The following is a 115,343-nucleotide window of genomic DNA, read 5'->3' as shown; positions in this document are numbered from 1 at the left end:
TATCGACATCGTTTAAGCGGCCGATTTCTGTCGAACTTGTCACTTGCGAAATGCGTTGCTGCCAAATTAATTGGCCTTGAGACAATAGCACTGCACTGACACGACCGTTATCCCCACCCACAATCGCAGCACCAAAGGCAACTGCTGGAGCAGATTCACCACGTAATGACAACGATGGGGTATCCATGTTAACAGTCCACTTGATTTCCCCGCTATTGACGTCTAAAGCTTGCAGTTGACCATTACTGGTATGAATAACAACAAGGTCATTACTCACTACAGGTTTAGAAAGGGCTTCACCTGCAACTTCGACATCCCAAGCGACTTGACCATCTTCTTTGTTAAGAGCGATAACTGTTCCACGCTCAGTACCCACAAAGATTTTGTCACCATCAACGGTTAAACCACCGGATAATAATGCAGATAAATTAGCAGAAAGAAAACCCGTTCGTTTAGATAAATCTACCGACCATAGTTCTTTACCACTGTCGAGTTCAAAGGCTTTAACTAAACCTTTGCGGTCTGCTGCATAAACGGCTGAGCCATCCCAACCCGGTGATAATTCAGAATAAAATTGTCCAACACCATTTCCAACAGATTTATCCCAAACAATTGATGGGGTGAATTGATTTTCAACCTGTGGAAGTGGCGCCATAATAATAGAATCAGTTTCGCTGGAACAACCGGCAAGTAAAGCTGAAGCGACTAGGCCAACTAAAAGTGTTTTGCGCAACTGCATGTTTGTCGTTTCCTTTCTTCTTATGAATTAGATACGTTGTTCAACTTCAGAGTCAAAATACCTCTAATAGATTGAGAGCCTTCACTTTCTAACCCCTGAGTGTAAGCGGCTTTTGCGCCTGCTTTATCACCCTTGTGGAGTAATGCATCGCCACGGACATCCTGTGCCGTTGCTTGCCATGACTTACTTTTAATATTTGCCACTGACGCTATCGCACCATCAGCATTACCTTGAGCCAATTGTACTCGTGCTAAACGCAAGTTAATTAAATCTTGCATATCCACAGTTTTTGCTTTGGCTAATGCATTGGTCAATGCAGTTTGTGCGTTAGCTAAATCACCTTTATCCACTGCAATTTGCGCAAGCTCTAAACCCATCATCGCACTGTATACATCGTCAGTTTCAGCCGCAAATTTTTGCGCCGCAGCAATAGCCTGATCTGAACCCGAACGTAATTGGGCGTTTACTGTTTCAAATTTTTGTGCACTTTCTTGCAGTACATTGGTTTTATGGGACTGCCAGTAGTTCCAACCAAATACACCGCCAACGCCAATGACGAGACCAATAACTAATGCCACGCCATTATTCGCAAAAAAGCGCTTAATCGCATCGACTTGATCATTTTCGTTTGTATAGACTTCCACTTGTCTCTCCTTAACCTAATAATTCGGCGATGCGTGACGCCATAAGTTGCTGCGAAATAGTTTCTTGTACGCCAGTACGTAAGTCTTTCACTGTGACTTGGTTATTTTTAATTTCATCTTCCCCCAAGATCAGTGCAATTTTAGCGCCTTGTTTGTCCGCTCTTGCTAACTGTTTCTTGAAGTTACCACCACCGTGGTTAGTCATTAACCGTAGTGTTGGTAGTGCATCACGGACTTTTTCAGCCACTAATATCGCTGCTTGTTGGCTATTTTCGCCAAAAGAAGCGAGATAAACGTCAGCGACTGAAGCATCCGCTGTAAATTCAGGGTTCACTTCTTGGACTAATAACACCATGCGTTCCATACCCATGGCAAAACCAACCGCAGGTGTTGCACGACCGCCTAATTGTTCAACTAGGCCATCATAACGGCCACCCGCACAAACAGTGCCTTGTGAACCCAGCGCCGTGGTTACCCACTCAAAAACAGTGCGGTTATAGTAGTCAAGACCACGAACTAAACGTTGATTTACGCGGTATTGAACCCCAGCAGCTTCTAACAATTTGCATAAACCATCAAAGTGCTCACGTGATTCGACATCAAGGTAATCAAACAGTTCAGGTGCATCATTCAATAAAGCTTGAATCTCTTGATTTTTGGAGTCCAAAACACGTAAAGGATTTGTGTACATCCGGCGTTTGCAGTCTTCATCCAGCTTATCTTTATGCTGTTCTAAGAAAGCAACTAAAGCCTCACGGTAATTAGCACGCGCTTCTAATGAACCAATCGAGTTCAGCTCTAATGTTACATGCTCACTAATTCCTAACGCTTTCCACCAGCGCGCTGTCATTAAAATAACTTCAGCATCGATATCAGGGCCTGCAAGACCAAAAACTTCAGCCCCTAACTGGTGAAATTGACGATAACGACCTTTTTGTGGGCGCTCATAACGGAACATTGGGCCTAAATACCACAAACGCTGTTCCTGATTGTACAGCAAACCATGCTCAATACCTGCACGTACACAACCTGCGGTATTTTCAGGGCGTAATGTCAGACTTTCATCGTTACGGTCATTGAAAGTGTACATTTCTTTTTCAACGACATCCGTCACTTCACCTATCGCTCTGCGAAATAGCGGGGTCTGCTCTACAATCGGGGTACGAATTTCACTAAAACCATAACCCTGTAAAATATTTTTTAATGTTGCTTCGATTTTCTGCCATACACGCGTGTCAGCTGGCAAGTAATCATTCATGCCGCGAATGGCTTGGATATTTTTTCCCACTTTATTTCTCTATTTTCAGAATTACATTAGTTTGATTATAAGAGCGAAATATCATCTGGTTCAATCAACAAACACCAATTACTGATACTAATCGGGATTTATCTGTTAATTTGTACGGTGAGCGACCGATTTTAGAAAAAAATGCGGATAATTGATATAGTGTTTGTTCTAAATACGCCAAACGACTCTATGAGCCGCTTGGCATTAGAATACACAAAATTAATCTTTTAAGTTGACTTCAATCCGCTTGCTTTCATCCATCATCGCTGCTTTTGCTCGAATTTTAGCCTCTAATTGGTCGATGATGTTGTCATTATCAAAGCGCTCTTTTTGACGTTTACCGTCTTCATAGAAACCACTCTTGGTTTTTGCGCCTGCAACACCTAGCGTAGAAACTTCCGCTTCACCGGGGCCGTTGACCACACAACCAATAATCGACACATCCATTGGCGTAATGATATCTTCTAAGCGCTGTTCTAACTCATTCACCGTGCCTATCACATCAAATTCTTGCCGTGAGCAGGTTGGACAAGCAATAAAATTAATGCCACGCGAACGAATACGCAGTGATTTTAAAATATCAAAACCGACTTTAACTTCTTCAACAGGGTCTGCAGCCAAAGAAATACGCAGAGTATCACCGATGCCTTCAGACAGTAACATTCCTAAGCCAATCGCCGATTTTACGGAGCCTGCACGTGCGCCACCCGCCTCTGTAATACCTAAATGCAGAGGTTGATCAATTTTATTTGCTAATAAACGGTAAGAGCCGACAGCTAAAAATACATCAGAAGCTTTTACACTGACTTTGAATTGGTCGAAATTCAGCCTATCTAAGATGTCCACATGGCGCATTGCCGACTCAACTAAGGCTTCAGGTGTTGGTTCTCCGTACTTCTCTTGAATGTCTTTTTCAAGGGAACCGCCATTGACCCCAATACGAATAGGAATATTGTAATGGCGTGCGCAATCAACAACTTGGCGAATTCTTTCTTCACTACCAATATTACCTGGGTTAATACGCAAGCAATCAACACCGTACTCAGCAACTTTTAATGCAATACGATAGTCAAAATGGATATCAGCCACCAGTGGAACGCTAACTTGCTGTTTAATCAATTTAAATGCTTCAGCAGCATCCATGGTAGGAACAGAAACACGCACGATATCAACACCCACGCGCTCAAGGGATTTTATTTGGCGAACTGTGGCTTCGACATCAGTTGTACGGGTATTGGTCATTGACTGGACAGCGATAGGAGCACCATCGCCTACGGGTACGCTACCTACATTAATACGGGTGGATTTACGTCTTTTTATCGGTGATTCATTATGCATTTTGGTTTAATTCTCCGAACGTCCATGTGCTCTTTGTTACCGTGGTACTTTTTGTGCCTATAGTACTCTTTGTTACCGTGGTATAGTTTTAACGATTATTTTTATACGCTCAACTATACACAAGAAAGCAAACCATAGCCTATCAAAAAAGATGTTTTCGGATATAGTTTGCTTCTTTTTGCCTATTTGTTTTTAGGCTTCAGGTAACTTCAATTTTGCTGGACGTTTCGCTTTAATAAAACGGCTTAAATCAACAGCGTTACCTTGGAACTGTACCGTCACATTCGCCGGCGCACCAATGTTCAGACGATAAGGTTGCGGACCATCAAGTTCCAGCTTATCCCCATTATTTTTGGTACCACTGAATAAAATTTTATTATTCGCATCACGAATTTCTAACCAACACTGCCCAGTAAAATTCAAGACCAGAGCTTGGCTACTCACTGCAACAGGTTCAGTCGTTTCTGTATTTTGTGTTCTATCTAATGCAACTGAAGATTGTGGTGCATTCGGTAATGGAATCGTTCTAACTGGCTCTGTAACAGAGTCAGCCGTTAATACAGGCTCTTGGCCTTGTAATTCAAGTGTATTTTCCTGTGTAACAGGCGCTGTATCCGTTGAGACTATCTCTGTTGAAGCCGGCAATTCAACGGGGGTTGTGCTGTTATCTTGCTGAGACAAAATCAAATCATTTTGATTTGCCATTGAAACTAATTCATCTTTTTGTGCGTTATGATCTTGCCACCACCATACACCAACCATTGCAATGAGGACGATCACAATCAACCAAGTCAGTTTCATTAACCAACCTTCGCGCTTTTTACGCTTTTTCCCTAAAGAATAGCTTTGCATAGGAGAAACTTTGGCTAATGTGACGGGCTCTTCCGTTTTCATATACGTTTTTAATTCGCTTTCTGATATGCCTACCATGCGTGCATAAAGGCGAATATAACCACGTAAAAACGTCGGTTCTACACCAGCGGGAGCAATATCTTGTTCTATCTCTTTTACCGTACTGATTTTAAGGCATAATCGCTCTGCAACAACATCTTGGGTTAGCCCCATGCGCTCACGTGCTTGCGTCAATAATTGTCCTACTGTCGTCGTAGTCTGTTCGGTATTATTTTCGATAGTCATTTGCTGGCAACACTATTTCCAAGTTAAAAATATATAAAGCAAGCATTGAGCAGCTTTACTCGTCAATAATTTATCATCATGTTGAAACAACAATTAAATTTTTCTTATTGCTTCTACTATTGTAGGTGAACAAAGGCGTTTTGCCTAACTCTAAAACGCCCTAAACCATAACTTAATTCACTGATTCAAACATATTTATAAATCAGACTGTTTTTACCTTGATAGGTTCCCCTGCTAAGCGTTTTTTCAACGTTCGTTTTGTTCTGTCGATCACATCGCCAGCAAGTTGCCCACAAGCTGCATCTATATCATCACCGCGTGTTTTGCGTACTATCGTAGTAAAACCATATCCCATCAATACTTTACAAAAGCGGTCAATACGACTATTCGAACTTCTACCGTATGGCGCTCCAGGGAACGGGTTCCATGGAATTAAGTTGATTTTGCTCGGTGTATTTTTTAAACATTCCGCTAATTGATGAGCTTGTTCAACACTATCGTTCACGTGATCTAACATCACATACTCAACGGTTACTCGTCCTGCATTGGCATTCGATTTCGTTAAATAACGATTCACACTGTTGAGGAAGGTTTCAATATTGTATTTTTTATTAATTGGAACGATATCATCGCGGATATCATCTGTTGGCGCATGCAATGAAATCGCTAACGCGACATCAATCATATCCCCTAATTTGTCCAGTGCAGGTACAACACCGGAAGTGGAAATCGTGACACGGCGCTTAGATAAACCAAAACCGAAGTCATCTAACATAATTTCCATCGCAGGGACGACATTATTCAAATTCAGTAATGGTTCACCCATTCCCATCATTACAACGTTGGTAATTGGACGGCGTCCACTGGATTTCAGTGAACCAATAATTTTTGCAGCTCGCCAAACCTGGCCAATGATTTCCGAAACACGTAAGTTACGGTTGAAGCCTTGTTGCGCCGTGGAACAGAATTTACACTCCAGCGCACAACCAACCTGTGAAGAGACACACAATGTTGCACGATCTGCTTCTGGGATATATACAGTTTCAACCAGTTGGTCACCCACTTTGATAGCCCACTTAATGGTACCATCTGATGAGCGCTGTTCGTCAGCGACTTCCGGTGCACGGATTTCCGCGACTTCTTTTAGTTTTGCTCTAAGAACTTTATTAATATCGGTCATTTGGTCAAAATCATCATAGCAATAATGATAGATCCATTTCATGACCTGATCCGCGCGGAACGGCTTTTCACCCATTTGGGCAAAGAACTCACGCATTTGCTTGCGGTTTAAATCAAGTAAATTGGTTTTTTGATTCGTTTTTTCTGGCGTGACAGAAATAGCAGAAGAAGTTGCACATTGTGCATCTGTCGTCATATCAGACATGGTGTATTGCCTCGTTGTTACACTTTCGGCAGTGCTAGTAATGAGTATAGCACGACGTAATTTTTGCAGTCTTAAAAATATAATCGCCCCGCTAATCATAGCAGGGCGTCGCATTGTACAAACTTTATAACAATAATGCTAATGCATTAGTTAAAGAAGTCTTAGCGTGGGCAGATTTCATCAGCAGTGAAGAAATACGCGATTTCACGAGCAGCAGATTCCTCAGAGTCTGAACCGTGAGTTGCGTTTTCAGTGAAGCTGTCTGCGTAGTCTGCGCGTAAAGTACCTGCTAACGCGTTATCTGGGTTAGTTGCGCCCATCAGGTCACGATGACGTTGGATTGCATTTTCACCTTCTAACACTTGCAGCATGATAGGGCCTGAAGTCATGAATTCAACCAGACCTTCAAAGAAAGGACGGCCTTTGTGTTCAGCGTAGAAGCCTTCAGCTTGCTCACGAGTTAAATGCATCATTTTAGCAGCGATGATAGTGAAACCCGCGCTTTCAAAACGGTTGTAGATTGCACCAATAACGTTTTTCTTCACAGCATTTGGTTTAATAATAGAAAATGTACGTTGAACAGTCATAAATAACCTCTTAGCGATTCATTAGGCCTTTATTCTTTATTCTTCCCTGTTATTTAGGATGCAAGAACTTAAAATAGGCATGTTGTAGTTTTTTATATTATTTCTAATTCTATTGTTAGGCTTTTAAACTTCAAAAGCAACCATGTCTAGGAAAAAGAAAAATAAGGCGATGATTATAGGGGCTCTGATTACAATTTCCTACAGTCACAACAACATTTTGTTAAACTTTTTATAGCAAAAAACACTATTTTTTCGGGTAAGTCACGTTTTTCATCTATTACTTCACTCTAAAGCTCATTGCCGTCACTTGGCCGCTTAAATCCAATACTGAAATTTGGTAGTTTCCACTTTTATCGAGTGTCAGCAAAATAGAACTATTTTGCTCTGTTGTGTTCACCTGTTCTCCATTTAAGAACCACCATTTCTGCCCCTGCCCACCCTGTGTGACTAAACGTAAATCTAAACTGGTTTTTCCTGGCAAGCGCTGTAATACTTCACCATCACGTATACCAGAAATCAATAATGGCGGTGTTTCTAACTTCAATGGAGGGCAAGCTAAATCTGCTTTAGGTAACCGATTTTCCCGTTTTTCACTACTCGGTAACCATGACTCCACCGTAATCGGCCATAAATGTACCTCTTTTTCCTGTGCATTCGGGCAATCTGCCGCCACTTGTAGCCCTTTGTTATTTACCCAGATTTTTTGTCTTAACCCTAAGAGTGACTCTTGGTCTCGCGCCATTAAAGTGGGTGGGATCGTATTATCCAAGATCCAACTTAGGCGCCTTTGGCGGCAATTATTATCATCTTTCAGTAATGCCGTTCCTCCCGGCCAGCAAATCACTGCTTGGCTAACACTGGCAGGCTTCACATCTTTCGGTAACGGTTCATGAGATAGGTAAATTTTGCTCAGTAACATTCCATTGATTTGATTCATAATCGGGATAGCAGTGGCAAAGCCTAGCTGCCCTGCAACAGGCGTTGCATCCGGTCGTCCGACCCAAACACCGATGGTATAACGCGGATTAACACCAATCGCCCACGCATCTCGATAACCATAACTGGTTCCCGTTTTCCATGCTAAATTAAGTTGCCCTGATAAATTAGCCTCAGGAACAGGGCGTGCTTCCCCGCCCATAATACGGCGCACTATCCATGCGGCTCCCGGTGACATCAGCGCTCTATCGCGAATTTTATCGGTTGGTTTAAAACGTAGCGGCGACACATAACCTTTTCTCGCAAATGCGCTGTAAGCGGAAACCAAATCTTCCATCCGTGTGGCTGTGCCGCCTAAAATCAGCGACAAGTTTGGTTCACTCCCTAACGGAAAGCGCAGCTCAGTCCCAACATTACGCAGTTGAGCCGTAAATCGTTTACTACCATACACATCTAATAACTGAACTACGGGTAAATTTAATGAACGAACGAGTGCATCACTAACACTCACTGGCCCATTAAAACCACTGTCAAAGTTCCCCGGACGGTAATCATTAAAGCGCCTCGGTACATCTTGTAATAATGACTCCGCATGGATGAGCCCGTCATCCATCGCTAATGCATATAAAAAAGGTTTTAACGTTGAGCCTGGAGAGCGCCAAGCGCTAATCATGTCCACATGACCAAAACGGCTATCATCTTGGAAATCAATTGAGCCAATATAAGCTTTTACTGCCATATCCGTATGATCAACCACCAAAATCCCCAGTGAAGTTTGTTTTGGTAGTTGGTTTTTCCAATTCATTGCCATGTCTTCCAGTTGCCTTTGCAAACTGGCGTCGATAGTGGTTTCAATGATGGGGTCTTGCGTATTTTTAGTCACACGCCTTGCAAGCAAAGGAGCAGAATGCGGATTCTTCCGCGGTGCTAGCCAAATTTGTTCTTGTTTAATATCGGCAACTTTTTCAGGGCTCCAAACTTGGTATTCCTCTAACCTGTCTAACACCTTATCACGAGCGGCTTGTGCCCTTTGTGGATAACGGTCTGGCCTTAAACGGCTAGGAGCTTGAGGTAGAACAGCAAAGAGAGCCGCTTCACTCGCCGTCAATTTTGCTGGTGACTTATTCAAATATACCCAGCTAGCGGCTCCAATACCTTCAATGGTTCCACCATACGGAGCGCGGTTTAAATACATTTCTAAAATTTCATCTTTTGAGTAGTGATACTCAAGCTGAGCCGTACGCCAAAGCTGTTTCAGCTTACCGCCCAATGTTCTTTCATGGGGATCAATTAACCGTGCAACTTGCATCGAAATGGTACTACCGCCCGACACAATACGCCCTGAACTCACAAACTGCCCCGCGGCCCTAACTAGCGAAAACGGGTTTACCCCCGGATGGCGATAAAAATGGCGGTCTTCATACGTTAATAACGCTTCAATAAAATCAGGAGAAACCTCATCGAGTGTAACCGGAAAGCGCCAAATACCTTCTTTGTCTGCAAAGCGCCACAATGGTGTGCCATCCGCAGCAACCACAGTTCGAGCCATTTCAATTTGCTTAATCGGCAACGGCCATATTTTATCAGCCGCTAGAAAAGCCAGTGGCAAAATAATGACCAACAGAACCAGTGCAATGCCTGTGCGGCGTAACCATTTTTTCATTGATGGGAGTACCGAAAATAAATTAAAAGAGCCCTTATACTTTATATATCAATATATAAGGGCTCAGTTTAGCGGTGATTAACGAACGATTTCTAATTGGCCATCAGAATAGCCCGTCGCGCGCCAATCAGGGACATACATTGATTCAACTTGTGGTACTGGAATGCTATATACACCCGGTGTCACTGCACGTGCTAAGTAGACTAATGTCGTTGGGCGATACTGCTGAACTTCAACGGCAGCCACAAAACGGTCATCACGGTATTCCATATGGCGAATTTGTGATTGCTGCATATCATCAATCAGTTCTTGCAGGTTCGGCGCAGACTCACTCAAATTAGCGCTACTGTTCGCTAAATTTTGGTTTTCCAGTTCTAAGCCCGCTGGTAGTAAGTCAACCACTAGCGCATCTGGTACGCTTTGGGATGCTTGAACTTCCAATTTAACCACCACCATTTCACCGCTTCTTAGCCTATCTAACGAAATGCGGTTACCTTTCATATCATAGTAACTACGAGTGATACCCAGCACATTCGAACTTGGTTTCGGCGAATGTTGTGGATAACCCACCACGTTTAGTCGTGTGTATAGCGTATTGGTTCCCGTGTTTTCGATGCTATAACCTGTTTCTAATTGTGCTTTACTCAAGAACTCACTCACGGGTTTATCTGAAACCATCGGAGGTTCTTGGCCATTAATCGTTGCTTTCCATGGAGCTTCACTTTCATTTAAGTAGAAACGGCCCGCTAAGTACAACGCATTGCTCTCTTGTGTCGAGAAATAACGTTGAGAAGTCAAGTTATTAGACAAAGTTTGTAGTTTTTGGTCACGGGATTTTGGCATTAAATTATATTCATTTAATAGCGCAACAATCATCGCGTCATCACGGATCACCGAACCGTAATCCCCTACATAGCTGTAGCGGTTACGTTGTTTTTTCAGTCCGTCAATCACCGCGCTCTCACCACGTGATTTATCCCCCATCAAGTTCAATGCAACACCAAGCTGAACGAGCGGTAAACCACTAGCGGCATGATCTCTTTGGTTATAAAGTTGACGTAATGCACCTAGAGGTGCTTTTTGCTGTGACGCCAACACTAAGCCAGCGTAGGCTTGAGTTGCGAAACGCGCACCTGCCTGATTTTCCGTATAAGGATAATTGATTTGGCTACCATCTTGTAAATAGCTCAATAAGCGCGTGTTCGCGTTACTGATAGCGTCTTGGGGAACCGTAAACCCACGCTGATTCGCTTTATTCAAGAAATCCGCCGCATATGCAGTTAACCAATACTCTTCGCGGCCGTTTCTATCCCATAACGAGAAACCGCCATCATTACGTTGCATACTTAACAAATGCGGAATACCAATTTCAATCGCTTTATGGCGATCTGCATCTGTTTGCGTTTTAATCCCTATCTTATTTAACTCAGCTTGAGTTGAGAATAATGATGGATATAACCCACTGATAGTTTGCTCTAAACAGCCGTATGGGTAAGCAAATAGCTCTCTAATATAACGAGAAATATCTAACGGTGGACGGCTAGTTAATAGCACTTGCCCTTCTAGGGTATCGGGTTGTAACCCGGCAATTTGGTTAGTCGGCAACGCCCATGAGGTACCTGGCTCAATAGCAGTTGCAAAAGAAACAGTTTCTGCTGGTTGTGCCGGACGAACCCCGACTTTCCAACTATTACTGTAATCTTTATTGGCTTCGCCTTGAATTTTCACACCATTAATGGTCATTGACACTTCACCTTCACCAAAGCCGTAGTCTGCTCTGACAGGTAGATTAATCGTGGTACGTTTGCCTTTTGGTAACTCCAACTCACGGCTGCTGACACCATCAAGTTTCACCATTCCTGATGCTTTGAAATTGACGGTCACATTTTGTGTATTATCCGTCATATTGGTCAAATCAAGCGCAAAGTAAGACTTATCACCACCAGCCATAAAACGTGGCATCGACATTTGTGTCACTAATGGTGCCGCGACAATCACTTTGCTATCCGCATGGCCGAACTCTTTTTCATTCCATGCTTGGGCCATCACACGTAATTCCCCGTTAAAATCAGGGATAGCGAGGCTAATTTCACCTTCGCCGTCTTTATTTAATGTGACAGGCTTGGCTTGCTCCGCAATAATTTGCACTTCAGTGAGTGGCTTCATACCACCACGCTCTAATGCGGCATCCTCGCTGTCACCACCAAAGCGCAAGTTAGCAACCTTACCTTGTCCTTCAATTAAATGACCATAAACGTCATATTGGTCAACGCTATAACGCTTACGGCCAAAAAAGGCATCATACGGGTCTGGGGTTTTGAAATCTGTGATATTCAATACGCCAGTGTCAACCGCAGATAACAACACATTCACTTTTTCAGGTAACGGTTTGCCATCTTGTGCTGTCGCTTTAATTTTTACCGTTAAGTCTTGGTTTGGACGCATTTTATCTGGCGCGGAGAGTGCTAAAGCAATCTTACGGTTTTCATCTGCGATTGGTAAATGCAACACACCCACCGCACGTTTTACCGTTGCTTCTTTAGAGTCATCCCCCGGGCGAACTACGACAGCAGAAACGTATAAATCATGACGAGCCCACTCTTTATTGACTGGAATTTCAACGTCTAAGCCTTTTTCTGGCACATCAATTTCTTCCCACCACAATGGACCGTTGCTCGATTCGAGCAATATATACCCTTTACCGGCTTTAGGAGATTCAATGCGAACTTTAGCTTTTTCACCCGGTAAGTACGCAGGCTTATTCAGGCTGAGTTTCACTTGGTCAGGACGAACAGAGCCACTTCCCCCTGTGTTATCTTGCCATGAATACCCTGCCCAAAACTGGACGCTCGACACTAGCTGATTTTCAGGGTTAACAACTTCTAGGCGGAATGCCCCCCAATCCACAGGGAAAGACACTTTCGCCGTTCCGTCTTTAGCAATAGCAATATTTTCATTCGCCATAACGAGGTCTTTTTGGTCATAATTTGAAGACCAACCACCACTTTCAGACCAACTCCAGTAATAATCACGACGCTCATACACTAAACGCACGGTTAAGTTTTCTGCTGCCAGTTTATTACCTGCGGCATCAGCCATGACTAATTCAAATTCTGCGAGTGAATTTTCATCCACATTGTGACGTTTTACATAACGGTCAGTGCGGTAATCATAAATTTCTTTTTTCGCAAATAATGGGCGAATACCGACCAGTTTTTCCGCAGGCCAAATGGCTTGCTCGGCACGGCGCGTCACAGGACGTCCGCCAGCCTCAAGCAAACTTGCCTGTAAAACAGCCGAAATAGGTGAACGTGTTGAACTCCAATTGCTATTTGGAATTGAAATCACGGTTTCACCGTTGCTGTCCAACGTCAAGTCAAACTCGTCCAACTTACGTGGTAAACCTTCTTCATTGACAGCACCAAATTCAAAACCAGGTAATTTTGCGACCGCTTCCCGAGCTGCTTTTAAGACAATTTGCCCTTGTAGCTGGTTATCAGCCGCTGGCGCACCGTATAAATAACGACCTTGAATATCAAAATCGACAGATTGACTTGTTAAACGAGGAACATCACTGCCCTCAATTTCCAGTGCCATACGTTCTGGCATAAAATCTTCAACATTAAATTTGTAATAACGCAGTGGTGAACCATCACCTAAATCAAAGCGAAGCGACCAACCGCCTGTTTCTGCATTTTTAGGAATTTCAAATTGATATTGATATAAGCCATTTTGGTTTTCTTCTGGTTGCCAAACAAAACTGCGAACCACTTGCCCATCAGTTTTTAATACATCAACTTTAACTGGCTGAGTTTTGACTGGGTTACCATCGCCATCACGCAATAGGCCGTTTACCAGCAATAATTCACCTGGGCGATATAAATCTCGAGGACCGAAGGTGAAAAATTGTTTTGCGTAGCCTTCTGGCCCTGAAATATCGAATTCAGATAAATCAAGCGCTGGCTGAGTGAGGTCAATCATACTGGTTTGCCCTTCATGGGTTGCCAGCAATAATTTTCCACCCGCTAATTTATCTAGCTGAGCATGGCCATCGCCATCTGTCGTACCTTTTGTTACTAACTGGCCTTTTTCATCCAAAATACGCAGCTCAACGCCTTTAATTGCAGAGCCTTTCGCTAAGGATTGAGTGAAAATATCGACACGGTCTTGGTAACTGTGTAGTGATACACCAATATCACTCAATGTGAAGACAGTTGCAGGGAATTGATAACTATAGCTGCCTGCTTTTTGCATGATGGCCAAATACACGCCATCTTGCTGTAACTCTTTGACATCTTTCAACGGCAGTAAAATGGTTTGACGGGTATTTTTATCTGGATTTAAGTCAAAGCGGCCGGTATAAGCCAACTCCACTTTGTCAAGAAACTCTTCGGAATACCAATATTCGTAATTACTACGATACTGCCACTGTGCTAAAAATTGTGGCAGTTGCTTTTCATCTACACGGAAGAAATTGACGTCAACTTTATCAACGTTCAAGGCAATCACAGGTAAGCCTTGGGCAACCTTGCTAGGTAATAAAGAGCCTTTACTTGCAAAACCAACGGTTGGGATGATTTGTGCAGTGGTCAATTTTTTCTCAAAATTTTCGGTCGTCGTACGCTCATTAACCGCTTTAATACCCGGGTTAATGGTTAAGTTTAACTCTTTAGATGGCGGAAGATGGCGAAAACGGAGTTCCATTTGGTTATCAGACAGTTCCCAAGCGCCATCTAACTTACCCGCTTTAACATCAATGAGGTTAATGTACTGGCCAAAGTCTTGGTTTGCTTGTAGTGGAACCGAGAATGTCACCACCATGGCACTCGCACCATCAAGCTGTAATTCAGACGCATCCAAAATAGTTAAATCTTTCCCTGCATATTTTTTTATCATTTCTTCAGTGGAAAGTTTCGGTGCTGCTTTTTTCTGTTCTGCAACTGGCGCTGTTTTGGTTTGATTTTCTGGCGCTGTGGTTGAAACATTTGGCTCATTTTTGGTTGTTTCATCTGTATTATCACAACCAGCCAATGCCACTACCGATGCCAACGCAAGTGCTAAATAACGCTTTTTGGTTTTGAGACCCGCCAATGAAGCCCAACTTGATTGTTGTTTCATTACCGCCCGCCCTTTAATTAGTTAAAATTGATTCTGTTTTTTAAGGTTTTAACAGGAGATTAAAACCCTCTACATACTTAGAAATGTTTAAAAACACACACAGATAAATACTGCTGATATTATTTCAATTATCGAAACAATTTAACAGAATGTGATTAGAACACCTATCAGACAAAACGGAAAAAATGATGGGAGAGAAAAACAGAGAAATGAAATAATATTTTTTAAATAGTAAGCAGAATATATATTTAATAAATGAGCAATATGCATTTTATGAGTGAGAAAAAATATTTCCCTCACTCTATACATGGAATTATTAGGTGTTTTTTACTGGGATTGTGTCCCGCAAGAAGCTACCAAGACGACGCTGGTAAAAAGGCTGAACGTGTTGAGTAATAAAATGGCTAACACCTTGTTCATTTTCATTCACCACACAAAAATCAATAGACTCGTCATCAGCTAAAAACTCACAAGCAAGCGTCCCAGCCCCATGGATAATTGAATCAATATTTTCTGCTCCTGTGGTAAACTCCAACGCTATCATTAAGATAGGCGCTTCTTTAGCAGAATCGCTCTCTGTTGCGGAGACCATGAAACCGCGTCTGACCACTTTGTGTTGTTTAAAAAATTCAGTAAGCGCGTCAACAATGGCTTGTGGCTGATCTTCTAACACACTTAATTTAAGTGATGAACCTTTCGGCACTGTTAATTCAGTAAATTGGATCTCAGTTTCTTGGTTGGAACTGTTATTATTCGATTGCTGCGACATTGCCAATCCCCTGCTATTAAAAATAATCGCTTATTATACTCGCAAATACGTCAAGGTAAAAAAATAGGCACGAAAAGTCACCTTCCCGTGCCTGTTATCAATCAAACATTCGCTACTTTGATTTACTGATTAATAAGTTAGCTAATGTTCTTACACCTGTACCCGTTGCGCCTTCTGCCCATAAGCTAACTGCAGATTTACGGTAAGTCGCTGAGCAGTCAATATGCACCCAATTTTGACGATAATTTTCGACAAAATGCGATAAAAATGCCGCAGCGGTGCTTGCGCCTGCTGTGTGCGATGGTGCCGCAATATTGTTCAAATCCGCAAAACCAGACGGTAATTGCTGGCGATGGAACTCTGCCAGTGGTAAACGCCAGAACAGTTCAAACTCAGCGTCTGAAGCGCTCATTAAATCAGCAACTAACTTGTCATCGAAACTCAATACAGAATGGTAGTCATTACCCACGGCAGTTTTCGCTGCGCCCGTCAAGGTTGCTGCATCAATAATTAACGTTGGTTTTTCTTTGCTCGCATCAATCAGGCCATCGGCTAGGACTAAACGACCCTCAGCATCTGTATTCATTATTTCAACGGATTTACCATTGCGGTAACGAATAATATCACCCAATTTGAATGCATTGCCGCTAACCATATTGTCAGCAATGCACAAGAACATTTTCACACGTTTTTGTAAGCCACGTGAAATCGCCAATGCCAATGAACCTGCTAATGTTGCTGCACCACCCATATCGGCTTTCATTGAATTCATTGAGGATGATGGTTTGATGCTATAACCGCCTGAATCGAAAGTAATTCCTTTACCCACTAACGCAGCAAATACAGGGGCATTTGGGTTGGCTCCTGGGTTGTAATCCAACGCCAAAAATACAGGTGGACGACTTGAACCACGACCAACCGTATGAATACCGGTATAACCTTGTTCTAATAAATCATCACCTTTAATAATACGGTAGCTAATGTCTTGTGCGCCGACAGTGCAGAGTAAATCGATGGCGCGTTGTGCGAGTTGTTCTGGGCCTAACTCTTCTGCCGGTGCGTTAATCACATCACGTACCCAATCAATGGTACGAATACGGTTTTCTAACTCTTTGCGATCCGCTTCTGGCAACACTGGCCATTCAATCGTTCTAGCCCCTTTTGGCGCACGAAACCCTTGCCAAAATGCCCAGCTTTTTTCTAAATCCCAGCCTTCGCCAGCCAAAGCAACATTACGGATCCCTTGGCCATCTAATTTACGGCCAGCGCTTTGTACTGCACATAATTTACCTGCATGTTTCAGGTGGATTGTCATCCCTTTATCGCTAGAGCTTAACAATGCGCCTTCGCCCCAACAAGGTGCAGCAGGCTCACAAGAAATCATTACTGGCATAATTTGTTTTGTCATCGTTTTTCTCACTTTGTCTATTTTTGCAGACAGTAAAAGCCCATTTATTCTGTCGGCAGATGGCATTACCTTAACTGATAAATACCAATAGGGATATCATTATAGTGCTGATATAAAATAAAAAACCGAGCACTATTTCTGACAGTCACTCGGTTTTTAGGGGAAAACCCTACTTATTCGAATTCATCCAGCCAAACTAACAAAATCGCTTCTAGGATTTTCTCGTTCGATTTTTGCGGATCATCATCAAATTCTTCTAAATCGCAAATCCACTGGTGCATATCGGTAAAGCGCACCGTTTTTGGATCAACATCTGGAAATGCGTCATACAGTGCTTCACCGATTTCACGGCTATTTGACCATTTTAAACTCATCATTTTCTCTCATTATATGAACAACTATTTTTCGAATTATAGCCCTTTGAATCATACCAACGGATCTTTTTCAGTTATTCTTCATTATACTGTTTGTGAGAGGTAAATCGATAAGTGTTTCCAAACAAGCTAGTGTAATACCTTGCTCTTTTAATGCTGTAAACAAGCCGCTTGATGAAACATAAGGGAAACCCAACTTTTCTTTGATCTTTTGAATTCGTCTATTTTCACTGGCTTCTGAACAACCTTGAATATAACTGATTTCTTTTACCTTACAGTGCGAAAGCAGTAGGCGTATGGTTATCATCTCTTTTCGTGTAAAACGAATATGGCCAAAACGCATATATTTTTGAGGATTTAATAGTTCCGGTGCAACATTCTTTGTTTGCCCTAATAATTGCGTCTTTATAGGAATATTCGCTCTCATCGGTAAAGTAACATCAGGATTTTTTTTCCAAAGCTGGTGGGCATACTCAGAAATCATGGGACGATGCTTATAAATAGATAACATTTCAGATAATGTGAGCTGCTTATTTGAATTTACAGTAGTAATTTCAAATGTACTCCCATATCTATTACAAAAATCAACTTTAAATTTACTTTTTTTCGATTTAGCTAGAATCTTCATGAAAACTTCTGGGTAATTATTCCAATATTGGATGCTCGATTTTAATCTTTCTTCCACCAAAAGATCCAACCCACTGTTTAGACTTATTAATTGCCATTCATAATTATTAGATGCTATATGCATTGTTTTATTTTTTAAATCAACACAGAAATAGGTAACATCAACATCATGCCAATCAAAAATATTTATAAATTCATTTTTAAAATTACTACATACATCTTCAAAAACTTGGCTTTCAGCATTCATATCAATTCCTTAATAAAGTTTAACTTCCCGTTTTTGTCTCTATTTCAAAATCTTTAGATGGTTTTTTATAAATTAAAAATCGAAGTGCACCACACAATGTTAGAAATAAGCCCACATAGGCTATATTAATATTAGCAAGATAAGTTGTAATCAAAGGTGAGACACCACCAAAAAGCATTGCTGTAAAGTTAAAACCTAACGCAAGTGTAACAACCTTTCCTTTTGCCGCTTTAAACAACATAAAGGGGGTCGTTGCTAGAATCATTGCTGCATATATATTGATAATTAATTGAGAAATAATAGTTAATATTATAGATTGACTGCTAATTAATAAAAATATAGGAATTGATAAAAACACCATTCCTATCACACCGAGGTTATATACCTTTTCCAAAATATTATATTTGTCGGTAAGCCAGCCACAAATTAACATAAAAGATAGAAGTAAAATTGACAATAACAGTGCCCATACAGTCCTATCTTCTATCATTTGCATTTTTTCAAGAAACATAGCTGTTGAAACATGCTGCACAAAGAAGAGCACATTTCCAGGTATAGTTAATAAAAAAACAAAAAACATATCCATATAACTAATAGGTACTGATTTTATTTTTTCACTTGAATTATTAGGCAATTTCATTCTAAACCAAAAGCTAATAGCAATATTAAGCACTCCTAAAAACAGGGGAACTCGCCATCCAATACTTTGCATCATCTCTGGTTCTAAAAAAAATTCCAAAGCAAATACAACTGTAAGTGAAATAATAATACCGAATGCTGTACTGCCATTGATTATGGCTGATAACCTTGAGTTTTCATTATTCTTAGAGTTATTAAAAAGGTAAGTAATTAATGATGGATATTCTCCTGCAAAACTAAATGATAGTGCCATTTGCAAAATTAAAATGGCAATAGGAGTGTAATTCCCTAATAAATTAATAGGTAATAATGCCATGCATAGTGTAGCTGTCCCTGTTATAAAACTTGTTAAAACCAATGCGGACTTTTTACCAACACTGTCGGCATACCTCCCTATAATATAAGCGCCAACAGGCCGAATAATAAAACGCAATGCAAATATACCCCATACCATCTCTGTCGCTTGGTTATAACCTAGCCGCTCTAATTCTGCGCTGAGATAACTCGATATTGCCGCAAAAACAGCAATATCATAATATTCAAGTGTATTACCAGCCACTGCGCCAAATCGATATTTCCATTTCATGATAAAATTCCTTTTTATCTCCAACTTTATTTAATTAGCATTTATATAATCATTAAATCATTATCTTTTAATCCAAAGGTAACTACTCAATATCGATATTATCTATAACATAAAAAATAAAGCGCACAAAGTGATAATTTAATTACTAACTTTAAATCATCAAGAAAATAAAACAAAAGAATTTCATAATATATAAATAATTAATTTATTAAAATTAAATAAAATATTAATAGTTGCATTTCACTTTCAAAAAAAAACAAAAGAAAATAATAAGGAAAATATTAAAATACAAAAAATCACTCTTATTACATATATGAATAAATATTAAGGACGATTTACTGTTATTTTTTAAATAATTCACATTGTAGCTAGACGGCAAATGAGAGTATTTTGGAGAGCATACAAAAGTATGTGACTAGGGTTAGCGAAAGAAGCCAACAACGCTACAGCGTGAAGCATAACATGTATTTTGATTTTTTAAATAATTCACGTTGTAGCTAGGCAGCGATTGAGAGTAGCTTGGAAAGCATACAAAAGTATGTGACTAGGGTTAGCGAAAGAAGCCAACACCCCTACAACGCGAAATATAACAAACTATTCAATGCTCTAAATAGTTCGTGTTGTAGGTAGGCGGCAATTGAGAGTATCTTGGGGAGCATACAAAAGTATGTGACCCAAGTACTCGAAAGAAGCCAACACCCCTACAACGCGAAATATAACGAGCATTAGTGTTCGCGGGCGTGATTGATAGTATAACGTGGTATCTCCACCACTAAATCCTCATCCGCCACCAACGCCTGGCAACTTAAACGACTTTCTGGTTCTAACCCCCATGCTTTGTCTAACATGTCATCTTCGAGTTCACTACTTTCTTCTAGTGAATCAAAACCTTCGCGAACGATGCAATGACAGGTTGTACAAGCACAGGATTTTTCACAGGCGTGCTCAAGCTCAATACCGCTGCGTAATGCAACATTTAAAATAGACTCGCCTTCTTGTGCTTCAACGACAGCACCGTCTGGACATAAATCACTATGAGGTAAAAAAACTATTTTAGGCATAATTATATCTCATCCACAGAATGGCCTGACAACGCTTGGCGAATAGACGTATCCATACGACGCGCTGCAAACTCCTGCGATTGCTTATCCAGTTGTTTAATGGCATTTTCAATTACGATTGGGTCTGTACCCTCAACCGCTTTAATTAACTCATTGACCGCATTATCAATTTCTGACTCTTCTTCTGGCGTCAGTAAATTGCCATCTTGGGCTAATGCGCTCGTTAAACTTTCAAGCACTCTTGCAGCTTCAACTTTTTGCTCCGCTAAGCGGCGCGCATTTAAGTCATCTTGCGCGTTAGTCATTGAATCTTTAATCATGTTTGAAATTTCGTTATCCGTTAACCCATACGATGGCTTAACTTGAATCGAGGCTTCTACACCAGTGGATTTTTCCATAGCACTGACACTCAACAGCCCATCAGCATCGACTTGGAAAGTGACGCGAATATGAGCCCCACCGGCTGCCATTGCTGGAATATCACGTAAGGTAAAGCGCGCTAACGAGCGGCAATCTGCCACCATTTCACGTTCACCTTGCACCACATGCACACTCATTGCCGTTTGGCCGTCTTTAAATGTGGTAAATTCTTGCGCTCGAGCAACTGGAATCGTCGTATTGCGCGGGATCACTTTTTCAACCAATCCCCCCATGGTCTCTAGACCAAGGGATAACGGGATCACGTCCAATAACAACATTTCGCTGTCGGGCTTGTTCCCTACTAAGATATCTGCTTGAATTGCGGCGCCAATTGCCACCACTTTATCTGGGTCGATGGATGTCAGAGGTGATTTACCAAAAAACTCCCCAACTTTTTGACGTACTAAGGGTACGCGAGTCGAACCACCAACCATGACAACGTTCAGCACCTCTTGTGCCTCAACACTTGCATCTTTCAATGCACGACGACAAGCCATCAGTGTACGTTTCACGTAAGTTTCAATTAACGTTTCAAACTGCTCACGACGAATTTCCCCTTGCCAATTGGCAAGCTGAATAGCCACGGCATCTGCGTCACTGAGCGCGACTTTCGTTTCTGTCGCCACATTTAATAGTTGACGATTTAAATGATGATCGCCTTGTAATGAAACGCCTGCTTGCTCAGCAATCCACTGTGCCAATACTTGGTCGAAATCATCGCCCCCAAGTGCGGTATCGCCGCCCGTTGCCAACACCTCGAATACACCGCGGCTTAAACGCAAAATAGAAACATCAAAAGTACCACCACCAAGGTCATAAACAGCAATCACGCCTTCTTGCCCAGAGTCCAACCCGTAAGCAATCGCAGCGGCAGTCGGTTCATTCAGTAAACGTAATACATGTAAGCCTGCAAGGCGCGCCGCATCTTTTGTACCTTGGCGTTGTGCATCATCAAAATAAGCCGGTACCGTAATCACTACGCCATCCATTTCGCCACCTAAGGTTTCTTCCGCACGTTTTGCTAATGTTCTTAGAATGTCAGAAGACACTTGGATTGGATCGACTTGGCCAGCCGCAGTTTGAATAAATGGCAAACCATTTTCACTGGCACTTAGTTGATAAGGTAAGTCAGGGTAGCGTTTTTGAATATCGGCCAATGAACGCCCCATCATGCGTTTCACTGAAATAATGGTATTGACTGGGTCTTGCTCTGCAAGTTGCTTCGCATCCCATCCCACTAGTTTGCTTTCAGGCTGATAATTAACAATCGATGGTAATAAAAAACGCCCTTGATTGTCAGGCAAAGCCGCAGCTTCACCACTGCGCACTGTCGCAATCAAAGAGTGGGTGGTACCTAAATCAATGCCAGCAGCCAATTTGCGTTGATGCGGAGCTGCTGTCATACCGGGTTCGCTGATTTGTAGTAACGCCATAATCGTTTTCTCTTAAAATTCATCTAGTAACCGTTCTTCGAGTTGCTCAGCTTGCTGCTGAAGCTTATCGAGAAAACGTAGTTTACGTACGGTATCAGCGGCTTTTTCCCACTGCATGGCATCTAACTCTGTCACCATCAGTGCGCTTCGTGCTTGCTGCATTTGTTTGACGTTTTGCATAAATTTAACTAATAAATCAAGTGCATCATCACTGTTTTCAATATTGTCTAACTCTTCACGTAGCTCAAGCTGCTCCATTAAAAATGCCGTATCATGCATGGTATGTTGTTCGTTATTAATATCAAAACCATGTAATGAAAGCATATATTCCGCGCGTTTTAGCGGGTGACGAAGGGCTTGATAGGCAGCATTAATGGTTGCTGCTTTTTGCAGTGCTTGCATTTTTTCCTGTTCAGAACAGGTTGCAAACCGGTCAGGATGGTATTGACGCTGTAAGTCTTGAAAACGCAACGTCAGTTGTTCGCTATCGATGGCATAAGTTGGGGTCAACCCAAAAAGAGTAAAGTAATCCATAAGTGCTCAGTTTCTCGAACCGGTTACCAATACCACTAACAAGTTAATATTAGTGAGATTGGCCGAAAATTAGGCTTAATTGAACGCATTATACGTGAAAACTTTCACCGCATCCGCATTCACTATTGACGTTAGGGTTATTAAATTTAAACCCTTCGTTTAAGCCTTCTTTAACGAAATCCAGCTCAGTACCATCAAGATAAACAATGCTCTTGCCATCGACGATGACCTTCACGCCTTTATCTTCAAAAACCGTGTCTTCTTCATTAATTATATCAGCGAATTCAAGAACATAAGCCATCCCTGAACAACCTGAAGTTCTTACACCTAAACGCAAGCCCTCGCCTTTTCCACGATTTTGCAGAAAGGATTGAATACGCTGCGCAGCACTTTCTGTAAGAGAAATAGACATTGCAAACCTCACTTTAGAAACAAACAAGGCAGATGCTACTCATGAGTCGCATCCGCCTTCAAATTATTTTATACCCACCCTATTTCTAAGCTAAGAAACTCAGCGATGTTTAGCCTAGAAGGCATGAGTATTGTTCCAGTTATAGGACGATAACTTGTTGTTATTTATTAATATGGCTTGCCCTATAGACTGATTAAAAACTTATTTGCTTTGGCGTTTGCTTTTGTAATCAGCAATAGCAGCTTTAATTGCGTCTTCCGCTAGAATTGAACAGTGAATTTTCACTGGTGGTAATTCTAACTCTTCTGCAATGGCTGTATTTTTGATTGACTCCGCTTCGTCCAAACTTTTGCCTTTCATCCACTCAGTCACGAGTGAACTTGATGCAATTGCTGAACCGCAACCATAAGTTTTAAAGCGTGCATCTTCAATAATGCCGTCATCATTTACTTTAATCTGTAATTTCATGACGTCACCACAGGCAGGTGCGCCTACCATACCGCTACCGACGCTTGGGTCGCTGTTGTCAAACGAACCAACGTTGCGTGGGTTTTCATAATGATCGATAACTTTTTCACTGTAAGCCATTTTTAAACTCCTGAAACCGTCTGATTAATGGTGAGACCATTCGATGCTGTTAAGATCTACGCCGTCTTTAAACATTTCCCATAAAGGAGACAGCTCGCGTAAGTGGCCAATTGCGCCATGAATCATTTTGATTGCATAGTCAATTTCTTCTTCTGTCGTGAAACGACCTAAAGAGAAACGGATTGAGCTATGTGCCAGCTCATCATTCATCCCTAAAGCGCGCAGTACATAAGAAGGTTCTAGGCTTGCAGAAGTACATGCAGAACCTGAAGATACAGCCAAATCTTTTAATGACATCATCAGTGATTCACCTTCAACATAGTTGAAGCTGACGTTCAGAATGTGCGGCGCACCGTGTTCTAAATCACCATTGAGGTAAACTTCTTCGATATCTTTAATACCGTTCCACAAACGTAACCGTAAACCGCGTAAACGCTCAGATTCCGCAGCCATTTCTTCTTTGGCAATACGGTAAGCTTCGCCCATACCAACGATTTGGTGTACAGGTAATGTCCCAGAACGCATACCGCGCTCATGGCCACCACCGTGCTGTTGCGCTTCAAGGCGAACACGAGGTTTACGGCGGACATACAGTGCACCAATGCCCATTGGGCCATAGAGTTTGTGCGCAGAGAACGACATTAAATCAACTTTTAACGCATTCAGGTCGATGGGCAACTTGCCCACGCTTTGAGTTGCATCGACGTGGAAAATAATCCCTTTGCTACGGCATAATTCACCAATAGCTTCGATATCCTGCACTACACCAATTTCATTATTAACATGCATAATAGAAATTAAAATAGTGTCTTCACGGATAGCGTCTTGTAGGTCTTGCATAGCAATTAAACCGTTGCTTTGCGGTGACAGGTAAGTCACTTCAAAACCTTCACGCTCTAATTGGCGGCAGGTATCTAAAACGGCTTTGTGTTCCGTTTTACAGGTAATAATATGGTTGCCTTTCTTTTTATAGAAATTAGCAGCGCCTTTAATCGCTAAGTTATCAGACTCAGTTGCGCCTGAAGTAAACACGATTTCACGCGGGTCAGCGCCCACTAATTCGGCGATTTGATTGCGAGCAATATCTACCGCTTCTTCCGCTTGCCAGCCGAAACGATGAGAACGGGACGCTGGGTTACCAAAGTTCCCATCCATTGTTAAACATTGCATCATTTTTTCAGCCACACGCGGGTCAACCGGTGTTGTTGCTGAATAATCAAGATAAATTGGTAATTTCATTGCTCACTTACTCCAAAGGACAAGGTAACTTGCCTTTAATTTTTAAAGATACAAATAGCGGAAATTAGCTCTTCGTCTAACAACTCACCAAGATGTACCGACTGCAATTTTTTTAATATTTTTAAGCACGTACATTGATAATCGATTCAGGTGTAATCCCATTTGGCATGGTTTTACGCTGTTCGTTATCTTGTCTATCAGCAACAACCATGACTTCTTGGTTTTTAACCAGCTCATCAAGGCTAATGCTGCTAAGGAAACTTGTAATTCTATCGCTTAAATCGCGCCATAGTGCGTGAGTTAAGCAGCGATCGCCATTTTGGCAACCTTCTTTATTACCCTGGCAACGGGTGGCGTCAACAGATTCATCTACCGCAGCGATTACTTCAGCAACAAAGATTTGGTCTGCGTCTCTACCAAGCAAATAACCGCCGCCTGGACCGCGCACACTCGAAACCAACTCGTTTTTGCGTAAACGAGAGAAAAGTTGCTCAAGATAAGAGAGGGAGATTCCCTGACGTTCAGAAATGTCAGCTAAAGGCACTGGACCTGACTGAGAGTGTAATGCGACATCTAACATCGCAGTTACTGCGTAACGCCCTTTGGAAGTGAGTCTCATAACATATTACTCCGTGGTAAATTATGGTCAGATTGTGACATTCCTGAGTAATTTAGTCAACTATTTACCCGACTAATTTACTCAAGTATTATTCACCTGATTTTACCACGGATTTCGCCTCACTTTTTCGCCCATTTTTCCATTGACGTTAAAATACCCCGCAGGATATGTAACTCTTGGGTTTCGATATGCGCTCGAGTGAATAAACGGCGTAATTTATTCATAATTAAGCCAGGGTGGGCTTTACGTATAAAACCGGATTCATTCAATACGCTTTCAAGATGGACATAAAACCGCTCAACATCTTCTGACGGCGGGTATTCTACCTCATCATCGGCGGAAATTACCGTATTTTTTTCATTCATTGAAAGATACGCCATACGTATCTCATAACTCACCAACTGAACCGCCATCGCTAAATTCAAAGAACCGTATTCAGGATTCGTTGGGATATATAAATGATACTGACATTTTTGTAATTCTTCGTTGGTCAATCCTACTCGCTCACGACCAAAAACAATCGCAACCGGCGATTCTTTGGATTGCTCAACAGATTTAACGCCACATTCACGTGGCTCAACCATCGGCCAAGATAAAGTACGAGAACGCGCACTAGTGCCGATCACTAGTTTACAGCCTTCTAAAGCTTCATCGAGAGTTTTAACGATTGTCGCATTACCAATAACATCACTTGCTCCTGCAGAAAGCGCAATAGAGTGTGAGTCTGGTTCAACAAGAGGGTTAACAAGATAGAGATTAGAAAGCCCCATGGTTTTCATTGCGCGGGCCGTTGAGCCCATATTACCAGTGTGTGAGGTCTCAACAAGAACAATACGGATATTATCTAACATGGTTTATACGTTTCATAAAAAAATTATCGCAATAGCTTAACACAAAATTGCTTATTGTGACGAACATCTATATACTTCGGCACTCAAGTTTTTCGTTCTTTAACATTCCAGTGGAAAAAGCCCATGCATCCGATGCTTAACATCGCCATACGTGCAGCACGTAAGGCCGGTAATCACATAGCTAAAAACTATGAAATGCCTAGCAATATTAAAGTCACTCAGAAAGGCACTAACGATTTCGTTACTAACGTTGATCAAGAATCTGAGCAACTGATCATTGAAATCATCCGCAAGTCATATCCAGACCACACTATTATCACTGAAGAAAGCGGTGAATTAATTGGTAAAGATGATGATATTCAATGGGTAATCGATCCACTGGATGGCACCACCAACTTCACAAAACGCCTCCCTCATTTTTCTGTTTCTATCGCTGTACGCGTTAAAGGCCGTACAGAAGTTGCTGTTGTCTACGACCCAATGCGTAATGAATTATTTAGCGCAGTACGTGGACAAGGCGCTCAGCTTAACGGTTATCGTATTCGCATTGATGAAAAGCGTGACCTTGATGGCGCTATCGTTGCGACAGGTTTCCCTTTCAAACAAAAACAGCACGCTGCGGTATATATGAATATCATGACCGCAATGTTCGACAAATGCGCTGATTTCCGTCGTACGGGTTCTGCGGCGTTAGACCTGTGTTATGTTGCTTCTGGTCGTGTTGATGCATTCTTTGAAATCGGCTTAAAACCATGGGATTTCTTAGGCGGCGAGCTAATCATGCGTGAAGCTGGCGGTATCATGACTGACTTTATTGGCGGCCATAATTATATCGCATCTGGTAACTTAGTCGCTGGTAGCCCACGTGTTGTTAGAGACATACTGTCCGTCATGAAAGATGAGTTATCGGAAGCATTAAAACGCTAATTCATTCAGACTAGAAATAAATTAGCGCCAAACAAAAACCCACAATAAGAGTGGGTTTTTGTTGTTATTTAAAATAAATGTTTGTTTAAAATAAATTGCTATTTAAAACAAAATAACACCTTTAATTAATTCACGATTATTAATGACATCACTTTCATAAACATCACCAATGGTATCAAAGTCAAATTGGTGTGTTAGCATCATCCCACTAGATAACTTACCTTCAGCCATTAATCTTGCAACTTTATTGAAGTCTTCAGGCGTTGCATTACGACTCCCCATCATTGTTGTCTCTTTTTTATGGAAATCGGGGTCTGGAAACGATAAATTACCTTTAAATAGGCCAACAAATACAATTAAACCACCATGACGAATTAAATTCACCGCGGTGTTCATTGCGTGTTGATTCCCCGTAGCATCAATGACTTTCTCAGCAAGCATGCCTGAAAAATGGCCTTCAATGCTTGATAAGTAATTTTCAGCCGCTGGGTCACACGTTTTTAAGCCTAAGACCTTTTCAACATGTTGGCGACGTGCCTCACTGGTATCAGCCACTAATACGTTAGCACCATCCGCTTTGGCAATTGCAGCAACGCCAAGCCCTATCGGCCCAGCCCCTACGACTAAAACAGTATCTTGCGCTTTAACCTGCGCACGCCTGACGGCATGAGCACTGATTGAAAATGGTTCGATCAAGGCGCCATCAATATCTGTGACAGTGTCTTCAATCGCTAATACATTTTTCTCTGGAACATTTAAATATTCACAAAAACCCCCGTCTTCGTGAACGCCAATAACTGATATTTTTTCGCAACAATTTGTTTTTCCTTCCTTGCATGCACCACATTCGTAACATGCGACATAAGGCATCACCGCAACACGTTGCCCGACTTTCCACTGCGTGATATCTGATGCAACCTCACAAATAGTTCCAGAAATTTCATGTCCTAATACTCGTGGATATTGAAAAAATGGCTGGTTTCCTCCCCATGCATGAATATCAGTTCCACATATACCAACCGCATGAATTTTTATTTTTACGTGCCCAGTTTGAACTGTAGGTTCAACAACTTGTTGATAGACTAATTGTTTAGGTTCTTGGCAAATCAATTGTTTCATATTTCCCTCCATCAATTTATCTGTCTTTTTTAATTTAAAAAACATAGACTAGATAATTAACAACCGAATTTTGTGATTAAATGTTTTTAAATCGGTTTTAAATCGGTCTTTAAAGAATAAAAATCAGATTCAAGGAGTATTTAAATGGTGAGGAGTAAAAATATACGCTATGGGTCAATTAATGAATTCTTAGATGCCATACATAAAAATTTATTAACATCCCCCTTCCCCTCACAATCTTCTTTAGCAGAGATGTTTAATATCAGTCGAACCACCGTGAGACATACCCTCGAATATTTATTAGAAAAGAAAATCATTGAAAAACAAGGGAATGAATATCATGTCATTCGCTATCCCAATAAAACTGATTTCTTTCCTGTTGAATCAAGTCTCCCTGATCAACAAATCGTCTTATTCGAAAAAGCGTTTTATCAAATGATTAAACGCAAAGAATTGATGCCCGGAGATACTTTTACTGAATTACAATTAGCAAAAAAAAGTCATGTAAGTTCTAGTGTTGTTCGGGAGTTCTTAGTGGAGTTTTCCCGTTATGGGTTAATTAAAAACACCCACCGAGGAAATTGGCATATGATGAAGTTTTCACGTGAATACGCAGAAAAACTTTTTGAGTTTAGGGAGTTACTAGAAACCAATGCATTGACTCATTTTTTAAATTTACCACCAGATGACCATCGTTGGATTTTAGCGAAAGAGCTATTACTCAAACATAGAACACTGCGTGAAACCGTTACTATCAATTACCGCGACTTTTCTCAACTAGATTATGAACTACATAGCCTTATTTTATCGGGTGCCAACAACCCATTTTTTAATCAATCTCTTGAAATCATCACTGTGATATTTCATTTTCAATATCAATGGGATGAATCAGATTTAAAAGAAAGAAATGTACTGGCAATTGAAGAACACATGACCATTTTAAGTGCGTTAATTAGCCGTAATGATATTGTCGCGATGAATGAACTTAGACATCATTTAGATACCGCTAAACGAACTATGATCAACTCCATACAGCAAACTTATGAATAAATAACATTAGTTTACAAGGCCAATGGATGGCCAATGACGAATTATTTCTTTGGGTCGATAATGGTACACATCAAACAAAACCTGAATTTTTCAGTAAAAAAACAGCTTAATTATAAAATTATTATTATCAAAAATTATAGAAAATAAAATTATCACTATATTTCAATTAATTAAAAGACATATTTATTGAACAGATTTAATCTATCAATAATTCATCTGTTTTTAACTGATAAAAAACACATTAAAAACATCAAAAAGCCATTCATTCCACAAAATTGATGCAATTAATAGTCCATAGAAAAAAATACTTCTAGTCTGAATCAACACCAGATGATTAATACACATAATAACTAGAGGAATGGTCATGGATTACTTAAATAGACAGTCAATGGCTAATAAGCAATACCCAGAGAGAATTTTACAATTCGGAGAAGGTAATTTTTTACGTGCTTTTATCGACTGGATGGTTGACCAACTGAATGAAAAGACAGATTTCAATAGTGGCATTACGCTTGTCAGGCCAATTGACTCATCACATCCCTCAATTAATCAACAAAATGGACTTTATACTGCCATCACCAGGGGGATTAATGAACAAAAACAAAGTGTTTCTAATATAAGAATTATTAATTCGGTTAACCGTGAAATACTTATCTATTCTGAATATGATAAATTTTTAAAGTGTGCAGAAAATCCCGAATTACAATGGATCTTCTCTAATACTACGGAAGCAGGGATCGTATATAAGCACGACGTACGCTTAGAAGATACACCAGCAAGTAGTTTCCCTGCAAAGCTTACTCAATTTTTATTTCACCGCTTTCAACATTTTAATGGCGATAGTAGCAAAGGGTTGTTCATCATCCCCTGTGAGCTAATTGACTATAATGGCGATAAATTACAAGAGTTTGTAAATCAACATGCACAAGACTGGCAACTTCCCACGGATTTTATCGCTTGGCTAAATAGCAGTAATACGTTTTGTTCTACGTTAGTCGATAGAATTGTTACTGGCTACCCGAAAAATGAAATTGAAAAACTGGAAAAAGAATTAGGCTATAAAGACGATTTTCTCGTCACTGCTGAATATTTCTATTTATTTGTTATTCAAGGGCCAAAAATACTAGAGCAGAAGCTAAAGTTAAATGAATTGCCATTAAATATCAAAGTAGTAGATGACATAAAACCCTACAAAGAACGTAAAGTTGCAATCTTAAATGGTGCACACACTGCGATGGTTCCCGTTGCTTATTTAGCAGGGATTCGAACTGTTCGTGATGTCACTACCAACCCAATCTTTTTATCTTTCATCAAAGATTTAATTGATAATGAGGTTATTCCTGTTTTATCTCAAAGCCCTTCGGAGCTCATGGCTTTTGCCTCCGCAGTAATTGACCGTTTTAATAACCCATATATAGAGCATGAGTTACTTTCAATTTCTCTAAACTCGCTAACTAAATTTAAAACTCGTTTATTACCTCAATTAATCTCTTATGTTAAGCAATACAATAAAATTCCTTATTGCATTTCATTTTCACTTGCTGCACTTATTGTTTTCTATCGAGGAAAACAGGGTGAACAACTCATTCCTTTAAATGATGATGATTATTTACTCGAACGCTTTAAAGCTTGGAATGAGCTCTATGACTCAAATGTAAAACAACTGACTGAAAATGTGCTAGCAATGTCTGATTTATGGGGATTAAACCTCAACGAAATACCACAATTACAAGATGATGTGAGCCAAAAAATCACAGATATTCTGAATAGTGGCACAGAAATAATGCTACGCAAAAAATACATTGGTTAGAAAAAAACTAAATACTTAAAACAATAAATCCCCCTACAGGAGATACCTTTATGAAACTGAGCACATTAAACGGAAAAACATTTCTTAGCTTAACACTCAGCACAATGCTATTAATGGGCAGCATGACAGGTGCCGCATTCGCCGATGCTAAATATAAGCTAAAAGTCGCTTATGAAAATAACCCCGGAGAGCCTTTTGACTTAGCTATCCACGAATGGGCAAAGAAATTCAATGAAAAAACTAATGGTGAAGGTGAGTTAATTCCTTACCCAAGCTCACAATTAGGTTCTAAAAAAGATGTCATCGAACAAATGAAGTTAGGTAGTCCATTAATTACCTTAGCAGATGGTGCCTTCTTTTCTGATTATGTACCTGATTACGGTATTATGTTTGGGCCGTACTTAGGGCTATCTTATAAAGATATTTTTAAATTAAATGCCTCACCTTGGTATGGTTCCTTAGAACAACAGTTAGATAAAAAAGGCCTTCATGTGGTTTCTAAAGATTGGCTATATGGTTCACGTCATATCTTAGCCAATAAAATGATCCAAACCCCAGATGACCTAAAAGGTTTAAAAATTCGCGTCCCCAACAATAAAATTCAAATTAAAGGTTTAGAGGCAATGGGAGCCACACCAACACCATTACCTTTAGCTGAAGTTTATACTGCACTTAATCTTAAAATTATTGATGGTGCAGAAAACCCAATTCCAGTGCTATATGGGCAAAAACACCATGAAGCTGCCAAATTCTTAATTCTAACTGGCCATGTAGAAAACGTAACCAACTTAGTTATGGGCAGCAAAACCTACGCTAAATTACCTGAAAATATTCAGCAGGCTTTAGTTGAATCAGGAAATGAAGCTGGGCAATTTTTAACAGATTTAGTCTTACAACAAGAAAAAGAGATTATTGAAAAAATGAAAAGTGAAGGTGTTACTGTTGTTGAAGTAGACAGAGCGCTCTTCAAAGAAAAATCTAAGCCTTTCTATAATGAATTCCCTGAATGGTCTGCGAATTTATATCAACAAACTCAAGATATTATTAATAATTAACCCTATTACTTGGCGGTTAACACCGCCAAAATTTTTACAATACAAATGGTTGACTATTATTCTCGCAAGGATCTTTTATGTTTAAATTTCTGGGGAAATTAAGTGATATAGTGGCTTCGCTTGCTGTTGCTGCTATCGTCATTATTACCATTCTTGCTGTATTCATGCGTTGGCTTCTTAATGACCCTTTAATGTGGAGTGAGGAAGTTTTAATTATTTGCTACATATGGTTGGTTATGATTGGAGCAGCATCCGCTGCGGGTAAAAGAATGCACGTCAGTATTGATGCTATTACCTCTTTATTTCCTGAAAAAGTACAATTAGCTATCGCGGTCATTACGCATATTATGGCCATTATTGCTTTATCAATTTTTGGGTATCTTGGATATGAACTCTCGATTATCGCAGAAGATAAAATAACACCAATTATTGGTGTTTCTTATTACTATATCGACCTTTCTGTTCCCATTGGCGCATCCATCATGGTGTTATTTTCTATCCAACATTTACTGGAAGACATGAGTAAATTAATAAAAGGAGATAAACCATGTCAGTAATTATCGCCTGTATTGTATTAATATTCTGCTTTTTAATTAATGTTCCCATTTTTTTAAGTGTGCTAATTGCATTACTCACTTATTTCTTTTCTGCTGGTGATATATCTCCTCTTATTGCAGTTCAGCGCATTATTGGTGCAGGAGAAAATGTCACGTTACTTGCTATTCCTTTTTTCATTCTGTTAGGTAACCTTTTGAATTACACGGGTATCACTAGCCGAATGTTAAAATTTACTGGCACACTGTCTGGGCACTACCCAGGGGGACTTGCCCAATCTAACGTATTATTAAGTACAATGATGGGCGGGCTCTCTGCATCTAACCTTGCTGACTGTGCCATGTTATCTAAAATGTTAGTACCCGAAATGACCAAATTAGGTTATGGGAAAAGCTTCTCTGCCGCTGTCACTGCTGCAGGATCATTAATAACACCTATAATTCCACCAGGTATTGCATTAATCATCTATGGATTTGTTGCCGATGTCTCTATTGGTAAGATGTTTATGGCTGCAATCATTCCTGGTTTAATGTGCTGCGTTGCTTTAATGGTTACAATTTATCTTATTGCCAAAAAACGTGGATACAAACCTGCTAGAGACAAAGCGCCTACATTTGCTGAAGTTTACCAAACAGGTAAAGGAGCAATGTCAGCTTTCCTCTTAGTCCTCGTTATTATTGGCGGAATTCGCTTTGGTATTTTTACACCGACAGAAGCTGGTGCTATTGCTGTACTTTACGTTATTGTAATTGGTACCTTTTTTTATCGTGAAATGAAGTTAAAAGACATTGCGGCCTCATTTTTAGAAACAGCTCGTTCAACAGCAAGCATCATGCTCATTATTATGACTTGTTCTGCATTAGCATGGGTATTGACGAACGAGCAAGTGGCACAAGATGTTGCCAAAATGATGACCAGTTTCTCTGATAATCCATATGTCTTCTTAATGATTGTCAATGCGGTGCTTTTAATTCTAGGTATGTTTATTGAAGGTAATGCAGCAATTATTGTTCTTGTTCCATTATTAATGCCTACAGTAAAATTATTAGGAATTGACCCTATCCATTTTGGCATTGTCATGATCCTTAATTTAGCTATCGGCTGCTTAACCCCCCCTATGGGAACCGTCATGTTTGTAGCCACATCGATTACTGGTGTACGTATTTCAGACTTTATTCGTGAAGTCATGCCACTGTTCTTTGCATTAATTATCGTATTACTCTTAGTCACTTTTATGCCTGTATTTACGACTTTCCTACCAAGCTTATAAGATAAGATTATATCTCAATGGCAAGTCATTAACTATGACTTGCCATTTTATTATCAATTAATTTTTTATAAATTAAATTTTATTTAATTTCACAAATTAATATAACTTTTGTTTATTGTTAAGTTAATTGACCTTTATCCTTGTCACAATAACATGCACAACAAGAAATACTCAAAAAGATAAACTACTGATCATCAAAAAATTACACTTATTACGAGTCACACTGACATAATTAGAAAAACAATATCATATTAAATTCATGCATATAAAAAAGACATTAATCTCATTAAATATTTTTTTAATTTTTAATTTGAAAAAAATATACTTTATATCTAGCATAAAATAACACAGCTAATTTACATTCAGCTGTTAATCAAAGTTATATCACTTTATTTCACTTTGACCTTATGGGGTTAATTATGTCTAGATATATACTACCTCTGTCTTTACTTTCGTTATCTGTTATATCAGGTTCAGCACTTGCAATAACTAACAGTGCTGGAGGAATTATTTCAATTTCTGGAGCAATAAGCGATACAACTTGTACTATTAATGGCGGAAATAGTGCCGATATGACTGTTGTTCTTGACCCAATAACCGTAACAGATGCAGGGACCACTGCCGCGACGGTTATTTCTAAAAATCAAAAACAATTTTCTTTAACTTTCTCTGATTGCGCACCTGCGAGCACTCCTGTAAGTAATCTGAAATTACACTTTTATTCATCAAGTAATATTTCCCCTTCCGGTTTGTATTTAGTGAATACTTCCGTCAATGAAAATGATGCTTCCGTTGCTAAAAATGTTGGATTTAGTTTATCTAAAACCAGCACTCCAACAACCGCAATTCCACTCAATGTGGCCTTTGATACTAACCTTACAGGGGCTGACACTGGTGGCGCGACAGGAGCTACACTCAATTTAATAGCCAGTTATTATAAAACTAATGCAACTGCTGCCAAAGTCGGTCTTTTGCAATCAAATGTAATATATACAGTTTCCTATTTATAATTATGACTTAGCCAGGCTTTTATTAGCCTGGCTTTAAATGGATACTATTATGAAAACTCTAGTTTTATTACTCACTATTTTATTTTCGAGCTCAACATTTTCTAATGTTATTATTACAGGCACTCGAATTATATATCCTGCTGACGCTGATAGTATTACTGTACAATTAACCAATAATAGCAAAACATCGTCTCTTGTTCAGTCATGGATTGATAACGGTGATGAAAATTCCACACCTGAGAATTCTGAAGCACCTTTTTATTTGTCCCCTCCTATTGTTAAAATTGAAGGTTTACAAGGTCAGCAATTAAAAATAAAAAAAATACCCGGAAAACTTTCTGACAATGTTGAAAGTGTATTTTTCTTAAATGTTTTAGATATTCCTAAAACTCCAGAATCTGCTAAAGGCAAAAATGCAATTCAGCTAGCCACACGCTCACGAATTAAAATTTTTTATCGTCCTATTGGTCTAACCGAATCCTCCGATGAAGTCATTAATCATGCGAGCTACCAGATTAAAAATAATAACATATTAGTTAAAAATAACTCGCAATACCATTTAACTATTGCAGCTATCACACCATTGGACGATAAAAATAATTCATTAATTGATTCTGCGATGATTGCCCCTATGTCTGAAAAAGAATTACCTATTAAAGGAACAATGAAAAGCCACGATCTTATTTTAATGTATGTGGATGACTATGGTGTTTTCAAATCTAAAAACATTAAACTTTAATAGAAGAAATCATCGTGAAAAAAGAAAACTATCTCTACCTCCTAATCTTAATAGGACTACAAAGTTATCAAAAGAACTCAATAGCGGACGAGTTTGAGACTTCCCTATTGGTAGGCAAATCTGCACAAGGAGATATTTCACGATTCTATACCGACAGTAAAATTCCATCAGGTAAACAATTAGCCGAGCTTTATGTAAATAATAGTTGGAAAGGCCAATTTGAAATTGATATCAATAATGATGGTAAACTGATTAGCCTTGCTGCTGATGATGTGCAGAAATTAAACCTGAATTTATCTTCTGAGGTGATTGAACAAACCAAACAACAGCCATTTATTCCTATTGATGATTTAGTGGCCAATATAAAATATAAATTCAATATCAACGACCTACGACTCGATATTACCGTCCCTCAAGTCGCTCTGAAACAACTCGAAGCTAACTATGTTGACCCCAGTCTCTGGAATTATGGCGAACCTGCAATTATTTTTTCTTATAATACAAATTATTATAGTTACAAAGAGAAAAAAAACTCTAAAACTAGCAGTGACAATTTTTTTGCTACCTTAAATTCAGGCGTTAATTTAGGCGCTTGGCAATTTAGAGATGAATCCAGCTATCGACATAGCTCTCATAGTAGCCAAAAATGGAAAAACAATACCCGTTATGTTTATCGTCCTCTTAGTACAATCAAATCCGGGTTGAAATTAGGTGATTTTTATACACCCGCAGCCCTATTTAATAGTATTCGAGTTCGAGGGATTGCATTGGCAACAGAAGCTAGTATGTTGCCAAATTCAAGTCAAAATTTTGTACCTATTATACGCGGTGTCGCTCAAACAAATGCCTTAGTCAGCGTGTACCAAAATAATAATCTGGTTTATCAAGAAAGCGTTCCCCCTGGTGAGTTTGCATTTAATGACCTGCAGCCTAGTGCTGGTGGAGGTGACTTATTCGTCGTTGTCCAAGAAGCTGATGGAAGGCAAGAAACCTTTACTGTGCCCTATTCTGCTGTACCTGATATGCTCAAACAGGGCGTTTATAATTACAGCCTTATTGCTGGGCAAACTAAAATCGACAATACCCATTATCAACCCAAATTTACTCAAGGTGAGTTTCACTATGGATTAAATAATTTAGTGACACTTTATGCAGGAATGCTATTTAGCGAAAAATACTATTCTGGCGTTATAGGGAGTGGTTGGAATTTTAGTTTTGGGGCCATTTCAGCTGACATTACGCAAGCAAATACTAAATTGGATTCAGGAAATCACAGTGGGCAAAGCTACCGCCTGACTTATAACAAATATATTAATGCAACATCGACCAATTTAACCTTGGCGTCATATCGTTATTCCACTAGTGGTTACTATAGCTTTATTGATGCCATTTATTCCCAAGATAATTATCGCGCTTGGAAAGCTTATCAAGACCAGTTATCAGAAAAACTCGGCAATAATATTCCACCTGAGCTTTCACTCACTAATTATGACGCTTTACGTGGTTCACGTGCTAAAAATACATTTACGTTGAATTTAAACCAACAATTAGCTGATGGTTATGGTTCGGTATTCATATCGGGTACACACCGTGATTATTGGAATGCAAACGGTAATAGCCGTGAATATCAAGCCGGTTACGCAAACAATTATAACGATATTTCCTATAGTGTGTCTGTTTCACGTGTTCGCAATTACGACAGCGAAGAAGAAACTCGTATTTATGCCAACTTTAGTGTTCCTTTTTCTTTATTTGAAAAACGCGCCAATATTAGTATGGGAAGCTATTTCACCGACTCTCGTTATCAACAAACTACGCTGAGTGTCAGTGGTATTGCAGGTAAAAATGACCAAGTCAATTATACGCTAACTGCAACGAACCAAAGCGGTGGTAATAACTTAGTTGGTGGGAACGTCAGCTATCAGCTTCCCTATAGCACGCTTTCAGGATCTTACACAGAGGCCAATAATTACCGCCAAACGGGTTTAGGCGCCAAAGGAACTCTGGTTGCTATTCCTGGACATATTGTTTTTTCAGGGGAAACAGGACAGACCTACACCATCATTGATGCTCCAATGGCCAGTGACATGATGGTCAATGCCGATAAAACCACCTTAACTAATCAACAAGGTGTTGTTTTAGTCGCTAACTCCACACCCTATAGAACCAATACCTATACCTTGACAGATACAGAGAAAACCGCAGGCGCTGAGGTGCTCGGTAATATGGCAAATGTAAGTCCATATCAAGGGGCGGTAAATTACATCAAACTCGAGACCGATACTCGACAAACTTATATCATCCGTGGCGCTCTTGCTAATGGCGATAGCTTACCTTTTGGAACAGAAATCACAGATGCTAAACAACAGAGTATTGGTTATGTCGGCCAATCTGGCGTGATGTATATCAAAAGTGAGCAATTACCGATGGCATTACACATAAAGCTTAAAGGGAAACAGACATGTGTTATTGAGCCGCTACTCAACACGATGGATAAGAACAAAAACCTCTGTCGATAAAGGAAAATATGATGAAAAAAATCACTTTAGCACTGATGTTTTCCAGTATATTGGCTTACAGCCAGTTTTCCTCAGCACATTGTAGACAAACTTCTACCGTGACGGCTCCCGCTCTTGCTTTTGATTTATCGACAGAGCTCACCAGTACATCGACTCAAGTTAGTAAAAATAGTAGAACCATCTACCCTGGGACTTTTACCTGTACTGCAAGAGGTATACTTTTTCCTAACTCTATTGGTATCGCATCTCCTTTCCAAGGCAGAACCGCCACTATTGGTTTTAATGGTGGAAAGCAGTTTGTCTCAATTACAGTCACTGCATTAGAAAAAGATAGGGTTATCGGCCTTACGGAAGGTGTACATCAAGGTAGTGAACTCGATACAAATTTTACCGTTCAATTTAATTTGCTTGCGACTAAACCCGGAACCAACTATGTCGAAGTATCAGGAAGCACCGCCACAGTTACCCCTATCGTACTCGCCTCTGATGCTTCCAGCTTGGGAATTTTACAGTGGCTATTAGATATTGTATCTAAATTAGTCACTTTTCTGTTAACGCTGCAATGGCCAACCAGTGCTGATGATATCTACTTACAACCAATTACCTTAACTTATAATCCAATCCTCACTACCTGTAATTTTGTTAACCAAGGTTTAGTCGTTTCGCTACCCCCAGTAAGCATCAATGCAGTGAAAACTGCAACCAGAGCGGGCTACACGCCATTCACACTTAATTTTACTTGCCAAGACTTTTTAGCAGGCGGTAATGCTTCTCGTGATGTATCTATTTTTTTATCCAGTAGCAATTTGCTCTCAAATGATAAAGCAACATTGAATAATACCATTAGTCAAGGCGCTAAAGGCGTTGGCTTCCGATTAGTTAGCGCAAGTAATCTCAATACACCGTTAGTGCTTTCAGATAGCGTGGCAGCTAAAAATGGAGCGACAAATATTTTTACTGTCCTCAAGGGAAATCCAATCTCCCCTTCTTTTTCAGTAAATTTAGGTGCTTATTACTATGCATACAACACCAATAGTGTCACTCAAGGGCAAGTCTCAAGTACGGCAACAGTTGTGATGTCATATAATTAACAAGGAAAATACCATGGTGGAATTCATTAAAATTACAGGGTTCGCTACATTACTATTTTTTAGCTTCCAAACAAGTGCAAGTCTTGTTTTGCAAGGAACACGAATTATTTTCCCTAGTGATAAAAAATCCGTCAGAATTCAACTTACTAATTACAGTGAACAAGCCACATTAACTCAAAGCTGGGTGGATGAAGGTAATCCGGACTCGACACCAGAAACGACGAACGCACCATTTATTGTAACGCCCCCCGTCACTAAAATCGCAGCAAATGACGGAGTTCAATTACAAATACGTTTTATTGGTGACAAACTCCCTACGAATAAAGAGTCTGTATTTTATTTAAATGTATTAGATATTGCGCCAAAGCCAAAGCAAATAAATAGTGCCAATATGCTACAGTTTGCCATTCAAACACGAATTAAAGTTTTTTATCGCCCTACAAACCTCACAGAAAAGCCAAACAATGTCATCAAAAACATCCAATTTCATTTAGCTAAAGACGGTATTGTCGTCAACAACCCGACCCCTTATTTTTTAAATATTGCCAATATCTATCTAGCTAATAATAAAAGTCGTTCTATTGCAAAAAGCTCGATGGTAGAGCCATTTTCATCACAAACTTACTTTTCAACCGCTGATATTAATCACGGAGAAAATATAACAATGATTTATATTGACGATACTGGAAAACAAATTCAATACCAAACCAAGCTATAAAATAGGCTTAACCGCTTCTATAACTTGGCAGGTGAATATTAAGATTGAGCCACCACTTTAGGGCGGATAAACACGGCAGGGATAGCGAGAAGAGCCATTAAGTAAAATACCACACCATGATGAGCAGGCACTCGCTCATAAATGTATCCGACAATAATAGTCAGTACGGCTAACCCGCCGCCAGTTGCGAGTGCGGAGTAAACACCTTGTAATGGGATAATTTCATTTTCTTTTCTTGCACTAATAAAGCGCATTGCGGCTAGGTGGCAAATTGTAAAAGTACCACTGTGAAGAATTTGTACCACGATTAATACCGGTAATGCAGTAAACGCTCCCATCAAGCCCCAACGAATAATTCCACAGAAGGCAGATAACAACAGTAAATTTCGAGCGCTCCAACGCCTAAATAAACGGTGGCTTAACATAAATACAATGACTTCAGCAACCACACCGAGCGACCATAAATTACCGATAACTAAATCTGAATAGCCGGCTTCTTTCCAAAATAGGGAAGCAAAACCATAATAAGCCGCATGAGCCCCTTGCAGTAACGTAACACAGATAAGAAACCTAACGACGTTTTTATCCGCAATCAATTGTTTAAACGTAACCTTATTACCACCATCCGCTTTCGCTGCCCCCATTGGCATAATTGCTGGTTTCAGCATTGCGCCTAGTAATAATGCTAAACAGCTTACTATCAAGGCCACCATGATGGCTTTATTTCCCCAAACACCGGCTAAATACCCCATCAGTGAGGAACCAATAATAAAAGCTATCGAACCCCAAACGCGAATTTTGCCGTAGTCAAAGGTAAATTGTTTTTGCCATGTCCCCGCCAGTGAATCACCCAGTGGAACCATTGGTGCAAAAAATAAGTTAAACCCAATCATTACAAACAACAGCCATGCCCAGTGAGAACCCAGAGCAAAACCGACAGAAAAAATAAGTGAAAGCCCTGCGAGTAAGCGTAGAGCAGTAATAAGTTTCGAGGGCTCTTTAACTAAAGGAGTAATAAACATCGCACCAAGGAAACGGGCTGCTAGCCCGACCCCTAACAAAACACCAATCATTTCTGCATCAATTCCCTCACCTTGTAACCAAACTGACCAAAATGGCAAGAAAATACTGTAGGCAAAAAAGTAGGTAAAATAATCAATAGCTAGCCAACGCGTTGATGGAATGACCATCACTCCTCCGTTTTTTCAATGCAAAAAACCCGCTCATACATACATGTAGAAGCGGGTTTCAGTAATTAATAATACGTTATGTTATGCGTAAACTGGGTATTTTTTGCAAATTGCTAATACTTTTTGCTTCACGCTCTCAATGGTCGCTTCGTCATTGAGGTTGTCTAGAATATCACACATCCAGCCAGCTAGCTCACCCGCTTCTGCTTCTTTGAAGCCACGACGCGTAATCGCAGGAGAACCAATACGTACACCAGACGTTACAAATGGGCTCTTAGGGTCGTTCGGTACACTGTTTTTGTTAACAGTGATATTCGCACGGCCAAGTGCAGCATCTGCATCTTTACCTGTAATGTCTTTATCAACCAAATCAACTAAGAATAAGTGGTTTTCAGTTCCGCCAGATACCACTTTGTAGCCACGTTTTTGGAAAACATCGACCATTGCCTTCGCATTCTTAGCAACTTGCTGTTGATAAACTTTGAATTCAGGTTCCATCGCTTCTTTCAGAGCAACCGCTTTACCTGCAATAACATGCATTAAAGGGCCACCTTGAGATCCAGGGAATACCGCTGAGTTGATTTTTTTGTACAACTCTTCGTCACCACCTTTAGCTAAAATTAACCCACCACGTGGACCCGCTAAAGTTTTATGCGTTGTTGTTGTCACAACGTGTGCATGAGGAACTGGGTTTGGATAAACACCCGCAGCAATCAAACCTGCAACGTGAGCCATATCAACAAACAGGTAAGCGCCAATACCATCTGCGATTTCACGCATTTTAGCCCAATCAACGACACCTGAGTACGCAGAGAAACCACCGATAATCATTTTTGGTTTGTGTTTTTCCGCTTGCGCTTTGATATCGTCGTAGTCAATTTTACCGCTTTCATCAATACCGTAAGGCACGATGTTGTACAGTTTACCTGAGAAGTTAACCGGTGAACCGTGAGTTAAGTGACCACCATGTGCTAGGTTCATTCCCAGAACGGTATCACCTGGCTGTAGTAACGCCATGTAAACTGCAGCGTTAGCTTGCGAACCTGAGTGCGGCTGCACATTCGCATAGTCAGCACCAAATAGTTCTTTCGCACGGTCAATCGCTAATTGCTCTACCACGTCAACATACTCACAACCGCCATAGTAGCGTTTGCCTGGGTAGCCTTCTGCATATTTATTGGTTAGCTGAGAACCTTGAGCCTGCATGACTCGTGGACTGGTATAGTTTTCAGAAGCAATTAATTCAATGTGTTCTTCTTGACGTTGTACTTCTTGCTCCATTGCTTCCCATAATTTCGGATCGTAGTCAGCAATATTCATTTCACGCTTTAACATTCGCTTCTCCTGCCTCAGCAATTCAATAGGTTGAAAATCGATTCATCGCAATGACACACAGTGTAAACTCTTTTTCTCTCTTGAGATAGCCCTAAAGAAAAAATATACGCAAACGATTGCATTAATTTTTTTCACTTCATTTGCTTCTGAAGGCTTCATTATAAAATAGCTCAAATTTTAATTTTTAACGGACAAACATCCAGATTTGCTATTCCCTTCTCATTATGTGCCTAAATCCACCCTATTTTTCCGATTTGAGTCTTTACATAAACACGTAAATATTATAAGTTGTATTTAAAATACATCTTTATAAATCACCTTCATCGTTCGCAAAAAATAGGGATTAGCTGAGATGAAATAAATTTATCTAACTAATCTACAAAGGAATATTTTTAGATCGCAAAAATTTGCCCTTTGCCATAACTATAATGAGAACATGAAAATAATTCAGGAGCACCTGTATGCTAGATAGCCAAACCATTGCCATTGTTAAATCAACCATTCCTGCCATTGCTGAAACAGGGCCAAAACTGACCGCGCATTTTTATGATCGGATGTTTAAACAGCATCCTGAATTAAAAGATATTTTCAACATGACTCACCAAGTGAATGGGGACCAACGAGAAGCCCTTTTCAACGCTATCTGCGCATATGCTGTGCATATTGAAACTCCTGAGGCTCTTATTTCAGCTGTCGAAAAAATCGCCCAAAAACATGTAAGCTTAAATATTAAACCTGAGCACTATCCAATCGTCGGGGAAAACTTACTCGCGGCTATTGATGAACTCCTCAACCCAGGCCAAGAGGTTCTTGATGCATGGGGAAGAGCTTACGGTGTTTTAGCCGATATTTTTATTGGTAGAGAAGCTGCAATTTACCAAGAAAATGCGGATAAAAATGGGGGTTGGGAAGGCTTACGTGAGTTTAAATTAGCGCAAAAACAACCACAAAGTGATGTGATTACAAGTTTTGAATTTGTTCCTGTCGATGGGCAACCTGTCGCTGATTACCGCCCAGGCCAATATATCACTATTTATGTCAACAACCAGGGATTTGAAAACCAAGAAATCCGCCAATACTCTCTGACCACTGCACCTAATGGCCGTAGCTACCGTATTGCGGTAAAACGTGAAGAACAAGGCTCCGTTTCTAATTTCTTACATCAACAATTAAATGAAGGTGATAGTGTACTGCTCGCCCCTCCATGTGGTGATTTCTTTATTGATGTTGATGGTCAGACACCTGTTACCTTGATCTCTGCTGGCGTTGGTTTAACTCCAATGCTGAGCATGTTAAATCATCTAACAGAACAAGGTCACAACGCACAAGTTAATTGGTTCCATGCCGCTGAAAATGGTGCCGTTCATGCCTTTAGGCACGAAATTCAACAACTATTAGCAAAACAGCAAACCAGCCAATCCGCGATTTGGTTTAATCAACCAAGAGAGGAAGATCGTCTCGGGTTTGATTACCAATATGAAGGTTTAATGAATTTAGAATTGGTACGTGAATGGATTGAGCAACCGAATATGCAATTCTATTTCTGTGGCCCTGTTGGGTTTATGCAGCACGTAGGTAAGCAGCTAATTGCAATGGGTGTCGATACCAGTGCTATTCACTATGAATGTTTTGGACCACACAAGGTATTACCCCTCAATTAATTCACAAAAAATGCTCTTCTGTTTAGAAGAGCATTCTATGAAACATATTAACTGAAGAAAATGGGTTAACTAGTTAAATATTCGTAGTTTTCTAATTTAGCGGTAACGGGCTCGCATAATAAATATACAATTCTAATCCCATTCCTGTGTATTTTCCGTTACCGCATTTTCATACAAACTTAATTTATTAAATTGCTTCTTCGTCTTGCTCACCGGTTCGAATACGGATCACTCGAGCGACATCATAAACAAAGATCTTTCCATCACCAATTTTGCCAGTTTGTGCAGTTTGCATAATGGTTTCGACGCAGTTTTCAACGATGTCATCAGGTACTACAATTTCAATTTTTACCTTAGGTAAAAAATCAACCATATACTCTGCGCCACGGTAAAGTTCAGTATGCCCTTTTTGACGTCCAAAACCTTTCACTTCAGTCACTGTCATTCCAGTAATGCCCACTTCTGCAAGCGCTTCACGAACATCATCAAGTTTGAATGGCTTTATAATTGCATCAATTTTTTTCATAAATAATTCCTGTTATGACCAGTTTTTACGGCCAAAACCTGAGGTGATCGGATAACGGCGGTCTTTACCAAAATTACGCATCGTAATACGTGGCCCAACAGGCGCCTGACGACGTTTATATTCATTAATATCAACAAGGCGCACAACTTTGCGTACCACGTCTTTATCAAAACCAAGTTTGATTAGGTCATTAACTGACAAGTCTTTTTCCACATAGCCTTCTAATAATGCATCTAACACATCATAAGGTGGCAAACTGTCTTGATCTAATTGCCCTGGCGCAAGTTCTGCTGATGGCGGCCTATCAATCACGCGTTGTGGGATTGCTGGAGAGATAGTATTACGGTATTTAGCCAACTCAAAGACAAGGGTTTTAGGCACATCTTTTAATACGTCAAAACCACCCGCCATATCACCATACAATGTCGAGTAGCCAACCGCTGACTCACTTTTATTACTGGTAGTCAAAACTAAGCGACGACGTTTATTCGACATCGCCATTAAAATAACGGCTCGGCAACGCGCTTGTAAGTTTTCCTCAGTTGTATCAACCGCGGTTCCTTCAAACATAGGCGTTAACTGTGCCATAAAAGCATCAAACATCGGTTCGATAGATACGATATCGAATTCAACACCAAGCAAATCAGCTTGTTCTTTAGCGTCGTGGATGCTCATCTCAGAAGTATAGCGGAATGGCATCATGACCGCTTGCACGTGCTCTTTCCCTATTGCATCAACGGCAATAGCCACTGTTAACCCTGAATCAATCCCGCCTGATAGCCCTAAAATAGCCCCATTAAAACCATTTTTATTGATGTAGTCGCGAGTAGACATGACTAAAGCTTGGTATACCTGCGCCACAGGGTCATTCTCAATAAATACGCTACCTTCGCTCACCAATGCAAGTTCATCAAATTGCACTGTGATAACCTGCTCTTTAAATTCTTCCAATTTAAAGGTTTGCTTGCCTTTGTTTGCAATGATTTTTGAGCCACCATCAAAAACCAATTCGTCTTGTCCGCCAACTTGATTGAGATACACAATTGGCATATGAGTGCGTTTACAATGATCGACTAATAAATCAGTTCGAATATGTTCTTTATTAATATCATAAGGAGATGCATTGATTGTCAGTAATATTTCAGCGCCAGCCCCTTTTACTGCATCAACCGGTTCGTCATACCAAATATCTTCGCAAATCAATAAGCCGAGCTGGTAACCTTTAAATTCAACAACACAGGTTTTTTCATCTGCGGTGAAATAACGAGGCTCATCAAACACGCCGTAATTTGGTAATTCTTGTTTAAAATAGCGTGCGTGCAATTTGCCTTGATAGAAAAAAGACAATGCATTATAGATATCATCCCCTTCATACCATGGATGACCAACAATAATTGCCGTTTCTTGGCTGGCTTTTTGCAAACGGTCGAGTTGTACTAAACAGCGGTCCTCAAAATCAGCTCGGAAAATTAAATCCTCTGGTGGGTACCCTGTCAAAGACAGCTCTGAAAACATGACAATATCTGTGTTTGGTGCTTGTTCACTCACAACTTGCAACATGCGATCGCAGTTGCCTTCGATGTCACCGACTAACCAATTAAGTTGTGCTAGTGAAATATTAAGCTTACGGCTCATAAGGTGTTTTTTCTCCCGGAGCGTGAATATGAATTGCCTTATTCCACATAATGTAATCGATAACAACTATGTGGTAAATAATTCTTATTTATTCTTTAAAATCATTGGCTTCTAAATCGTGTCGACCAAGTAATTTGTAAAATTCTGTGCGGTTTCGCCCTGCCATTCGGGCAGCTTGGGTGACATTCCCTTTTGTCATTTGTAATAACTTACGTAAATAATTCAATTCAAATTGATTACGAGCTTCAACAAATGTCGGCAAGGCCGTATTTTCACCTTGAAGCGCTTGGCTAACGAGTGCTTCGCTGATAACAGGAGACGTTGTTAATGCAACGCATTGTTCAATAACATTAACTAATTGACGAACATTGCCCGGCCAACTCGCTGTTATTAAGCACTTCATGGCGTCACTGGAAAAACTACGCACGAAAGGTTTATGCCGTGATGCAGATTCACGCAATAGATGATTTGCTAATAATGGAATATCTTCAGAACGTTCATTTAACGCAGGAATACGCAGATTAACCACATTTAAGCGATAATAGAGGTCCTCACGAAACTCATTTTTTTCCATCGCTTTAGGCAAATTCCGGTGAGTTGCGGAGAGAATTCGCACGTCAATATCTAAATCGCGGTTACTACCTAAAGGGCGAACTTTGCGTTCTTGCAATACTCGCAATAATTTAACCTGCAATGGCATTGGCATATCGCCAATCTCATCTAAAAATAACGTACCACCGCTGGCTGCAAAGAATAACCCTTCGCGGTTACTTACTGCGCCGGTAAAAGCCCCTTTAGCATGACCAAATAATTCAGACTCTAATAATTGTTCAGGTAATGCACCGCAGTTAATGGCAATAAACGGCTTACGTGCCCTAGGGCTAGCTTTATGAATAGCCTGAGCTAAAACTTCTTTACCTGTACCACTTTGCCCATTAATTAGCACGCTAACATCAGATTGTGCCACCATATGCGCTTGTTCTAATAGCCGAATCATTAAGGGGCTACGCGTGACTATACCAGCGCTCCACTCCTCATCGCTAATCGGTGTCGAAGAGAGCGCGAGAGCTTCATCGATTGCTTTATATAATGCGTCTTTATCTACTGGCTTAGTTAAAAAACTAAATACGCCTCGTTGTGTTGCCGCGACGGCATCAGGGATAGAACCATGAGCAGTGAGTATGATAACTGGCATGTTTGGATGGACTTTTTGTATCTCATCGAAAAGCGCCATACCATCCATTTCATCCATGCGTAAATCGCTAATCACTAAATCTAATTTTTCTTTTTGTAAGATTTTTAGTGCTTCAGGGCCGCTTTCTGCTGTAGTGACTTTAAAACCTTCACTACTCAAGCGCATACCTAACAATTTAAGAAGGCTCGGGTCATCGTCAACTAGCAATAAATTTGCTGACTTACGATTCGTCATTTTTGTTCATTCTCCGATGAATTTTGCTCTACTGGAGAAGATGCGCTGCTTTCAGGCTTTGGCTCTTCTGAGGAAATAGGCTTATCTCCTTCAACCCCATTTTCTACATCTTTTTCGGTTTCGTTGGTGCTTTTCTTACGAGAAGAAAGCTGGCGTTCAATGTCCGTTAAATTTTCAAGCTTACGGGAGGTCGTATTCAGTTCAAAAGCCAATTTAGCATTATCTTCCTTTAGACGGTCGAGTTTTGTATCCATTTCTTGCTGTAGGCGTTTATAACGAACCCCTGCATCTGACAGATTGATAATTTGTACTTGTTGCTCACGCCATAATTGTAATAATGGACGTACCCCTGTGGGAAAATTCAAACTGTACGTATTTATGCTATCAAGCATTTTACGGCGCTCTGCAATAGACGGGTCAGCAGAATTCAACAAAATATTTTGTTGAAATGCACTCGACCAATTTGTTACGTCTATTTTACCTGCATCCTCACGTGCTTGACTGGTTTCCGTGCGATCTGCGCAGTCCATCATTCGTAACCAAAATAATGCATTTTCCCGTGCAGCTGGCTGGTCATTGCTCCAAATAGATTCACATGATGTATAACGGTAGTCTGTGACTTTAACTTCAGGCACAACAACTTGCGCCAGAGTTTCGAGTGGTGACTGACCATTTTTTACTACACATCCACTTAAAATTAGGGAAAATAAAACCGCCCCAAAATTGAGCCCTGTACGTCTCATCACATAAGGTACTCTTTGGTTATATTTACTTAACGATGCGTTACGGTAAAGTACCGCCCAAACACCTGTAGACCGATTTACCATTATTCATTCTCTGCGGTTAGAGGCAGTTCAATTCTAAAACAGACATCTGCTGATTTGTTGGGAACGAGAGAAAGTTCTCCCCCCATTTGTTTAATACAATCTTGCGCAATACTCAGCCCTAGCCCACTTCCTTTGACAGCACCTTTTCTTTGTAGTGAACCTTGATAGAACGGCTCAAAAATCATACTTTGCTCAGACTCAGGAATTGGCGTCCCCGTATTCGCAACTTCAATCAGAAGCTTATTACCTGTTTGGCGACTAGAGATCCAAATATTACCTGATTCGCCACCATAGTGCACCGCATTGGAGTAGATATTATCAATAACTCGTCCTAAAAGTGAGGGTTCGGCTAAACAGCTGTCCACTTTTAAACGCACTTCTGTTTTAATATTTTTAGCCCGTGCCGGTAAATTATGTGCTTTAACAATATCTTCAATGAGTTTTTGTAAATCAACAATTTGTGCTTCTGGCGGGTCATCGACAAGCTTACGATTATAATCAAGTAATTGCTCAATAAGTTGCTGAAGATGCTTACTGCTGTGATCAAGAATTTCTACAACTTCTTTTTGAGACACCGTTAATGGCCCTGCCACCTCATCAGCGAGTAATTCTGTTCCTTCACGCATGCTTGCAAGAGGTGTTTTTAATTCATGTGAAATATGGCGTAGAAATTCGTGGCGCTGTGATTCAAGCCATGCGAGTCGTTCACTTAACCAAATAATCCGCTGTGCGATTGTCCGTAGCTCCCTAGGGCCTTTAAAGCGTTCAATATTATTCGCAATTGTACGCCCAGTACCGAGACGGTTAATCATTCGTTCGATAGCTTTAACTGGGCCAATAATCATCCGAGTGAATAATGCCACTAGCAATGCGCTTAATAAGAATAAAATTAAGCTTTGCCAACCAAATAGTTGGCCTTTATTCGCAATCGCTTTTTGCAGCTGTTCCCCACGGCTAAAAATCACATCACGAGTTTCTTGCACTAATGAGGCATTTTCGGCAGAAAATTGTTCTAAAGCCCGTGTGATTTTTTCTGTCGGTTCATTGTTTTCACACGCAACCGTTTTAAGTACATCCAAAGTCTTAGTCAATGCAGAAGTGTCTGTCGAGGTAGGTAAGATCGTTCGCTGACGTTCAAACATTTGCTGGTAGTCTGCAAACTGTTTCTGATATTGAGTATGCAATGTAGCATCTTGCAAAACACAATATTGACGATAGCTCCGTTCCATTTCTAAGGCGAGGCTACTCATCACTTCACTACGCCGTGCGTCAAGCAACGTGGTTTTATTGATATTGGCAGCTTGGTTACTCAGTTGCTCTAGGCTTTGATATGCCTGATAGGCTAATACTAATAAAGGAAGTAATACAAGCCAGAATGCCATCACAACTAGTTGACGCAAGGAGCGAGGGAAAAAACGCCATTTACTCAATACATTCATCTCATACCCATTAAACGTATTGCAATGGTAGCAGAACTCCCTGTAATGCGAAAAGCACAATCCAAATTCTGTGTCCCATAGCGTTAAAATCAGACTAAGTGTAACAATCAAAAAGCAATGAACGTGCCAAGTTAATTGGTAAAAAATGATAATTTTCAGATAGGTATGTTCAACGCTCCGGATGTTCCTTTTTCGCATAAACGAAAGCATAAAAGAATCGATAGGTCTTACTAAATGAATTCTTTCGTCTTTTCTTTAGTTTTTTCTTTAAAAATAAAACACTAAGCTATGCCCTAAATAATTCGGATTGCAGCTAGGCGCCAAGTGAAGATATCTCTAGGAGCATACAAAAGTATGTGACTAGAGTGGCTGAACGCAGGTAACAACGCTGCGGTTCGAAGTATGACGGGCATAGGGCGGCAAGAGAAGATATCTCTATGAAACATACAAAAGTATGTGACTAGAGTAGCTGAACGCAGGTAACAACGCTGCGGTTCGAAGTATGACGGGCATAGGGCGGCAAGAGAAGATATCTCTATGAAACATACAAAAGTGTGTGATTCGGGTAGCTGAACGCAGGTAACAACGCTGCGGTTCGAAGTATGACGGGCATAAAACAGGAAGGCGGGATGAAGTATTGACCTTCACCCCGCCAGCGATAACAACTTCTATAATGCTTTTTATATGATTATGTCTTTACATTAAAGATAATCATATAGGTGGTGCCTCACTCCACGTGTCGCCCTGTGTTTGATAAGGCCCGAAGGCGAATATCTATGCTGTTGGACGGTAGGCACCTTACTTTGGCGTCATTCTTGGTTTATGTGGTATGTACCCAACTAATTTTGGACCTACATAAGAAGTTGAATGAGCAACTGAATATTATTATGCACAAGCCGTGCCAACTTTTCAAGAAATTTTATATCTACATGATTAAAAACAAAATTTATTTTTAATCCCACTTTAGCTACTTTTTAATACACCGTACCCGCTTACTGTTTTTTCTTAAGTGTCGCTAATTTATGACACCCGATTAGCTCATTTTCAAATACCTTAAATATCAATAAGATAAATGTCGCTTTTTGGAGACACAACTATAGTGTGTTTGTCTCTTATTTAAGACACTGTCGTTTAATCACACATTAAATATACACTTAATATAAATTAAATTAGAATAATTAATGATTTACCGTAAGGCACTAATTAAGATAGAGAGCAAGACAACAATATATAATTGATATATTTGACTTTGGTTAAATCCATCTATAATAAAAACAGCAGAGATACTTTACCAATCATTATATTTTATTGTTACTTTCTCGTTTAAGGTGTATTTATGAATAAAATGCCCTCATTACCTATGCAGGATCTTCAACCAGCTTTACATATTTTAGAGCAATCTATTGGCTATTTATACCAAGCTGCACTACGTGCCGCGGTGAAACTGCGTATTGCAGAAGCATTACAATCAGGTTCCAAAACAGCTGAAGAACTCGCCAAAGAAACGGGAGCAAATCCCCGAGAACTCACTCGATTATTACGATTATTAGCCACTAAAGATATTTTTAAGCTAACCCCTGATAACAAATTTGACCTCACACCCGCCGCACAATATTTATCTGAAAAGAATACGTTTTCATTACGGCAAGCGGTATTGATGTTTACTGACCCTTCGTTCTGGTTACCCGCAGGCGAGTTACACCGCAGCGCGTTTGAACCCCATTTGTTTAACAGCATGTTTGGAATGAGTTTTTATGAATATTGGGATGAACGAATTACTGATAGTGATAATTTCCACGAAGGCATTTCGTCTGTAAGTAAATTAGAAAATGCATTTGTCGTAGAAAGTTATAGTTTCCCAGATAACGCTCTCGTTGCAGACATTGGCGGCGGCTGTGGTGGGTTACTTTTAGAGGTTATGAAAGCAAATTTAACATTAAAAGGCATATTATTTGATAAAGCCCAAGTATTAGAAAAACATATTCTTAATCAACTAGATGACCCCACCCGTTGGAGCATCCAAGCTGGCTCATTTCTTGAAGCCTGCCCTGAAGCTGATATTTATTTACTCAAGTATATTACTCATAATTGGTCAGATACTGTTGCAATAAAGATACTTAAAACAATTAGAAAGTCGATGAGTCCTAACTCTAAGTTACTAATCATTGAAAATATTGTTACCAACGACAATCACCCCCACTTCAGTAAAAATATGGATTTAGTACAGATGGTTTTATTTGATGAAGGCCATGAACGCACAGAAACTGAGTTCAATTCACTGCTAAATCAAGCAAACTTACAATTAAAACAAATTATTTCAACACAATGTCATATTTCCATTATTGAAGCATACCCCATTTAACGTCCGCTATCCTGCTTTATACAATCAAAGCACTAAAGCAGGATAATTAAAGAAAATACCTGATGAATATCAGAATTTTAAATTATGTTAGTAGCTTATCCCTGTTCGTCTTGCTATAAGATTTGCCAATACCCTACTCATCAAATTGATAAAAAATATGATAAAAATCGCGTTAGTTGATGACCATATCGTTGTGCGTTCTGGCTTCGCACAACTATTAACACTTGAACCTGATATTTCGGTTGTCGGGCAATATGCTAATGCTCAAGAAGCTTGGCCTAATTTGCTTAATTTAGATATTGATGTTGCCATCATGGATATTTCGATGCCAGATGAGAACGGCCTGCAACTTTTATCACGGTTGCGCCAAAAAAAGCCGGATTTTCGCACCATTATCTTGAGTATTTATGATACCCCCGCTTTTGTGCAAAGTGCTTTAGATGCTGGAGCCAGTGCGTATTTAACTAAACGCTGTGGCCCTGAAGAATTAGTGCAAGCGGTTCGCTCAGTACACCAAGGAGGCTGCTACCTATGCGCCGATGCCATGAGAGCGTTACGCCACTCACCCCAACAGCAGCAAAGTCTACAAGAACTCACGCCTCGGGAACGGGAAGTGTTTGATTTATTAGTTGCTGGCTTGAGTGTAAAAGTGATCGCAGAGCAACTTGAATTAAGCCATAAAACTGTGCATGTGCATCGTGCAAATATATTAGGCAAATTACAATGCGAAAATACCATCGACCTTGTTCATTACGCGTTAGAGCATAACCTAATATCAAGGTAATTTCGGCATGAATAAAAGCTTACGTTTAACACTGCAGTCCATCTTTCTATTTTTTACCTATTCTCTGTTATGGATTGGGTTGTGGATCATCGGCTTTTATTTAAGTCAAAACAGTTTTCAAGCAACTTTATTTCTTCCGCAAGGCTTGCGCCTAGCATTGATGATTATCCTGTGGCGACGTTACTGGCCAACACTACTACTCAGCGAAGGGATATTAAATTTTTGGTTATCATCAGAGCAACTGCTCTTCCAACCTGTTTTACTGTTATCTCCATTATTGAGTCTCGGTGTTGCCTTCGTCATTCAAAACATTTGGTGGCGCTATACGTTATATTGGCAACGATTACTATTATTGCTCGCAGGTGTCGCCGCAAATAGTGTATTACACGCTTTATTATTCAGTGGGTTATCATCTTATTCCATTAGCCAATTATTCCTAACAACATTCACCGGAGGAATACTACTCTCTCCTTTTGTTTACCTTATTTATGAATATCTCCACGAGCAGCACTACCAAATGCTCCTTGATTATGGAACGCCAGATAAACAATTACGAACCTCTTTAATAGTTTGGTGTTTTCTATTCTGTGTCGTTGGGTTGAGTGCCCAAGTCTTTTTTGCCCCCGAAATTGAGCGGTTAATTGTCCTACTCGTCTTTATTCCTAATGTTTTTATGGCTTATCGCTATGGTTGGCAGGGCGGCGTACTTTCTGCATTATTAGGCAGTTTAATTATTACTTTTGCACGGCAATTTCACGGTGCCTTTGTTGATTTAGAAGAGCTAGAAATGTTTCTCAGTTCCCAAGCCTTAATTGGCATTGGGCTTGGGATAGCAATTAGCCGACAAAAACAACTGGCGAGTAACCTACAACGCTACCGACAACGCTTAGAGCAAGAGCTAAAAGCGCGACGCGACTTAATGTTACAACTCGTTCATACCGAGGAAGATATCAAAAAAGCGATTGCTCGCGAGTTGCATGATGAAATTGGGCAAAATATTACTGCCATCCAAATTCAGTCAATGCTAGTGAAAAAAACAGCGTCTGACGACATCAGCCACCAAGCAGCAAGTCAAATAAATGAACTAGCTCAGCAAATTCACCAATCTACGCGGCAATTATTGCGCCAATTGCGCCCTCCCGTATTGGATGAAATGTCCCTTGAAAATGCACTTAAGCACTTAATTACTGAATTTTCTTTTCCACAGAATAATATTCAATGTCACTTTCATTATGGCTTACAAGAAACGCCGATCAATGAAACGGTTTTATTTACACTTTATCGCCTCGTCCAAGAATTACTTAACAATATCAGTAAACATGCAAAAGCCACACAAATTCACATATCTCTTAAGCAAATAGGTGACTCGATCCAGCTAGTTGTTGATGACAATGGTGTTGGTATTCCATTTAGCAAACGCACGAGTGGCTTTGGTTTGCGCGGTATTGAGGAGCGAGTTCGAGCCTTAGGTGGTGACTGGACATTGACCACACAAAACGGAACACAAATAAGTGTTAACTTGCCCACATTTTGAGATAAAACATCGCAAAACTAGGAATAATTCCTAGTCCCCTAATACCTTCTCTCATCCTTTTTGTTAAAAACTTGATTACATTTTGCCTAACAAGAGAAACCGCCCTATGACAGGTAAAGACACCTTGAGTCTGGATAACACGTATCGTTTTTGGCGTCGCCGCTTAATGCTATCAATGATTATTGGTTATGCCACTTTTTACCTTACGCGAAAGAGTTTTAACTTCGTGATGCCTGTCATGCAAAACGAGCTGTTTCTCGATAAAAGCGATATTGGCTGGATAGCGACTGCATTTTATTTAACCTACGGTATTTCTAAGTTTTTATCGGGAATTTTCCACGATATCACCGGATACCGTTGGTTTATGGGTGTCGGCTTAGTGATGACAGGGCTGCTAAATATTATTTTTGCCTATTGCTTATCGTTTCCGGCGTTATTAATCGTGTGGACACTAAATGGCTTTTTTCAAGGCTGGGGCTGGCCACCTTGCGCACGCATTCTAACGCACTGGTATTCACGCAATGAGCGTGGATTTTGGTGGGGGCTGTGGAATATTTCCATCAACCTAGGGGGAATGTTACTGCCTCTGCTAACGGCATTATTGGCAACCCAGTACAGCTGGCAAATGGCATTAATTGTCCCTGGCGTTATTGGAGTCATCATTGGGTTATGGCTGTGCCGCCAATTACGTGGCACACCACAAGAAGAACAGCTTCCAAGCGTGGGGCAATGGCGACAAGATGTGTTGGAGTTACGCCAAGAGCGTTTGTCCCCTCCCATGCCGATGTTAACGATTTTAAAAGATGCCATTATTTTTAACCGTATGATTTGGTTACTGGGTTTCTCCTATATTTTGGTTTATCTCATTCGTATGGCGATAAACGATTGGGGGAATTTATGGTTAACAGAAAAACATGGCACTAATTTACTCAGTGCAAATGCAACATTATCGTTATTTGAATTGGGAGGATTATTAGGTGCTCTCTGCTCTGGCTGGGGCTCTGATATCCTATTTCGCGGCCAACGAGCGCCAATGATCCTACTGTTTTCTTTGGGGCTTTGTGTCTCAGTTAGCGCCTTATGGTTAACACCAATTCATCACTACGCTTTATTGGCTGTATGTTTCTTTGCTATCGGATTTTTTGTGTTTGGACCGCAAATGTTAATCGGCTTAGCTGCAACAGAATATTGTCATAAAAAAGCAGCTGGGGCGGTAACGGGCTATCTTGGATTGTACGCCTATTTAGGGGCGGCAATTGCGGGATGGCCACTCTCTCAAGTCATTGCACATTATGGTTGGTCAGGGATGTTTTCTTTACTGGCCAGTGCTGCGGCTTTGATGGGATTACTGCTAATGCCTCTATTGATTGCCAATGTCAGCAAGCGAGAGCATTTAGCAGGCACCGTTTCACCCTCTGATAATAAAACCTGAATAAAGGACTGAAAATGAAACTGAAAACTCTCTCTACGCTCATCGCTGCTGGTTTATCGCTAGCGGCTATTTCTACCACTGCAAATGCTGCGGGCCGTTTGGTTGTTTACTGTAGCGCCACTAACGCCATGTGTGAAACTGAAACGCAAGCTTTTGCGAAAAAATACGATGTCAAAACCACCTTTGTACGTAACGGTTCTGGTAGTACTTTAGCCAAAATTGAGGCTGAAAAACGTAACCCACAAGCTGACGTGTGGTATGGCGGTACATTAGACCCTCATTCACAAGCAGGAGAAATGGATTTACTTGAGCCATACAAGTCGCCAAATCTGTCTGAAATTATGCCGCAGTTCCAAGACCCAGCAAAACGTAAAGGTAACTATTCTTCTGCAGTTTACATCGGTATTTTAGGCTTCGGTGTCAATAAAGATCGCTTAAAAGAAAAAGGTTTGCCGATCCCAACTTGCTGGAAAGATTTAACAAAACCTGAGTATAAAGGCGAAATTCAAATCGCAGACCCACAAAGTTCAGGAACTGCTTATACTGCATTAGCCACTTTCGACCAATTATGGGGAAATGAGCAAGCCTTTGATTATCTAAAAAAATTAAATGCTAACATATCACAATATACCAAGTCAGGTATTGCTCCAGCACGTAATGCGGCTCGTGGTGAGTCGGCAATTGGTATTGGCTTCTTACATGATTATTCATTAGAAGTGGAAAACGGTGCGCCGTTAGAACTCATCGCTCCTTGTGAAGGAACAGGTTATGAAATCGGCGGGATCAGTATCCTGAAAAACGCGCGTAATATGGACAACGCCAAATTATTCGTTGATTTCGTCTTATCGAAAGAAGCTCAAGAGCTGAGCTGGAAAGAAGGGAAATCTTACCAAATCTTAACCAACACAACGGCAGAATCCTCGCCTATTTCATTAAAACTCAATGATTTGAACCTAATTAATTACGATATGGATAAATACGGTGATGCTGACGTCCGTAAAAACCTTATCAATAAATGGGTTACTGAAGTCAAAATGAGCAAATAGCATTAAGTGCGGCGTTAACTCGCCGCACTGAGCACTTACTTAACTAAAATAAAAAATTAATTTAATTAAGCTTCAAATTATGAGTGTTGTGATGGGTTGGCGGAGTACAGCTAAGACCGTGACAGCGCAAAATATGGCGAGCTTAGGGGGAACTATGTCTCAAACCCTAACCTTATCGACCCCAACCAAAAAGGATAGCATATTCTTTTGGTTGCTGATTGCATGGCTAGGTTTCGCGTTACTACCTTCTTGGAGCCTAGACTATGGCGTACTTGATTCAACACAAGACGAGATCATAGCGGCTTACGGTTGGAGTAGCCTAAACATTAGTTGGCTTTGGTATTTATTACCTTCTATTTTATTTATTCGCCCGTTAACACCAGCGGATCGTTATCATAAAACACGGCATTACGTCGATATTGGCGTGGCTGTTATCACCGCCGCCGTGGCGATCTTAACCTCCTACTTTGAAGGAAAAGGGTTAGGTTACTCAGCTATTGTGCTATTTATCGCCTTGGGAATGGTGATGACATTGGCGTTAACCCGCCTTGAGTGGCTCGGTGGAGACCAGTTTGTTATTGGCTCACTGATCACCGTTGTTGCTTTAATAACCCTGTTTATTGTGTTCCCTAGTGTCGCTATTTTTATCCCAATGTTTACTGATGGAAATGGAGACTTTGCACCATTCGCCTTTGTGGCAATTTTGACACAATCGCATATTGTCCAATTTATTATTAACTCTGTATTTTTATCGTTAGCGGTAGGGGCTGGCTGTACTTTCTTTGGTTTAATTTTAGCCATTTATACGACGCGTATTGCTAAACGCTCCGCCATCATTGGCCGTGTTTTTTCTATTTTGCCTATCGTCACTCCCCCATTTGTCGTCGGTCTAGGGGTCACATTGATGATGGGGCGTTCAGGGTATATTACCGAATTCCTTGCTACTTATATGGGCCTTGAAAATACCAACTGGCTATATGGCTTTACGGGAATTTGGTTAGCGCAAGTGCTAGCATTCACCCCGATGTCATTCATGATTTTAGATGGTGCGATTAAAACCATTCACCCATCTTTAGAAGAAGCGTCTTATACATTGCGTGCCAACCGTTACCAAACTTTCTTTAATGTATTTATGCCATTACTGAAACCTGCTTTGGCAAACGCATTTTTAATCGTCATAGTGCAATCATTGGCTGACTTTAGTAACCCATTAGTTTTAGGTGGTAACTTCGACGTACTCGCGACGCAAATTTACTTCTATATCACTGGGTCGCAGTTAGATTATCAAGCCGCCAGTACCTTGGGTGCGTCACTACTAGTGTTCTCACTTTTAGTCTTCTGCGTTCAGTATATGTGGATAGGCAAACGCTCCTATGTCACTGTGTCCGGGAAATCTTACCGTGGTGATGTTCAGCCGTTACCAACATCGTTAATTGCCACTGTAACAGCCTTCTTAGCTATTTGGGTTGCATTTAACATATTGTTATACGGTAGCATTTTCTACGGTAGCTTTACCGTGAACTGGGGTGTTGATTACACCTTAACCTTAGATAATTTTATTAAATTATTTGGTCAGGGTATGAGTGATGGTGCATGGCCGTCACTGTTAGATACGCTTCTGTATGCAGGTATTGCGGCACCTATTACCGCGATCCTTGGTTTACTAATTGCCTATATCGTAGTTCGCCAAGACTTCCGTGGTAAAAAGACCATCGAATTCACGACGATGTTGTGTTTTGCGGTTCCTGGTACCGTGGCAGGTGTGTCATACATTTTAGCCTTTAACGATTCACCGTTTTATTTAACGGGAACGGCTGCCATCGTCATTATTTCAATGACCATGCGTAACGTCCCTGTGGGTATCCGTGCTGGTATTGCAGGTTTAGGGCAAATTGATAAATCATTGGATGAAGCGTCACTCAGCTTACGAGCGGGTTCAATGCGTACCATCTTCTTTATCCTGTTACCCTTGTTGCGCCCAGCCATTTTATCGGCGCTGATTTATAGCTTTGTCCGTGCGATCACCACTGTCAGTGCGATTGTATTCTTGGTTACTCCAGATACTCGCGTCGCAACGGCTTATATTTTGAACCGTGTTGAAGACGGTGAATATGGCGTTGCCATTGCCTATGGCTCAATCCTGATTGTCGTAATGTTGGCAATTATTTTCTTATTTGACTATTTGATTGGCGAAGCCCGTGTTTCACGTTCCAAAGCCAAAAATGCACAGTAATCATGGAGTAACTGACATGACACAACATCATTTTGTTGAACTAAAAAATGTGACTAAACGCTTTGGCAACAATACCGTCATCGATGATTTAAGTCTTTCAATTCCGCAAGGTAGCATGGTGACCCTACTCGGCCCATCAGGCTGCGGTAAAACCACCGTATTGCGTTTAGTGGCTGGCTTAGAAAAACCGACTGAAGGCCGTATGTTTATTGACGGTGAAGATGTGACAGACCGTTCCATTCAACAACGCGATATCTGTATGGTTTTCCAATCTTATGCCCTGTTCCCGCATATGTCCTTGGGGGACAACGTGGGTTATGGCTTAAAAATGTTAGGATTACCCAAAGCCGAAATAAAAAAACGAGTTGACGAGGCATTAGAATTAGTTGATTTAGCTGGTTTTGCTGACCGTTTCGTTGACCAAATATCAGGTGGCCAACAACAGCGTGTGGCCTTAGCTCGCGCATTGATCCTTAAGCCAAAAGTGCTGTTGTTCGATGAGCCATTAAGTAACTTGGATGCAAATTTACGTCGTAGCATGCGTGAAAAAATCCGTGAGTTACAGCAGCAGTTTAATATCACCTCTTTGTATGTTACCCACGACCAAAGCGAGGCCTTTGCGGTTTCGGATATGGTGTTGGTCATGAATAAAGGGAAAATCATGCAACTCGGCTCACCGCAAGAGCTCTACCGCCAGCCAGCGTCAAAATTTATGGCCAGCTTTATGGGGGATGCCAATATTTTCCCTGCGACACTCAGTGCGGATTCCGTGGATATTTTCAATTATCGCTTACCACGCCCAGAACAGTTTGTTACTGATAAAACCGCGGTAACTGTGGGGGTTCGTCCCGAAGCTATCACGCTGAGTTTACAAGGTGAAGACAGCCAACGCTGTACAGTGACTCATGTTGCTTATATGGGGCCTCAATATGAAGTCACTGTTGATTGGCATAGTCAATCAATGTTACTGCAAATTAATGCCACTCAATTACAACCTTCTGTCGGGGAAAACCTCTATTTGCAGATCCACCCATACGGCATGTTTATTCTTGAGTAATATCTCACTCTTTGAATAATACAAAATGTCATTAGGTAACAAGGGAAACTTAGCATTGTGAATAGCACATTCTCCCTTCACCCATAAGGGCGGAGGGGGAATGTGCCCCATAAGAAAATAATCACTAAAAGCATATTATCGGTGACTTCAATATCAATTTTTATTTTTTTCTGAAAGTACAATTAACATACTTAACAAAATAAATAACATACCGATTATCATCGAAATTGTCATTGTCTCATCTAAAAGATAGGATGAAATCATCACACTAATGATTGGTGAAATAAGAATTGAGTATGATGAAAGCTTTGCGCCACCATACCCTATCATATAATACCAAAGAACATAAACAATCACGCCATTAGCTATCCCCATATAGATAATTGGTATATATACACTCATAAAAAATTCAGAATGTATATTACTCAATATGTTTAAATCAACATTTAAAAATGGAATTAATAAAATAAAAAAAACAAATGATACTATATTTTGATAAAATACTTTTGAAGTTAGGTTTATTTTCATGGTAATTTTTTCAGATAAAATAGTTCCTAGCGCCCACATAAATGCACTTAATAAAATTATCATTTCACCAATACTTATACCAACTGGTGATATAAAGATAAAAATACCACTAATGCATAACAAAGATACAAATACTGACCGAGTTTCAATATGTTTATTTATTACACCCAATACAACTGTTGCCATTACTGGCATTGTATAAACAAGTACAGATGCCTTTACCGCTTCTGTATACTTTAACGCCAAACTATTTAATATAGGAACTAAAAAAACATTTAAAAAACCAAGTGGGATACTGTTTACAAACTCTCGAAAATTAAACCGACACCGACTAAAAAAGAAAAAAACAAAACACAAAAAAATAACTGAAATAATTAGGGAGTAGATTCTAAAAGCCCAAACACCTACTTGGTCAATCGCTAGTTTTGATATAGGAAATGCACTCCCCCATATGAATGATATTAAAATAGCACAAAGAAGTACTTTAATTTGCTTCATTATACCTCACAACTAATGCCATTCTTTTACTTGTTCTATTAGATGTCACTGTGGAAACGAAATGTGGGATTTTTCTTTTTTTTGTATCAAAAATTAAAATATTTAAATATGACGGGATAAAAGTATCTAAAATTGTCTTTTTATCCTTATCTAAAATCATCGTTAATCCTCCATAATTTGCTTCCCATTCCTTTGTTAGGTTAATTACAATACCTATCCCATCATCGGAGTCGCAATGTGTAGTTAGAAAATCATCTTTATCAAACTTGCTTAAGTACATGTTTGATATAATATTTACCTTACTTCCTGTTAGGTTTTCTAAAAATTTTTTAAATTTAACATCATTAACAACTGAAATTAAATCAGCAGAAATTATTTTTATTGAATCAGATAAGTTATCTACATTGATAGCACTAACATTAGAAAATATTAAATTAAGACAGTCAACGTCAGTAGATTAATAAAAAATAATGCCACATAGATAATAAATATATTGGCAATACATATTATTTGAATATATATATTTTTTAAATAAAATAAAAAAACAGCGTCTAAGTTTCCTTAAACGCTGCTTTTAATAGCAGGATTAATTATAAAAACGCTTTATATGGCAATTCAGGTTCATTTTTGAAAATATCACTAAAGCCGCGGAAATGTTGATAATGCATGCGGTTTTTATCTGTTGGATAAGTATATTTCCCACCCACTTGCCAGAAGAACGGGGCAAATTTATATTGCAAACGCTCTTTTTTCATATTCCACAAGACTTCAATTTCCCGCGGATCATTTTGGAAGTTAGCCCAAATATCATGGTGGAATGGAATAACCCGCTCGCAATCTAATGACTCTGCCGCACGTAAAATATCGGATGACGTCATTTTATCGGTCACACCACGTGGGTTCTCTCCATAGGAAAGCAATGCCACATCAATCTGATAACGGTTACCGTGAGCCGCATAATAGTTTGAATAATGTGAATCGCCTGAATGATAAATAGAGCCACCTGTTGTTTCAATCAGGTAATTCACTGCACGTGAATCCATACCATCTAAAATTTGCTTATCATAAGAAGAAACACCCTGTGGCAATGTCACTAGTGCCGTGCGGTCAAATGAGTCTAACACACGGATTTTCATATCCCCCACTTCCAGTACATCACCGACTTTGGCAACAACGCAACGTTCGGTTGGTACTCCCCATTTTATCCATAAATCCACACAAGCTTGAGGGCCAATAAATTTAACGTGGTCACCACAGTTTTGCATTACCGCAGCAGCGACATTGACATCGATATGGTCAGCATGGTCATGAGAAGCTAAAATCGCATCAACTTCTTTAATCGCAAACGGATCTAAAGGGAAAATTGCAGTACGTAAGTTGGGTTGTAGCGCTTCAACACCGCCCATACGCATCATTTGGTGTTGCTTATTCATGAGTGGATTTTTTTGCGTTTTTTTCCCTGTTCCACACCAAAAATCGATACAAACATTGGTATTTCCCTCACTCTTTAACCAAATACCTGTGCACCCCAGCCACCACATTGAAAAGGTATTGGGTTCAACAACCGTTTTTTCAATTTCTTCATTTAGCCACGTTCCCCACTCAGGAAACGTACTTAAAATCCAAGATTCACGTGTGATTTCATTTACTTTGCTCATAGTAACAATACCTTTTCTAGAATTTTAGATGTAGGGAGCCTGATGCCTTAATCGAGAAATTAAGGCATGGCAGCTGAATTTGTCTATATTAAAAAATCAGGTATTCGACGGAATTAAACCAGTATCACTCGCGTGCCCTGTTCGGCAATCGCTTTGATAACCTCAGCATTGGCATTTCTTCCAGTGATAAGAACATCTATCTTATTAGCTGGGCAAAATAACATTCCCGTTCGATGACCCACTTTGGAACTGTCTACAACAACGACTAATTTATCAATTTGGTCAAGCATTTGCTGCTCTGCTACCGCAGTTAACATATCCGCTTTATATAAGCCAGCTTCCGTTAATCCTTTACCTGAAGTAAACATCCAGTTACCGGCATAGCCCATTAACGTGTTCAAAGCAGGATTCAAAAAAATGTTTTGTGCTTTGTTATACTGCCCACCGATTAAAATGACGTCATCATGGTCTTGGTCAATCAAATAACTCGCTAATGGAAAATAATTCGTCACAATTTGCACGTTTTTACCGCACAACTGCTGCCCTAACATAAACGCGGTTGAACCACAGTTAATTACAGCACTTTCTCCCGGAAGACAAAGTTCTGCCGCTTTAATTGCGATTTCAGACTTTTCTTCATAGTGCTCAGTACTATTGATGTTTAACGGTGTCCACTTACGCTTTTTATTTTCAATACGTTCTGCGCCATTACGGACTTTTCGCAATTTACCTTGCCCATCTAACTTTGAAATATCACGACGAGCAGTTGCAGGAGACACACTAAATTGTTCGGTTATATGAGAAACATTGATCACTCGATGCGTTTCCAATAACGACAATATTTCATTGTGTCTTTGCACTTCATTCATAATCATCGCCTTATTAGTTAATAATCACGACCATGATGACATATGACTCAAAATGATTACTAGTGATTAGTTTTGATTCTATTTATCTCATCTAATATTGTCAACCTTTGCTTATGCAAAAAAACAATATTTGATTCAAGTAAAAATATCACATTGATATATATGAATATTTTAAATTTTACGTGATCAAGTCGCCATTTATTTATTTTTTTACTGGTAAAAAAACAGACAAATGCAAACAATCATAAAAGAGCAATTCGTGATTACATATGATCACATTTGATTTTTGCGGGATTGTTTAACCCCTTTAAATGATTATATCGCAATAACACCAGATACGATCAATATGAATCATCTCTGACCCAGATAAATTACAAATACAATTTGATTAGAGGTAAAAATATGGATTTTTTATACGACGCTTTCTATATTTTTTACAGCCAAGTAATGACAAAAGCGCCTCTATTATTAGGCTTAGTCACATTTATTGGTTATTGGCTATTAAAGCGCGATGGCACGACAATCCTCAAAGGGACAATCAAAACGATTGTTGGTTTTATGCTAGTTGGCGTTGGAGCCAGTACTTTAGTTTCCAGTTTTAAACCCGTAATAGAAAAAATGTCTGAATACCATGGACTTACGGGCTCAGTTATTGACCCATATACGTCAATGATGGCGACAATGGAAGCCATGGGTGATAACTATTCTTGGGTGGGCTATACCGTTTTATTAGCTCTCGCAATTAATATTGTTTTAGTCCTTTTTCGCCGCGTCACGGGTATTCGTACCATTATGTTGACAGGGCATATTATGTTTCAACAAGCAGGCCTAATCGCTGTTTTCTATTTTGTGCTTGGCTCAAGCATGTGGGAAACCATTTTGTATTCTGCGGTATTAATGGCGCTGTATTGGGGAATTTCTTCCAATATTATGTTTAAGCCAACGCAAGAAGTTACTGGCGGTGCCGGTTTTTCTATCGGCCACCAGCAGCAGTTTGCCTCATGGATAGCAACCAAAGTTTCCCCGAAATTGGGGGATAGAAAAGACAGTGTTGATAATTTAAAACTGCCCAAATGGCTGCATATCTTCCATGACAGTATTTCCGCTACTGCCATTGTGATGACCTTATTCTTTGGTGTGATCTTAATTTCCTTTGGTATACCTAATCTGCAAACCATGGCAGGGACCACCCACTGGACCATTTATATTATTGAAACAGGTTTAAAGTTTGCCGTTGCTATCCAAATCATTGTAACGGGTGTGCGAATGTTTGTTGCCGAGCTTTCTGAGGCCTTTAAAGGAATCTCCGAACGTGTCATTCCCAACGCTGTGCTCGCTATCGATTGTGCGGCAATCTACGCTTTCTCACCTAATGCGATGGTGTTTGGCTTTATGTGGGGGGCAATTGGGCAATTTGTTGCCGTTCTGGGTATGTTGGCATTTAACTCGCCAATTATGATTATTCCTGGTTTTATCCCAATGTTTTTCTCCAACGCCACTATTGGTATCTTTGCAAACCATTTTGGCGGCTGGAAAGCGGTTATGAAAGTCTGTTTTGTCATGGGCGTTATCGAGATATTAGGTTCCGCTTGGGCCATTGATCTTATCAATCGACAAGGTACTGAATTTAGCGGTTGGATGGGAATGGCCGACTGGGCATTAGCTTTCCCTGTCATTATGCAAGGTTTGTCTTTCTCTAAAATGTTCTTCTTTGTGGTTGTCGCCCTCTCCTTTGTCTATATGTACTTTGCCGCAAAAAAATTACGCGCTGAAGAAGACGCACAAAGTCCAACCAAAACTGAAATTCAGATCAATGAGAAAGCTGAAGCAGCCCCACTTGAAAATAGCGGCGCTAAACCTGTACGTATCTTAGCAGTTTGCGGTAATGGACAAGGCTCGTCAATGATGATGAAAATGAAAATTGGCCAGTATCTTGAGAAAAAAGGGATCCCACACATCATGGACTCCTGCGCCGTATCTGACTATAAATCAAAATTAACAGCCACTGATATTATCGTTTCCTCTAAGCATTTAAGCTCAGAAATGGACCCCGGTGATGGGAAATTTGTGCTTGGCGTACAAAATATGCTCAACCCTAACTCATTCGGTGATGAACTACTCGATATCATACATACTAATTTTATCGGAAATAAATAGCCTAAGTCATAGGAATAGATATCGCTCATAACGGTATCTACTCCCTTAACGTTGAAAAATAGGAAGGCAATGATGGGATTTAAACAATCACTAATCGACAATAATTCGATACAGCTAAAAGCATCCGCTGATAACTGGCGTGATGCTATTAAGATAGGTACAGACCTGCTCATCGCTTCGGGGGCGATAAAACCCAGTTATCATGAGGCAATCATCAGCAGCGTCGAAAAACTTGGGCCTTATATTTGTATCGCACCTAATTTGGCCCTTCCCCATGCAAGACCTGAAGATGGTGTACTAAAAACAGCCTTTGCTTTAGTCACTCTAGACAAACCCATTATTTTTGATGGCGAGGATGAACCCGTTGATGTGCTGATCACCTTAGCGGGTAGCTCATCAGATGAACATATGGAAGGCTTGATGGAAGTGACTCGCGTTCTCGATGATGAAAACAGTGAAACCGGTGTCGATCTTGATAAATTACGTCGCTGCCGCACCATTGATGATGTTTATCAGGTTATTGACCAAGCATTATGCTAATTTAATGATAATAAAAAAGAATCATTAATTAGCAATAGAGGTAATCAACTATGTATAACGTATTAGCGCTTGATTTAGATGGCACAGTTTTAACTCAAGAACACACTATCCACCCAGCCGTCAAACAAGCCATTCACAAAGCAGCAAAACAATGCCATGTCATGATAGTCACGGGTCGCCATCATACCGCAGCTCGCCCCTATTATGATGAGCTTGGTTTAACCACGCCAATTATTTGTTGCAATGGTACTTATATTTATGATTACCAAAACGAAAAAGTTCTCACACACAATGCTCTCACCAAAGAGAACGCGCTCACTTTTATTGAACTGGCGCAACAGGACAAACTGAAAATGGTGATGTATATCACCGATGCCATGGTGTATTCAAAAATCGATCCCATCGATTACATGAGCGCGATGGAGCAATGGGCTAACGACCCAACCATGGCCCATCCGCCAAAAATTTATCGCATTGATTCATTTGAAGAACAAGTCCAGCACGCTGACTATATTTGGAAATTTGTCGTCGAAGGTGAACCGGCTACGTTAGAGCGCTTCTTAAACTCACCTTGGATAAAACAAACTTTTAATGCAGAAAAATCATGGTCAAACCGTTTCGATTTTGCTGCTAAAGGCAATAACAAAGGCACGCGTTTAGCTGAGTATCTTCATTCTCTGGGTTATGACTCGAAGCAAGTTATTGCTGTTGGTGATAATCACAACGATATCTCCATGATTAAGCTAGCAGGCTTAGGGGTTGCAATGAAAAATGCTGATGACACCGTGAAGTCCCATGCGGATTTCGTTTGTGCTACCGATAACAATGGTGATGGCCTTGCGCGTCTCATACATGAAAATATTTTAGGACAATCACAATGACAAAGCCTTTGATCCAAATAGCTCTAGACCAAACCAACTTACCGGCTGCACTCGAAGTGGCTGAAAATGTACACACTTTCGTTGATATTATTGAAGTGGGCACAATCTTAGCTTTTGCAGAAGGCATGAATGCGGTCGCGACTTTACGTCAAAAATATCCCAACCACATTCTAGTTTGCGATATGAAAACCACGGATGGTGGAGCCATTTTATCGAAAATGGCATTTGAAGCGGGAGCAGATTGGATCACAGTATCAGCGGCGGCACATATTGCCACTATTGCTGCCTGTAAAAAAGTTGCCGATGAGTTTAATCGTGAAATCCAAATTGAAATCTATGGTAATTGGACTTTTGACGATGCTAAAAATTGGGTTGAACTTGGCATTTCGCAAGCTATTTACCATCGTTCCCGTGATGCAGAACTCGCTGGTATTGGCTGGAGCAATGAAGATATCGAAAAAATGCGCAAACTGTCTGATTTAGGACTAGAACTCTCAATTACAGGCGGGATAGTTCCAGAAGACCTGCATTTATTTAATGGTATCAATGCAAAAGCCTTTATTGCTGGCCGTGCATTAGTTGGCGAAAAAGGCAAAAAAACGGCGGAAGCATTAAGGGAACAAATTGATCGTTTTTGGAAATAGTAATTAGGAATAATTCTGACTCAAAAACCGACCTTTCCGTTTAAAACTCACTCGATTAAAATTCAGGCCAGCAAAATAGCTGGCCTTTTCAACAATCTATCGAACTTGTGATTTATTAACCTAATTGCTTACGTGCGTTACGGAAAATGCGCATCCACGGGCTATCTTCTCCCCAATTTTCAGGGTGCCATGAATTACTCACAGTGCGGAAAACACGCTCAGGGTGCGGCATCATGATCGTTGCTCGGCCATCTTTCGAGGTCACCGACGTAATACCATTAACTGACCCATTCGGGTTAGCTGGATATTGCTCAGTTACCTGACCGTAGTTATTCACGAAGCGCATTGCCACCAGCCCATTATCTTCTAATTGCTGTAAATGTGCGGCTGCACGGGTTTCCACTTGCCCTTCCCCATGAGAAACCGCTATCGGCATACGAGAACCTGTCATATCTTGCAGTAACAGTGATGGGCTTTTTGCTATTTCAACTAAGCTAAAGCGTGCTTCAAAACGTTCAGAACGGTTACGTACAAAACGGGGCCAGAATTCAGCACCTGGGATAAGCGTATGTAAGTTCGACATCATCTGGCAACCATTACATACCCCCAGAGATAAAGTATCAGCACGGTTAAAGAATGTCTCAAATTCATCACGGACTTTATTGTTGAATAAAATAGATTTTGCCCAACCTTCACCCGCACCTAATACGTCACCATAAGAGAAACCGCCACAAGCCACTAATGCTTGGAATTGTTCCAAAGACAAGTTACCTGCGAGTAAATCACTCATATGCACATCAATTGCATCGAAACCAGCACGGTCAAAGGCTGCCGCCATTTCCACATGTGAATTCACACCTTGTTCACGTAAAACAGCTACTTTAGGACGTACACCTGACAAAATAAATGGTGCAGCAATGTCTTCTTCAATGTCATAAGTCAATTTCACATTCAAACCTGGGTCTTGGTTATCCTGTTTCATTGTATGTTCTTCGTCTGCACACACTTCGTTATCGCGCAAGCGCTGCATTTGCCAAGTCGTTTCAGCCCACCATTGGCGCAATAAACTGCGAGATTCGCGGTAAACAACCGTATCTCGGCTATTGATGATCACGGCATCATCTTGTATTGCAGAACCTAAATAATGAACGCAGCCTGTAAGCCCTACTTGTGCAAAACATTCTGCCACATACGCTCTATCGGCTTCATTAATTTGAATGACAGCGCCTAACTCTTCGTTGAATAATGCTGCGAGCGTGTCTTCATCAAAAGAGCTAATATCAACATTAATACCGCAATGACCCGCAAAAGCCATTTCCACTAAAGTGACGAGCAAGCCGCCATCTGAGCGGTCATGATAGGCTAATAATTTTTGCTCGGATAATAACTTCTGAATGGTATTAAAGAAGCCAAGCAATACTTCAGGGCTACGTACATCAGGGGCTTTATTGCCTAACTGACGATATACCTGTGCGAGTGCAGAACCGCCCAGCGCGTTATGGCCTTGCCCGAGGTCAATTAATAACAAGGCATTATCATTACCTGTTTTTAGTTCAGGTGTCACTGTTAAGCGGACATCTTCAACACGGCCAAATGCACTAATCACCAAGGAAAGTGGCGACGTCATTTCACGCTCTTCACCATCCTGCTGCCAACGAGTTTTCATTGACATGGAATCTTTACCAACAGGGATGGTTAGGCCTAGCGCAGGACAAAGCTCTTCCCCTACCGCTTTAACCGCTTCATATAAACCTGCGTCTTCCCCCGGATGCCCTGCCGCTGCCATCCAGTTTGCAGACAATTTAACGCGTTTTAAATCTTGCACATATGAACATGCAATATTGGTTAATGCTTCACCCACGGCCATGCGTGCTGATGCAGCGAAATCCACCAATGCTACTGGCGTTCTTTCACCAATAGACATGGATTCCCCATAGTAGCTATCTAAACTTGCAGTCGTTACTGCACAGTCAGCGACAGGAATTTGCCATGGGCCAACCATCTGATCACGAGCAACCATGCCTGTAACGGTTCGGTCGCCAATGGTAATTAAGAATGTTTTTTCAGCTACGGCTGGTAAATGCAGGACACGTTTCACCGCTTCATTTAAATTAATCGCTGTTCTGTCTAATGAATCCGGTTCCGCCTTTAATGTTATTACATCACGCAACATTTTTGGCGTTTTGCCTAATAAAACATCCAGTGGCATATCAATCGGTTGGTTAGCAAAATGTTCATCATTTAATGTCAAATGACGTTCTTCAGTGGCTTCCCCAATCACTGCAAACGGCGCACGTTCACGCTCACAAATTGCGGTGAACACAGGAAGCTGCTCTGGTGAAACGGCCATTACATAACGTTCTTGAGATTCGTTACACCAGACCTCCAATGGGCTCATTCCTGGCTCATCATTGAGAATCTTACGTAACTCAAAGCGCCCACCACGGCCACCATCACTGACCAATTCTGGCATCGCGTTCGACAAACCGCCTGCGCCTACGTCATGGATAAATAAAATTGGGTTATCATCACCAAGTTGCCAACAGCTATCGATGACTTCTTGGCAACGGCGTTCCATCTCTGCGTTATCGCGCTGTACCGAAGCAAAATCTAGGTCTGCATCTGATTGGCCCGATGCCATTGATGATGCAGCTCCACCACCTAACCCGATATTCATTGAAGGGCCACCGAGTACAATGAGTTTTGCACCGACCGTAATTTCGCCTTTCTGTACGTGGTCTGCACGGATATTTCCTATGCCCCCCGCTAACATAATCGGCTTATGATAACCACGTAACTCTTCTCCATTGTGGCTATTGACCTTTTCTTCATAAGTACGGAAATAGCCTAATAACGCAGGGCGACCAAATTCATTATTAAATGCCGCACCGCCTAATGGCCCTTCCATCATAATATCCAAAGCGGTCACAATGCGCTCTGGTTTACCGAAATCTTCTTCCCAAGGCTGTTCAAAACCAGGAATACGTAGGTTAGAAACCGAAAAACCGACTAAACCTGCTTTTGGCTTCGCGCCGCGACCTGTTGCGCCTTCATCACGAATTTCACCACCAGAGCCTGTTGCTGCGCCTGGCCAAGGCGAAATCGCTGTTGGGTGGTTATGGGTTTCCACTTTCATTAAGATATGAGCATCTTCTTGGTGATAGCGGTAAGTGCGCCCTTCAGGCTCAGGGAAGAAACGACCAACAGGCGAACCTTCCATCACGGCTGCGTTATCTTTATATGCCGATAAAACGTGGTCAGGTGTTTTTTCAAACGTATTTTTAATCATTTTAAACAGCGATTTAGGCTGCTCTTCGCCATCAATCACCCAATCTGCATTAAAGATTTTGTGGCGACAGTGTTCTGAGTTTGCTTGAGCAAACATGTAGAGCTCAACATCCGTTGGATTACGTTTTAACCCGACAAAGGCCTCTAACAGGTAATCAATTTCGTCATCAGCTAATGCCAGTCCCATTTCCCTGTTTGCTGTTTCCAATGCAATACGACCACCCGCAATCACATCAATGGATTTCATTGGTGCTGGCTGGTGCTGCACAAATAATGCGCTCGCTTGTTCAAAAGAAGAGAAAATGCTTTCCATCATGCGATCGTGCAAAATAGCGATCACTTCATGCCACTGCTCTTGGGTCAGTGCATCACCTTGGACATAATAAGCAACCCCACGTTCAATACGCTTGACTTGATTAAGACCACAGTTGTGTGCAATATCTGTTGCTTTTGAAGACCATGGAGAGATAGTTCCCGGACGAGGAGTCACTAAAATAAGCTTACCGAATGGGTCGTGCTCTGCCAGAGAAGGGCCGTACTTTAACAAACTGCTCAGTTTGCCTTGCTCACCATCACTCAACGGCGCCGAAACTTCAGCAAAGTGCATATACTCAGCATAGATATCCGTGACAGGAAGCTGTTTTTCTACAAACAGTGCCAAAAGGCGGGTAATACGAAATGCTGATAGAGCAGGTGAACCACGCAAAATTTCCATCGTCTTAATTTCTCTCTTTTAAACGCCAGCCCTGAACATGAAAGCAGGGAAACCGGAACACATTATAGAGCAATGTTCATCAATACGAAACCGTTTGCGTGATTAAAAATAAAGCGATTAGTTAAATATTATTCTGTGCTAAATACGATAATATAGGTTGCACCCTTCCTAAATGTTGAGCAAAATAGCCGACTACTGGAATTATAACCATTACTTAGCCATACTCTTTTATGGACATACAGCACCAGTCAATGCACGAGAAACTATTATTTGAATAACTTAAAAGTTAACTATTTAATTGTCGTGGTCATCGCGCTACTGGCTACTATGGTCATCGGTTTTAACGTCCGTTGGCCCAATACGCAGAATTCACAAATTAATAAAATTATTTCTCAAGGTGCATTACGTATTAGTGCCGTTAGCTCGCCACTAATCTATATTGATGAGCAAAAACAGCTGCGCGGGTTTGACTACGAGCTGGCTCAAGGCTTTGCCTCATACCTAGGAGTTAAACTCAAAATAACCATCCGCCCAACATTCGAGCAAATATTCGATGACCTTGAAAATGGTGATGCTGATATCGCGGTAGCGGGCCTGCTGTATAACAAAGACCGTTTAGCCAAAACGAAAACCGGTCCAAGCTATCTTAATGTTACTCAACAACTTGTATATCGCAAAGGAACAAACCGTCCCAAAAATTTCAATGAAATTAATGGTAAATTATTAGTTACCGCTGGCACAGCTCATGCAAGTACACTTAAAGAATTGTCCAAAGAATACCCAGACCTAAAGTGGGAAGAAACTTCAAAATACAATACCAGTCAAATCCTTGAAATGGTTGCTGATGGCGAGGTTGACTACACGTTAGAAGACTCTATTGCGGTTGCACTACAGCAACGTATTCACCCCCAAATTGCCGTAGCTTTTGATTTATTGGATGAACATGCTATCACTTGGTATATGCGTCGTAGCAAAGAAAACAGTTTAGACGCTGCGTTACTTGACTTCTTCAATCTCAGTCATGAAACCGAATTACTCGCACGCCTTAATGAAAAATATTTTAGCCATGTAGAATCCTTCGATTATTTCGACACAATGGCATTTATAAAGGCAATTGATAATAAACTTCCCGAGTATCAACCGCTGTTTGAAAAATATGCTCAGGTGATTGACTGGAAATTATTAGCAGCTATCGCATGGCAAGAGTCCCATTGGGACCCTTTAGCGACTTCGCCTACAGGTGTACGTGGGCTAATGATGTTAACCAAGCCAACGGCAACAACAATGGGTATTGCTGACAGGTTAGACCCGGAAGAAAGTATTAAGGGTGGTGCCGCTTATCTTGCTTATATTATGGAACGTTTACCTGAAACCATCGAAGAAGATGACCGCATCTGGTTCGCCCTTTCTGCCTATAATATGGGATATGGGCATATGCAGGATGTACGTAAATTAACTGAAATGTTAGGCGGAGACCCTAACCGGTGGTTAGATGTGAAAGCTCGCTTACCTTTATTGACACAGAAAAAATATTACTCACAGCTCACTTATGGTTATGCACGTGGCCACGAAGCTTATCGTTACGTTGAGAATATTCGTCGTTATCATCAAAGTTTAGTTGGTTACTTACAAAGCCAAGAAAGAAAACAGCATGCACTTGATATTGCACAAAAATCACTTATTTATTTAATTTCACCAGAAAACCTGACAGCAGCTGAGTCTCAAACGATTCAAAATCAGTCCCCTATTCCTGAAAAAGTGAGTACTACGCATTTAGGTAAAATGAGTTCTGCAACGCAACCACCTAAAACACTTGAAGAAAAAAGACTACCATTAGGAAAGTATTTGCTTTCACTACATCCATCGCAAAATACCGATGAAACCGATGATAAAACGCCCATCACACCACTAAAAGCACCTGAGAAACCGTTATAAATCATGCTGAAATAAAATGGGAGCGCTAAAATTTACCATATTAGCGCTTTTGTTCTTTTTTTTGGGCTCTACGCAGCTTAAAAAAAGCACTCAGCATTGAAGAACATTGCTGTTCTAGAACACCACCAGTAACATCCACATAATGATTTAACCCTGCTTGCCCCATGATATCTAGGTAAGAACCACAAGCTCCAGTTTTAAAGTCCTTAGCACCATAAACTACACGGCTAATACGGCTGTGGATCATTGCACCTGCACACATAATACAAGGCTCTAACGTGACATATAAGGTGGTATCTAATAACCGATAATTTGATAGCTCTTGCCCTGCTTGTTGCAAAGCCATAATCTCAGCATGTGCAGTCGGATTGTGGTCAATAATAGAACGATTCCACCCCGAGGCAACCAAATGGTTATCTTTCACTAAGACCGCACCGACAGGAATTTCGCCAAGATCTTGTGCTTTTAGCGCAAGTTCAATGGCTTGTTGCATCCAATACTCATCAATTTCTATTTGTGTCACTCTTACCTCTAACCAATGCGTTTATACGTGATTATCCTTAAATGTTAGAATGACCGCAATTAAAATGCTTTTGCCTTTATAATAACAACCTAATTTTAATTGCTAAAAATCGCTAATTTAGCTGCAAAACCCATAAAGAAAGCGCCTACCGTACAATTTCCAAGTTTTGCAAGGAGCTGCTTTTCACGTAAAAAACGAGCTATCAAGTAACCACTAAAAATCAATAAGCTTAAGTATAAAAAACTGACTAATTCTAAGATCGTCGCGAGTACAAGATAAGGCACCCATGCATGAGAGTAATTAAAATCAACAAATTGTATAAAGAAAGAAATATAAAATAGAATTGCTTTCGGGTTTGTTAAGCTCAGCACTAAGGCTCGAGTAAAATGGTTTTCTGTTTTAATTGAAATAGTGTCAGTGCCGTCTTGATTCGACTTCTTATGCATAAATGTGCTATATAAAATCTTACAACCTAAATATAGTAAATAAGCAGCCCCTAAGTAACGCACTATCATAAATAATGTTGGAGAAGCTTTGATTACCGAAGCTACACCAATAAATGACAGGAAAATTAATATCCCATCCCCAGTAAATACCCCTAGAGCAGCCCGATAACCAAACCGAGTCCCACTCGAAGTACTTGTTTTTAATACATATAATGAGTTAGGCCCTGGTACGATAATGATTAAAACAAGCCCAGCTAAGTAAGTCCAAAAGTTAAGAACACCAAGATTTTCGAACATATTTTCAACCCTTTATCTTTTTTATTATTTTTATCACAACTTTCAATCTTTGTGAATATTTATTCTATTTATTAGATATATGAAATGAACTAATAATAAAGGTTATTTTAAATCTAACTTATTTATTTATGATAACTAGGCAATCAAATTATTATTCATTATTAATAGTAAAAGGAATAAATATATGGCTATCATTAGAAGATTGGTACAAGACGGTTCATTTGAAGAGTTTTATCCAACAACAATGACATTCAATGCCGCAAAACGTAATTATTTTTTAGGCCACTCAAAAGATAAAACTTACGTTGTCTATGCTATGGCTGATAATGGTAAAATTGAACCAAATGCTCCTGCGCAAAAAGGCAAATTAAGATCCTACCTTGGTAATATTCAAGCATTTTATGATACAGTAGATAATAAACAATACTTATATGGATATAATTTAAGCGAGAAAATCGTCGAATTATATGAAATTGACGATAAAGCTGGCATAAAACTACTCTATGTTGATGAATTTACTGTTGGAAGTACAATTCAATCGGCAACTCTATTTATCGCCAATGGCCTTATCCATATATTCAGTCAAGCTGAAAAAGATAAAAGCTGGAAAACTCATAGCTATAGCATCATATAATACCTTCCTTATATTACGTATATTTTATGACACCTTAAATTAGTCACAAGGGGTATTAATTTGCCCCTTATTTAAATAATCAACTTTAAAATCATATTTTAATAAAGAAAGAAAAGCGGTATAAGATCATCAACATTAAAACTTCACCACACTATTAACATTAGGTCTATTTAAATAAATAATCTTATCTTTCACCCTAGTTTCGATTATTTAGCATAGGTATATTTACATTCTTATCTTAATTCACTTTATTATTACATTCTAGTTTACTGATTATTTAAAAATAGAAAATAACGATCCAGATGTGAATACAATAACAGAAAAGGATACCAATATTCTGGTATAGCAAAAAATTGAACGCTAAAAATACAAATTTATCATTTAAATGATGTAAAACATCTACACTATGATTTGTTGTTACTTTTTTCAGGCTTTGCAGGTAAAATACATGGCATAAAAATATAAGAACCAAACGAAAGTAACGAATAGGTGCAAGGTATAAGTTACTAGTTTTTAACTTAATACAATGTAAATCACTGATATGTCTTTATTAATTACAAAACGCTGTATCAATTGCGATATGTGTGAACCCGAATGCCCAAATGATGCAATATTTATGGGTGACGAAATTTACGAAATTGACTCAACACTATGTACTGAATGTGTAGGCCATTACGACAAACCTACTTGCCAGTCCGTTTGCCCAATTACTAATACAATCATCACAGATCCTCAACATATCGAAACTGAAGAACAGCTTTGGGATAAGTTTGTTGCAATTCATCACGCCGATAAAATTTAGGTTTAACTTCACTTATATCCAATTATTTATCTAGTTATCCTTAAATGCTGCCAGTGATTTTTACTGGCAGCTCGGTATTACATTGATTCAAGAAATACTTTCTATGATAACTGTAGCAGATGCATAGTGACGTTCATCGGTAATAGAAACATGGTAATGCGTAACTTTTAACCGATTCGCCAGCTCCAATGCCTCCCCAGTTAAACTTAATAATGGTTTTCCCAATTTATCATTGGTTACTTCAAATTGGTTAAAGGCTAAACCATTACGGATCCCTGTTCCTAATGCTTTTGCTGCGGCTTCTTTGACAGCAAACCGCTTTGCTAAAAAACGAGCTGGCTTTGATTGCTGTTGATATTGGGCTAATTCAGTCTCAGTTAGAATTCTTTTCGCTAGACTATCACCAGTTCGTTCAAGCACCGACTCAATTCGAGCAATCTCAACAATATCCGTTCCTAATCCAACAATGGCCATTATTTACGTGCTTCTAATAAGATTTTTTTCATGTCAGTAACCGCTTGAGCTAACCCACTAAACAAAGCACGGCCAATAATTGCATGGCCAATATTAAGCTCATAAATTTCAGGTAACTGTGCAATACGTTGAACGTTATGGTATGTCAAACCATGACCCGCATTAACTTTAATACCTTTACTCGCCGCATATACGGCACCATCACGAATACGGCGAAATTCTAACTCTTGCTCTTGTTCTGATTTAGCATCAGCATAAGCCCCTGTGTGAATTTCAATAAATGGTGCACCACACTCTTGTGCTGCATCAATTTGCTGATGATCCGCATCAATAAATAATGAAACGAGAATGCCCGCGTCAGTCAGACGTTTTACAGCATCAGCCACTTTCTGTTTTTGGCCCGCAACATCTAAACCACCTTCAGTGGTTACCTCTTCACGCTTTTCTGGCACTAAACAGCAAAAAGTAGGTTTGATGCGGCACGCAATTTCAACCATTTCATCAGTTACCGCCATTTCAAGATTCATACGTGTTTGAATAGTTTCATTCAACAGAGTGATATCTCTATCTGTAATATGGCGTCGATCTTCGCGTAAATGCACTGTAATGCCATCAGCGCCTGCTTGCTCCGCAACAAATGCAGCTTGTACAGGGTCTGGATATTGAGTTCCTCTTGCATTTCTAACCGTTGCAATATGGTCGATATTTACGCCTAACAAAAGCTCTGCCATTTTTTATTCCCCATTAATAAACACTAACAAACTCATCTACCTACTATCCTACTGTAATTTTCTCCTTTGAGGGAATAAATCTCTCACCATTCGAAGCAAATTCCAATCTGTATATCCTGTTTCAGTATTTGTATTTTATTTTTGCGAAGCGCTTCGTAAGATTTTGTACCAGTGAAATAAATGTATTGTCTGAAAGAGCCAGTTCCGCTAAAAAGACACATGAGAAAAGGATATATTGTAGTAATCGAGGTGTAACAAACTAGATAAAAAATAAAATGAAAAACAATTTTAGCTCTGTTTGTTATGTGTAACTGGCGAGTAAGTAAACTGTCGAAATAATTCTCTGCTTTTTAAAGGTTTACCACCTAAATATGGTTTTAAAGCAAGTCGGGTAAAACGTTTTGCTGCTTTGAGCGTATCTGCGTCAGGAAATTCTCGACTCGCCAATGCCTTAAGTTGTTTACCCGTAAAACTAAGCTGGTCAACAACCAAGCTACCAATAAACCCTTTTTCTTCTCTATACCGGTAAGTCATTGTGTCAGAAACAGGCTCTCCGCTGCCAGCACAATGTAAAAAATCAACACCATAACCAAGGTAAGAAAGCAGAGCCAATTCAAACCGACGCAATGCAAATTCAGGGGTGTGTTCACTTGCGGCAAGGATTTGTAAGCATGAGAGGTAATCAAAAAATAGTGAGGAGTATGGTGTACCAAATTCTAATACACGTGCGGTTAATTCATTAAGGTATAAACCACTATATAGAACGGTTCCCGTTAAAGGGAGAGCCAAAGACACAGGGTCGGCATTGATTAAGGTTTTGATTTCACCTTTGCCTCCCCAACGGATTAACAAAGGTGTGAAGGGCTGTAAGCAGCCCCTTAATGGTGAACGATTACGGCGAGCGCCTTTTGCAAGTAAGCGTATTTTTCCTTCGCCTTCAGTAAAAAAATCGAGCAATAAACTCGTTTCACTGTAAGGCCTTGAATGGAGTACAAACGCACGCTGCCAACCACTCACTTTGCCACCTACTATTTTAGGTCGTCAACATAACCCAGGCTACGTAATGCTCTTTCGTCATCAGCCCAGCCAGATTTAACCTTAACCCAAAGCTCAAGGTGTACCTTGTTATCAAACATTCTTTCCATATCGATACGCGCTTCGGTACCAATGGTTTTCAGTTTGCTCCCTTTGTTACCAATAACCATTTTCTTTTGGCCTTCACGCTCAACAAGAATTAAGCCATTGATATGGTAAATACCCGCTTCTGTTACCTTAAATTGTTCAATTTCGACGGTTACCGAATATGGCAGTTCATCACCCAAGAAACGCATGAGCTTTTCACGGATAATCTCAGATGCCATAAAACGCTGAGAACGGTCAGTAATATAGTCTTCAGGAAAATGATGAATAGCTTCAGGTATATGTTGTTTAACAATTTTAGCAATTGTATCCACACCAGTACCTTTTTCTGCACTGATAGGAACAACATCTAAAAAATTCATTTTCTGACTGATCATACTGATATGTGGCAACAGTATCGTTTTATCAGTCACATTATCAATTTTGTTAATTGCCAATATAACAGGGCAACGCAAGCTAGATAACTTAGTCAGTACCATTTCATCATCAGCGGTCCAATTAGTTCCTTCAACAACAAAAATAACTAATTCAACATCACCAATTGAACTGGATGCAGCGCGATTCATTAAACGGTTAATTGCACGTTTTTCTTCAATATGAAGTCCTGGGGTATCAACATAAATAATTTGGTAATTATCTTCTGTGTGGATCCCCATAATACGATGGCGAGTCGTCTGTGGCTTTCTCGAAGTAATCGAAACTTTTTGCCCCAGTAATTGATTCAATAATGTCGATTTACCGACATTTGGCCGTCCAACTATGGCAACAAAACCACAGTGGGATTGTAATTCACTCATTCAAGCTCCAAAATTTTCAATGCTTGCTCTGCTGCTGCTTGCTCCGCTTTACGACGGCTTGAGCCAACGCCATTAATCGGTTGGTCAATACCACTGACTTGGCAGTGGATCGTAAATTCTTGATCGTGAGCTTCACCTTTAACCTGAACAACCAAATAATTAGGTAGTGGTAAATGGCGTCCTTGCAAATATTCTTGTAACCTTGTTTTCGGGTCTTTTTGCTTATCACCCGGACTGATCTCAACCAGTCTACTTTGATACCAATCTAAAATAATTCTTTCGATCGTTTGGATATCACTATCTAAAAAAATACCACCGATCAGTGCTTCAACAGTATCAGCAAGGATAGATTCGCGACGAAAACCACCGCTTTTTAATTCCCCCGGCCCTAAACGTAAACATTCACCGAGTTCAAATTCGCGTGCGATTTCTGCTAATGTATTTCCGCGTACAAGCGTTGCTCGCATACGACTCATATCCCCCTCGTCTACCTTTGGAAAACGGTGGTATAAGTCATTTGCAATCACAAAACTCAAAATCGAGTCACCTAAAAATTCTAGGCGTTCATTATGTTTGCTGCTTGCACTTCTATGTGTCAATGCTTGGATTAATAACTCGTTCTGTTTGAATTGATAACCAAGCTTACGTTGTAATCTTTCTATTAAAGAGGGGTTCATGTGCGCCCAACCATTTTTATTTGATAAAAAAGCACACGCAACAGACCTGTAAAATGCACCATTTTACAAAACTGTTGCGTTTGCACTGACTCCGAATCCTCTCGCATTTTTTGCAGCTCAGTGAAACTAATTATAAAAATCCATTAGTTACAATAAGTTAAAATGGGAGAGTTAATAATTGGGGAGCCAATAATATTAATTAATCTATATTGTACACTGGGTAAAACAATAATGCTTCGGATAATACGGGTTTTCAAACGAAAACCCGTATTTGTAACATTTAGTTAGACCCACTAACCAAATTATAGTGGACCAATTCGACTAAAGCGAATACCTGTCGGCCATTCATTTTCTTGCTTATCAAGACTTAACCAAATAAATACCGCGCGACCAACTAAATTCTCTTCCGGCACAAAGCCCCACATACGGCTGTCAGAGCTATTATCCCTGTTGTCACCCATCATAAAGTAGTGCTTTTCAGGAACAATCCACTCATTCTTCGGCATACCTGGTTGCAAATATTTTGCTTCGGTAATTGCTTGACGAATAATCAAAATTTGATGCTCAACCGTATCCAATTTTTCACTACGTTCGTATTGACGCAATGCATTTCTTGGTAGAGGTTGGTCTAATGGAATTTCATAATTGCCCTTTTGGTTATCAACAACAGAACCGATATCAAGGAACATTGTCCATTCACTCGGCGCCAGAGGACCATAAACAATAGGTAAGGTCTCTGTACATTTGTTATCTGCACAATTAGGGTAAATTGTGAGTTCCTTTGCATCTGGGTTATAAATAATTTTATCACCCGGCATTCCAATAACTCGTTTTACAAAATCAACATTAGGATCTTTTGGGTATTTAAAAACTGCGATATCACCACGTTTCGGTTTACCTGTTTCGATTAATGTCGTTTGTGTGATTGGATCTTTCAAACCATAAGCAAATTTCTCAACCAACATAAAATCGCCAACTAACAACGTTGGCATCATTGACCCTGAAGGTATTTGAAATGGCTCATAAATAAATGAACGCACAATCAGTACAATCGCTAACACAGGGAAAATAGACGACCCTGTTTCAAGCCATGATGGACGGCGGACAGCATTTGCCACATCCGCCTCACTCACTGCGCCATTTGTTGCATCCTGTAACTGCTTAAGTTTTGCTTTACGCGCAGGTGCAAATTTAAACTTGTCTAAACACCATATAATCCCAGTGATTAATGTTGCCAGTGTTAGGATCAAGGCAAAGGTGTTAGCCATTGAGACTCCTTGTAAACTTAGTCTTTACCAACATGCAATATAGCAAGGAACGCTTCTTGTGGTAGCTCAACGTTACCAACTTGCTTCATGCGTTTCTTACCATCCTTTTGCTTCTGTAACAGTTTTTTCTTACGGCTAACGTCACCGCCATAACACTTGGCAAGTACGTTTTTACGCAGTTGTTTAACTGTAGAACGAGCAATAATGTGGTTACCGATCGCAGCTTGAATCGCAATATCGAACTGCTGACGCGGGATCAACTCTTTCATTTTTTCAACCAGTTCACGGCCGCGATATTGAGAATTCGCACGGTGAGTGATCAAGGCCAAAGCATCTACACGCTCATTGTTGATAAGAACATCAACACGCACCATGTCTGATGCTTGGAAACGTTTAAATGCATAATCTAAAGATGCATACCCACGAGACGTTGATTTTAAGCGGTCGAAGAAATCCAATACCACTTCTGCCATTGGGATTTCATAAGTCAACGATACTTGATTACCATGATAGACCATATTGGTCTGAACGCCACGTTTCTCAATACAAAGTGTAATAACGTTACCTAAATATTCTTTAGGCATCAGCATATGACACTCTGCGATTGGTTCGCGTAATTCTTCAATATTGTTCAATGCCGGTAGCTTTGATGGGCTATCAACATACACGATATCACCATTGGTCTGCTGCACTTCATACACTACAGTTGGCGCAGTGGTAATCAAATCAAGGTCATATTCACGTTCTAAACGTTCTTGAATGATTTCCATGTGCAGTAAGCCAAGGAAACCACAACGGAAACCGAAACCTAGCGCAGTAGAAGTTTCTGGCTCATAAAATAAAGACGCGTCATTTAGACTTAACTTACCTAGTGCATCACGGAATGATTCATAGTCATCAGAACTGACTGGGAATAAACCAGCGTAAACCTGTGGTTTAACCTTTTTAAAACCAGGTAATGCTTTATCTGCTGGATTACGAGCCCCTGTTAGCGTATCCCCAACTGGGGCACCAGTGATGTCTTTAATTGCACAAACTAACCAGCCCACTTCACCGCAACTCAAAACATCACGGTCGATTTGCTTAGGTGTGAAAATACCGAGGCGATCTGCATTATATACTTGCCCGGTGCTCATCACTTTAATTTTATCGCCTTTTCTCAATGTTCCGTTTTTAATACGGATCAATGAAACAACGCCTAAATAGTTATCAAACCACGAGTCAATAATAAGTGCTTGCAAAGGCGCATCCGCATCCCCAATCGGAGGTGGGATCTCTTTAACAAGGCGTTCAATCACATCTTGAACACCAATACCTGTTTTTGCAGAGCAGCGAACTGCATCATGCGCGTCAAGGCCAACAATATCTTCTATTTCATCAGCAACACGCTCAGGATCTGCAGCGGGTAAATCAATTTTATTTAAAACCGGAACCACTTCTAAATCCATTTCGATAGCGGTATAACAGTTTGCCAAGGTTTGAGCTTCAACGCCTTGCCCTGCATCAACCACCAGCAAAGCACCTTCACAGGCTGCTAATGAACGAGATACTTCATAAGAGAAGTCTACGTGACCCGGGGTGTCAATGAAGTTTAATTGGTAAGTTTCACCATCTGACGCTTTATAATCAAGCGTCACGCTCTGTGCTTTAATAGTGATCCCACGCTCACGCTCTAAGTCCATCGAGTCTAAAACTTGTGCCGCCATTTCGCGGTCGGTTAAGCCACCACAAATTTGAATAATGCGATCTGACAAGGTCGACTTACCATGGTCGATATGAGCAATGATGGAAAAGTTTCTTATATTATTGATTTTCAAGGTAATATCTTCTTTTAAATTGCCTTACAAAATCAGTTTTGTGCAAGTATCGCGACAAAACTAAAATGCTATGATTATCACAAGATTGTTAATTAGCAGCATTTTACATATAAGAACCCGCTAACACAAAGATTCAATGTAAAACAACTGTAAACCTGCATCAGGTTAATAGGTTAGTCGTCATAATTCATCATTAATACAAACCACATCAACCACGCTTATAGCCATAATCAATCTATTGTAATTTCTAACTCAAAACAGACAAAATATGTTAATGACTTTATTAGCCATAATACTATTTGTATGTTAATTAATTCTAATCCACAAAAAAGGGAAACATATGTTCCCCTTTCTATTGATAATATCAAATTAACCTTCTAACTCAACATATTGAAATTTAGCAATTAATTTGTACTGAAAGCTCGCTCGGAGGCAACCCTATCTGTAAAACAACAGGTTGAAAAGCTTCATCATCGCGCAAATTTGACGCTAGCCTACGCGCGACATAAAAACCAATAATACCACCAATTACACCTGAAATCGCTATCCAGAACTGCTCAAAATAAAACGCCTGCGCTAAGCCTGCAAAAATAAACAACCCCAAAATGGGTGTTAAGTAAACTAACAGCGCTGAGCGAATTAAACTCCCCTCAGGGATGCCCACTTCAATTTTCTGCCCTTCAACTAGTGGTTGTTCAATTGCGATTTCTAATTCATGTTCCGTATTTGGCCCAATTTTGCTTAAAGCATAAGAACCACAGGTTTTACGAGCACCGCAACTACCACAGCCGGATGAAGAACCATAGCGCAATAAAGCCCTACCGTTTTGCCAACGGACTACTGTTGCCCACTCTTTTACCATAATTTACTCCCGAAACTGAATACTACCTGCTACCACTTGTGCTGTTGCTAATGGTAATTCACCAATGATAGTGATGACATTTTGCTTTTGCGTCATTGTGTAAATAGTTCGACGCCCATTTTGAAGCGGTTGATCGAGTAACGGGCCTTTAGTCGATTTTGTCACATTTACAGAAAAGGTAAATAAACCATCACTAAACATTGCGGTTTCTACCACGTCATCTTCAGCTAATTTTCGCGAAGAACGGGATATTTCTTCAAAACCAGGTGGTAACATGCCAACTTGCCACTTAAAGGAAGGATTTCCATTTTTAGGGGAAATCAATAATGGCGGCATATTCACTTTACTTAACGCAAGTAATGAATCCTTAACTGTTTGGCTATCTAGCACCGTCGAGATCACACGAAATTGTTCTAATGTTTGGCTATTATTATCGAGAAGGTCGATACGTAATGGCAATTTCGTTTCTTCATCGATCAATACTACATAGTTAAACCGAGAATTGTCTTTCGATATTATGCGAATTACTAATGCTGGCCTATCGCCAATGTGGGTCCGCCCTGCATCAATAAAATTATAATAAGGTTTAATCTGTTGATAATTGGCAAAAACTACTGATGGTAAATTATCAACTATATATTTACCATTTAAGCTGAATGCATCAAAACCAGGTTCAAAGTAACTGATGCTATTGCCTTTTTGAACAATTTCACGACGCGATGAATCCATTTGGATCATTTGTGAAACAGGTTCACCATTAATGATGGCATGGCGGTAACGTACAGGTGTTATTGATTGCGGACTGAATGTCATATAAGACATTTCGTAAGAGAGGTTCTGGGCAGCATTTCCCATTTCTTTAAAAAGAACATCGGCATCTAGTTCAGATGCCGAAGCTTGATTAGAAATAATCAGGCTGCCCGTCAGGCAGATGACGGATAACCATTTGTTCATTATTGCAATTTAACTCCTGCTGAAGACGCAGGTTTTACAGACTCTTGATATTGCTGGTTAAGCATCGAGCGTCTTTCAATTTCATACTGTTGCAGCATCGCATTAATACGTTGATTTTGTTGCTCAACTTGTTGAATTTGCTGCTCATTACCAAATAATTGGTTATCTGAGATATTTAAGCTAACTGGCGCCCCGCTACCAACAGGAATAGTATTAAACATTGGCTCATCAACCGGTGAGTCAACGGCATTACTTTGGTTGTATTGTTGAACCCCAACAATAACCGCCAAAGACACACAAGCTGCAACACCAATTTGAGTCAGCTGGCTCGCCCAAGGACGAATTTTACCCCAGAATGGGAAAGCCCCCCAAGTCGCAGGCTCTGGCTGCGATTCGACAACTACCTGAGGATTAATACGCACAGCTTCATTCTCTAATGCTGCCGCAACTTTACTTGCAATATCGAAGTGCATGACTTCATTAGTATCGTTACGCAGAGTATCACGAATAAGATGATAGCTCTCCCAACGTTGTTTTAACGTTGAATCACGTGAAATAGCGTTGACCAGTTCTAAGTCTAGTACTTCGCCATCCATCATTGCGGAAAGTTTCTCTCTTTGCATGCCCAATTACCTTCAGTTAATTGCATCACAATTATATTTAATTGACTGATTTAACAGACTAATACTGTTGAATCAGAGGCTGAACTTTATTATCAATCGCTTCCCTTGCCCTAAAAATACGAGAACGTACGGTGCCAACAGGGCAATCCATTATTTCTGCGATTTCTTCATAGCTCAAACCATCTAACTCGCGGAGAGTAATTGCCATTCTAAGATCTTCTGGCAGCGATTCGATGGTCCGGAAAACAACTTTCTTTAATTCATCAGACAACATTAAGTTCTCTGGGTTCGAAATTTCTTTTAAGGCACCAGCGGTTTCAAAGTTTTCTGCATCACTCGCTTCCAAGTCCGACGCAGGTGGGCGTCTATCTTGGGCAACTAAATAATTTTTAGCTGTATTTACCGCAATCCGATAAAGCCAAGTATAAAATGCGCTGTCACCACGAAACGAACCAATGGCGCGATAAGCTTTTATAAATGACTCCTGCGCAACGTCAGGCACATCTGCTTGCGGTACATAGCGGGATACTAAGCTTGCGACTTTATGCTGATATTTTATCACCAATAAGTTGAAAGCTTGTTGATCGCCTTTTTGTACCTTTTCAACCAAAATCTGGTCGGTCAGTTGCTCGCTCATTCCAGGAAGTATCTCCCGAATTCAGGCCGATAATATGTTAACTTGATCATGTTCTCCCTTCCTAAAGCAAGCACTACTTTGAGTAGTAGAACTCGTTGAAGTTCAATTTAATCTAAAAAAATAGTCAAAAATTTACAAAACCGATAAAAAAATTACTGAGATGATCTTAAAGATCCTTATTAAAACAACTGCCTATAATATTCTTTCAGGCCTATAAGACAGCATACAGATTTTAGGCGCGAATGCGATAGCTATCACACTAAAAGCATTTGAATACGTAAATAGCGCTAGGTCAATATACTGTGCATTAACAACCATCCACTAATAGCAATAGGACACTCGATAGGCTAACATAAAAAACTCAATACATACTATTATATACATGCAAACACTTATGAACGAATCCACACAGCATTACACTGATATTTTAATCATTGGGAGTGGTGTCGCAGGACTTTCAGCTGCCTTACGGCTCGCCCCTTTTCATCAAGTGACCATTCTCAGTAAAAGCAGCCTCAGCGAAGGGGCATCATATTATGCACAAGGTGGTATTGCCGCCGTTTTTGATGACACTGACAGCATCGAATCCCATGTAGAAGATACGCTAATTGCTGGTGCAGGTATCTGCCAGAAAGAAGCTGTTGAGTTTATTGCCTCCAATGCGAAACATTGCGTGCAATGGCTTATCGACCAAGGTGTTTTATTCGATACTGAAATTACCGAAAGCGGTGAAACACAGTATCATTTAACCCGTGAAGGTGGCCATAGTCATCGGCGGATCCTCCATCATGCTGATGCCACAGGAAAAGAAGTTGAAACCACGTTAGTTGACCTCGCTTTTGCCCACCCAAGCATTCATATTAAAGAACGCTATAATGCCGTCGACCTTATCCTTTCTAATGAGGCTGAATCGCCACGAATTTTAGGCGCTTACGTATGGAACCGCCAAAAAGAGCAAGTTGAAACCATTCGAGCGAAAACGATTGTTCTAGCAACGGGCGGCGCGGCTAAAGTTTATCAATATACCACGAATCCAGATATTTCTTCTGGTGATGGTATCGCAATGGCGTGGCGGGCTGGCTGCCGTGTTGCTAACCTTGAATTTAATCAATTCCACCCAACGTGTTTATTTCACCCACAAGCACGCAATTTCTTATTAACTGAAGCATTACGTGGTGAGGGGGCTTACCTCAAGCGTCCTGATGGTAGCCGATTTATGCCAGATCACGACGATCGCGGTGAACTTGCTCCTCGCGATGTTGTTGCACGAGCTATTGACCATGAAATGAAACGCCTTGGTGCTGATTGCATGTATTTAGATATCAGCCATAAGCCTAGCGATTTCGTTAAAAACCATTTCCCGACTATTTATGCAAAATTGATGACGTTAGGGCTCGATCTGACCAAAGAACCTATTCCTATCGTTCCTGCAGCCCATTATACATGTGGTGGCGTTATTGTAGATGAAACGGGTATGACTGATATCACGAATCTCTATGCAATTGGTGAAGTGAGCTACACCGGCTTACATGGTGCAAACCGTATGGCATCCAATTCACTATTAGAATGCTTGGTATACGGCTGGGCGGCGGCTGAAAATATTAATAAAACGATCAAACAGATCGACGAAATTCCCTATTTATCTGAATGGGATGAAAGCCGAGTGCATAACTCAGATGAACAGGTTGTTATTCAACATAACTGGCATGAATTACGCCTATTTATGTGGGATTACATGGGAATTGTGAGAACCACAAAACGGCTTGAGCGCGCACTGCGTCGCATCCATCTATTGCAGCAAGAAATTCACGACTACTATGCAAATTTCCGCATTTCAAATAACTTACTTGAATTACGTAACCTAGTTCAAGTCGCTGAATTAATGGTTAGTTGTGCATTAGAACGCAAAGAAAGCCGTGGGTTACATTACACCTTGGATTACCCAGAACCACTTCCTAATTCAGGCCCCACTATTTTAAAACCTGAATAACGTGAGCTAGGGCCGGCCTTTGAGCCGGCTTTAATATTTCACATAAAATGGCTGAATTAGTTTACGAAATTCATCGGTATACTCACCCTTTTCATCTTTGAGTGCCAGCGATGTCACTTGTGTTTGTATCTCTTGCAGTTGAATGCCCAATAGCATGCGATGGTAGACCGTTGTAGGTTTATCACTAACATTGACGCGAAAAGCGGTAAACCAACCTGAATTCTCAGCCATCTTCTGTATTTTTTCACCAACTTCATAGGGCAGCACTAAACAAAATAGTCCATGAGATGTAAGACAGGATTTTGCACTTTCGAGTAATACATCATGAGTTAATGTCGCGGTATATCTCGCTTGGTCTCGTTTTTCATCCCGACACGCAACCGCAGGTTCAAAGTAAGGTGGGTTACTAACAATCAAATCATATTGAACCGATGACAACTGGCTGTAACTCACAATGTCTTGATTGATGACATGTAAACGATCCGCCCATGGGGATTCAATAAAATTTTCTTGTGCTTGTACTGCCGCGTCACTATCTAACTCGACGGCATCAACACATAACATTGCATTTCTTTGTGCTAGCATCAATGCTATTAGCCCACTACCGCTACCAATATCCAATACAGACTGAACACCGTCTACAGGAGCCCAAGCCCCCAATAGCACACCATCCGTCCCCACTTTCATCGCACATCGGTCATGAGCCACAAAAAACTGTTTAAACGTAAAACCGCCTTTACGGTAATTCTTTTTTTGCTTACACATGCAAACACTCTAATTGGCTAATACTTGTTCGAACATTCTCATACTAAGCAAATAAAAGTCATAATTTAACCTATTTGCTACAATATAATTCTCATAATATGAGAATTATATTTGAGACGAAAAAAATTTACTGATAAGTTCGAAAAAAAGGAGATGCCATGAACAGTATAAATAGAACCTTAGACATCTTGTCTTACATCACAACTTGCGCATCTCCAGTGACGCCACAGTCTATCTCATCAGCGTTAGAGATCCCATTATCAACCGTCTATCGTTTACTAACAATTCTCATAGATTGGGAATTTGTATCTCACGCAAAACAATATGGAACATACTGTGTTGGCTCGCAGAGTATCAAAAATCAAGAAAAATACTATCACCACAGTTTATTGATGAGCGCGTCTAAACAAGAACTGCAAACTTTAGCGAAAAAAACCCAAGAAACCGTGGCGATTATCACCTCAAATTTACGAGAGACCATTTGTGTCGACATGATTGAGAGTGAACAAGCGCTGCGCTGCTCTTTTATTATTGGCCGGGGCAATACTTTAGTTAAAGGAGCAAGTGCGAAAACATTGTTAGCTTTTCGTCATGAACTCTATCAAAACCAAGTACTTGAAGCTCATACAAAGCAGTTAACCACTGAACAACAAAAAATAAAGCTACAACAAGATTTACAACAGATACGCAAACAAGGTTACGGCATGTCTGTGAGTGAAATCGATGAAGGCGTACTGGGTGTTTCTGCACCGATTTTCAAAGGTAATGATGTGTTAGCTGTCGTTTCAGTTATGGCACCTGAATTTCGCTCTACACATCGCGTGGATGAATTTATCACGCACACCCGCCAAACAGCGCATAACATCACTAAATTAATTAACTTGGAGTAACTATGACACAACCTTTCCAATGGCAAGGGCGCACAGATGGTGAAACACAAGAACATTTGCGCATCCACCAAGTCATTAATAAACACACACCTGCCAAGTTTGCATTAATTGGTTTTGCTTCTGATGAGGGCGTTCGACGCAATAAAGGCCGCCAAGGTGCAAAAGCAGGCCCTGATGCAATTCGTCATCAACTGGCAGGTTTGCCTATTCATCAACCAATTGCAATCAAAGATGTCGGTACAATTCGCTGTGATGATGGCAATTTAGAAGCAGCACAACGCCGTTTATCCGACCAACTTATCGCTCTCCTCGCTGATAACCAAAAACCGATTGTCCTTGGCGGCGGTCATGAAGTTGCATTTGCGAGCTTCCAGGGCCTGTTTGACTACGTTGAACAACATCAAGCGGGTAAAACGATTGGTATTATTAACTTTGATGCACATTTTGATTTGCGTGAAGCCCCTGTCGCCACTTCTGGCACTCCATTTTTACAATCAGCCATGTTGTGCCAGCAACACCAACGCTCTTTCAAATATTTATGTTTAGGCATCGCAGATCATGGCAATACAAAAGTATTATTCGATACCGCAGATACGCTAGGTTGCCAATATATCCGCGATAAAGAACTCGCTTATTCCAAGCTACCTCAAGCGATTGAAAAAATTAAAAAATTTATTGACGAAGTAGACTATTTATATGTCACCGTTGATTTAGATGTCTTTTCTGCCGCTATTGCACCGGGCGTTAGTGCACCAGCACCAAAAGGCATTTCTACTGAAATTTTTGATGAATTGTTTGCCATTATCAAGAGCAGCCAAAAAATTGCGGTTTTTGATATCGCAGAATGCAATCCTGAATTTGATATTGACAACCATACCGCCAAACTCGCGGCTTATTTGATATACCAATATTTATTCTAATAAAACAACACAACAACTCGACTGATAAATACACTGTTTCTCACGCTGTTATGATAATTAATTTTCAAACACCACAATAAAAATAGCTTTGAAGTTGATTATCAAACTAGCCGTAGCGCAATAACTTAATGGTTTTTAACTATTGAATTTCGCGTTACAGCTAGGCAGCAAGTGACGTTATCCCTAGGAGCATACAAAAGTATGTGACTAGGGTAACGGAGCGCGGCCAACAACGCTGTAGCGCAATAACTTAATGGTTTTTAACTATTGAATTTCGCGTTACAGCTAGGCGGCAAGTGACGTTATCCCTAGGAGCATACAAAAGTATGTGACTAGGGTAACGGAGCGCGGCCAACAACGCTGTAGCGTGAAAGACAACAGTTAAAAAGGGAAAAATATGATTCTACACCTCGACACACTCTCCACCCTCTTCCTAACGGTGATCTGCCTACTCATGGGGATCCACTTAAAGAAACGTATCGAATGGCTACAGCGCTTTTGTATCCCTTCTCCCGTCATTGGCGGCTTTCTGGTTAGTTTGATTATTTGGGGGCTCAAATCATTTAATCTGGCCGAAATCAATTTTGATACCAGTTTACAAACCTTCTTAATGGTCGCTTTCTTTACCACTATTGGTATTGACGGCAGCTTCCGTATTTTAAAAAGTGGTGGTCGGTTACTCTTTATCTACCTGTTTATCTGCTGGTTTGTGGTTATTTTCCAAGACACCTTTGGTGCAGGCCTTGCTCATTTACTCGGTGTTGATCCCGTTATTGGTATCATGGCTGGTGGCGTTTCTCTTACTGGGGGACATGGTGGTGCAGCAGCCTTTGGTGGCATGGCTGAGGGCCTTGGCGTGCAATCCGCAACGGTTGCCGCAATTGCCGCAGCAACATTCGGCCTAATTACAGGAAGTTTACTTGGTGGTCCGATTGCAACGTTCTTAATTAAGAAATTTAACGTGCAGATTAAAGCTGATGAAAATGTTGAGCGAGTTCAAGTTCCTGAAACCATTGCTGGAAAAATTGAATCCATCGATGCTCACGCCTTTTTAAAAATGCTAGCACTTGTTCTTGGAATTATGGTTATTGGCCAATTCGCTTCAGCGCAATTTACCAAAGCAACCGGGTTTTCTTTGCCGAGCTATGTTGGAGCAATGATCATTGCGATTGTTATTCGCAATATTAATGACCAAGTAGAATTATTCCGTATTAACCAAAAGTCGGTTGACCTTATCTCTGAAGTTTCGCTTGGCCTATTTTTGACTATGGCGATGATGTCATTGAAAATATGGGAGCTAAAAGCTGTTGCTTTGCCATTATTCACCATTCTATTGGCGCAAGTGATTATTTTAATTCTATTAGTTGTCTTTGTCATTTTCCGCTTATTAGGCAAAAACTACGATGCCGCAGTAATGTGTGCAGGCCTAATGGGGCACGGCTTAGGTGCGACGCCAAATGCAATGGCGAATATGTCCTCTGTTTGTGAACGTTACAAACAAGTGTCAATGAAAGCTTTCATGATTGTGCCACTCAGTGGTGCCGTGCTCATTGACTTAGTTGGTATTCCTTATCATACATGGTTAATTAATATACTTAGCTAAGTTAGATAAGCATATAAAGGAGGAAAAGCTCTTTCCTCCTTCAATTATTTATCTTCTCTATATTTCACTCACATACATTGATATATCGCTCCCTGTCCACAGTGAAAACAGTTACACTTGAGCAAAGCTGATTTTTTCAGGTGAACAATTTTGCTAACCTGTTTATAATCAGCGCCCCAAATAGAGGTATATCATGACTGCATCCACTTTTACTGAACTTGAACTTGATGAAAGCCTAATTGATGCGCTTTCAGATAAAGGCTATCAACGTCCAACCGCGATTCAAGCGGCAGCTATTCCTGCTGCAATGGATGGCCGCGATGTATTAGGTTCAGCTCCGACAGGTACAGGTAAAACCGCCGCGTTCTTACTACCTGCGATCCAACATTTACTTGATTTCCCTAGAAAGAAATCAGGGCCGCCTCGCGTTCTAGTTGTCACGCCAACTCGTGAATTAGCCATGCAGGTTGCTGACCAAGCAAAAGAATTATGTGCCCATAATCACCTCGATATTGCAACAATCACGGGTGGTGTTGCTTATATGAATCACGCTGAAGTTTTCAGTGAAAATCAAGACATTGTCGTCGCAACAACAGGCCGTCTACTCCAATATATTAAAGAAGAAAACTTTGACTGCCGTGCAGTTGAGATTTTGATCCTCGACGAAGCTGACCGCATGCTCGACATGGGTTTTGCCAATGACATAGAAACAATTGCAGGCGAAACGCGCTGGCGCAAGCAGACCATGCTGTTTTCTGCAACTCTTGAAGGCGAAGCTATTCGTGACTTTGCTGAGCGCTTATTAGAAGATCCAATTGAAATTGACGCCGACCCTTCACGCCGTGAACGTAAAAAAATTCAGCAATTTCATTACCGTGCTGACACTCTAGAGCATAAAACGGCATTACTGTGCCATTTGTTAAAACAAGATGAAGTCACCAAAGCTATCGTCTTTGTGCGTAAGCGTGAGCGTTTGCGCGAATTAGTCCAATGGTTACGTGAAGCGGGTATCGAACCTTGTTATCTTGAAGGTGAAATGCCGCAGGCTAAGCGTAATGAAGCGGTACGTCGCCTAGTTGATGGCCAAGTTAAAGTACTCGTTGCAACAGATGTTGCTTCCCGTGGCTTAGATATCGAAAACGTTAGCCATGTTTTTAACTTTGACTTACCTAGAACTGCAGATGTGTATTTGCACCGTATTGGCCGTACCGGCCGAGCTGGACGTAAAGGAACCGCAATTTCCTTAGTCGAAGCGCATGACTTCCCATTATTGGGTAAAATTACTCGTTATATTGAAGAACCTATCAAAATTCGTGTGGTTGATTCTTTACGTCCAACAACTAAAGCCCCTTCAGAAGCGATGCTAAATAAGCCAAAACCGTCGAAGAAAGTGCTTGCTAAGCGTAAAGAAAAGAAAAAAGAAGAACAAGCTAAGAAAAAAGAAAAAGTACGCCATCGCGACAAGAAAAATATTGGTAAACGTCGTACTCCTGCTAGCCCTTCTATACCAACAGCTAGCGATAAAAGCTAGTCACTAAAAACGGGTTTAGGCCCGTTTTTTTATTTAGCCCATCATTTGAAAAACTTTATCTCGCATTTGTTTGCCTTCATGAGTCAACAAATCATACTTAATAATATGGCTACCAAGTATATCCTTACAATCTAGGCCTTTATTATTTCTAATTCGCCAATCGGCTCCATTTTCCAATAGTAATGTAGCAACATCAAGTGCATGGCTATTTAACGCATCATGTAAAGGTGTGTTCCCCAAGCTATCCTTAATATTCACTGTTAATCCATTTTTTAATAAAAGTTGCGATTGTATAAGACGGCCATTTTGCGCTGCTAAATGCAAAATACTTTTTTGACCTCTGGATTGAAACATTTTAATTGTTTGACCATATTGAGATTCCATTAGGGCTGCCATAAATTGCCCATTAACTGTTCTGACTGATTGCTGTGCCAATAAACTAATGTCACAAGGTTTATGGTCTAATGATAAAAGTGCTGAAAACTCCGTTATATTTCCTTTTTTGATGGCACTTTCACAACATTCTTGCCAACTCATTTCCTGTTTTTCTTCTTTAGTTGGAAATAATTCTAGTGGTATTTCTTGTACCTTATTATATTCACCTGTGATTGCATTCCAATTATTCCATGGCTTATGTTTGCACATAACCCTAATAATTTTAATCATTGAATGAGCAATAAAACTTCTTGTTAATAAACGGGTGGGTAACCAATTTTTCCAAGAGCTATGTTCGCTATAAGCCATTTTAATACAATTTCCCAACGCAGAAGGGATCGGTAAAGAGTTTTGTAATCTATCTAGCCAGTCATATTGCACCGTGTAATAGCGTATCAACCCTTCTTGTGCAATTTTTGCAGCAACGTGATAATCAATCCCAATATTATTAATAGTATTTTTTGCCAGCCCTGCAGGACTGAATGCAATACAGGGCGATTGACTCGCTAACGCCGCTATTGATGCCAATCCTCCACCTAATGAGTGCCCTGTACAAATTGTGTTTCCATTAACTGCATTGAATAAAACATTCATCAAACCAACAGCTTGAAAATATTGAGACTCATAAAAACCAAGGCCTTGACGAATATTACTGTAAAAATCGATAATATCGTTAGTACCAGCAAAACAAAGAATATATAAATCATTAAATCGACAAATATTAGCTTGAAAACCTGTTTGCTCGTCGTTTAATAGTTCCGCATTAATTCCGAGATCAAAAATCTCTTTATTACTTAATCTTTCAACACCCTGAATATTCCGCCAATTTTTATGATAAGCACCTTGTGCTAATAGAGCCAAAATATAGTCATTTTGTTGTGCATGACCTCCTAAGAAGTCTTCTCTTAATATCTCTTTAGGCCATAAATCTGTTATACAAGATTTAACTTCTTGATGTTGATGCTGCAAATAAATATTTAAGTTTTCTCTAACAAAAATATATTCATCTTTTTTTGATAATGTTTGTAGTGTTGATAGTGACATGAATTCTCCCTAACAAGTGTATTTGTTGGAAGAATATTGAAATACAAATAACCAAGGTGGGAAATAATCAACTTTATTAGGAACAAATAAAAAGCCATTGGTAACAATGGCTTTAGAATTTATTATGCATTACTAGATGTAATTACATTTAATATTTATTACAAGCTTTCAGTGAAAGTACGAGTAATAACATCACGTTGTTGTTCAGGCGTTAATGAATTAAAACGCACTGCATAACCAGAAACACGGATTGTTAATTGTGGATATTTTTCTGGGTTTTTAACTGCATCTTCTAATGTTTCACGACTTAATACGTTAACATTTAAGTGCTGACCACCTTCAACACGTACAGTTGGTTTCATTTCTAAAGGAACTTCACGATACTCAAAAGCACCTAATTCGTCTTTAGCAACGATTTGCCCTTCGTTATAATCGGCTTTTGCACAAACACAACGAGCTTCATTTTTTTCGTCATCCAGTAACCAAAACGAATTCATCAATGCTGCATTATCAGTTTTAGTAATTTGAATACCTGTAATCATGTCGACCTCCACGTTCGAGCTAGATTGCATTCGATTTGCTTAATAAATCGAAGCTACATTAACCATCAATCTTATGAAAACTTGTAATTGGATATTTGGTCTAACCAATGTATATAGGTATTTTATACCAGTTAGATCCCCTATTTTCTTTGATATTTATCAATTATTCCGCTTAGTAACTAATTCAACCAACCCAACATTATGATTTAAATCAAAATTCACAATTCATTTTTTTAACTATTTTTATATATTTTCAATTTTTTTTAAAGATTAATACTCAATATCAGGGCTTTATCTCTCCCTCATGAACCAGTAAGCTTATAGCTATCAACTGGTTCATATAATTGTTCCTTCTTAAATTCATTGTTATGGAATATTTCATGTCAAACTCCATTACGTGGCACGATGTTATTGGCCCTGAAAAATCAAAATCTTATTTCAAAGAAACGTTGGCTTATGTAGCAGAACAACGCAAAAATGGTAAAATTATCTATCCTGCTCAAGACGACGTTTTTAATGCATTTAGGTATACCGAGCTTTCTGATATTAAAGTTGTTATCCTTGGGCAAGACCCTTACCATGGGCCAGGGCAAGCTCACGGCCTCTCTTTTTCCGTACTCCCAGGAATTAAGCCACCACCATCATTAGTCAATATGTATAAAGAGCTAGAAAAAGATATTAGTGACTTTCAAAGGCCTAATCATGGGTACTTGCTCAGTTGGGCTCAACAAGGTGTTTTACTCCTTAACACCGTCCTCACCGTCGAGCAAGGCAATGCCCATTCCCATGCGCATTTAGGTTGGGAAACATTTACAGATAAAGTTATTGAAGCAATTAATGAAAATACCGAGGGCGTGATCTTTTTACTCTGGGGCTCTCATGCCCAGAAAAAAGGTAAAATTATTGATACTAAACGCCATCATGTTCTGAAAGCCCCACATCCCTCCCCACTTTCTGCTCATCGCGGGTTTTTAGGTTGTAGGCATTTTTCACAAACAAATGAAATTTTAGCTCAGCAAGGCAAAAAACCTATAGATTGGACACCTGTAATTAGCGAATAATTTCAAATTGCGGACAATAAAAAATGGGATACTCACGTATCCCATTTCATCGATTATTTAGACACAATAACCATTGCAGGTCTGAGTAAACGGTTATTTAACGTGTACCCTTTTTGCATCACATCAATCACATGATTAGCTTGGTGATCAGGTGACTCAATCATCGTCATCGCTTGGTGAACTTCAGGGTTGAATGGCACATTCACTTCACTGACAGGCTCAATACCGAACTTAGCCACTGCATCTAAAAAGGTTTTTAACGTTAAATTTAAACCTTCTAACATCGCTTTAGACTCTTCACTTTCGTGATCAGCAGCTTCTATTGCACGTTCCAAGTTATCAATCACTGGCAATAATTCATTTGAGAATTTTTCCAGTGCAAATTTATGTGCCTTTTCGATATCTTGCTCAGTCCTACGACGAATATTTTCAATTTCTGCGTGTGCACGTAACATCGCTTCACGTTCAGTTTTTTGTGAAGCTTCTAACTGTTGCTCAAGCTCAGCAATACGCGCGGCTAACGCTTGTTCGTCTGCTTGTAACTCATCAGCTTGTTGAACGCTGGCTTCTTGCTCAGCTTGAACTTTTTGTGATTCATTTTGTTCAAAAGCTTGCTCATCATGCATGTTTTGGTCTTTACTACTCATGAATATCTCCGCGTATTTAGCATTAATCCCATATATGAGAGTATTATGGGGATCTAATACAGGGATTCAAGGGAAGTCATACAATCAGAGGCCAAAAAAGTATGCGAAAGGACAATAATACAGCACTACCACATTTTAAAACGATAGGCATTGTCGGGCACCCTAGGCATCCTGAAGCATTGGCAACTCATGAATTAATATACCATTGGTTAATTTCAAAAAATTATCATGCCATTATCGATAAACAAGTTGCTAAAGATTTAAAATTATCTAATGCCAACACTGGTACATTAACTGAAATAGGCCAACAGGCTGATTTAGTTGTCGTCGTTGGCGGGGATGGCAATATGCTTGGCGCTGCTCGTATTTTATCCCGGTATAATAATAAAGTGATCGGTGTAAATCGTGGTAATCTCGGTTTTCTTACTGATTTAGACCCTGATAATGCATTGCAACAACTTTCAAGTGTTCTTGAAGGAAAATACCGCGAAGAAAGACGTTTTTTACTAGAAGCACAAGTCATTAAAGCTAACCAAAAAGCACGTAAAAGCACCGCAATTAATGAGATTGTTCTGCACCCAGGCAAAGTTGCGCATATGATCGAATTCGAGGTTTACATTGATGAAAAATTTGCCTTTTCTCAACGTTCTGATGGTTTGATTATCGCCACACCAACAGGTTCTACAGCTTATTCTCTTTCCGCAGGTGGCCCTATTTTAACCCCGAACTTGGATGCTATTGTATTAGTTCCAATGTTTCCACATACCTTATCCTCCAGACCACTAGTGATTAGCAGCGACAGCAGTATTCGGTTGAGGTTTTTACGAACAAATATTGATTATGAAGTCAGCTGTGACAGCCAAATTATGCTCCCTATTCAGGATGGAGAGGAAGTTATTGTTAAACGTAGTAATAAAAATCTTAATTTAGTTCATCCACAAGATTACAATTATTTCAATACGTTAAGTTCAAAATTAGGCTGGGCTAAAAAAACTTTTTAATTTTTTCATTCTGCCTCTTTACTGTATAAAAAAACAGTCATACACTGTATTAAAACACAGGTGTGTATTTTTACAGGAGAGCGCAGATGCTTACCCAACTAACAATCAATAATTTTGCAATCGTACGTGAATTAGAAATTGATTTCCGTAATGGTATGACAGCCATAACCGGTGAAACAGGTGCGGGTAAGTCCATTGCTATTGATGCTCTTGGCCTATGTTTAGGTAATCGGGGTGAAGCCAATATGGTACGCCCTGGTGCGCTGCGTGCTGATCTTTGTGCCCGTTTTTCCTTAGTTGATGCTGAGATGGCTGCTAATTGGCTTATTGAGCACCAACTTGATAACCAAAATGAGTGCTTATTACGTCGGACTATCTCTCCTGACGGCCGTTCCCGAGGTTTTATTAACGGCGTTTCTGTACCTTTATCACAACTTAGAGAACTCGGTACATTACTGATCCAAATTCATGGCCAGCACGCGCACCAACTCTTGCTAGATAACACGCATCAAAAGTCCCTGCTTGATGCCTATTCAAACCAGCAAGAACTACTTGCTCAAATGAAAAAAGCATGGAAAACATGGCACGACTCCTGCCAACAATTAGCCGTATTTCAAAAAGAGATGCAAGAGCGTGAATCTCGACAACAGTTGCTGGAATATCATCTAAAAGAACTAAACGAATTCCTTCCTGTTCAAGGGGAATTTGAAGAGATAGACCAAGAATATAAACAACTCGCTAATCATGGGCAATTTTTATCTATTGGTCAAACAACCACGCATATACTATCTGAAAATGATGATGCGAATGTCATTAGTTTATTAAATATGGCAAAAAATGAATTGACTGATCTCGTTGCTCTCAATCCGAAATTTTCAGAACTTCTCGATATGCTTGAAGAAGCATCAATACAAGTCAGTGAAGTCAGTGATGAAATAAAACATTATTGCGATCAATACGAACTTGATCCCAACCGTTTATTTGAACTTGAGCAACGTATCTCTAAACAAATTAGCTTAGCTCGAAAACATCATGTTAGCCCCGAGGCACTACCTGAACTATTTCAACAGTTATTGACTGAGCAAGAACAAATTGCTAATCAAAACGAAGATTGTGAAACTTTAAACGAGCAAGTCGCTATCGATCATCAAAAAGCATTAGCTTGTGCAGAGCGTTTACACCATGTGCGACTGCATTATGCCCAAGAGTTAAGCACGCTAATTACCAACAGTATGCATCAACTTTCAATGCCTCATGGCCTGTTTACTATTGATGTGAAATTTATACCAGAACAATTGCAGATTGATGGTGCATGTAAGATAGAATTCAATGTTACTACGAACCCAGGTCAGCCACATCAGGCGCTCGCTAAAGTTGCTTCAGGTGGTGAACTATCGCGTATCGCACTAGCTATTCAAGTTATTACCGCTAAGAAAATGGATACTCCAGCGTTAATTTTTGATGAGGTCGATGTGGGTATTAGCGGACCAACAGCCGCTATTGTTGGTAAGTTATTACGTGAGTTAGGTGAATCAACTCAAGTCATGTGTGTAACGCATTTACCTCAAGTTGCAGGTTGTGGACATCATCATTTTTATGTAAGCAAAGAAACTAATGGCGTTGAAACTGAAACTCATATGCAGCTATTAGATAAAAAATCTAGATTACAAGAGCTTGCGCGCCTTTTAGCAGGTTCAGAAGTCACCAAAAATACACTAGCCAACGCAAAAGAGTTACTTGCAGCATAATTTTTGACAACTTTTTTACGCTCATGTGGTCTTAGAGTCGATAAGGAAGGTTTTAAATTGTATCAATGTCGATTATCATTGATGTTCTGACTCCAAAAGGAATGAGATATCCATGCGTTATAAATTGTTAACTGCTGCCGCACTATCACTCGCATTAATGTCTACGGGCTGTTCAATGATGGAACGTCTTGTCTATCATCCAGACATTAACCAAGGTAATTACCTCACAGCGAAAGATGTTGCTAAGATCCAAAAAGGAATGACACAGCAACAGGTCGCTTATACTTTGGGCACGCCAATGTTATCTGACCCGTTTGGTACTCAAACTTGGTATTATGTTTTCCGCCAAGAACTAGGGCATGACCCAGTTCAGCAAGAAACTTTGACTCTGATTTTTGATCGCAATGGTATTCTTACTGACATCAAAAACGAGAAAAATCTTGCCGCGCAGGAATCAATGGAAGCTGCTGAAACAAAAGCATCAGAAACTAAAACAGCTGACTAACCACAAACACTAAGAACCACCTAGTGTGATAATAACAACCTGTTTTCTGAAGGACTTATTCAGGCGGGTTGTTATTATGAGTATCTTTATTAAAAATTTATTTAGACTCAACTTGTATAAATAAATTTAAAGACAAAAACCGAGCTTTGCTCGGTTCGCTACGTATAATCGGTTTACTTATTTTTAACTTCTTTAGACTTTTCCGCTCGTTTGCGACGTAATTCTTTTGGGTCTGCAATCAAAGGTCGATAAATCTCAACACGATCCCCATCTTGCACTAAATCTGTCAATTTAGCAGGGCGACTATAAATACCAATCTTATTTTTTTTAAGATCAATATCATCTCTAAGAGCTAAAATACCAGAAGCTAGTATTGCTTCTTCTATTGTCGCCCCCTCTTTCACTTTTACTGATAGCAAAAATTGCTTTTCAGGAAGCGCATATGTCACTTCAATATTCAGCTCAGACACTGTATACATCCTTTGCTCTTAAAGTGAAGGCTTGAACCATATTATTAGCTAATTCCTTAAAAATTTTGCCAAATGCAAGTTCTATCAATTTATTTGTAAATTCAAAATCAAGGTGAAACTCGATTTTACAAGCATCAGGGCTTAAAGGAATAAATTTCCAACCACCAGCTAATTTACTAAATGGCCCTTCCACAAGTTGCATATGAATGCACTTGTTATCCTCTAGCACATTTTTTGTGACAAAAGTTTTGCTAATGCCTGCTTTTGACACTTCAACAGAAGCGGTCATTTCTTCAGAACTATGACTAATAATTCTGCTACCCACACACCCCGGCAAAAAGCTCGGATATGAAATAACGTCATTAACGAGTTTATACATTTGTTCTGCGCTAAAAGGGACCAACGCAGAGCGACTAATCTGTGGCATATCAATTCCTATCCCCAAAAACTGAGCGTATAATACCATCTTTGATTGGTTAAACAAAAAACAAAACCCACATAGGGCAAGATTTGCACAATCAAAAAAATATCAGCTTAGAAAGATTTCTTTCAACTCAGCTTACAGTATAATGATTGCACTATGACAAAGAAAAAACCATATAAACCCGGTTCAGCAACAATTGCTATGAACAAGCGTGCTCGCCACGAATATTCTATCGAAGAGGAGTTCGAGGCGGGTCTATCCCTACAAGGTTGGGAAGTCAAATCACTCCGTGCAGGCAAAGCCAACATTGGAGATAGCTACGTTCTTTTAAGGGACGGCGAAGCTTATTTATTCGGTGCAAACTTCACACCGCTGACTGTTGCATCATCGCACGTTGTGTGCGACCCAACTCGTAGCCGAAAATTACTTTTAAATCAACGTGAATTAGATACACTCTACGGTAAAGTTAACCGCGAAGGTTATACCGTTATTGCGCTTTCTCTCTACTGGAAAAATGCATGGTGTAAAGTTAAAATCGGCGTTGCCAGAGGTAAAAAATCTCACGATAAGCGTTCTGATATTAAAGAACGTGAATGGCAACTCGATAAAGCACGTATAATGAAACATTCTAACCGCTAACCTCTAGCTTTATAGAGTATTTTTCTGTTATACTACGCTCAACAACTTGGGGCTGATTCTGGATTCGACGGGATTTGCGAAACCCAAGGTGCATGCCGAGGGGCGGTTGGCCTCGTAAAAAGCCGCAAAAAAATAGTCGCAAACGACGAAAACTACGCTTTAGCAGCTTAATAACCTGCTTAGAGCCCTCTCTCCCTAGCCTCCGCTCTTAGGACGGGGATCAAGAGAGGTCAAACCCAAAAGAGATCGCGTGGATGCCTTGCCTGGGGTTGAAGCGTTAAACTTAATCAGGATAGTTTGTTGGTGGCGTGTCTGTCCGCAGCTGGCAAATGAATTCAAAGACTAGACTAAGCATGTAGTACCGAGGATGTAGAAATTTCGGACGCGGGTTCAACTCCCGCCAGCTCCACCAAATTATCTTCTAAGGACGTCCAAAGAAGACTGAAAAGCCCGCTAACTCAATGAGTTTCGGGCTTTTTTATGTCCTGCGTAGTCTGATGTCACCTAATTAAATCCAATCATCTTAGGCACCTTGATAGGCACCTCGTTAACCTTTATAGTTTTTGAGGTGCCTAAAAAAATGGAACATCAAAAATGGCAAGACAAACCAAACCGTTATCAGCAAAAGAGATCGATGCAGCAAAGCCAAAGCAGAGTGATTATGTCCTCTATGATGGCGATGGATTAGAACTATTGGTTAAATCCAATGGCAGTAAGCTGTGGTCATTTCGCTACATTCGCCCTCTCACTAAAAAGCGAGCTAAAAAGAGCCTTGGTTCTTACCCTGCCGTCAGCCTTGCCGATGCACGTAGCTATCGCCTTGAAGCAAGAACACTCCTCGCTAAACAAATAGACCCACAAGATCACCATAAAGAGCAAGTCCGTAACAGCTTAGAAGCTAAGGCAAATACCTTTCAACTTGTCGCTGAACGTTGGTGGGAAGTGAAGAAGTCCACTGTAACAGAAGACTACGGTAATGATATCTGGCGCTCACTTGAACGAGATGTGTTCCCTGCCATTGGTGACATCAGCGTTACCGATATCAAAGCGCATATATAGGTTCAAGCAATACAACCGGTTCAAGCTAGAGGTGCATTAGAAACCGTTCGTCGCCTATGTCAGCGTATCAACGAAGTGATGATCTATGCTCAAAATACTGGCTTAATTGATGCAGTTCCAAGTATCAACATTGGCAAGGCTTTTGAAAAACCCAAGAAAAAGAATATGCCAAGTATTCCCCCTGATCAGCTGCCAAAGCTCATGCAGACAATGCGTACAGCTAGTATTAGCCTATCAACTCGATGCTTGTTTATGTGGCAGCTGCTTACCATCTCTCGCCCTGCCGAAGCCGCTGAAGCTCGTTGGGACGAAATCAACTTTGAAACCAAGGAATGGAAGATACCGGCTGCTAGAATGAAAATGAACCGTGAGCACACTGTTCCATTGTCTGACGCTGCTTTAGCTATCTTAGAGCTAATGAAACCACTCAGTGGTAATCGTGAGTTTATCTTTCCTAGCCGTATCAAGCCTACCCAACCGATGAATAGCCAAACCGTCAATGCTGCATTAAAACGCGCTGGGTTCGGAGGTGTATTAGTCTCACACGGCCTACGTTCAATTGCCAGTACGGCACTCAATGAACAGGGCTTCCCACCCGATGTTATCGAAGCCGCCCTCGCCCACGTTGATAAAAACGAAGTTAGGCGTGCCTATAACCGTAGTGACTACCTAGAGCAAAGACGCCCTATGATGCAATGGTGGGCTGATTTTATTGAAGAAGCTGACAGGGGAAGTATTATAGAAGGCGGGATAAGGGGAATATCGCTAGTTGGGTAATTTGTGTGTACCAGCTCTAATCTGAGCGGGTACTATAACAACACAGAGTTATATATCATCCAGATGTCGGCTCTGTGCCAGAAGTAGACATAATTCATTATTCATGGATTGAGCCTTAGTGTATCGTCACGTAAGTTAAAAACTCCATTAGGTTATAAGTATTTTTTCATAAACATCGCAAATTAATAATGCAGATACGAAAGACTTATCTGTAAAAATAGGTTATGAACATAAAAATAATATTTACCATAATGTATATTTACATCATGGTGAAATAGTTAGTTAGAAAGGACACAAAGCGTAAAGATACAAAAAGGTATACATTGTGCTTAAAGATAACTTTAATGAATTACAAATTTTTTTTGCTGTTGCGAGGGAGAAAAGCTTTACCAAAGCTGCGGCTAAATTGGGCGTTTCTCAATCTGCTTTGAGCCATGCAGTCAAAGCATTGGAAGAACGTTTAAATGCACGGCTCTTAACACGCACCACACGCAGTGTCGCGGCAACTGAAATGGGGGAAAAGATTATTGCTTGTCTTGAACCTCGACTGGCTGAACTTAATCACGAGTTAGAGGCAATCATTCAGCTTAATGGTGCGGCATCTGGCAATATTCGCCTTTCAACAGGGGAGCATGCAGCACGCAGTCTTCTTTGGCCCAAACTCAAACCGTTTCTACGTGCATACCCAGATATTAATGTCGAATTGGTGGTTGATAATGGGTTTGTTAATATTGTCGATGAAGGCTTTGATGCGGGGATACGTTTAGGGGAAAGTGTTGATAAGGACATGGTCGCCGTTAAGATTGGCCCTGATATGCGATTAGCGATTGTTGGTTCACCGAGTTATTTCGAAACTCAAGGTATACCACGAACACCTCATGATTTACAGCATCATCGTTGTATCAATATGCGACTGCCTACTGCGGGGGGATTGTATCATTGGGAGTTTGAGAAAGAAGGTAAATCGTTACGAGTTAGAGTGGAAGGGCAACTCACCTTTAATCTATTATCTGAACGAATTGACGCGGCGCTGTCTGGGTTTGGTATTGCTTGCGTCCCCGAGGATACCATTCAAGAGCCCGTTAAATCAGGAAAGCTGGTCCAAATTTTAAGTGATTGGTGCCCGGCTTTTTCAGGCTATTATCTTTATTACCCAAGTCGAAAACAGCACCCTCCAGCGTTTGCATTATTGATTGATGCACTGCGTTACAGTGAGAAATAGAGGCTGGTAGTGCGAGATAAATGTATTGATATCTACCAGCCTAAGATAAGTTTATCGATTAATTAGTGCTTGCAATGCAGCAGGATAGCGTTCTCCAACAATTTTAACTGTTTCCAGCGCATGGGCAATTTTTTGCAAATCGTTATTCGTGAGTATGACATCGACAGCATTTGAATTTTCCTCTAAACGATGCAGTTTAGTTGTGCCCGGAATAGGAACAATCCACGGTTTTTGTGCCAATAACCAAGCCAGTGCAATTTGTGCTGAAGTCACGCCTTTCTGGCTAGCGAGGTCAGCTAACAAAGTAACCAGTTGTGCATTCGCCTCTAACGCTTCTGTATTGAAACGTGGGACTTTGCTACGAAAGTCATCATCTTTAAATGTGGTATTCGCATTAATTGCCCCAGTTAAAAAACCTTTTCCTAATGGGCTAAAGGGAACAAATCCAATGCCTAATTCTTCAAGCACAGGTAATATTTCATCTTCAGGTTCACGCCACCAAAGTGAATACTCGCTTTGCAGTGCGGTGACAGGCTGAATGGCATGCGCCCGGCGAATTGTTTGAGCGCTGGCTTCAGAGAGGCCAAAGTGCTTTACTTTACCTTCCGCAATCAAATCTTTTATTGTGCCTGCAACATCTTCAATCGGTACATCTGGGTCAACACGGTGTTGATATAGAAGGTCAATAACGTCAGTTTTGAGCCGACGTAATGAACCTTCGACAGCTTCACGAATATGCTCTGGGCGGCTATTTAAAAGCTGGTGTTTGTTTTCATTACTGCAATTGAAACCAAATTTTGTTGCAATAACCACGCTATCTCGAAAGGGTTTTAATGCTTCGCCAACCACTTCCTCATTCAAGAATGGCCCATAGACTTCTGCGGTATCAAAAAAAGTGACCCCTCGTTCGACGGCTGTACGCAACAATTCAATGGCTTGACGTTTATCTGTGGCTGGACCATAACCGTGACTTAGCCCCATACAACCTAATCCAAGCGCAGAAACTTCAAGTTTAGAATTACCGAGAAAACGTTTTTTCATGATTTATGTCCTGATCATTAATTAGATTGTTTGCATAACTAAACATCTAGTTTGCGGCCAGCGAGCCATTCAACCATTGCAGGGTCGCGGTGTGAGAAAAATGCACTTGTTGCCGTATCCATTGCTGCGATTTGTGTCATTTCATTATCGGTTAGAGTGAAATCGAGAATGTTTATATTTTCTACCATTCTGGTTTTACGAACTGATTTAGCCAGTGACACAATGCCTCGTTGAAATAACCAGCGCAGAACAACTTGCCCAACACTTTTGCCGTATTTTTCACCGATAGCGATGAGTTGAGGATGCTGAAATAATCCATTTCTACCTTCAGCAAAAGGCGCCCAAGCCTCTGGTTGGATATTTTTACTCTGCATCCATGGCACTGCATGTAGTTGCTGATTAAATGGGTTAACTTCAACTTGATTGACCGCAGGAATAACTTTATTAAATGCAATAAGGTCAGCTAATCTGTCTGGATGAAAATTGCTGACACCAATTGCCCGAATTTTTCCAGCTTGATAAAGTTCTTCCATTGCACGCCACGCACCGTGGACATCGCCATAAGGTTGGTGGATAAGGTAAAGATCAACATAGTCGAGTTGCAGGCGACTTAATGAACGTTGAAATTGCGCTTTTGCCCCTTCGTAGCTGGTATCCTGTAGCCACAACTTCGTCGTAATAAATAAATCTTCTCGTGCTATTTGGCTCTGTTTTAATGCATTCCCGACTTGAGTTTCATTTTGATAGGATGCAGCGGTATCTATTAAACGATAACCGGTTTCAAGCGCGTCAATAACAGCGCGTTCACACTCGTCCGCATCTGTCATCTGAAAGACACCGAAGCCTAACAATGGCATTTCAACCCCATTGTTTAATTTGACCGTTTGCATAATACACTCCTTTTTATTTTCGTTAGAATAAAGCATAGCGTAGATTTATTGATTAGATTAGAGGCTATAATCTTCTAGAGCTTATGAACAGGATTCATAAATAATGATTCTTGCTCACAATAAGCGTGAATTATTGTAGATTTTTTTGTTCAATAAATTGGCTAACTAAATCTGCAATTTGAGTATTATTCAGATCCGAAAAAGGAAAATGTGTATTTCCTTTAATACCCACCTCTGGCAAATGGATAACGGTCACATCCCCACCATGTTGATTAACCACATCTCGCCATTCTCTTGCCATAGCAAGACGTACCCTCCAACTATCTTGGGCAGGCATAGTGATAGGCTTATCGGGTATATTATCCCCATAGAAAATGATAATGGGGATTTTGGTAAGTGCCATGAAATCGTCTATTGGAACTGGCTCCCCCTTTAATGTATCGAATGCACTTGGCATTGGTGCTGGTAATTCATTTTCAGGAAAAACAAATCCGCTGCCAGGTTCAAAAGCGACAATCGCTTTGACCTTATTGTTTTTTATTGCGGTATACCAGCCGGGACCGCCACCTTGTGAGTGTGTGAATAAAATCGCTGGGCCTGATTTATCCACTACAGCGGATAAAGCATCAGAAATAACATTCGTGTCAAAAAGCCCCGTGTTGGGGGTCATTTGGCGGAAATATTGATTTAACGCTTCTTTATCGTGAGAGAACTGCACATCTTTAAAATACTCAGGCCAGATACCGACGCGAAATTGATTGAACCACAATTGTTCATCAGGTTGTGGTGTTACCGTTCCTTCAATCATGCTTCTACCTGCATTACCACGGCGTGGTTGGTCAACAAGATAGGTTGAGAAACCTCGGCGTAAGAAAATATTTTGAAAGCCTTCTCTACCATCAGGTGTACTTTGCCATGTACGAGATGATTGACCTGCACCATGGAGCATGATGAGTGGATATTTATGTGGATTTTCGGGAATTTGATAAAAAACCACAGCATGATCGCCATGATAAGTTTGCCCTGCAGGCTCTAGGGGTTTTTTAGCATTGAACGTGCCTGCAGCTGTCGTGATGGAGCCACCTGCTGCAAAGCTGCCTTGCGCTGAAATCACTAAGGGTTCAGCATAAGTAGGTTGGGTTATTATTCCGCTCGCCATCATACAAAATAGCAGTAAATTTAATCCTTTTTTCATCTTTATTTCCTTTTGATTCAGTACAGTATGATTTTTTAATGATTAAAATTAGCTTACACTAGAAGCCAGCCATCCGATTACAGTTTCTGTTGTTCTTCGCTCTTGACCACACTCAATAACCAGTGGAGTGACTCTTTGCGCTAAAGGTGCTAATTCGGCTAACACATCTTCACTGTCGCCTTTGCCATAGCCCCCATGAGTAATAAAAGGGATAAGCTTTTTATTCGCAAAATTGTGCGTACTCAGAAAGGTTTGGACTACCGGTGGGATGCTAGTTCCCCAAATAGGAAAACCTAAATAAATTGTCTGATAATATTCGAGATTGATGACGTTATTTTTTATCGCGGGTTTTATTGCTTGCTGGCGTTCTATTTGTGCTTGTTCAACAGTTTGAAAATAATCTTCTGGATAAGCGATTTCAGGTTTAATAACAAAAAGATCAGTATGTAAATTACGATGGATTACCCCCGCAATCACTTTTGTGCTACCACTTCTTGAAAAATAAGCAACTAAGATACGGCTATTTTTTGAATGACTTTCTGTATTTGCAAGCGCTTTAGGTAATGTCGCACTCACTAGGGTTAATCCGGCTAAAGCCGTTAATAACTTTCGTCGATTAAAACCATGTTCATCAGGCATGATCTATCCTCTTATATAAATAGTAAGGAGAATGTGGGTGACGGATGTGTATTTTAGCCCAGAGAATATCAGCATTAGCGGTATTAATAATCGAGGATAATTTGATAGAGTCTATGAATTTAATTCATTAATAAAATAATGTGGTTAATATCTGTTACCTCATTTCTTAAGATAGCCAAACTCTCGCTAGATCTTATTTTGAATCTAATAGGAGTTATGATTATCACAAGCTGTGATTTTTTAATCTTTATGGTAAAAATCGAAGTGATAGTTCCGAAGAATTATCTATATGGTAATAAAATTAAAACACTAAACGGCATCTTCAATATTTACAACGAAATAATAAGTCGTTCACGATTTCAGACCTGCCGCGCAATCAGAAGCAGGATTAATTTTCCAGATACTCTAATCAGATGGCAATGTTGGTGTCGACTGATTCTACTTTGAGGACTCGAATATGAGCACCTTTTACCAATTGATAGCGAGGAGTCTTAATGGCCAGCTTGTTTCTATGGAAGACTACGTCGGTAAGGTTGTTCTCGTCGTCAATACAGCCAGCCATTGCGGTTTTACACCACAATACAGCGGACTTGAAGCGCTCTACAAAAAATATGCTGTTCAGGGTTTGGTGGTGCTTGGCTTCCCTTGTAATCAGTTTGGGAAACAGGAGCCTGGCAGTGCTGACGACATTGCTCAGACCTGCTACATTAACTATGGCGTGAGTTTCCCGATATTCGATAAAGTGGAAGTCAATGGAGCCACCGCACATCCAGTGTTTCGTTATCTTAAAAATGAGCTGCCCGGTTTGCTAGGGAAGAGGATTAAATGGAATTTTACTAAGTTTCTGATCGGACGTGACGGCGAACCGATCAAGCGCTTTGCGCCGAACACAACCCCAGATAAAATAGAAGCTGCAATCCTTGCGGCACTTTTGAGATAACAACCATAATTAAATCTCTACATCACAGGAGATTTAATTATGTCTAAGTCACCGTGGAATAAAGATCGTATTATTGGGCAAAAACGACCGCTTAAAATATCTCATATCTGGGGGATCCGTATTAGACTCGAGTTAGAAGGGAAAATTCGCGACTTAGCGTTATTCAATTTAGCCTTGGATAGTAAACTTCGCGGTTGTGATCTCGTTAAGTTGAAAGTATCAGATGTTGCATATGGCAGTTCAGTTTCAAGCAGAGCAACAGTCTTACAACAAAAGACGGGTAGTCCTGTCCAATTTGAGCTGACTAAAGGAACCAGAGATGCAGTAGCTGCATGGATAAGAATGGCTCACTTACGTAGTACCGACTATATTTTCCAATCCCGAGTCGGTTCTGCTCAACATATTTCTACCAGACAATACAACCGTATTTTTCATGGTTGGATTGAAAAGCTAGGCCTTGATAATTCGTTGTACAGCACGCATTCAATGCGCAGAACCAAGCCGTATCTTATCTACCAGAAAACAAAGAATCTTCGTGTAATTCAGCTATTACTTGGACATAAAAAACTTGAAAGTACAGTTCGTTACTTAGGAATTGAAGTCGATGATGCGTTAGAGATATCTGAGTCAATTGAAGTATAGGTCTATCAGGGCTGTTTATCAGCCCTGTGCCAGGAGCGGACGATTCTTACTTAACAACTTATGAAGGTAAACATGGCAATAAAAGAATGCGCAGAAATTCATAGAGAACTGTGGTACACACAGAAGCTTGGAGTAGCGCAGGGATATGGCCCATCTCCGCGGGATCGTGAATTGCTGGTTGTACTTGCTCAAAAACTAGGTATACCAAACGAGGAATTTATCAGTTCCGACGAGAGTAAAAACATCACAGCTCAGAAGTATCTGATAGCTATGCTTGAGACAATGGAACCACTTGCTCAAATGTTCCAAGATATTTGGATATATGGCGAACGAACATTGATTCGAACGTCAAAGAACGCGCTCGATATCGAGTGGAATTTTAATATTAATGGGGAGTTGATACCAATAGATTTTGAATCATTCAGGAAATATGAAATGCTGTTAAACAATACCCTTGATAAAGAAAAATTTAACAAAATTTGCACTGAATTTGCTTCTGCTTGCTGTAAAGATAATAAAAGTAAGGGTTATTCTAGAAATGATCCGATTCCGCCAAAACCACAAGATGCAGACCCAATAAGTGTTGCATCGAGAATTCATGATATGTGTACGCGTGTCAAAGAAGAAGACTTAATTCAAAATGGGTACTTTGGAGCTACAGACGCAATTCCTTATCTGTCCGCAATACTGAATAAAAACCTCTGGCGACAAGAAGACTTTGCAGAATTAAAGCCATTAGTAGATGAATGTTATAATCGTATAAACCTAGAAGATATTCTATCTTTACCATTCTGGAAATTCCGCTGGCAAATTTACGAACTGTGGTGTTTGATAATTACCCTTCAACTATTTGAGTCTCGTGGATTTACACTAGCTCAGTCCTCTGACGGCGCTTCATTGCTTGAACTGGGAACAAGAGTAGTGTTAAATGGAGATAAAGACCATTTTATTGATATATTTTCCGGTCTACGAAAAGACATTATATGTCAGGCAGAAGATAAAAAGAGTTTAAATTACGGTTATTATCAAAGCATACTAGATCAATATATGACCAATTATTTCAATCTAGATTTACATGATCAGGAAGCATGTAATATATTTTATAACTCTTTTTTTTCAGAGCCACCACTTGACAAGCATGGTTTTTTAGTAATCCCATAGTAAGAAGAGCTTTAAGCAAATATCTACAAGTAATACTTTGCTATTGGTAACTTACATTCGACTTTACCGGCTTTATTTAAACTGCAAGATGGAAATATCCGACTTTATGTTAACTCAAAAAGGTCTGAATTTAAAAGTTTACAGAGATGGCAAAGCATATTGCAATGCCATCTTTCTTGCTAACTCAAATACAGAACAGTCCTAATTGAATAAAAACCAACATCGCAAGATATGCAGTAATATTAAAATCAGTCGAGTAAAAACAAACCAAAAATTAATCATTACTAATAATTAAAATTAAAAAATTATAATTTATGTATAACCATAAAAATTTCAAATATATATTACTACTATGAATAATTACTAACTGATAAATAAAATAACTCATGAATTATATTTTTAACATCCATATACGCTAAAAATTATCTGTTAATTCTTCTATATTCTCAGACACACCTTGTCCATACTCCTCAGGATAGAACATATATTAGCCATTTTCAGTGACATATCTGCGCAACACACTCCCTTACAGTATGGTCTTTCCACCATACTGACTGAGGGCAAGCAATGGCTGTTTACCGCCACGCTCCTGATTTACATCTACTGGGCCAATGTAGCAATGAAGAACTGCAATCGCTGGCTTTCATTCTTACCACAGCCCCCCGTGACGGTGATACCCATAGGGCTGAGAGCTTGACCAGCACCATTGAGTACCATTTACTAAAAGCTGAACATCGGTGTTATTGGCAACAGATAGCTGCTGAGATTCAGTGCTATGGCGTGAATACCTTGATGAGTTTGGCCCTTCTGCGGCAAGAAGTGGCTTACAGGGAAATCCTTGAAGATGAATACGACAAGCTCGAGGTGAACTACAACGTAAAAAATTCCACCGAAGCCATTGAACTCACTCTGTTAATGAAGCTACCAGAGAAGAACTTGGATCAGATGACCCAAGAAGAACTGGCTGCCTTTTCCCGCAATATGCAACCTGATCTGACCAACCCAACACCTCAGCTTATCATCATGGTAGTACAGACAGCATTACGAACCTCTTTTTTCAGCATAAATGATTTTCAACATTTCTGGCTCGGCTTACCGAATCACCATACTGGTCTACATTATCGTGACCTCACTCTATCAGTGACATATTTCCCGTTAATCCACTTTTTGCCGACCGCTGGCTGGTCCGGCTATTTTCTGCAGGGAGCACTTATCATGCCTAAACAGGAACACCGCTATGACCGGTTAGCCATACGTCTTGCTATACTTGTCAGCCGCCTCTTTATGGGGGAATCACTCAACATTAGTCTACTGGCACAAGAGTTTGGCGTTTCTGGCCGCACGGTGCAGCGCGACCTGCGTGAGCGTCTACGTTATCTCGACACTGAATATATCGACGGTCACGTTAGTCTCCGTGATGCACGAGGACCTTTCCGAACCAATAGTGATATTCTGCGCTTTGCCCAGATAACCAGCGTGGCACATTATTTTCCGGTTCTGGATCCTAAACTGCTTTCAGTACTACTCGATAACCGTCAGGACTCACCTTGTATTATCTGGAATGATCCGCCACGGCAGGCTCCTGAATTATTTGGTGGTTTTCAGGTCATTGTTCAGGCCATCATCCGTAACCGTCTTATACGTTTTCTGCATCGGAAACATCTTCAGTCATCAATCGCACCTTACAGACTCATCTGCCACGACGGAGAGTGGTATCTGGCGGCGGTATCAAAGGATCGTATTCAGGTTTTTACCCTCTCTGCAATTACCGATGTGGTGATGACCACCAGCAATTTTGCACGGAACAGGCATATTGATCGTATCCTGCAGGATCCGAGATTTATGCGTGCTCTTCCTCATTTTGATTACATCAGCGGGATTATTCATAAATAAATTCATTGTTACTCTGCAGGTATATTCAAAATCTTTTAAAAAAGAAGAAATGAAATATCTGCTCACCCTGCCCCTCAAAAATCAATTTATTCTGATCAAGGATTATTAAATGAAAATGTTTAAATCAGCGATATTTCTTCTCGTTGTCTCTACCCTAACGGGATGTGGAGATAATTTTTCGTGTGAAAACGAAGAGGTACTAAAATCAGTTAACGAGGTTATTGTCAGTAACGCTGTAAATAAAGTCGACTTCAGAACATTCCGCCCATACGGTCAGTCT

The 115,343-nt window shown here is 40.2% G+C and carries 100 protein-coding genes, 1 other RNA gene and 1 pseudogene (2 of these 102 cut by a window edge); 44 read left to right on the top strand and 58 right to left on the bottom strand.

Going from position 1 to position 115,343, the window contains the following annotated elements:
• The 22 genes from bamB to trmJ all read right to left on the bottom strand — a co-directional run.
• Positions 1-739, bottom strand: partial view of an outer membrane protein assembly factor BamB gene (bamB, locus tag PSE83_RS06135; RefSeq protein ID WP_272660720.1) — the 5' portion only. Its footprint begins 434 nt before the window's first position; 739 of the gene's 1,173 nt are visible here — the first part of the coding sequence; its start codon is at positions 737-739; its stop codon lies beyond the left edge, outside the window.
• 20 nt (positions 740-759) lie between these two features.
• Positions 760-1,383, bottom strand: coding sequence for a YfgM family protein (locus PSE83_RS06130; RefSeq protein ID WP_004264893.1), 624 nt, complete (start codon positions 1,381-1,383; stop codon positions 760-762).
• A 10-nt stretch (positions 1,384-1,393) separates the two neighbouring features.
• Positions 1,394-2,671: a histidine--tRNA ligase gene (hisS, locus tag PSE83_RS06125; protein WP_004264894.1), complete on the bottom strand. Its 1,278-nt coding sequence runs from the start codon at positions 2,669-2,671 to the stop codon at positions 1,394-1,396.
• 219 nt (positions 2,672-2,890) lie between these two features.
• Positions 2,891-4,009, bottom strand: a complete 1,119-nt coding sequence (gene ispG / locus PSE83_RS06120; protein WP_004264895.1) for a flavodoxin-dependent (E)-4-hydroxy-3-methylbut-2-enyl-diphosphate synthase — start codon at positions 4,007-4,009, stop codon at positions 2,891-2,893.
• A 192-nt stretch (positions 4,010-4,201) separates the two neighbouring features.
• Complete coding sequence (rodZ, locus tag PSE83_RS06115; RefSeq protein WP_004264896.1) at positions 4,202-5,146, bottom strand: cytoskeleton protein RodZ; 945 nt, start codon at positions 5,144-5,146, stop codon at positions 4,202-4,204.
• Positions 5,147-5,348: 202 nt separating this feature from the next.
• Positions 5,349-6,530, bottom strand: a complete 1,182-nt coding sequence (locus PSE83_RS06110) for a bifunctional tRNA (adenosine(37)-C2)-methyltransferase TrmG/ribosomal RNA large subunit methyltransferase RlmN (protein WP_004912645.1) — start codon at positions 6,528-6,530, stop codon at positions 5,349-5,351.
• Positions 6,531-6,691: 161 nt separating this feature from the next.
• Positions 6,692-7,117 (bottom strand): nucleoside-diphosphate kinase, encoded by a 426-nt coding sequence (ndk, locus tag PSE83_RS06105; protein ID WP_004264899.1) that lies wholly within the window; start codon positions 7,115-7,117, stop codon positions 6,692-6,694.
• Positions 7,118-7,394: 277 nt separating this feature from the next.
• Positions 7,395-9,716, bottom strand: coding sequence for a peptidoglycan glycosyltransferase PbpC (pbpC, locus tag PSE83_RS06100; RefSeq protein ID WP_272660719.1), 2,322 nt, complete (start codon positions 9,714-9,716; stop codon positions 7,395-7,397).
• Positions 9,717-9,794: 78 nt separating this feature from the next.
• Entirely contained in the window at positions 9,795-14,834 is a 5,040-nt protein-coding gene (locus PSE83_RS06095) for an alpha-2-macroglobulin family protein (RefSeq protein ID WP_110591957.1), read from the bottom strand.
• A gap of 316 nt (positions 14,835-15,150) precedes the next feature.
• Entirely contained in the window at positions 15,151-15,603 is a 453-nt protein-coding gene (locus PSE83_RS06090) for an enhanced serine sensitivity protein SseB C-terminal domain-containing protein (RefSeq protein WP_004264902.1), read from the bottom strand.
• A 112-nt stretch (positions 15,604-15,715) separates the two neighbouring features.
• The gene (gene pepB, locus PSE83_RS06085) at positions 15,716-17,011 is read right to left on the bottom strand and encodes an aminopeptidase PepB (protein ID WP_036959049.1); all 1,296 of its coding nucleotides are present in this window, start codon (positions 17,009-17,011) and stop codon (positions 15,716-15,718) included.
• Positions 17,012-17,184: 173 nt separating this feature from the next.
• Positions 17,185-17,385, bottom strand: coding sequence for a Fe-S cluster assembly protein IscX (gene iscX, locus PSE83_RS06080; protein ID WP_004912658.1), 201 nt, complete (start codon positions 17,383-17,385; stop codon positions 17,185-17,187).
• Between the two features lie 70 nt (positions 17,386-17,455).
• On the bottom strand, positions 17,456-18,259 hold the full coding sequence (locus tag PSE83_RS06075; RefSeq protein WP_004264907.1) for a hypothetical protein: 804 nt from the start codon (positions 18,257-18,259) through the stop codon (positions 17,456-17,458).
• 19 nt (positions 18,260-18,278) lie between these two features.
• Positions 18,279-19,484: an MFS transporter gene (locus PSE83_RS06070; protein WP_004264908.1), complete on the bottom strand. Its 1,206-nt coding sequence runs from the start codon at positions 19,482-19,484 to the stop codon at positions 18,279-18,281.
• Between the two features lie 725 nt (positions 19,485-20,209).
• Positions 20,210-20,545 carry an ISC system 2Fe-2S type ferredoxin gene (fdx, locus tag PSE83_RS06065; protein WP_004264910.1) on the bottom strand — a complete coding sequence of 112 codons (336 nt, stop codon included), beginning with the start codon at positions 20,543-20,545 and terminating at the stop codon, positions 20,210-20,212.
• A 2-nt stretch (positions 20,546-20,547) separates the two neighbouring features.
• Positions 20,548-22,398: a Fe-S protein assembly chaperone HscA gene (hscA, locus tag PSE83_RS06060; protein ID WP_004264911.1), complete on the bottom strand. Its 1,851-nt coding sequence runs from the start codon at positions 22,396-22,398 to the stop codon at positions 20,548-20,550.
• A gap of 12 nt (positions 22,399-22,410) precedes the next feature.
• On the bottom strand, positions 22,411-22,932 hold the full coding sequence (gene hscB, locus PSE83_RS06055) for a co-chaperone HscB (RefSeq protein WP_004264912.1): 522 nt from the start codon (positions 22,930-22,932) through the stop codon (positions 22,411-22,413).
• Between the two features lie 88 nt (positions 22,933-23,020).
• Positions 23,021-23,344: an iron-sulfur cluster assembly protein IscA gene (gene iscA, locus PSE83_RS06050; protein WP_004264913.1), complete on the bottom strand. Its 324-nt coding sequence runs from the start codon at positions 23,342-23,344 to the stop codon at positions 23,021-23,023.
• A 201-nt stretch (positions 23,345-23,545) separates the two neighbouring features.
• Positions 23,546-23,932 (bottom strand): Fe-S cluster assembly scaffold IscU, encoded by a 387-nt coding sequence (iscU, locus tag PSE83_RS06045; protein WP_004264914.1) that lies wholly within the window; start codon positions 23,930-23,932, stop codon positions 23,546-23,548.
• A gap of 24 nt (positions 23,933-23,956) precedes the next feature.
• On the bottom strand, positions 23,957-25,171 hold the full coding sequence (locus tag PSE83_RS06040) for an IscS subfamily cysteine desulfurase (protein ID WP_004264915.1): 1,215 nt from the start codon (positions 25,169-25,171) through the stop codon (positions 23,957-23,959).
• A 121-nt stretch (positions 25,172-25,292) separates the two neighbouring features.
• Positions 25,293-25,790, bottom strand: a complete 498-nt coding sequence (gene iscR / locus PSE83_RS06035; protein ID WP_004264917.1) for a Fe-S cluster assembly transcriptional regulator IscR — start codon at positions 25,788-25,790, stop codon at positions 25,293-25,295.
• A 119-nt stretch (positions 25,791-25,909) separates the two neighbouring features.
• On the bottom strand, positions 25,910-26,641 hold the full coding sequence (trmJ, locus tag PSE83_RS06030) for a tRNA (cytosine(32)/uridine(32)-2'-O)-methyltransferase TrmJ (protein WP_004264918.1): 732 nt from the start codon (positions 26,639-26,641) through the stop codon (positions 25,910-25,912).
• Positions 26,642-26,764: 123 nt separating this feature from the next.
• Between trmJ and suhB the strand changes: the two genes are divergently transcribed.
• The gene (gene suhB, locus PSE83_RS06025) at positions 26,765-27,568 is read left to right on the top strand and encodes an inositol-1-monophosphatase (protein WP_004264919.1); all 804 of its coding nucleotides are present in this window, start codon (positions 26,765-26,767) and stop codon (positions 27,566-27,568) included.
• A gap of 102 nt (positions 27,569-27,670) precedes the next feature.
• On the opposite strand, the gene PSE83_RS06020 is transcribed toward suhB, so the two are convergent.
• Positions 27,671-28,699, bottom strand: a complete 1,029-nt coding sequence (locus PSE83_RS06020) for a zinc-binding alcohol dehydrogenase family protein (protein ID WP_004264920.1) — start codon at positions 28,697-28,699, stop codon at positions 27,671-27,673.
• A 132-nt stretch (positions 28,700-28,831) separates the two neighbouring features.
• On the opposite strand from PSE83_RS06020, the gene PSE83_RS06015 reads away from it, so the two are divergent.
• The 10 genes from PSE83_RS06015 (at position 28,832) to PSE83_RS05970 (ending at position 40,504) form a co-directional block, all read left to right on the top strand.
• Entirely contained in the window at positions 28,832-29,737 is a 906-nt protein-coding gene (locus tag PSE83_RS06015) for a GntR family transcriptional regulator (RefSeq protein ID WP_004264921.1), read from the top strand.
• 364 nt (positions 29,738-30,101) lie between these two features.
• Positions 30,102-31,547 carry a tagaturonate reductase gene (locus PSE83_RS06010; protein WP_036958996.1) on the top strand — a complete coding sequence of 482 codons (1,446 nt, stop codon included), beginning with the start codon at positions 30,102-30,104 and terminating at the stop codon, positions 31,545-31,547.
• A 50-nt stretch (positions 31,548-31,597) separates the two neighbouring features.
• Positions 31,598-32,602 carry a C4-dicarboxylate TRAP transporter substrate-binding protein gene (locus tag PSE83_RS06005; protein ID WP_004264923.1) on the top strand — a complete coding sequence of 335 codons (1,005 nt, stop codon included), beginning with the start codon at positions 31,598-31,600 and terminating at the stop codon, positions 32,600-32,602.
• Between the two features lie 77 nt (positions 32,603-32,679).
• Positions 32,680-33,159 (top strand): TRAP transporter small permease, encoded by a 480-nt coding sequence (locus PSE83_RS06000; RefSeq protein ID WP_004264924.1) that lies wholly within the window; start codon positions 32,680-32,682, stop codon positions 33,157-33,159.
• The gene (locus tag PSE83_RS05995) at positions 33,150-34,427 is read left to right on the top strand and encodes a TRAP transporter large permease (protein WP_004264925.1); all 1,278 of its coding nucleotides are present in this window, start codon (positions 33,150-33,152) and stop codon (positions 34,425-34,427) included. Before PSE83_RS06000 ends, PSE83_RS05995 begins: the two co-directional genes overlap by 10 nt.
• A gap of 419 nt (positions 34,428-34,846) precedes the next feature.
• Positions 34,847-35,437, top strand: coding sequence for a fimbrial protein (locus tag PSE83_RS05990; RefSeq protein WP_036958998.1), 591 nt, complete (start codon positions 34,847-34,849; stop codon positions 35,435-35,437).
• 49 nt (positions 35,438-35,486) lie between these two features.
• Positions 35,487-36,176: a fimbrial biogenesis chaperone gene (locus PSE83_RS05985; protein ID WP_036959000.1), complete on the top strand. Its 690-nt coding sequence runs from the start codon at positions 35,487-35,489 to the stop codon at positions 36,174-36,176.
• 14 nt (positions 36,177-36,190) lie between these two features.
• Entirely contained in the window at positions 36,191-38,695 is a 2,505-nt protein-coding gene (locus tag PSE83_RS05980) for a fimbria/pilus outer membrane usher protein (RefSeq protein WP_004264929.1), read from the top strand.
• A gap of 11 nt (positions 38,696-38,706) precedes the next feature.
• On the top strand, positions 38,707-39,786 hold the full coding sequence (locus tag PSE83_RS05975) for a fimbrial protein (protein WP_036959002.1): 1,080 nt from the start codon (positions 38,707-38,709) through the stop codon (positions 39,784-39,786).
• Positions 39,787-39,799: 13 nt separating this feature from the next.
• A complete protein-coding gene (locus PSE83_RS05970; RefSeq protein ID WP_004264931.1) occupies positions 39,800-40,504 on the top strand; it encodes a fimbrial biogenesis chaperone in 705 nt (234 codons plus the stop codon).
• Between the two features lie 38 nt (positions 40,505-40,542).
• On the opposite strand, the gene PSE83_RS05965 is transcribed toward PSE83_RS05970, so the two are convergent.
• Together PSE83_RS05965 and glyA are read right to left on the bottom strand one after the other, a co-directional pair.
• Positions 40,543-41,694 (bottom strand): 3-phenylpropionate MFS transporter, encoded by a 1,152-nt coding sequence (locus tag PSE83_RS05965; RefSeq protein ID WP_004264932.1) that lies wholly within the window; start codon positions 41,692-41,694, stop codon positions 40,543-40,545.
• A gap of 81 nt (positions 41,695-41,775) precedes the next feature.
• A complete protein-coding gene (gene glyA, locus PSE83_RS05960) occupies positions 41,776-43,029 on the bottom strand; it encodes a serine hydroxymethyltransferase (RefSeq protein WP_004264933.1) in 1,254 nt (417 codons plus the stop codon).
• A gap of 461 nt (positions 43,030-43,490) precedes the next feature.
• Between glyA and hmpA the strand changes: the two genes are divergently transcribed.
• Positions 43,491-44,690, top strand: a complete 1,200-nt coding sequence (hmpA, locus tag PSE83_RS05955) for an NO-inducible flavohemoprotein (RefSeq protein ID WP_004264934.1) — start codon at positions 43,491-43,493, stop codon at positions 44,688-44,690.
• A gap of 187 nt (positions 44,691-44,877) precedes the next feature.
• Here the strand turns inward: hmpA and glnB are convergent, their stop codons facing one another.
• The 5 genes from glnB to PSE83_RS05930 all read right to left on the bottom strand — a co-directional run bounded on the left by glnB (position 44,878) and on the right by PSE83_RS05930 (position 50,546).
• Positions 44,878-45,216, bottom strand: coding sequence for a nitrogen regulatory protein P-II (gene glnB, locus PSE83_RS05950; protein ID WP_004912721.1), 339 nt, complete (start codon positions 45,214-45,216; stop codon positions 44,878-44,880).
• 12 nt (positions 45,217-45,228) lie between these two features.
• A complete protein-coding gene (locus tag PSE83_RS05945; RefSeq protein ID WP_004264936.1) occupies positions 45,229-46,851 on the bottom strand; it encodes an NAD+ synthase in 1,623 nt (540 codons plus the stop codon).
• Positions 46,852-46,939: 88 nt separating this feature from the next.
• Entirely contained in the window at positions 46,940-48,280 is a 1,341-nt protein-coding gene (glrR, locus tag PSE83_RS05940; RefSeq protein ID WP_198633698.1) for a two-component system response regulator GlrR, read from the bottom strand.
• Positions 48,277-49,107: a two-component system QseEF-associated lipoprotein QseG gene (qseG, locus tag PSE83_RS05935; protein ID WP_198633697.1), complete on the bottom strand. Its 831-nt coding sequence runs from the start codon at positions 49,105-49,107 to the stop codon at positions 48,277-48,279. Before qseG ends, glrR begins: the two co-directional genes overlap by 4 nt.
• Positions 49,107-50,546: a sensor histidine kinase gene (locus PSE83_RS05930; RefSeq protein ID WP_036959006.1), complete on the bottom strand. Its 1,440-nt coding sequence runs from the start codon at positions 50,544-50,546 to the stop codon at positions 49,107-49,109. The genes qseG and PSE83_RS05930 overlap by 1 nt, the downstream gene beginning before the upstream one ends.
• 1,336 nt (positions 50,547-51,882) lie before the next feature.
• Here PSE83_RS05930 and PSE83_RS05925 point away from each other — a divergent pair.
• From PSE83_RS05925 to fbpC, 7 genes are all read left to right on the top strand, one after another.
• Positions 51,883-52,908 carry a methyltransferase gene (locus tag PSE83_RS05925; RefSeq protein WP_262961067.1) on the top strand — a complete coding sequence of 342 codons (1,026 nt, stop codon included), beginning with the start codon at positions 51,883-51,885 and terminating at the stop codon, positions 52,906-52,908.
• A gap of 157 nt (positions 52,909-53,065) precedes the next feature.
• Positions 53,066-53,692, top strand: a complete 627-nt coding sequence (locus PSE83_RS05920) for a response regulator transcription factor (protein ID WP_004264947.1) — start codon at positions 53,066-53,068, stop codon at positions 53,690-53,692.
• Positions 53,693-53,699: 7 nt separating this feature from the next.
• Entirely contained in the window at positions 53,700-55,226 is a 1,527-nt protein-coding gene (locus PSE83_RS05915) for an MASE1 domain-containing sensor histidine kinase (protein ID WP_110591969.1), read from the top strand.
• A 106-nt stretch (positions 55,227-55,332) separates the two neighbouring features.
• Positions 55,333-56,658 carry an MFS transporter family glucose-6-phosphate receptor UhpC gene (gene uhpC / locus PSE83_RS05910; protein WP_036959008.1) on the top strand — a complete coding sequence of 442 codons (1,326 nt, stop codon included), beginning with the start codon at positions 55,333-55,335 and terminating at the stop codon, positions 56,656-56,658.
• Between the two features lie 14 nt (positions 56,659-56,672).
• A complete protein-coding gene (locus PSE83_RS05905; protein WP_004264950.1) occupies positions 56,673-57,704 on the top strand; it encodes an ABC transporter substrate-binding protein in 1,032 nt (343 codons plus the stop codon).
• A gap of 154 nt (positions 57,705-57,858) precedes the next feature.
• Positions 57,859-59,937, top strand: a complete 2,079-nt coding sequence (locus PSE83_RS05900; protein ID WP_272660718.1) for an ABC transporter permease — start codon at positions 57,859-57,861, stop codon at positions 59,935-59,937.
• Between the two features lie 16 nt (positions 59,938-59,953).
• The gene (fbpC, locus tag PSE83_RS05895; protein WP_094961700.1) at positions 59,954-60,994 is read left to right on the top strand and encodes a ferric ABC transporter ATP-binding protein; all 1,041 of its coding nucleotides are present in this window, start codon (positions 59,954-59,956) and stop codon (positions 60,992-60,994) included.
• A gap of 153 nt (positions 60,995-61,147) precedes the next feature.
• Here fbpC and PSE83_RS05890 read toward each other — a convergent pair whose 3' ends face one another.
• The 4 genes from PSE83_RS05890 to ulaR form a co-directional block, all read right to left on the bottom strand.
• Entirely contained in the window at positions 61,148-62,020 is an 873-nt protein-coding gene (locus PSE83_RS05890) for a DMT family transporter (RefSeq protein ID WP_180312564.1), read from the bottom strand.
• A complete protein-coding gene (locus PSE83_RS05885; RefSeq protein ID WP_094961698.1) occupies positions 62,007-62,300 on the bottom strand; it encodes a 2OG-Fe(II) oxygenase family protein in 294 nt (97 codons plus the stop codon). Before PSE83_RS05885 ends, PSE83_RS05890 begins: the two co-directional genes overlap by 14 nt.
• 310 nt (positions 62,301-62,610) lie before the next feature.
• Positions 62,611-63,678 (bottom strand): L-ascorbate 6-phosphate lactonase, encoded by a 1,068-nt coding sequence (gene ulaG / locus PSE83_RS05880; RefSeq protein WP_094961696.1) that lies wholly within the window; start codon positions 63,676-63,678, stop codon positions 62,611-62,613.
• Between the two features lie 113 nt (positions 63,679-63,791).
• A complete protein-coding gene (gene ulaR, locus PSE83_RS05875; RefSeq protein ID WP_036959016.1) occupies positions 63,792-64,547 on the bottom strand; it encodes an HTH-type transcriptional regulator UlaR in 756 nt (251 codons plus the stop codon).
• 402 nt (positions 64,548-64,949) lie between these two features.
• On the opposite strand from ulaR, the gene PSE83_RS05870 reads away from it, so the two are divergent.
• From PSE83_RS05870 to PSE83_RS05855, 4 genes are all read left to right on the top strand, one after another.
• On the top strand, positions 64,950-66,704 hold the full coding sequence (locus tag PSE83_RS05870) for a PTS ascorbate-specific subunit IIBC (protein ID WP_004264961.1): 1,755 nt from the start codon (positions 64,950-64,952) through the stop codon (positions 66,702-66,704).
• A gap of 72 nt (positions 66,705-66,776) precedes the next feature.
• The gene (locus PSE83_RS05865) at positions 66,777-67,244 is read left to right on the top strand and encodes a PTS sugar transporter subunit IIA (RefSeq protein WP_036959017.1); all 468 of its coding nucleotides are present in this window, start codon (positions 66,777-66,779) and stop codon (positions 67,242-67,244) included.
• Positions 67,245-67,294: 50 nt separating this feature from the next.
• The gene (locus PSE83_RS05860; protein ID WP_004264964.1) at positions 67,295-68,125 is read left to right on the top strand and encodes a Cof-type HAD-IIB family hydrolase; all 831 of its coding nucleotides are present in this window, start codon (positions 67,295-67,297) and stop codon (positions 68,123-68,125) included.
• Positions 68,122-68,769 (top strand): 3-keto-L-gulonate-6-phosphate decarboxylase UlaD, encoded by a 648-nt coding sequence (locus PSE83_RS05855; RefSeq protein ID WP_004264965.1) that lies wholly within the window; start codon positions 68,122-68,124, stop codon positions 68,767-68,769. The genes PSE83_RS05860 and PSE83_RS05855 overlap by 4 nt, the downstream gene beginning before the upstream one ends.
• A gap of 115 nt (positions 68,770-68,884) precedes the next feature.
• Here PSE83_RS05855 and purL read toward each other — a convergent pair whose 3' ends face one another.
• Positions 68,885-72,772 (bottom strand): phosphoribosylformylglycinamidine synthase, encoded by a 3,888-nt coding sequence (purL, locus tag PSE83_RS05850; protein WP_272660717.1) that lies wholly within the window; start codon positions 72,770-72,772, stop codon positions 68,885-68,887.
• 270 nt (positions 72,773-73,042) lie between these two features.
• On the opposite strand from purL, the gene mltF reads away from it, so the two are divergent.
• Positions 73,043-74,707, top strand: a complete 1,665-nt coding sequence (mltF, locus tag PSE83_RS05845) for a membrane-bound lytic murein transglycosylase MltF (protein ID WP_272660716.1) — start codon at positions 73,043-73,045, stop codon at positions 74,705-74,707.
• 40 nt (positions 74,708-74,747) lie between these two features.
• On the opposite strand, the gene tadA is transcribed toward mltF, so the two are convergent.
• A complete protein-coding gene (tadA, locus tag PSE83_RS05840) occupies positions 74,748-75,230 on the bottom strand; it encodes a tRNA adenosine(34) deaminase TadA (RefSeq protein WP_004264969.1) in 483 nt (160 codons plus the stop codon).
• Between the two features lie 95 nt (positions 75,231-75,325).
• A complete protein-coding gene (gene leuE / locus PSE83_RS05835; protein WP_004264970.1) occupies positions 75,326-75,973 on the bottom strand; it encodes a leucine efflux protein LeuE in 648 nt (215 codons plus the stop codon).
• Positions 75,974-76,157: 184 nt separating this feature from the next.
• On the opposite strand from leuE, the gene PSE83_RS05830 reads away from it, so the two are divergent.
• Positions 76,158-76,607, top strand: coding sequence for a hypothetical protein (locus PSE83_RS05830; protein WP_004264971.1), 450 nt, complete (start codon positions 76,158-76,160; stop codon positions 76,605-76,607).
• A gap of 541 nt (positions 76,608-77,148) precedes the next feature.
• On the top strand, positions 77,149-77,409 hold the full coding sequence (locus PSE83_RS05825; protein WP_036959019.1) for a YfhL family 4Fe-4S dicluster ferredoxin: 261 nt from the start codon (positions 77,149-77,151) through the stop codon (positions 77,407-77,409).
• An 87-nt stretch (positions 77,410-77,496) separates the two neighbouring features.
• On the opposite strand, the gene acpS is transcribed toward PSE83_RS05825, so the two are convergent.
• The 11 genes from acpS to rpoE all read right to left on the bottom strand — a co-directional run bounded on the left by acpS (position 77,497) and on the right by rpoE (position 87,389).
• The gene (acpS, locus tag PSE83_RS05820) at positions 77,497-77,883 is read right to left on the bottom strand and encodes a holo-ACP synthase (protein ID WP_153673942.1); all 387 of its coding nucleotides are present in this window, start codon (positions 77,881-77,883) and stop codon (positions 77,497-77,499) included.
• A complete protein-coding gene (gene pdxJ / locus PSE83_RS05815; protein WP_094961689.1) occupies positions 77,883-78,614 on the bottom strand; it encodes a pyridoxine 5'-phosphate synthase in 732 nt (243 codons plus the stop codon). Before pdxJ ends, acpS begins: the two co-directional genes overlap by 1 nt.
• 288 nt (positions 78,615-78,902) lie before the next feature.
• Positions 78,903-79,631: a DNA repair protein RecO gene (gene recO, locus PSE83_RS05810; protein WP_004264975.1), complete on the bottom strand. Its 729-nt coding sequence runs from the start codon at positions 79,629-79,631 to the stop codon at positions 78,903-78,905.
• Between the two features lie 11 nt (positions 79,632-79,642).
• On the bottom strand, positions 79,643-80,551 hold the full coding sequence (era, locus tag PSE83_RS05805) for a GTPase Era (protein WP_004264976.1): 909 nt from the start codon (positions 80,549-80,551) through the stop codon (positions 79,643-79,645).
• The gene (gene rnc, locus PSE83_RS05800) at positions 80,548-81,228 is read right to left on the bottom strand and encodes a ribonuclease III (RefSeq protein ID WP_004264978.1); all 681 of its coding nucleotides are present in this window, start codon (positions 81,226-81,228) and stop codon (positions 80,548-80,550) included. Before rnc ends, era begins: the two co-directional genes overlap by 4 nt.
• A gap of 302 nt (positions 81,229-81,530) precedes the next feature.
• Positions 81,531-82,496 carry a signal peptidase I gene (gene lepB / locus PSE83_RS05795; RefSeq protein WP_004264979.1) on the bottom strand — a complete coding sequence of 322 codons (966 nt, stop codon included), beginning with the start codon at positions 82,494-82,496 and terminating at the stop codon, positions 81,531-81,533.
• Between the two features lie 17 nt (positions 82,497-82,513).
• On the bottom strand, positions 82,514-84,307 hold the full coding sequence (gene lepA / locus PSE83_RS05790; RefSeq protein WP_036959062.1) for a translation elongation factor 4: 1,794 nt from the start codon (positions 84,305-84,307) through the stop codon (positions 82,514-82,516).
• Between the two features lie 403 nt (positions 84,308-84,710).
• A complete protein-coding gene (gene rseC, locus PSE83_RS05785; protein WP_272660715.1) occupies positions 84,711-85,175 on the bottom strand; it encodes a SoxR-reducing system protein RseC in 465 nt (154 codons plus the stop codon).
• A 3-nt stretch (positions 85,176-85,178) separates the two neighbouring features.
• A complete protein-coding gene (gene rseB, locus PSE83_RS05780) occupies positions 85,179-86,129 on the bottom strand; it encodes a sigma-E factor regulatory protein RseB (RefSeq protein WP_004264982.1) in 951 nt (316 codons plus the stop codon).
• A complete protein-coding gene (gene rseA / locus PSE83_RS05775) occupies positions 86,129-86,752 on the bottom strand; it encodes an anti-sigma-E factor RseA (protein WP_110591977.1) in 624 nt (207 codons plus the stop codon). Before rseA ends, rseB begins: the two co-directional genes overlap by 1 nt.
• Positions 86,753-86,810: 58 nt before the next feature.
• Positions 86,811-87,389: an RNA polymerase sigma factor RpoE gene (gene rpoE, locus PSE83_RS05770; RefSeq protein WP_004264984.1), complete on the bottom strand. Its 579-nt coding sequence runs from the start codon at positions 87,387-87,389 to the stop codon at positions 86,811-86,813.
• Positions 87,390-87,783: 394 nt separating this feature from the next.
• Between rpoE and nadB the strand changes: the two genes are divergently transcribed.
• On the top strand, positions 87,784-89,379 hold the full coding sequence (gene nadB / locus PSE83_RS05765; protein ID WP_164565089.1) for an L-aspartate oxidase: 1,596 nt from the start codon (positions 87,784-87,786) through the stop codon (positions 89,377-89,379).
• 30 nt (positions 89,380-89,409) lie between these two features.
• Here nadB and trmN read toward each other — a convergent pair whose 3' ends face one another.
• Positions 89,410-90,144 (bottom strand): tRNA(1)(Val) (adenine(37)-N(6))-methyltransferase TrmN, encoded by a 735-nt coding sequence (gene trmN, locus PSE83_RS05760; protein WP_164565088.1) that lies wholly within the window; start codon positions 90,142-90,144, stop codon positions 89,410-89,412.
• A gap of 158 nt (positions 90,145-90,302) precedes the next feature.
• On the opposite strand from trmN, the gene PSE83_RS05755 reads away from it, so the two are divergent.
• The 4 genes from PSE83_RS05755 to srmB all read left to right on the top strand — a co-directional run bounded on the left by PSE83_RS05755 (position 90,303) and on the right by srmB (position 95,088).
• Complete coding sequence (locus tag PSE83_RS05755) at positions 90,303-91,034, top strand: IclR family transcriptional regulator (RefSeq protein ID WP_036959022.1); 732 nt, start codon at positions 90,303-90,305, stop codon at positions 91,032-91,034.
• A gap of 2 nt (positions 91,035-91,036) precedes the next feature.
• On the top strand, positions 91,037-91,954 hold the full coding sequence (gene hutG, locus PSE83_RS05750) for a formimidoylglutamase (RefSeq protein WP_094961685.1): 918 nt from the start codon (positions 91,037-91,039) through the stop codon (positions 91,952-91,954).
• Between the two features lie 397 nt (positions 91,955-92,351).
• Entirely contained in the window at positions 92,352-93,557 is a 1,206-nt protein-coding gene (gltS, locus tag PSE83_RS05745) for a sodium/glutamate symporter (protein ID WP_036959023.1), read from the top strand.
• A gap of 193 nt (positions 93,558-93,750) precedes the next feature.
• A complete protein-coding gene (srmB, locus tag PSE83_RS05740) occupies positions 93,751-95,088 on the top strand; it encodes an ATP-dependent RNA helicase SrmB (protein ID WP_004264992.1) in 1,338 nt (445 codons plus the stop codon).
• A 33-nt stretch (positions 95,089-95,121) separates the two neighbouring features.
• On the opposite strand, the gene PSE83_RS05735 is transcribed toward srmB, so the two are convergent.
• Positions 95,122-96,567, bottom strand: a complete 1,446-nt coding sequence (locus PSE83_RS05735; RefSeq protein WP_164565086.1) for an ankyrin repeat domain-containing protein — start codon at positions 96,565-96,567, stop codon at positions 95,122-95,124.
• Positions 96,568-96,725: 158 nt separating this feature from the next.
• Positions 96,726-97,109 (bottom strand): autonomous glycyl radical cofactor GrcA, encoded by a 384-nt coding sequence (gene grcA, locus PSE83_RS05730; RefSeq protein ID WP_036959024.1) that lies wholly within the window; start codon positions 97,107-97,109, stop codon positions 96,726-96,728.
• Between the two features lie 380 nt (positions 97,110-97,489).
• On the opposite strand from grcA, the gene ung reads away from it, so the two are divergent.
• The gene (ung, locus tag PSE83_RS05725; RefSeq protein WP_036959025.1) at positions 97,490-98,170 is read left to right on the top strand and encodes a uracil-DNA glycosylase; all 681 of its coding nucleotides are present in this window, start codon (positions 97,490-97,492) and stop codon (positions 98,168-98,170) included.
• 53 nt (positions 98,171-98,223) lie between these two features.
• Here ung and grpE read toward each other — a convergent pair whose 3' ends face one another.
• The gene (gene grpE, locus PSE83_RS05720; protein WP_004264998.1) at positions 98,224-98,817 is read right to left on the bottom strand and encodes a nucleotide exchange factor GrpE; all 594 of its coding nucleotides are present in this window, start codon (positions 98,815-98,817) and stop codon (positions 98,224-98,226) included.
• A gap of 101 nt (positions 98,818-98,918) precedes the next feature.
• Here grpE and nadK point away from each other — a divergent pair, with 101 nt between their 5' ends.
• The 3 genes from nadK to bamE all read left to right on the top strand — a co-directional run bounded on the left by nadK (position 98,919) and on the right by bamE (position 102,071).
• Complete coding sequence (gene nadK / locus PSE83_RS05715) at positions 98,919-99,818, top strand: NAD(+) kinase (protein ID WP_004264999.1); 900 nt, start codon at positions 98,919-98,921, stop codon at positions 99,816-99,818.
• An 86-nt stretch (positions 99,819-99,904) separates the two neighbouring features.
• Positions 99,905-101,566, top strand: a complete 1,662-nt coding sequence (gene recN, locus PSE83_RS05710; protein ID WP_004265000.1) for a DNA repair protein RecN — start codon at positions 99,905-99,907, stop codon at positions 101,564-101,566.
• Between the two features lie 112 nt (positions 101,567-101,678).
• Positions 101,679-102,071 carry an outer membrane protein assembly factor BamE gene (bamE, locus tag PSE83_RS05705; RefSeq protein WP_004265001.1) on the top strand — a complete coding sequence of 131 codons (393 nt, stop codon included), beginning with the start codon at positions 101,679-101,681 and terminating at the stop codon, positions 102,069-102,071.
• 173 nt (positions 102,072-102,244) lie between these two features.
• On the opposite strand, the gene PSE83_RS05700 is transcribed toward bamE, so the two are convergent.
• The gene (locus PSE83_RS05700; protein ID WP_004265002.1) at positions 102,245-102,550 is read right to left on the bottom strand and encodes an RnfH family protein; all 306 of its coding nucleotides are present in this window, start codon (positions 102,548-102,550) and stop codon (positions 102,245-102,247) included.
• On the bottom strand, positions 102,534-102,968 hold the full coding sequence (locus PSE83_RS05695) for a type II toxin-antitoxin system RatA family toxin (protein ID WP_036959027.1): 435 nt from the start codon (positions 102,966-102,968) through the stop codon (positions 102,534-102,536). Before PSE83_RS05695 ends, PSE83_RS05700 begins: the two co-directional genes overlap by 17 nt.
• Positions 102,969-103,121: 153 nt before the next feature.
• On the opposite strand from PSE83_RS05695, the gene smpB reads away from it, so the two are divergent.
• The 4 genes and pseudogenes from smpB (at position 103,122) to PSE83_RS05675 (ending at position 106,662) form a co-directional block, all read left to right on the top strand.
• On the top strand, positions 103,122-103,604 hold the full coding sequence (smpB, locus tag PSE83_RS05690) for an SsrA-binding protein SmpB (RefSeq protein ID WP_004265004.1): 483 nt from the start codon (positions 103,122-103,124) through the stop codon (positions 103,602-103,604).
• Between the two features lie 48 nt (positions 103,605-103,652).
• Positions 103,653-104,016: a transfer-messenger RNA gene (gene ssrA, locus PSE83_RS05685) on the top strand.
• A gap of 182 nt (positions 104,017-104,198) precedes the next feature.
• Positions 104,199-105,440: pseudogene (locus PSE83_RS05680) on the top strand (integrase).
• A 325-nt stretch (positions 105,441-105,765) separates the two neighbouring features.
• Positions 105,766-106,662: a LysR family transcriptional regulator gene (locus PSE83_RS05675; RefSeq protein WP_165879192.1), complete on the top strand. Its 897-nt coding sequence runs from the start codon at positions 105,766-105,768 to the stop codon at positions 106,660-106,662.
• Positions 106,663-106,713: 51 nt separating this feature from the next.
• Here the strand turns inward: PSE83_RS05675 and PSE83_RS05670 are convergent, their stop codons facing one another.
• The 4 genes from PSE83_RS05670 to PSE83_RS05655 all read right to left on the bottom strand — a co-directional run bounded on the left by PSE83_RS05670 (position 106,714) and on the right by PSE83_RS05655 (position 110,427).
• Positions 106,714-107,703 carry an aldo/keto reductase gene (locus PSE83_RS05670; RefSeq protein WP_004265011.1) on the bottom strand — a complete coding sequence of 330 codons (990 nt, stop codon included), beginning with the start codon at positions 107,701-107,703 and terminating at the stop codon, positions 106,714-106,716.
• Positions 107,704-107,741: 38 nt separating this feature from the next.
• Positions 107,742-108,593, bottom strand: a complete 852-nt coding sequence (locus PSE83_RS05665) for an aldo/keto reductase (RefSeq protein ID WP_036959030.1) — start codon at positions 108,591-108,593, stop codon at positions 107,742-107,744.
• A gap of 130 nt (positions 108,594-108,723) precedes the next feature.
• A complete protein-coding gene (locus tag PSE83_RS05660; RefSeq protein ID WP_272660714.1) occupies positions 108,724-109,788 on the bottom strand; it encodes an alpha/beta hydrolase in 1,065 nt (354 codons plus the stop codon).
• Between the two features lie 48 nt (positions 109,789-109,836).
• Positions 109,837-110,427, bottom strand: a complete 591-nt coding sequence (locus PSE83_RS05655) for a flavodoxin (RefSeq protein WP_004265014.1) — start codon at positions 110,425-110,427, stop codon at positions 109,837-109,839.
• Positions 110,428-110,884: 457 nt separating this feature from the next.
• On the opposite strand from PSE83_RS05655, the gene PSE83_RS05650 reads away from it, so the two are divergent.
• The 5 genes from PSE83_RS05650 to PSE83_RS05630 all read left to right on the top strand — a co-directional run.
• A complete protein-coding gene (locus PSE83_RS05650; protein ID WP_004265017.1) occupies positions 110,885-111,367 on the top strand; it encodes a glutathione peroxidase in 483 nt (160 codons plus the stop codon).
• 39 nt (positions 111,368-111,406) lie between these two features.
• A complete protein-coding gene (locus tag PSE83_RS05645; protein ID WP_004265023.1) occupies positions 111,407-112,009 on the top strand; it encodes a site-specific integrase in 603 nt (200 codons plus the stop codon).
• Positions 112,010-112,081: 72 nt separating this feature from the next.
• A complete protein-coding gene (locus PSE83_RS05640; RefSeq protein ID WP_272660713.1) occupies positions 112,082-113,170 on the top strand; it encodes a hypothetical protein in 1,089 nt (362 codons plus the stop codon).
• Positions 113,171-113,737: 567 nt separating this feature from the next.
• Positions 113,738-115,063, top strand: coding sequence for a WYL domain-containing protein (locus PSE83_RS05635; RefSeq protein WP_239982553.1), 1,326 nt, complete (start codon positions 113,738-113,740; stop codon positions 115,061-115,063).
• 109 nt (positions 115,064-115,172) lie between these two features.
• Positions 115,173-115,343, top strand: partial view of a hypothetical protein gene (locus tag PSE83_RS05630; RefSeq protein ID WP_004265044.1) — the beginning only. Its footprint extends 459 nt past the window's final position; only the first 171 of its 630 coding nucleotides appear in the window; the start codon lies at positions 115,173-115,175; its stop codon lies beyond the right edge, outside the window.

The sequence above is a fragment of the Providencia sp. PROV150 genome, assembly GCF_028481025.1.
Lineage (GTDB): Bacteria > Pseudomonadota > Gammaproteobacteria > Enterobacterales > Enterobacteriaceae > Providencia > Providencia hangzhouensis.
This window is presented reverse-complemented; position numbering and strand designations above follow the sequence as displayed.

Bases quoted from the DNA above. Each gene is read 5' to 3' on its own strand.
- srmB (WP_004264992.1), top strand. From the start codon at position 93,751: ATGACTGCATCCACTTTTACTGAACTTGAACTTGATGAAAGCCTAATT.
- PSE83_RS06040 (WP_004264915.1), bottom strand. From the start codon at position 25,171: ATGAAATTACCAATTTATCTTGATTATTCAGCAACAACACCGGTTGAC.
- PSE83_RS05635 (WP_239982553.1), top strand. From the start codon at position 113,738: ATGGCTGTTTACCGCCACGCTCCTGATTTACATCTACTGGGCCAATGT.
- ulaG (WP_094961696.1), bottom strand. From the start codon at position 63,678: ATGAGCAAAGTAAATGAAATCACACGTGAATCTTGGATTTTAAGTACG.
- lepB (WP_004264979.1), bottom strand. From the start codon at position 82,496: ATGGCTAACACCTTTGCCTTGATCCTAACACTGGCAACATTAATCACT.
- smpB (WP_004265004.1), top strand. From the start codon at position 103,122: ATGACAAAGAAAAAACCATATAAACCCGGTTCAGCAACAATTGCTATG.
- iscR (WP_004264917.1), bottom strand. From the start codon at position 25,790: ATGAGACTCACTTCCAAAGGGCGTTACGCAGTAACTGCGATGTTAGAT.
- PSE83_RS05965 (WP_004264932.1), bottom strand. From the start codon at position 41,694: ATGGTCATTCCATCAACGCGTTGGCTAGCTATTGATTATTTTACCTAC.
- PSE83_RS05985 (WP_036959000.1), top strand. From the start codon at position 35,487: ATGAAAACTCTAGTTTTATTACTCACTATTTTATTTTCGAGCTCAACA.
- glyA (WP_004264933.1), bottom strand. From the start codon at position 43,029: ATGTTAAAGCGTGAAATGAATATTGCTGACTACGATCCGAAATTATGG.
- ung (WP_036959025.1), top strand. From the start codon at position 97,490: ATGTCAAACTCCATTACGTGGCACGATGTTATTGGCCCTGAAAAATCA.
- PSE83_RS05915 (WP_110591969.1), top strand. From the start codon at position 53,700: ATGAATAAAAGCTTACGTTTAACACTGCAGTCCATCTTTCTATTTTTT.
- PSE83_RS05735 (WP_164565086.1), bottom strand. From the start codon at position 96,567: ATGTCACTATCAACACTACAAACATTATCAAAAAAAGATGAATATATT.
- purL (WP_272660717.1), bottom strand. From the start codon at position 72,772: ATGGAAATTTTGCGTGGTTCACCTGCTCTATCAGCATTTCGTATTACC.
- PSE83_RS06010 (WP_036958996.1), top strand. From the start codon at position 30,102: ATGGATTACTTAAATAGACAGTCAATGGCTAATAAGCAATACCCAGAG.
- rseA (WP_110591977.1), bottom strand. From the start codon at position 86,752: ATGCAAAGAGAGAAACTTTCCGCAATGATGGATGGCGAAGTACTAGAC.
- ispG (WP_004264895.1), bottom strand. From the start codon at position 4,009: ATGCATAATGAATCACCGATAAAAAGACGTAAATCCACCCGTATTAAT.
- PSE83_RS05640 (WP_272660713.1), top strand. From the start codon at position 112,082: ATGGCAATAAAAGAATGCGCAGAAATTCATAGAGAACTGTGGTACACA.
- qseG (WP_198633697.1), bottom strand. From the start codon at position 49,107: ATGGTAAATCGGTCTACAGGTGTTTGGGCGGTACTTTACCGTAACGCA.
- suhB (WP_004264919.1), top strand. From the start codon at position 26,765: ATGCATCCGATGCTTAACATCGCCATACGTGCAGCACGTAAGGCCGGT.
- rnc (WP_004264978.1), bottom strand. From the start codon at position 81,228: ATGAACCCCTCTTTAATAGAAAGATTACAACGTAAGCTTGGTTATCAA.
- ndk (WP_004264899.1), bottom strand. From the start codon at position 7,117: ATGACTGTTCAACGTACATTTTCTATTATTAAACCAAATGCTGTGAAG.
- pbpC (WP_272660719.1), bottom strand. From the start codon at position 9,716: ATGAAAAAATGGTTACGCCGCACAGGCATTGCACTGGTTCTGTTGGTC.
- acpS (WP_153673942.1), bottom strand. From the start codon at position 77,883: ATGGCCATTGTTGGATTAGGAACGGATATTGTTGAGATTGCTCGAATT.
- rseB (WP_004264982.1), bottom strand. From the start codon at position 86,129: ATGAACAAATGGTTATCCGTCATCTGCCTGACGGGCAGCCTGATTATT.
- PSE83_RS06110 (WP_004912645.1), bottom strand. From the start codon at position 6,530: ATGTCTGATATGACGACAGATGCACAATGTGCAACTTCTTCTGCTATT.
- PSE83_RS06015 (WP_004264921.1), top strand. From the start codon at position 28,832: ATGGTGAGGAGTAAAAATATACGCTATGGGTCAATTAATGAATTCTTA.
- PSE83_RS05700 (WP_004265002.1), bottom strand. From the start codon at position 102,550: ATGTATACAGTGTCTGAGCTGAATATTGAAGTGACATATGCGCTTCCT.
- nadB (WP_164565089.1), top strand. From the start codon at position 87,784: ATGAACGAATCCACACAGCATTACACTGATATTTTAATCATTGGGAGT.
- PSE83_RS05905 (WP_004264950.1), top strand. From the start codon at position 56,673: ATGAAACTGAAAACTCTCTCTACGCTCATCGCTGCTGGTTTATCGCTA.
- leuE (WP_004264970.1), bottom strand. From the start codon at position 75,973: ATGTTCGAAAATCTTGGTGTTCTTAACTTTTGGACTTACTTAGCTGGG.
- PSE83_RS05830 (WP_004264971.1), top strand. From the start codon at position 76,158: ATGGCTATCATTAGAAGATTGGTACAAGACGGTTCATTTGAAGAGTTT.
- PSE83_RS05945 (WP_004264936.1), bottom strand. From the start codon at position 46,851: ATGAGCCGTAAGCTTAATATTTCACTAGCACAACTTAATTGGTTAGTC.
- PSE83_RS05890 (WP_180312564.1), bottom strand. From the start codon at position 62,020: ATGAAGCAAATTAAAGTACTTCTTTGTGCTATTTTAATATCATTCATA.
- PSE83_RS05885 (WP_094961698.1), bottom strand. From the start codon at position 62,300: ATGTACTTAAGCAAGTTTGATAAAGATGATTTTCTAACTACACATTGC.
- PSE83_RS06070 (WP_004264908.1), bottom strand. From the start codon at position 19,484: ATGAAATGGAAATATCGATTTGGCGCAGTGGCTGGTAATACACTTGAA.
- PSE83_RS05865 (WP_036959017.1), top strand. From the start codon at position 66,777: ATGGGATTTAAACAATCACTAATCGACAATAATTCGATACAGCTAAAA.
- trmN (WP_164565088.1), bottom strand. From the start codon at position 90,144: ATGTGTAAGCAAAAAAAGAATTACCGTAAAGGCGGTTTTACGTTTAAA.
- PSE83_RS06000 (WP_004264924.1), top strand. From the start codon at position 32,680: ATGTTTAAATTTCTGGGGAAATTAAGTGATATAGTGGCTTCGCTTGCT.
- PSE83_RS05925 (WP_262961067.1), top strand. From the start codon at position 51,883: ATGAATAAAATGCCCTCATTACCTATGCAGGATCTTCAACCAGCTTTA.
- PSE83_RS05920 (WP_004264947.1), top strand. From the start codon at position 53,066: ATGATAAAAATCGCGTTAGTTGATGACCATATCGTTGTGCGTTCTGGC.
- rpoE (WP_004264984.1), bottom strand. From the start codon at position 87,389: ATGAGCGAGCAACTGACCGACCAGATTTTGGTTGAAAAGGTACAAAAA.
- PSE83_RS05900 (WP_272660718.1), top strand. From the start codon at position 57,859: ATGTCTCAAACCCTAACCTTATCGACCCCAACCAAAAAGGATAGCATA.
- PSE83_RS06020 (WP_004264920.1), bottom strand. From the start codon at position 28,699: ATGGAGGGAAATATGAAACAATTGATTTGCCAAGAACCTAAACAATTA.
- glnB (WP_004912721.1), bottom strand. From the start codon at position 45,216: ATGAAAAAAATTGATGCAATTATAAAGCCATTCAAACTTGATGATGTT.
- nadK (WP_004264999.1), top strand. From the start codon at position 98,919: ATGCGAAAGGACAATAATACAGCACTACCACATTTTAAAACGATAGGC.
- PSE83_RS05930 (WP_036959006.1), bottom strand. From the start codon at position 50,546: ATGAATGTATTGAGTAAATGGCGTTTTTTCCCTCGCTCCTTGCGTCAA.
- hscA (WP_004264911.1), bottom strand. From the start codon at position 22,398: ATGGCGTTACTACAAATCAGCGAACCCGGTATGACAGCAGCTCCGCAT.
- gltS (WP_036959023.1), top strand. From the start codon at position 92,352: ATGATTCTACACCTCGACACACTCTCCACCCTCTTCCTAACGGTGATC.
- PSE83_RS05870 (WP_004264961.1), top strand. From the start codon at position 64,950: ATGGATTTTTTATACGACGCTTTCTATATTTTTTACAGCCAAGTAATG.
- recN (WP_004265000.1), top strand. From the start codon at position 99,905: ATGCTTACCCAACTAACAATCAATAATTTTGCAATCGTACGTGAATTA.
- rseC (WP_272660715.1), bottom strand. From the start codon at position 85,175: ATGGTAAAAGAGTGGGCAACAGTAGTCCGTTGGCAAAACGGTAGGGCT.
- PSE83_RS06075 (WP_004264907.1), bottom strand. From the start codon at position 18,259: ATGAATGCTGAAAGCCAAGTTTTTGAAGATGTATGTAGTAATTTTAAA.
- PSE83_RS05970 (WP_004264931.1), top strand. From the start codon at position 39,800: ATGGTGGAATTCATTAAAATTACAGGGTTCGCTACATTACTATTTTTT.
- PSE83_RS05990 (WP_036958998.1), top strand. From the start codon at position 34,847: ATGTCTAGATATATACTACCTCTGTCTTTACTTTCGTTATCTGTTATA.
- pepB (WP_036959049.1), bottom strand. From the start codon at position 17,011: ATGACAAAACAAATTATGCCAGTAATGATTTCTTGTGAGCCTGCTGCA.
- iscA (WP_004264913.1), bottom strand. From the start codon at position 23,344: ATGTCTATTTCTCTTACAGAAAGTGCTGCGCAGCGTATTCAATCCTTT.
- hmpA (WP_004264934.1), top strand. From the start codon at position 43,491: ATGCTAGATAGCCAAACCATTGCCATTGTTAAATCAACCATTCCTGCC.
- fbpC (WP_094961700.1), top strand. From the start codon at position 59,954: ATGACACAACATCATTTTGTTGAACTAAAAAATGTGACTAAACGCTTT.
- grcA (WP_036959024.1), bottom strand. From the start codon at position 97,109: ATGATTACAGGTATTCAAATTACTAAAACTGATAATGCAGCATTGATG.
- PSE83_RS05825 (WP_036959019.1), top strand. From the start codon at position 77,149: ATGTCTTTATTAATTACAAAACGCTGTATCAATTGCGATATGTGTGAA.
- glrR (WP_198633698.1), bottom strand. From the start codon at position 48,280: ATGACGAATCGTAAGTCAGCAAATTTATTGCTAGTTGACGATGACCCG.
- PSE83_RS05975 (WP_036959002.1), top strand. From the start codon at position 38,707: ATGAAAAAAATCACTTTAGCACTGATGTTTTCCAGTATATTGGCTTAC.
- PSE83_RS05655 (WP_004265014.1), bottom strand. From the start codon at position 110,427: ATGCCTGATGAACATGGTTTTAATCGACGAAAGTTATTAACGGCTTTA.
- rodZ (WP_004264896.1), bottom strand. From the start codon at position 5,146: ATGACTATCGAAAATAATACCGAACAGACTACGACGACAGTAGGACAA.
- PSE83_RS05860 (WP_004264964.1), top strand. From the start codon at position 67,295: ATGTATAACGTATTAGCGCTTGATTTAGATGGCACAGTTTTAACTCAA.
- hscB (WP_004264912.1), bottom strand. From the start codon at position 22,932: ATGGATTACTTTACTCTTTTTGGGTTGACCCCAACTTATGCCATCGAT.
- ulaR (WP_036959016.1), bottom strand. From the start codon at position 64,547: ATGAATGAAGTGCAAAGACACAATGAAATATTGTCGTTATTGGAAACG.
- hutG (WP_094961685.1), top strand. From the start codon at position 91,037: ATGACACAACCTTTCCAATGGCAAGGGCGCACAGATGGTGAAACACAA.
- iscX (WP_004912658.1), bottom strand. From the start codon at position 17,385: ATGAGTTTAAAATGGTCAAATAGCCGTGAAATCGGTGAAGCACTGTAT.
- PSE83_RS05995 (WP_004264925.1), top strand. From the start codon at position 33,150: ATGTCAGTAATTATCGCCTGTATTGTATTAATATTCTGCTTTTTAATT.
- PSE83_RS06095 (WP_110591957.1), bottom strand. From the start codon at position 14,834: ATGAAACAACAATCAAGTTGGGCTTCATTGGCGGGTCTCAAAACCAAA.
- pdxJ (WP_094961689.1), bottom strand. From the start codon at position 78,614: ATGGCAGAGCTTTTGTTAGGCGTAAATATCGACCATATTGCAACGGTT.
- fdx (WP_004264910.1), bottom strand. From the start codon at position 20,545: ATGCCTAAAATAGTTTTTTTACCTCATAGTGATTTATGTCCAGACGGT.
- iscU (WP_004264914.1), bottom strand. From the start codon at position 23,932: ATGGCTTACAGTGAAAAAGTTATCGATCATTATGAAAACCCACGCAAC.
- bamE (WP_004265001.1), top strand. From the start codon at position 101,679: ATGCGTTATAAATTGTTAACTGCTGCCGCACTATCACTCGCATTAATG.
- trmJ (WP_004264918.1), bottom strand. From the start codon at position 26,641: ATGTTAGATAATATCCGTATTGTTCTTGTTGAGACCTCACACACTGGT.
- era (WP_004264976.1), bottom strand. From the start codon at position 80,551: ATGAGTGAATTACAATCCCACTGTGGTTTTGTTGCCATAGTTGGACGG.
- PSE83_RS05755 (WP_036959022.1), top strand. From the start codon at position 90,303: ATGAACAGTATAAATAGAACCTTAGACATCTTGTCTTACATCACAACT.
- PSE83_RS05645 (WP_004265023.1), top strand. From the start codon at position 111,407: ATGTCTAAGTCACCGTGGAATAAAGATCGTATTATTGGGCAAAAACGA.
- uhpC (WP_036959008.1), top strand. From the start codon at position 55,333: ATGACAGGTAAAGACACCTTGAGTCTGGATAACACGTATCGTTTTTGG.
- PSE83_RS06005 (WP_004264923.1), top strand. From the start codon at position 31,598: ATGAAACTGAGCACATTAAACGGAAAAACATTTCTTAGCTTAACACTC.
- PSE83_RS05665 (WP_036959030.1), bottom strand. From the start codon at position 108,593: ATGCAAACGGTCAAATTAAACAATGGGGTTGAAATGCCATTGTTAGGC.
- PSE83_RS05670 (WP_004265011.1), bottom strand. From the start codon at position 107,703: ATGAAAAAACGTTTTCTCGGTAATTCTAAACTTGAAGTTTCTGCGCTT.
- PSE83_RS05855 (WP_004264965.1), top strand. From the start codon at position 68,122: ATGACAAAGCCTTTGATCCAAATAGCTCTAGACCAAACCAACTTACCG.
- PSE83_RS05660 (WP_272660714.1), bottom strand. From the start codon at position 109,788: ATGAAAAAAGGATTAAATTTACTGCTATTTTGTATGATGGCGAGCGGA.
- PSE83_RS06090 (WP_004264902.1), bottom strand. From the start codon at position 15,603: ATGTCGCAGCAATCGAATAATAACAGTTCCAACCAAGAAACTGAGATC.
- grpE (WP_004264998.1), bottom strand. From the start codon at position 98,817: ATGAGTAGTAAAGACCAAAACATGCATGATGAGCAAGCTTTTGAACAA.
- PSE83_RS05695 (WP_036959027.1), bottom strand. From the start codon at position 102,968: ATGCCACAGATTAGTCGCTCTGCGTTGGTCCCTTTTAGCGCAGAACAA.
- PSE83_RS05650 (WP_004265017.1), top strand. From the start codon at position 110,885: ATGAGCACCTTTTACCAATTGATAGCGAGGAGTCTTAATGGCCAGCTT.